The organism is Lachnoclostridium phytofermentans ISDg (assembly GCF_000018685.1).
Taxonomy (GTDB): Bacteria; Bacillota; Clostridia; order Lachnospirales; family Lachnospiraceae; genus Lachnoclostridium; species Lachnoclostridium phytofermentans.
On the sequence record NC_010001.1, the window covers coordinates 3,160,562 to 3,275,904 of the forward strand.

102 protein-coding genes, 2 tRNA genes, 1 pseudogene and 1 other annotated feature (1 of these 106 cut by a window edge) are annotated in these 115,343 nt (G+C 35.6%); of the genes and pseudogenes, 14 read left to right on the plus strand and 91 right to left on the minus strand.

Annotated features, from left to right (window positions below; translation table 11 throughout):
* From CPHY_RS13345 to CPHY_RS13365, 5 genes are all read right to left on the minus strand, one after another.
* A protein-coding gene (locus CPHY_RS13345) for a D-alanyl-D-alanine carboxypeptidase family protein (RefSeq protein WP_012200601.1) crosses the window boundary here: on the minus strand, nucleotides 1-15 show its 5' end (the start). It extends 1,338 nt beyond the left edge of the window; the window shows 15 of its 1,353 coding nt (coding positions 1-15); its start codon is at nucleotides 13-15; the stop codon falls past the left edge of the window.
* A gap of 167 nt (nucleotides 16-182) precedes the next feature.
* Complete coding sequence (locus CPHY_RS13350) at nucleotides 183-770, minus strand: Ig-like domain-containing protein (RefSeq protein ID WP_012200602.1); 588 nt, start codon at nucleotides 768-770, stop codon at nucleotides 183-185.
* A 318-nt stretch (nucleotides 771-1,088) separates the two neighbouring features.
* Nucleotides 1,089-3,932, minus strand: coding sequence for an ABC transporter permease (locus CPHY_RS13355; RefSeq protein ID WP_012200603.1), 2,844 nt, complete (start codon nucleotides 3,930-3,932; stop codon nucleotides 1,089-1,091).
* A 20-nt stretch (nucleotides 3,933-3,952) separates the two neighbouring features.
* The gene (locus tag CPHY_RS13360) at nucleotides 3,953-4,657 is read right to left on the minus strand and encodes an ABC transporter ATP-binding protein (protein WP_012200604.1); all 705 of its coding nucleotides are present in this window, start codon (nucleotides 4,655-4,657) and stop codon (nucleotides 3,953-3,955) included.
* Between the two features lie 265 nt (nucleotides 4,658-4,922).
* The gene (locus tag CPHY_RS13365; protein WP_012200605.1) at nucleotides 4,923-6,248 is read right to left on the minus strand and encodes a pyrimidine-nucleoside phosphorylase; all 1,326 of its coding nucleotides are present in this window, start codon (nucleotides 6,246-6,248) and stop codon (nucleotides 4,923-4,925) included.
* 392 nt (nucleotides 6,249-6,640) lie between these two features.
* On the opposite strand from CPHY_RS13365, the pseudogene CPHY_RS13370 reads away from it, so the two are divergent.
* Nucleotides 6,641-7,681 (plus strand): annotated as a pseudogene (locus tag CPHY_RS13370) (3-deoxy-7-phosphoheptulonate synthase); the annotation flags it as partial.
* Between the two features lie 233 nt (nucleotides 7,682-7,914).
* Here the strand turns inward: CPHY_RS13370 and CPHY_RS13375 are convergent.
* The 4 genes from CPHY_RS13375 to CPHY_RS13390 form a co-directional block, all read right to left on the minus strand.
* Nucleotides 7,915-8,790 (minus strand): tyrosine-type recombinase/integrase, encoded by an 876-nt coding sequence (locus tag CPHY_RS13375; protein ID WP_012200607.1) that lies wholly within the window; start codon nucleotides 8,788-8,790, stop codon nucleotides 7,915-7,917.
* Nucleotides 8,791-8,986: 196 nt separating this feature from the next.
* Complete coding sequence (locus CPHY_RS13380) at nucleotides 8,987-9,592, minus strand: stage II sporulation protein M (RefSeq protein ID WP_041703680.1); 606 nt, start codon at nucleotides 9,590-9,592, stop codon at nucleotides 8,987-8,989.
* 66 nt (nucleotides 9,593-9,658) lie between these two features.
* Entirely contained in the window at nucleotides 9,659-10,189 is a 531-nt protein-coding gene (locus CPHY_RS13385) for an NUDIX hydrolase (protein ID WP_012200609.1), read from the minus strand.
* A gap of 450 nt (nucleotides 10,190-10,639) precedes the next feature.
* The gene (locus CPHY_RS13390; protein ID WP_012200610.1) at nucleotides 10,640-11,812 is read right to left on the minus strand and encodes an Ig-like domain-containing protein; all 1,173 of its coding nucleotides are present in this window, start codon (nucleotides 11,810-11,812) and stop codon (nucleotides 10,640-10,642) included.
* 206 nt (nucleotides 11,813-12,018) lie between these two features.
* Between CPHY_RS13390 and CPHY_RS13395 the strand changes: the two genes are divergently transcribed.
* Nucleotides 12,019-13,323, plus strand: coding sequence for an IS30 family transposase (locus CPHY_RS13395; protein WP_012199826.1), 1,305 nt, complete (start codon nucleotides 12,019-12,021; stop codon nucleotides 13,321-13,323).
* A gap of 367 nt (nucleotides 13,324-13,690) precedes the next feature.
* Here CPHY_RS13395 and CPHY_RS13400 read toward each other — a convergent pair whose 3' ends face one another.
* The 21 genes from CPHY_RS13400 to alaS form a co-directional block, all read right to left on the minus strand.
* The gene (locus CPHY_RS13400) at nucleotides 13,691-14,035 is read right to left on the minus strand and encodes a hypothetical protein (RefSeq protein ID WP_041703682.1); all 345 of its coding nucleotides are present in this window, start codon (nucleotides 14,033-14,035) and stop codon (nucleotides 13,691-13,693) included.
* A gap of 265 nt (nucleotides 14,036-14,300) precedes the next feature.
* Entirely contained in the window at nucleotides 14,301-15,851 is a 1,551-nt protein-coding gene (rny, locus tag CPHY_RS13405; RefSeq protein WP_012200611.1) for a ribonuclease Y, read from the minus strand.
* A gap of 184 nt (nucleotides 15,852-16,035) precedes the next feature.
* Nucleotides 16,036-17,499, minus strand: coding sequence for a tRNA (N6-isopentenyl adenosine(37)-C2)-methylthiotransferase MiaB (gene miaB, locus CPHY_RS13410; RefSeq protein ID WP_012200612.1), 1,464 nt, complete (start codon nucleotides 17,497-17,499; stop codon nucleotides 16,036-16,038).
* 326 nt (nucleotides 17,500-17,825) lie between these two features.
* Nucleotides 17,826-19,073 (minus strand): glutamate-5-semialdehyde dehydrogenase, encoded by a 1,248-nt coding sequence (locus CPHY_RS13415; RefSeq protein WP_012200613.1) that lies wholly within the window; start codon nucleotides 19,071-19,073, stop codon nucleotides 17,826-17,828.
* A 105-nt stretch (nucleotides 19,074-19,178) separates the two neighbouring features.
* Entirely contained in the window at nucleotides 19,179-19,751 is a 573-nt protein-coding gene (locus CPHY_RS13420) for a 5-formyltetrahydrofolate cyclo-ligase (RefSeq protein WP_012200614.1), read from the minus strand.
* Nucleotides 19,752-19,753: 2 nt separating this feature from the next.
* Nucleotides 19,754-19,963, minus strand: a complete 210-nt coding sequence (locus CPHY_RS13425) for a DUF896 domain-containing protein (protein ID WP_012200615.1) — start codon at nucleotides 19,961-19,963, stop codon at nucleotides 19,754-19,756.
* A 324-nt stretch (nucleotides 19,964-20,287) separates the two neighbouring features.
* Nucleotides 20,288-21,136 (minus strand): glutamate 5-kinase, encoded by an 849-nt coding sequence (proB, locus tag CPHY_RS13430; protein ID WP_012200616.1) that lies wholly within the window; start codon nucleotides 21,134-21,136, stop codon nucleotides 20,288-20,290.
* 154 nt (nucleotides 21,137-21,290) lie between these two features.
* Nucleotides 21,291-22,937 carry an NAD(P)/FAD-dependent oxidoreductase gene (locus CPHY_RS13435; protein WP_012200617.1) on the minus strand — a complete coding sequence of 549 codons (1,647 nt, stop codon included), beginning with the start codon at nucleotides 22,935-22,937 and terminating at the stop codon, nucleotides 21,291-21,293.
* A gap of 18 nt (nucleotides 22,938-22,955) precedes the next feature.
* Nucleotides 22,956-24,179: a BaiN/RdsA family NAD(P)/FAD-dependent oxidoreductase gene (locus CPHY_RS13440; protein WP_012200618.1), complete on the minus strand. Its 1,224-nt coding sequence runs from the start codon at nucleotides 24,177-24,179 to the stop codon at nucleotides 22,956-22,958.
* A gap of 56 nt (nucleotides 24,180-24,235) precedes the next feature.
* On the minus strand, nucleotides 24,236-24,916 hold the full coding sequence (locus CPHY_RS20880; protein ID WP_012200619.1) for a BofC C-terminal domain-containing protein: 681 nt from the start codon (nucleotides 24,914-24,916) through the stop codon (nucleotides 24,236-24,238).
* Between the two features lie 61 nt (nucleotides 24,917-24,977).
* Nucleotides 24,978-26,612 (minus strand): putative polysaccharide biosynthesis protein, encoded by a 1,635-nt coding sequence (locus tag CPHY_RS13450; protein ID WP_012200620.1) that lies wholly within the window; start codon nucleotides 26,610-26,612, stop codon nucleotides 24,978-24,980.
* Between the two features lie 173 nt (nucleotides 26,613-26,785).
* Complete coding sequence (locus CPHY_RS13455; protein ID WP_157668723.1) at nucleotides 26,786-28,033, minus strand: DUF3048 domain-containing protein; 1,248 nt, start codon at nucleotides 28,031-28,033, stop codon at nucleotides 26,786-26,788.
* 116 nt (nucleotides 28,034-28,149) lie between these two features.
* Nucleotides 28,150-28,647, minus strand: coding sequence for an rRNA maturation RNase YbeY (gene ybeY, locus CPHY_RS13460; protein WP_012200622.1), 498 nt, complete (start codon nucleotides 28,645-28,647; stop codon nucleotides 28,150-28,152).
* A 38-nt stretch (nucleotides 28,648-28,685) separates the two neighbouring features.
* Nucleotides 28,686-30,053 (minus strand): HD domain-containing protein, encoded by a 1,368-nt coding sequence (locus tag CPHY_RS13465; RefSeq protein ID WP_012200623.1) that lies wholly within the window; start codon nucleotides 30,051-30,053, stop codon nucleotides 28,686-28,688.
* A gap of 31 nt (nucleotides 30,054-30,084) precedes the next feature.
* Complete coding sequence (locus CPHY_RS13470; RefSeq protein ID WP_012200624.1) at nucleotides 30,085-31,140, minus strand: PhoH family protein; 1,056 nt, start codon at nucleotides 31,138-31,140, stop codon at nucleotides 30,085-30,087.
* Complete coding sequence (locus CPHY_RS13475; RefSeq protein WP_157668724.1) at nucleotides 31,115-32,398, minus strand: sporulation protein YqfD; 1,284 nt, start codon at nucleotides 32,396-32,398, stop codon at nucleotides 31,115-31,117. Before CPHY_RS13475 ends, CPHY_RS13470 begins: the two co-directional genes overlap by 26 nt.
* A 37-nt stretch (nucleotides 32,399-32,435) precedes the next feature.
* Complete coding sequence (locus CPHY_RS22175; protein WP_012200626.1) at nucleotides 32,436-32,819, minus strand: YabP/YqfC family sporulation protein; 384 nt, start codon at nucleotides 32,817-32,819, stop codon at nucleotides 32,436-32,438.
* A gap of 359 nt (nucleotides 32,820-33,178) precedes the next feature.
* On the minus strand, nucleotides 33,179-33,844 hold the full coding sequence (locus CPHY_RS13485; RefSeq protein WP_012200627.1) for a P-II family nitrogen regulator: 666 nt from the start codon (nucleotides 33,842-33,844) through the stop codon (nucleotides 33,179-33,181).
* Nucleotides 33,837-35,327: a DUF1538 domain-containing protein gene (locus tag CPHY_RS13490; protein ID WP_041703685.1), complete on the minus strand. Its 1,491-nt coding sequence runs from the start codon at nucleotides 35,325-35,327 to the stop codon at nucleotides 33,837-33,839. The genes CPHY_RS13485 and CPHY_RS13490 overlap by 8 nt, the downstream gene beginning before the upstream one ends.
* Before the next feature lie 529 nt (nucleotides 35,328-35,856).
* Nucleotides 35,857-36,033, minus strand: a complete 177-nt coding sequence (gene rpsU, locus CPHY_RS13495; RefSeq protein ID WP_012200629.1) for a 30S ribosomal protein S21 — start codon at nucleotides 36,031-36,033, stop codon at nucleotides 35,857-35,859.
* Nucleotides 36,034-36,273: 240 nt separating this feature from the next.
* Nucleotides 36,274-38,913, minus strand: coding sequence for an alanine--tRNA ligase (gene alaS / locus CPHY_RS13500; RefSeq protein ID WP_012200630.1), 2,640 nt, complete (start codon nucleotides 38,911-38,913; stop codon nucleotides 36,274-36,276).
* Between the two features lie 1,070 nt (nucleotides 38,914-39,983).
* On the opposite strand from alaS, the gene CPHY_RS13505 reads away from it, so the two are divergent.
* Nucleotides 39,984-41,183: an Ig-like domain-containing protein gene (locus tag CPHY_RS13505; protein ID WP_012200631.1), complete on the plus strand. Its 1,200-nt coding sequence runs from the start codon at nucleotides 39,984-39,986 to the stop codon at nucleotides 41,181-41,183.
* Between the two features lie 384 nt (nucleotides 41,184-41,567).
* On the opposite strand, the gene CPHY_RS13510 is transcribed toward CPHY_RS13505, so the two are convergent.
* The 35 genes from CPHY_RS13510 to gpmA form a co-directional block, all read right to left on the minus strand.
* Nucleotides 41,568-41,639 (minus strand) — tRNA-Glu (locus CPHY_RS13510).
* A gap of 69 nt (nucleotides 41,640-41,708) precedes the next feature.
* Nucleotides 41,709-41,780, minus strand: a tRNA-Glu gene (locus CPHY_RS13515).
* Between the two features lie 452 nt (nucleotides 41,781-42,232).
* Nucleotides 42,233-46,804, minus strand: a complete 4,572-nt coding sequence (locus CPHY_RS13520) for a PolC-type DNA polymerase III (RefSeq protein ID WP_041703687.1) — start codon at nucleotides 46,802-46,804, stop codon at nucleotides 42,233-42,235.
* A 223-nt stretch (nucleotides 46,805-47,027) separates the two neighbouring features.
* Nucleotides 47,028-48,080: a flavodoxin-dependent (E)-4-hydroxy-3-methylbut-2-enyl-diphosphate synthase gene (ispG, locus tag CPHY_RS13525; RefSeq protein ID WP_012200633.1), complete on the minus strand. Its 1,053-nt coding sequence runs from the start codon at nucleotides 48,078-48,080 to the stop codon at nucleotides 47,028-47,030.
* A 71-nt stretch (nucleotides 48,081-48,151) separates the two neighbouring features.
* Nucleotides 48,152-49,444 carry an RIP metalloprotease RseP gene (rseP, locus tag CPHY_RS13530; RefSeq protein ID WP_012200634.1) on the minus strand — a complete coding sequence of 431 codons (1,293 nt, stop codon included), beginning with the start codon at nucleotides 49,442-49,444 and terminating at the stop codon, nucleotides 48,152-48,154.
* A gap of 37 nt (nucleotides 49,445-49,481) precedes the next feature.
* Entirely contained in the window at nucleotides 49,482-50,648 is a 1,167-nt protein-coding gene (locus CPHY_RS13535; protein ID WP_012200635.1) for a 1-deoxy-D-xylulose-5-phosphate reductoisomerase, read from the minus strand.
* Between the two features lie 110 nt (nucleotides 50,649-50,758).
* Nucleotides 50,759-51,568: a phosphatidate cytidylyltransferase gene (locus CPHY_RS13540; protein WP_012200636.1), complete on the minus strand. Its 810-nt coding sequence runs from the start codon at nucleotides 51,566-51,568 to the stop codon at nucleotides 50,759-50,761.
* Between the two features lie 53 nt (nucleotides 51,569-51,621).
* Complete coding sequence (locus CPHY_RS13545) at nucleotides 51,622-52,344, minus strand: isoprenyl transferase (protein ID WP_012200637.1); 723 nt, start codon at nucleotides 52,342-52,344, stop codon at nucleotides 51,622-51,624.
* Nucleotides 52,345-52,688: 344 nt separating this feature from the next.
* Nucleotides 52,689-53,243, minus strand: coding sequence for a ribosome recycling factor (frr, locus tag CPHY_RS13550; RefSeq protein WP_012200638.1), 555 nt, complete (start codon nucleotides 53,241-53,243; stop codon nucleotides 52,689-52,691).
* A gap of 41 nt (nucleotides 53,244-53,284) precedes the next feature.
* The gene (pyrH, locus tag CPHY_RS13555; protein ID WP_012200639.1) at nucleotides 53,285-53,989 is read right to left on the minus strand and encodes a UMP kinase; all 705 of its coding nucleotides are present in this window, start codon (nucleotides 53,987-53,989) and stop codon (nucleotides 53,285-53,287) included.
* 130 nt (nucleotides 53,990-54,119) lie between these two features.
* Nucleotides 54,120-55,139, minus strand: coding sequence for a bactofilin family protein (locus CPHY_RS20885; protein ID WP_049762387.1), 1,020 nt, complete (start codon nucleotides 55,137-55,139; stop codon nucleotides 54,120-54,122).
* 236 nt (nucleotides 55,140-55,375) lie between these two features.
* Nucleotides 55,376-55,933, minus strand: a complete 558-nt coding sequence (locus CPHY_RS13570; RefSeq protein ID WP_041704471.1) for a DUF2087 domain-containing protein — start codon at nucleotides 55,931-55,933, stop codon at nucleotides 55,376-55,378.
* A gap of 35 nt (nucleotides 55,934-55,968) precedes the next feature.
* On the minus strand, nucleotides 55,969-56,346 hold the full coding sequence (locus CPHY_RS13575) for a hypothetical protein (protein ID WP_012200642.1): 378 nt from the start codon (nucleotides 56,344-56,346) through the stop codon (nucleotides 55,969-55,971).
* Between the two features lie 349 nt (nucleotides 56,347-56,695).
* Nucleotides 56,696-57,469 (minus strand): SagB/ThcOx family dehydrogenase, encoded by a 774-nt coding sequence (locus CPHY_RS13580; RefSeq protein ID WP_012200643.1) that lies wholly within the window; start codon nucleotides 57,467-57,469, stop codon nucleotides 56,696-56,698.
* Between the two features lie 112 nt (nucleotides 57,470-57,581).
* Nucleotides 57,582-57,962, minus strand: a complete 381-nt coding sequence (locus CPHY_RS13585) for a VOC family protein (protein WP_012200644.1) — start codon at nucleotides 57,960-57,962, stop codon at nucleotides 57,582-57,584.
* A 418-nt stretch (nucleotides 57,963-58,380) separates the two neighbouring features.
* Nucleotides 58,381-60,012, minus strand: a complete 1,632-nt coding sequence (locus CPHY_RS13590; protein ID WP_012200645.1) for a glycoside hydrolase family 43 protein — start codon at nucleotides 60,010-60,012, stop codon at nucleotides 58,381-58,383.
* 195 nt (nucleotides 60,013-60,207) lie between these two features.
* Nucleotides 60,208-60,633 (minus strand): flavodoxin family protein, encoded by a 426-nt coding sequence (locus CPHY_RS13595; RefSeq protein WP_012200646.1) that lies wholly within the window; start codon nucleotides 60,631-60,633, stop codon nucleotides 60,208-60,210.
* A gap of 820 nt (nucleotides 60,634-61,453) precedes the next feature.
* Nucleotides 61,454-61,912: a cupin domain-containing protein gene (locus CPHY_RS13600; protein ID WP_012200647.1), complete on the minus strand. Its 459-nt coding sequence runs from the start codon at nucleotides 61,910-61,912 to the stop codon at nucleotides 61,454-61,456.
* 108 nt (nucleotides 61,913-62,020) lie between these two features.
* Complete coding sequence (gene eutH, locus CPHY_RS13605; protein ID WP_012200648.1) at nucleotides 62,021-63,109, minus strand: ethanolamine utilization protein EutH; 1,089 nt, start codon at nucleotides 63,107-63,109, stop codon at nucleotides 62,021-62,023.
* Nucleotides 63,110-63,121: 12 nt separating this feature from the next.
* Nucleotides 63,122-63,679, minus strand: a complete 558-nt coding sequence (locus CPHY_RS13610; RefSeq protein ID WP_012200649.1) for a BMC domain-containing protein — start codon at nucleotides 63,677-63,679, stop codon at nucleotides 63,122-63,124.
* Nucleotides 63,669-63,944 (minus strand): EutN/CcmL family microcompartment protein, encoded by a 276-nt coding sequence (locus CPHY_RS13615; RefSeq protein ID WP_012200650.1) that lies wholly within the window; start codon nucleotides 63,942-63,944, stop codon nucleotides 63,669-63,671. Before CPHY_RS13615 ends, CPHY_RS13610 begins: the two co-directional genes overlap by 11 nt.
* 15 nt (nucleotides 63,945-63,959) lie before the next feature.
* Nucleotides 63,960-64,682, minus strand: coding sequence for a hypothetical protein (locus CPHY_RS13620; protein WP_012200651.1), 723 nt, complete (start codon nucleotides 64,680-64,682; stop codon nucleotides 63,960-63,962).
* Nucleotides 64,683-64,833: 151 nt separating this feature from the next.
* Entirely contained in the window at nucleotides 64,834-65,481 is a 648-nt protein-coding gene (gene eutD, locus CPHY_RS13625; RefSeq protein WP_012200652.1) for an ethanolamine utilization phosphate acetyltransferase EutD, read from the minus strand.
* Between the two features lie 193 nt (nucleotides 65,482-65,674).
* Entirely contained in the window at nucleotides 65,675-66,472 is a 798-nt protein-coding gene (locus CPHY_RS13630; RefSeq protein WP_012200653.1) for a cobalamin adenosyltransferase, read from the minus strand.
* Between the two features lie 105 nt (nucleotides 66,473-66,577).
* A complete protein-coding gene (gene eutM, locus CPHY_RS13635; protein ID WP_012200654.1) occupies nucleotides 66,578-66,868 on the minus strand; it encodes an ethanolamine utilization microcompartment protein EutM in 291 nt (96 codons plus the stop codon).
* A 67-nt stretch (nucleotides 66,869-66,935) separates the two neighbouring features.
* Nucleotides 66,936-68,423 carry an acetaldehyde dehydrogenase (acetylating) gene (locus CPHY_RS13640; protein ID WP_012200655.1) on the minus strand — a complete coding sequence of 496 codons (1,488 nt, stop codon included), beginning with the start codon at nucleotides 68,421-68,423 and terminating at the stop codon, nucleotides 66,936-66,938.
* Nucleotides 68,424-68,437: 14 nt separating this feature from the next.
* The gene (locus CPHY_RS22340) at nucleotides 68,438-69,529 is read right to left on the minus strand and encodes a BMC domain-containing protein (RefSeq protein ID WP_012200656.1); all 1,092 of its coding nucleotides are present in this window, start codon (nucleotides 69,527-69,529) and stop codon (nucleotides 68,438-68,440) included.
* 1 nt (nucleotide 69,530) lies between these two features.
* On the minus strand, nucleotides 69,531-70,187 hold the full coding sequence (gene eutL / locus CPHY_RS13650) for an ethanolamine utilization microcompartment protein EutL (RefSeq protein ID WP_012200657.1): 657 nt from the start codon (nucleotides 70,185-70,187) through the stop codon (nucleotides 69,531-69,533).
* Between the two features lie 115 nt (nucleotides 70,188-70,302).
* Nucleotides 70,303-71,193, minus strand: coding sequence for an ethanolamine ammonia-lyase subunit EutC (gene eutC, locus CPHY_RS13655; RefSeq protein ID WP_012200658.1), 891 nt, complete (start codon nucleotides 71,191-71,193; stop codon nucleotides 70,303-70,305).
* A gap of 30 nt (nucleotides 71,194-71,223) precedes the next feature.
* Nucleotides 71,224-72,588, minus strand: a complete 1,365-nt coding sequence (locus tag CPHY_RS13660) for an ethanolamine ammonia-lyase subunit EutB (RefSeq protein ID WP_012200659.1) — start codon at nucleotides 72,586-72,588, stop codon at nucleotides 71,224-71,226.
* Between the two features lie 163 nt (nucleotides 72,589-72,751).
* Nucleotides 72,752-74,221, minus strand: coding sequence for an ethanolamine ammonia-lyase reactivating factor EutA (eutA, locus tag CPHY_RS13665; RefSeq protein ID WP_012200660.1), 1,470 nt, complete (start codon nucleotides 74,219-74,221; stop codon nucleotides 72,752-72,754).
* Between the two features lie 98 nt (nucleotides 74,222-74,319).
* The gene (locus CPHY_RS13670; protein WP_012200661.1) at nucleotides 74,320-74,769 is read right to left on the minus strand and encodes a EutP/PduV family microcompartment system protein; all 450 of its coding nucleotides are present in this window, start codon (nucleotides 74,767-74,769) and stop codon (nucleotides 74,320-74,322) included.
* A gap of 164 nt (nucleotides 74,770-74,933) precedes the next feature.
* Nucleotides 74,934-75,287 (minus strand): BMC domain-containing protein, encoded by a 354-nt coding sequence (locus CPHY_RS13675; RefSeq protein ID WP_012200662.1) that lies wholly within the window; start codon nucleotides 75,285-75,287, stop codon nucleotides 74,934-74,936.
* A 24-nt stretch (nucleotides 75,288-75,311) separates the two neighbouring features.
* Nucleotides 75,312-76,442, minus strand: a complete 1,131-nt coding sequence (locus CPHY_RS13680; RefSeq protein ID WP_012200663.1) for a 1-propanol dehydrogenase PduQ — start codon at nucleotides 76,440-76,442, stop codon at nucleotides 75,312-75,314.
* Nucleotides 76,443-76,853: 411 nt separating this feature from the next.
* On the minus strand, nucleotides 76,854-77,603 hold the full coding sequence (gene gpmA / locus CPHY_RS13685) for a 2,3-diphosphoglycerate-dependent phosphoglycerate mutase (protein ID WP_012200664.1): 750 nt from the start codon (nucleotides 77,601-77,603) through the stop codon (nucleotides 76,854-76,856).
* A 338-nt stretch (nucleotides 77,604-77,941) separates the two neighbouring features.
* On the opposite strand from gpmA, the gene CPHY_RS13690 reads away from it, so the two are divergent.
* A complete protein-coding gene (locus CPHY_RS13690; RefSeq protein WP_012200665.1) occupies nucleotides 77,942-78,652 on the plus strand; it encodes an AraC family ligand binding domain-containing protein in 711 nt (236 codons plus the stop codon).
* Between the two features lie 15 nt (nucleotides 78,653-78,667).
* The gene (locus tag CPHY_RS22680) at nucleotides 78,668-78,904 is read left to right on the plus strand and encodes a helix-turn-helix domain-containing protein (RefSeq protein WP_012200666.1); all 237 of its coding nucleotides are present in this window, start codon (nucleotides 78,668-78,670) and stop codon (nucleotides 78,902-78,904) included.
* Between the two features lie 162 nt (nucleotides 78,905-79,066).
* Here CPHY_RS22680 and CPHY_RS13695 read toward each other — a convergent pair whose 3' ends face one another.
* The 4 genes from CPHY_RS13695 to mgrA form a co-directional block, all read right to left on the minus strand.
* Nucleotides 79,067-80,827, minus strand: coding sequence for a type 2 periplasmic-binding domain-containing protein (locus CPHY_RS13695; protein ID WP_012200667.1), 1,761 nt, complete (start codon nucleotides 80,825-80,827; stop codon nucleotides 79,067-79,069).
* 138 nt (nucleotides 80,828-80,965) lie between these two features.
* Entirely contained in the window at nucleotides 80,966-81,886 is a 921-nt protein-coding gene (locus tag CPHY_RS13700; RefSeq protein ID WP_012200668.1) for a carbohydrate ABC transporter permease, read from the minus strand.
* A 14-nt stretch (nucleotides 81,887-81,900) separates the two neighbouring features.
* The gene (locus tag CPHY_RS13705; protein WP_012200669.1) at nucleotides 81,901-82,848 is read right to left on the minus strand and encodes an ABC transporter permease; all 948 of its coding nucleotides are present in this window, start codon (nucleotides 82,846-82,848) and stop codon (nucleotides 81,901-81,903) included.
* 472 nt (nucleotides 82,849-83,320) lie between these two features.
* Nucleotides 83,321-84,313, minus strand: a complete 993-nt coding sequence (mgrA, locus tag CPHY_RS13710) for an L-glyceraldehyde 3-phosphate reductase (RefSeq protein WP_012200670.1) — start codon at nucleotides 84,311-84,313, stop codon at nucleotides 83,321-83,323.
* Nucleotides 84,314-84,958: 645 nt separating this feature from the next.
* Here mgrA and CPHY_RS13715 point away from each other — a divergent pair.
* Both CPHY_RS13715 and CPHY_RS13720 read left to right on the plus strand, forming a co-directional pair.
* Complete coding sequence (locus tag CPHY_RS13715; protein ID WP_012200671.1) at nucleotides 84,959-86,878, plus strand: sialate O-acetylesterase; 1,920 nt, start codon at nucleotides 84,959-84,961, stop codon at nucleotides 86,876-86,878.
* Between the two features lie 262 nt (nucleotides 86,879-87,140).
* Nucleotides 87,141-87,359, plus strand: a complete 219-nt coding sequence (locus tag CPHY_RS13720; RefSeq protein WP_041703693.1) for a hypothetical protein — start codon at nucleotides 87,141-87,143, stop codon at nucleotides 87,357-87,359.
* 131 nt (nucleotides 87,360-87,490) lie between these two features.
* On the opposite strand, the gene CPHY_RS13725 is transcribed toward CPHY_RS13720, so the two are convergent.
* Complete coding sequence (locus CPHY_RS13725; protein ID WP_012200672.1) at nucleotides 87,491-88,477, minus strand: diaminopimelate dehydrogenase; 987 nt, start codon at nucleotides 88,475-88,477, stop codon at nucleotides 87,491-87,493.
* Nucleotides 88,478-89,133: 656 nt separating this feature from the next.
* Here CPHY_RS13725 and CPHY_RS13730 point away from each other — a divergent pair.
* Nucleotides 89,134-90,054, plus strand: a complete 921-nt coding sequence (locus tag CPHY_RS13730) for an aldose 1-epimerase (RefSeq protein WP_012200673.1) — start codon at nucleotides 89,134-89,136, stop codon at nucleotides 90,052-90,054.
* A gap of 133 nt (nucleotides 90,055-90,187) precedes the next feature.
* Here CPHY_RS13730 and CPHY_RS13735 read toward each other — a convergent pair whose 3' ends face one another.
* The 6 genes from CPHY_RS13735 to CPHY_RS13760 all read right to left on the minus strand — a co-directional run bounded on the left by CPHY_RS13735 (nucleotide 90,188) and on the right by CPHY_RS13760 (nucleotide 95,986).
* Nucleotides 90,188-90,625, minus strand: coding sequence for a MarR family winged helix-turn-helix transcriptional regulator (locus tag CPHY_RS13735; protein ID WP_012200674.1), 438 nt, complete (start codon nucleotides 90,623-90,625; stop codon nucleotides 90,188-90,190).
* A gap of 178 nt (nucleotides 90,626-90,803) precedes the next feature.
* Nucleotides 90,804-91,349: a glutathione peroxidase gene (locus CPHY_RS13740; protein ID WP_012200675.1), complete on the minus strand. Its 546-nt coding sequence runs from the start codon at nucleotides 91,347-91,349 to the stop codon at nucleotides 90,804-90,806.
* A 101-nt stretch (nucleotides 91,350-91,450) separates the two neighbouring features.
* Entirely contained in the window at nucleotides 91,451-91,924 is a 474-nt protein-coding gene (locus CPHY_RS13745; protein WP_012200676.1) for a glutathione peroxidase, read from the minus strand.
* Between the two features lie 268 nt (nucleotides 91,925-92,192).
* Nucleotides 92,193-92,699, minus strand: a complete 507-nt coding sequence (locus CPHY_RS13750) for a CarD family transcriptional regulator (RefSeq protein WP_012200677.1) — start codon at nucleotides 92,697-92,699, stop codon at nucleotides 92,193-92,195.
* 526 nt (nucleotides 92,700-93,225) lie between these two features.
* Complete coding sequence (gene thrS, locus CPHY_RS13755) at nucleotides 93,226-94,980, minus strand: threonine--tRNA ligase (protein WP_012200678.1); 1,755 nt, start codon at nucleotides 94,978-94,980, stop codon at nucleotides 93,226-93,228.
* 75 nt (nucleotides 94,981-95,055) lie between these two features.
* Nucleotides 95,056-95,277, minus strand: a binding site (T-box leader).
* Nucleotides 95,278-95,317: 40 nt separating this feature from the next.
* Nucleotides 95,318-95,986 (minus strand): ABC transporter substrate-binding protein, encoded by a 669-nt coding sequence (locus CPHY_RS13760; protein WP_012200679.1) that lies wholly within the window; start codon nucleotides 95,984-95,986, stop codon nucleotides 95,318-95,320.
* 365 nt (nucleotides 95,987-96,351) lie between these two features.
* On the opposite strand from CPHY_RS13760, the gene CPHY_RS13765 reads away from it, so the two are divergent.
* Together CPHY_RS13765 and CPHY_RS13770 are read left to right on the plus strand one after the other, a co-directional pair.
* The gene (locus CPHY_RS13765) at nucleotides 96,352-96,930 is read left to right on the plus strand and encodes a TetR/AcrR family transcriptional regulator (RefSeq protein WP_012200680.1); all 579 of its coding nucleotides are present in this window, start codon (nucleotides 96,352-96,354) and stop codon (nucleotides 96,928-96,930) included.
* 12 nt (nucleotides 96,931-96,942) lie between these two features.
* Nucleotides 96,943-97,200, plus strand: a complete 258-nt coding sequence (locus CPHY_RS13770; RefSeq protein WP_012200681.1) for a hypothetical protein — start codon at nucleotides 96,943-96,945, stop codon at nucleotides 97,198-97,200.
* A gap of 265 nt (nucleotides 97,201-97,465) precedes the next feature.
* Here the strand turns inward: CPHY_RS13770 and CPHY_RS13775 are convergent, their stop codons facing one another.
* The 4 genes from CPHY_RS13775 to CPHY_RS13790 form a co-directional block, all read right to left on the minus strand.
* A complete protein-coding gene (locus CPHY_RS13775) occupies nucleotides 97,466-98,329 on the minus strand; it encodes a cysteine ABC transporter substrate-binding protein (protein WP_012200682.1) in 864 nt (287 codons plus the stop codon).
* 96 nt (nucleotides 98,330-98,425) lie between these two features.
* On the minus strand, nucleotides 98,426-99,181 hold the full coding sequence (locus CPHY_RS13780; protein WP_012200683.1) for an amino acid ABC transporter ATP-binding protein: 756 nt from the start codon (nucleotides 99,179-99,181) through the stop codon (nucleotides 98,426-98,428).
* 4 nt (nucleotides 99,182-99,185) lie between these two features.
* On the minus strand, nucleotides 99,186-99,863 hold the full coding sequence (locus tag CPHY_RS13785) for an amino acid ABC transporter permease (RefSeq protein WP_012200684.1): 678 nt from the start codon (nucleotides 99,861-99,863) through the stop codon (nucleotides 99,186-99,188).
* On the minus strand, nucleotides 99,823-100,503 hold the full coding sequence (locus CPHY_RS13790) for an amino acid ABC transporter permease (protein ID WP_012200685.1): 681 nt from the start codon (nucleotides 100,501-100,503) through the stop codon (nucleotides 99,823-99,825). The genes CPHY_RS13785 and CPHY_RS13790 overlap by 41 nt, the downstream gene beginning before the upstream one ends.
* 1,191 nt (nucleotides 100,504-101,694) lie before the next feature.
* On the opposite strand from CPHY_RS13790, the gene CPHY_RS13795 reads away from it, so the two are divergent.
* The 3 genes from CPHY_RS13795 to CPHY_RS13805 all read left to right on the plus strand — a co-directional run bounded on the left by CPHY_RS13795 (nucleotide 101,695) and on the right by CPHY_RS13805 (nucleotide 104,354).
* Nucleotides 101,695-102,669: an ABC transporter ATP-binding protein gene (locus CPHY_RS13795; RefSeq protein WP_012200686.1), complete on the plus strand. Its 975-nt coding sequence runs from the start codon at nucleotides 101,695-101,697 to the stop codon at nucleotides 102,667-102,669.
* Entirely contained in the window at nucleotides 102,666-103,469 is an 804-nt protein-coding gene (locus CPHY_RS13800) for an ABC transporter permease (RefSeq protein ID WP_012200687.1), read from the plus strand. Before CPHY_RS13795 ends, CPHY_RS13800 begins: the two co-directional genes overlap by 4 nt.
* A gap of 96 nt (nucleotides 103,470-103,565) precedes the next feature.
* Nucleotides 103,566-104,354 (plus strand): ABC transporter permease, encoded by a 789-nt coding sequence (locus CPHY_RS13805; RefSeq protein WP_242657951.1) that lies wholly within the window; start codon nucleotides 103,566-103,568, stop codon nucleotides 104,352-104,354.
* Nucleotides 104,355-104,445: 91 nt separating this feature from the next.
* Here CPHY_RS13805 and CPHY_RS21305 read toward each other — a convergent pair whose 3' ends face one another.
* From CPHY_RS21305 to ccpM, 4 genes are all read right to left on the minus strand, one after another.
* Complete coding sequence (locus CPHY_RS21305; protein ID WP_081428548.1) at nucleotides 104,446-104,592, minus strand: CLI_3235 family bacteriocin precursor; 147 nt, start codon at nucleotides 104,590-104,592, stop codon at nucleotides 104,446-104,448.
* 117 nt (nucleotides 104,593-104,709) lie between these two features.
* Nucleotides 104,710-104,961 carry a hypothetical protein gene (locus CPHY_RS13810; RefSeq protein WP_041703695.1) on the minus strand — a complete coding sequence of 84 codons (252 nt, stop codon included), beginning with the start codon at nucleotides 104,959-104,961 and terminating at the stop codon, nucleotides 104,710-104,712.
* Nucleotides 104,962-104,973: 12 nt separating this feature from the next.
* Complete coding sequence (locus CPHY_RS20890) at nucleotides 104,974-105,990, minus strand: TIGR04066 family peptide maturation system protein (protein WP_012200689.1); 1,017 nt, start codon at nucleotides 105,988-105,990, stop codon at nucleotides 104,974-104,976.
* A 9-nt stretch (nucleotides 105,991-105,999) separates the two neighbouring features.
* On the minus strand, nucleotides 106,000-107,394 hold the full coding sequence (gene ccpM, locus CPHY_RS13820; RefSeq protein WP_012200690.1) for a Cys-rich peptide radical SAM maturase CcpM: 1,395 nt from the start codon (nucleotides 107,392-107,394) through the stop codon (nucleotides 106,000-106,002).
* 513 nt (nucleotides 107,395-107,907) lie between these two features.
* Between ccpM and CPHY_RS13825 the strand changes: the two genes are divergently transcribed.
* Nucleotides 107,908-108,708, plus strand: a complete 801-nt coding sequence (locus tag CPHY_RS13825) for a YihY/virulence factor BrkB family protein (protein WP_012200691.1) — start codon at nucleotides 107,908-107,910, stop codon at nucleotides 108,706-108,708.
* 69 nt (nucleotides 108,709-108,777) lie between these two features.
* On the opposite strand, the gene tsf is transcribed toward CPHY_RS13825, so the two are convergent.
* From tsf to CPHY_RS13860, 7 genes are all read right to left on the minus strand, one after another.
* A complete protein-coding gene (gene tsf / locus CPHY_RS13830) occupies nucleotides 108,778-109,710 on the minus strand; it encodes a translation elongation factor Ts (RefSeq protein WP_012200692.1) in 933 nt (310 codons plus the stop codon).
* A gap of 213 nt (nucleotides 109,711-109,923) precedes the next feature.
* On the minus strand, nucleotides 109,924-110,664 hold the full coding sequence (gene rpsB, locus CPHY_RS13835; protein WP_012200693.1) for a 30S ribosomal protein S2: 741 nt from the start codon (nucleotides 110,662-110,664) through the stop codon (nucleotides 109,924-109,926).
* Nucleotides 110,665-110,905: 241 nt separating this feature from the next.
* Entirely contained in the window at nucleotides 110,906-111,619 is a 714-nt protein-coding gene (locus tag CPHY_RS13840) for a hypothetical protein (protein WP_157668725.1), read from the minus strand.
* 175 nt (nucleotides 111,620-111,794) lie between these two features.
* Nucleotides 111,795-112,508 (minus strand): DUF6115 domain-containing protein, encoded by a 714-nt coding sequence (locus CPHY_RS13845; RefSeq protein ID WP_012200695.1) that lies wholly within the window; start codon nucleotides 112,506-112,508, stop codon nucleotides 111,795-111,797.
* A gap of 18 nt (nucleotides 112,509-112,526) precedes the next feature.
* Nucleotides 112,527-112,850, minus strand: coding sequence for a hypothetical protein (locus CPHY_RS13850; protein WP_012200696.1), 324 nt, complete (start codon nucleotides 112,848-112,850; stop codon nucleotides 112,527-112,529).
* A gap of 27 nt (nucleotides 112,851-112,877) precedes the next feature.
* Nucleotides 112,878-114,476 carry a DUF342 domain-containing protein gene (locus CPHY_RS13855; protein ID WP_012200697.1) on the minus strand — a complete coding sequence of 533 codons (1,599 nt, stop codon included), beginning with the start codon at nucleotides 114,474-114,476 and terminating at the stop codon, nucleotides 112,878-112,880.
* 81 nt (nucleotides 114,477-114,557) lie between these two features.
* Complete coding sequence (locus CPHY_RS13860) at nucleotides 114,558-115,322, minus strand: FliA/WhiG family RNA polymerase sigma factor (protein ID WP_012200698.1); 765 nt, start codon at nucleotides 115,320-115,322, stop codon at nucleotides 114,558-114,560.
* Nucleotides 115,323-115,343 lie beyond the last annotated feature (21 nt).

Genomic DNA, 115,343 nt, shown 5'->3' on the forward strand with positions numbered 1-115,343 from the left:
CTTAAATCCTCTCATAATAGTTTAATCCAATCCAATTAATTACTACTATTTTAGTCCCATTCTTAGATTTTTATGACAAGTAGAGAGTAAGTTTTCAAATCATAATAAGTCAAACTATTTCCAAAGCCTTTTTAAGCTATTTTTACATGATTTGCACAAGAATCTCCAAAGGATATTTACTTTTACTTTTCAGCCTCTTCCGCTTTACCGGTTACAGTAACTTTACATTCTATACTCCTTCCCCTAGCTTTTGCTGTGATAACCGCAGTACCCGGAGACTTTGCAACAACTTTCCCAAGAAATGATACCTCTGCCACCGAAGGATCGCTACTCTTATAAGATTCCCATAATAAAACACCTTTTATATTTAAACGCTTAGATTCCCCAACAGCTAAGTTTAAAGAAGTATGATTCAAACTAATCACGCGTACACGACACCGTAGTACTTTCCCATCTACTTTCACTTCAATAAAAGCTAATCCGGGCTGGTAGGCAGTTACTTTTCCAAGTTTATTCACAAATGCAACCTTAAAGTCCGTAGAAGAAAAAGTCAAACGTTTATTCACCGTCCTTACTCCAAGCCGAAAGCTCTCTCCGCTTACCATGACGACATCTCTTTCTGTTAAATATACCCCAATCCTTGGTTCATAAAACACATGACTATAAAATATGGAGGTCCGCGGTATAATGAACTTATAAAATATAGCAAATATTATAAATACAACTAACAATTGCATGATAAGTGGCCCAAGATTTCGAGATGACTTCAAATAGATACTCCTTTATAAAAAAGGTAGAACAATAATTGATATCTTATGTTCCACCTTTACTTGTTTATTTTATCATATTCAAAATTCGCTAAGAAATGAACTATATGTGTGAAGTTTTAGAATTTCTTAGGCGGCGTCTTTTGGCGCCTTAGAAATTCTCTTCACACTCAAATCATGTCTGCTTAGTAGGCAGAGCGAAGAACTTCGTTCTTTCAATCTGATATTCTGTGCCGAGGACGACGTAGGCACAAATATCCGTGTGAGATTTAGAATTTCTTCGGTACCGTATTGAGGTGCCTTAGAACTTCTTTCTCACACTTATTCCACGCTTTTTAAGGATTCTATCATATCAATTTTCCTAAGCTTAAAGTACATAAAAAGACTAATTACCAAAGTAAAGATCATCGTGATTCCAGCACTATATATCAAGCTCATCGGTTTTATCAAGCGACCAAACATCACCATATCTACCTCACAAGTAATGATGATATATCGATGAAGGACAATACCTAAAAACACACCGAATACCATTCCTATGAGAGTTAGAAGATTATTTTCTTTCATTACATACGAATTCACTTCACCATCATAGAAACCTAGAACTTTTAAGGAAGCAAGTTCTCGTTTACGTTCATTGATATTTATATTACTTAGATTATATAAAACAATAAACGCTAACATTCCGGCACAGATGATTAGTACATAGACAATGATATCTAAACTTGAAAGCATATCGTGAATATAGTTGTTAAATGTGTTTGTCGATGAAATTGCCATAATATCTTTATACTTTACTAAAAGATCTCGAAATAGCCCTTCTTCAAATTCTTTCGCACTACTTTTATTTATTAATAAGATTTGATTATAGGATGGTTCCTCCCCATATAATGAATGATAGAAGTCTGAGGTCATAAACACATAATGCCCCATATAATTTTCTGAAATTGCAGTAACGGCCACATTGTGTTTATTAAAGTTATCCATCTCAATGGTTATGGTATCACCCACCGATAACGAAAGCAACTTTGCAAGCTTTTCTGTGATAATTACTCCATCCTCGTTAAGATGATATGTTGTTTTTGTATTACGATTACGGAATGTATAAAATTCGTTATAATTGCTACCACTCTCAACAACCACTAGAGAAGCAGAGCGATTTAAACTGCCATTTGAGAACTTCATTGATTTATCAAAAATCAAAGTAGCATCAAGAACTCTATCATCCTCTAATATCTTTGGAATTAACGAATCTCTTTTCTCTTTGGTGATCTTCTCGGTCAACGTAATTGAAGCATCTTGATGGAATAACTCTGTATACTGTAATTCTGACATTACTCCGATGGAATCCTTAATACCAAATCCAACAATTAATAAAGCCATACAGCCTGCTATACCAATGGTTGTCATATAGAAACGTTTTTTATATCGGAATAAATTACGTAGTGTTGACTTCTTAGTAAAGTTCAAACGATTCCATATAAATCCGATTCGTTCTAATAAGATTCTTCTTCCTGCCTTTGGAGTGACTGGACGCATTAACTGTGCTGGCTCCGCTTTTAAGTCCTTCATACATGCCATAAAGGTAGCTAGCATTGTACATAATACAGCGAAGGAACCCGCCAAAATAGCATAATAGGGGCGATAAGGTATTGCTATCACTGGTAAGGATCCATACATGATCCGATATGCATTGATAACGACATAAGGGAAGATTTTCTGCCCTATAAGAACACCAATGATGCTACCACTTACTGTTGCAAAAAGTGCATACTTAATAAATTTACCTGCAATCGACATCTTCCCATAACCAAGTGCCTTTAGAATACCAATTTGGGTACGCTGTTCATCTACCATTCTGGTCATTGTAGTAAGACATACAAGCGCTGCGACAAAGAAAAATATTGCTGGAAATACCTTGGAAATCGCATCCATACGATCAGCATCCATTTCATACGAAACGAAAGATTCGATGGTATCACGGTTCAATACATACCAAGTAGGATGCTCAACCTTTGAAAGTTCGTCTCTTCCTTCTTGGAGTGTTTTTTCGTTTAATGCAATCTCCTCTTTTGCTTTCGCAAACTGTTCCTTTGCTTTAGCCCTTTGTTCCTCTAATACAAACTTCTGATTCTTTAGTTCATCCTCTGACGCCTTTAATTTCACTTCCTCTGGAGCAAACATGTTATCTATTGCTTCTTTCGGATAAGTGCTACTTAATAGAGCTTTCTTATCCTCTAGCTCTTTTCTCATCGCAGTGAGTGTTGTTTGCGCTTCTTCGATAGAGGAATTACCTTTTTCTATCTTGGCATAAGTTTCTTCTTCTTTTAGTTTAAGGTCTTCTTTTGCCTTCGCTAGCTCCTGCTCCCCTTTTTCTAATTCTTCCCTAGGTTCTTTCGTTACTTCTTCATAACGAATATTTCCACGTTCCTCTGTTATCGCTTCAATATTTTCTTGAACAATTTTCACACGGTCTTCATATTCCGTACTATAGGAATTTAACTTCATTACATCCTTTACTGTTACATAAAGTTCGGTATACACCTCTTGTTTATAATTTCCCTTTGGTAAAATGATAAAGCTACTAATCTTCCCATCCCCAATTGATCCATTTCCTCTGCCAAATGCCATATAGCGTGAGTCCGTACAGCTTCCCACAATGGTTAGCACAGTCTCCTTAAGATCATCCTTTAAATCTCCTTCTGGCAAGGATAAAGTTATGGTGTCACCTACTTTATAACCGGTATTATCTAATAATAAGGTGTCTACTAAACATTCGGTATTGTTTTCTGGAAAACGTCCTTCGATTAATTTAGCTTTATTTATTGTATCATTTAAGGAATATGTTTTAACTACAATGTCGGAGTCTTTAAAATGTAGCAATACATCTTTCGAATATGCCCCCTCCACCATAGATACTCCATCTAATTTGCCAATAGCCTCAACATCATCCTCTGTTAATCCAAGGGTAGATATTACACGAAGATCCATTAAATTAGTAGAGTCATAATACTCGTCTGCCGACTGTAACATATCATCTTTACAAGCCCGTAAGCCCGCAAACATAGCTACTCCTAATGCAACGATTAACAGAATGGACAAGAATCTGGTCCATGTTTTCTTTATTTCAATTCTAAAATCTTTATGCAGTGCCTTTTTCTTCATAGTACCCCCGTTCCTTGCACTTACCATTCTATTGTTTCAACATCAACAGGATTTTCTATCTTTTTCATTTCCTTTACCTTACCATTACGAATACTAATAAGCCGGTCTGCCATTGGAGCAATCGCAGTATTATGCGTAATGACAACTACTGTCATGCCATTTTTTCTGCACATATCTTGTAATAACTTTAAGATAGCCTTTCCTGTATTATAATCTAACGCACCTGTTGGTTCATCACATAATAACAATTTAGGATTTTTAGCGAGTGCTCTAGCTATGGAAACTCTCTGCTGCTCTCCTCCAGATAACTGTGCAGGAAAGTTATTTATTCGATCACTAAGTCCCACATCTGCTAGTACATCCTCTGCTTTTAGTGGGTCCTTACATATCTGTAAAGCAAGCTCTACGTTTTCTTTAGCAGTTAAATTTGGTACTAAATTATAGAACTGAAATACGAATCCAATATCATCACGACGATAGGTAGTTAGCTTTTTCTTATTGAATTTACTAATGTTTTGTCCATCCACGATAATATCGCCACTGGTTAAACTATCCATTCCTCCTAAGATATTAAGTACTGTGGTCTTTCCGGCACCACTTGGTCCAACGATAACGACAAACTCACCTTTTTCAATTTCAAAAGAGATACCGTCTGACGCCTTTATCGTGACATCTCCCATCTGATATGTTTTTTTCACATTGATTAATTCTACATAAGCTGACATTTCTATTTCTCCAATCTTTTTCTTATCCGCTACCTACTTAATATATAAAAATGTGTACCTTACTATTTTCGCTCGTTATAAATAAGTTTTTACTATCATAAATCTCTATAATTATTGATAAAGAAAAGTGTTTTTCTTCTTATAGTTAGCTACTGCTTAAGGAATTATTTACATTCTACGAAAATGATTATCTCGTTCATAGTTACTCTTATAACTGTAAAGAAACTGCGGCGTACCTTAAATAAGATAAACGCCGCAGTTCTTTTTAGAACTTAGTTGCTCCGTCCTTTGTTACTATTCCATGAATATGATTTGGTGCCTTTACTTTTTCAGTAGAAATCGTATATGCTTTTATGAAACGTTCCTTTGCTGCGCTTAATTTCTCAGGGTCGTTCGCATATAAGGTAGCAATCGGTGTCTTCGTCGTTACCTCATCACCGATTTTTGCATGAATCTTCATACCTACTGTTAAATCGATTTCACTCTCTTTGGTCTCACGTCCACCGCCAAGAATTAAGGAAGTCATACCTATTTCATCCGTGTGAATATCGGATACATAACCATCTTTTGGTGCATAAACAGGTTCGATAATAGAAGCTTTTGGGAATAAACTCGTATCAAATACTGGGCTAGCATCCCCGCCTTGTGCAGTTACGAATTCCGCAAATTTCTTTAGGGCACTACCATCTTTAATTGTATTTAAAAGCAATTCTCTAGCTTCTTCTATTGTTGCTACTCTTTTAGCACCTAATAACATATAGGAAGCCAGTGTTAAACTAGCATCTAACAAATCTTCTGGCCCATTACCAGACAAGGTATCAATTGCCTCAATTACTTCAAGGTTATTACCAACTGCGATTCCTAACGGTTGATTCATATCAGAAATAACAGCATAAGTTGTACGACCAACATTATCCCCGATATTTACCATGGTTTGTGCTAACTCGAAGGAACCCTCCATTGTCTTCATAAAAGCACCGCTACCAGTTTTTACGTCCAATACTATAACATCTGCACCTGCTGCTATCTTCTTACTCATAATGGAGCTGGAAATCAAGGAGATATTATCTACTGTAGCTGTAACGTCTCGTAATGCATAAATTTTTTTATCTGCTGGAGCTAAGTTCCCAGTCTGACCAATGATTGCTAATTTCATTCGATTAACATTATCAAAAAACTGCTCTTCCGAAAGGGAAGTGGAAAATCCTTCAAAGCTCTCTAACTTATCAATGGTACCTCCCGTATGTCCGAGTCCTCTTCCTGACATCTTTGCTACTGGAACTGATAAAGCAGCAACCATTGGACCAATGACAAGCGACGTCTTATCTCCAACTCCACCTGTACTGTGCTTATCAACTTTAATTCCTTCAATGGCAGATAAATCAAGCATATCACCGCTATGTGCCATAGCCATTGTTAATGCAGATGTTTCTTCAACATTCATTTCTTTCAAACATACTGCCATTAAAAAAGCTGACATTTGGTAGTCCGGAATTGTGCCATTTGTATAACCAGAGACAATAAATTCAATCTCCTGATTTGTTAGGACCTCCCCATTTTTTTTCTTATTGATTAAGTCATACATTCTCATAATTCATCTCTACCTTTCCAAGCAAGCTATCTTTTGTAAGCTTTGCTATTATTGTATTCTATTATTTTTCATAACTTTCTACCCAGTTACTTTAATAATAAGTGATAAAATTATTATTGTCTTAACTAATTTATTAATTACTAGCTTAATTAGAATTTTTTACTATTATCAGTATAACCAAATATATTTACTTACTCAATAGCAATTTTAAGATTTAAGAATAAACTTATAATTCTCATAATCCTTTTCTATTTATTATACATAATTTATAAACATGAGATCCATGAAAGGATATCTTAAATAGAATGTCATTGACGAATAGTGAAAAATACATTAGAATAGGAGCACGTTAACACTTTAAATCGTAATGACAGACTAAAAAGAAAGGCAAGGTACAAAGCATGAGTTTTAATTATGTTAGAAAAGTTATGACTCCAGAAGAGTTAAAAAGTGCACTCCCTATGTCGGAGTACGCTACAAGAATAAAGAAAGAACGTGATTCGCAGATCAAAGACGTCTTTACTGGAGCTTCTGATAAGTTCCTTGTCATTATTGGACCATGTTCCGCTGACAATGAGGATTCGGTACTAGACTATCTTTATCGTCTAACTAAATTAGCAGATAAAGTATCCGATAAACTTATCATCATACCAAGAATTTATACAAATAAACCACGTACCACAGGTGAAGGTTATAAGGGTATCAGCCATCAGCCAAATCCTGAGGAAGAACCAAACCTTCAAGAAGGATTGATTGCAATGCGTAAGATGCATCTTCGTGCTATTAATGAAACAGGATTAACTGCAGCCGATGAGATGTTATATTCTGAAAACTGGCCATATGTGGATGATATGTTATCCTATGTTGCTGTTGGTGCACGTTCTGTTGAGGATCAACAACATCGTTTAGCAATCAGTGGTATGGATGTCCCTGCTGGTATGAAAAACCCAACCTCAGGCGATTTGTCTGTTATGCTAAATTCCTGTATTGCAGCACAGGCATCCCACACTTTCCTCTATCGTACTTGGGAAGTTCAGACAGACGGTAATCCATTAGCACACACAATCCTTCGTGGTGCTGTGAACAAACATGGTCAATGTATTCCGAATTACCATTATGAAGACCTCAATCGTTTGCTCATGATGTATCAGGAATTACCAAATCTCTTAAATCAAGCTACTATCGTTGATGCGAACCATGCAAATTCAAGTAAGCAGTATTACGAACAGCCTAGAATTGTTAAAGAGGTACTTCATTCCCGTAAGGTAAATGATCAAATTGCTAAGTTAGTAAAGGGCGTTATGGTGGAAAGCTACATAGAAGAAGGTAACCAAAAAGTTGGTGAACATGTCTATGGCAAATCCATTACCGATGCTTGCATTGGCTGGGATACTACTGAAAAATTAATCTATACGATAGCAGATAACATATAAGAATAACTATATTATGTTAAATATTAAGAATTATCACTATAAATAATAGCTCTTATTCTGTTTTAATAATGGCACTTATCCTGTTTTAATAATGGCTCTAATACTTTATCTGGAACATTATTAAGTAGGTTATTTCAACAATGTAAAGAATTTATAAGGGAACAACTAAGATTTTCATCCTTAAGTGTAATCACCTCACTATAGGATGTCTTAGTTGTTCCTTTTTAGCTTAATTACGCACGTGGATGAGTTTTATGATATGTTCCAAAGGTTTCACCAATTCGTTGTTTCGTGTAGTGTTGTGTGGCAGTAATATTGGCATGACCCATTAATTCCTTCATACTATTTAAATCCGCGCCATTTTCTATCATATGAATTGCAAAAGAATTTCGTATGGCCTGTGGTGTCAAATCCTCTTCTAACCCTATCTGTTTACCGTAATATTTCATGATTTTCCAGACGCCCTGCCTTGTCATAGGCTCCCCTTGTCTGCCTAGGAACAGATACGGACTTTCTTTTCTTACATCGTCTTCTGAAGCTAAATATGCTTCTAAGGAAGCTCTTGCAGCTTGTCCAAATGGTACAACACGATTCTTCTTTAATTCTCGAACCGTAACGCATCCAAATTTTAAATTGATATCCTCTTTTTTTAACCCACCGATTTCTGATACCTTCATCCCTGTCGCATACATTAATTCAAGCATAGCTTTATCTCGAAGTCCACGTTTGGTATTAGAGTCAGGTGCGGATAACAAGGATAGTACTTGTTCTTTTGTTAAGTATCTTGGTGGTGCAATTTCGACTTTTGGTGGCTTTATCCTCTCGGTAGGATCACCAATTAACTTTCCATGTTTCATTAGATAAAACAAAAAGCTACGTATGGAAACCAGATTTCGGTTTACCGTGGCCTTTGATTTTCCCTCTTTTTCTTGTTGTAACAAAAATGAGTTTATCATGGTTTCTGTTATTTTCTTTGACTCACTCACACTATTTTCTTGCAAGAATAAATACCATCTTTTTAAATCAATGCGATAAGCACTTAAGGTATTGTCTGTGGCATTTTTTATATTCTTTTGATAAATTAAAAAATCTTCAATCTCTTTTTCCACCATTTCCTCCTAAACATGCTTCCACTTGCATTTTTATTATATGTAACATCTTATTCAACTAGTTTCGGACAGACCCAAAGCACGCACTTCGGTATGCATCGCTTAGCAGGTAAGCCGCATATATCCAATCTTTTTTAACTTGTACTAAATCTCTGGACAAGAATAGAATGTAGAATAATACTATCATAATATTCTATTAGAATAATTGTAAGGCCTTTTTTACAAGATAACTTCCCACAAATGCCTCCATACAAGCTCCAATTAAAATACATACAATAAGTATTATAATTAATTTTATGTATTTTTTCAATAATAGTACATTTTGTAACCCTGCTGTCGATTCGTGATTAGCCTCCATGTAAAGAGCGAAACAGTTTTTAATACTGATTAAAACAACCGGTACAAAGATTAGCTCTTGAGGAAATAGGTAAGTGAGGTAAAGTAATCCGCCCTTCATTCCATAGTGCATCCATAAAGTCATCATCAGATAACCCACCTGAAATCCCCTACTTAAGAGATACCATCCCATATATGGTAGTCCTAAAAATGTTAGGCTTAGAGTCCAGAATAGGAAAAAGGGTTTTAGTTTCGAGGTGAAAATATAGCGAAAGAAATCCCCATAATTGATTTCCATGGACTTAATCGTATTAAAATACCTGCTATTTAAGCTGTCTACGCTGTTTTGCAATAGTCCTTGGCTTACTTTAGAGAAAATACACCCAAGGATGACACTTGCAAAAAAGAGAACCATGGCTATTGTCAACGGTTCTCTTTTCCTTAATCTTAAACTCCATCGTTTCATGCTGACCTCCAAGACATTATTTCAAGTTCTCACTATGAACTATATGCTTGGACTATTAGAAACAGACTATAAATTTTTCTTAGCCTTATATGCTAGAATTGCTGAAATTGTTTTAGCGTCTTGAATGGTACCATTTAAAATCATAGCAACCAATTCCTCTAAAGTATATGCTTCTACCTCTACAAATTCATCCTCATCAAGATGCTGTTTGGATGGCTTTAAATCCTCCGTGTAATAGATACTAATTAACTCATTACAAAAAGCAACTGTAGTATATAAATCAAGGAGATGCTCCACCTTCTCGGTACGATATCCGGTCTCTTCCTCGAGTTCTCTCATCGCTGCTAATTCTCGATCTTCCCCACGATTTAAACCACCCGCAGGTATTTCTAAAGTATAGCGCTCCGGAGCATTTCGATATTGACGGACCATAATAATTTTACCTTCTGAATTCACAGGAACGATAGCAGAAGCCCCTTTATGGTCAATATAATCCCACTCTGCTTCTCTACCATCCGGTAATTTCATCGTGTCAGTATAGACATCAACAATTCTTCCTTTATGCTCTAATCTACGATTTATTCTTTGATAGTCCATAGGAACCTCCATTCTTATGCTTATTCTTAATATTTTAATATTGACAGTAAAAATGTACGCTTATATACCAATGTATGAATAAAGGATTCCAATCGGTCTATCCCCTGCAACCATTTTTATAGAAATTGTATGGGAAAACGAATATGATTATCAAATCCAAAATTTGCACAAGGTATCACCGCTACATTATAATCCTCCATTTAGATTGATGCAAGTCTTGTGACAGATTCTATTTTATCACCTTAATATTTTCTTATAACTTTCAAAGAATTATGCGATAATTTAATATCATATGTCCAATCAGAAATGTTAATCCATATCGGAGAATGACGAAAGCAACCAGAGATCATAGGGACTGAAAAAGCTGACTCCTGTGCTATACAGAAATCAGCTTTTAGCTTCTTAACTCTCTTTTTTAAATTGTCCTTGACTTGAGTACCATTTTATGAATTAATTATAAGAATTAGCATTATATATAACTTTATATTCATCATACTCAGGAATAGTTATTTTACTAAAGTCGTTAAATATTATTTTTGGATTCAGTAATATAGAAGAACCAACGTCAACATTTGATTCATCCCAAAAACCATCGATGTAAACAATATTACTATCTTTATAATAAATTATATAAGCTTCTAAGAAAATTCTATCATTTGACTTGTTGTTAACATGTAAGTTTAAAAGTTCAACACTGTCTTTAATATCATTGAAATTACCACCATAATATTCATATGAATAAAGCACTTTTTCTACCGTTATATCAACACTATTTTTCATATTTAGATTTGATTCATTGTAATAAAAAGATGTTCTTTCAAAAACAATTTTATAACTCTTATAATCCTTATTTGATTTTTCAAAAGATAGCACTTTACTATTATTGCTAAGTAAATTTGTAGCTATTTTATTGCTAACTGATACGATTTTATTATTTTCATCGTAAAACACTAATTTATAATCGAAAAGTAAGTCAATTTTACTGTTATTAGTTAGTACACATTTTATTTGATTACCTATTTCACCATATTCATAGCTTAGATTATCTATGGCATCATTTATATTTTTCTTTGTTGGATTTATATAAACGGAACAATTTAATGAATAATTTCCAAAAGAAACTTTAATTTTAGTATTGCCGGCGGTGATACCTGTTACTACGCCATTTTCATCTACTGTAGCTATTTTTGTATTATCTGATTTCCATGTAATTTTAGTATTCTTGTATATGACTGGTAAATAACTAATTTTTAAGTCAAGCTTATCATCTATCCCTAGTGAAATGGAGTTACGCTCTAATCTAGGTTTATAGACTACTACAGAACATTTCAATTTTTTATTATTTACTTCTGCAGTAATTTCAGTGAATCCTGGCTTTATCCCTTTTATTAATCCATCTGAACTGATAGTGACAATTGACTTATTATTTGTAGACCACTTAACCTTTGAATTAGAACCAGTTATTTTTAATTGAAATGTTTCTCCAATTCCAAGATTAACAGATGTTTTGTTTAATTTAACTGATGCAGCTACAGCATACCCTTTTATAGGTGTAATTAAAGATACTAATAATACTAGCACCGATAAAAATAATATACCTTTATTAAACCTTAAAGTTTTCATTCTCCATCTCCCTTTGAATATTTACCATTATTATACACATAACATCATTATTTTACAAGATGTTTATCTGAATACTAATATCACTTGTTGATTGAAAAACTAGATTCCATTTTTAAATATTAAATATGGAATTTACTCTTTCTTAAACTCCAGTACTCCTTTACTATAAGATTGTATTCCCAATCCGCAGTGAAAGGAGTTTATTTATGTGTAAATTAATACCCGGGAATCAAAAACATCTTACATTAGATAACAGAGTTTACATTGAAAAATCCTTGGATAACAACATGCCCTTTAGTGAAATCGCTAAGTATATTTGCAAGGATCCATCTACCATTTCCAAAGAGGTTAGGAAGCACCGCATATTAAATCCCAGAAATGATTTCATTAACTTCAACCACTGTACTGATCGTCGTGATTGCAAGCTCAGAAATGTCTGCAATCGCTCAATCCCATGCAAGAAGCAGTGTAGTTCCTGTATCGAATGTAATGCTCATTGCATTAAATTTGTCGTAGAGGTATGTTCGACGATTTTGAAATACCCCTATGTCTGTAATGGTTGCCCGAAAAAGGTTCAATGTAGGCTTGATAAATACTTCTACAAAGCTGTTACCTCAAATAAGGAATATAAGACTATTTTGGTTGAATCCAGAAACGGAATCAATATATCGGAGGTAGACCTTAAGCTTATGGATAGTATAGTTTCACCTTTAATCCTACAGGGACAGAGCCCTTATCAGATTGTTCAAAGCCATCCTGAAATTAAATGCACTGAAAAAACAATCTATAATTACATAGCCTCTGGTGCTCTTTCCGTAAAAAATCTCGATCTCCCCCGGAAAGTAAAGTACAAACTCCGTAAACTTCATCCATCAGAAATCAATGATAAAGGTATTTTTGAAGGTCGCTCCTACAAAGATTTTCTTAGCTATATACAAGCCTATCCTGATTCAAATGTTGTGGAAATGGATACCGTAGTTGGTTGCGAAGGTAGTCACAAGGTATTTCTTACCCTGTTTTTCCGAAACTGTAAACTGATGTTGATCTACCTTCTTCCGGATAAAACAACTACATCTGTTAAAAAAGTATTTGACCGTCTTGAAGAAAAAATTTCAACACTTGGGTTTTGCAAAACCTTTCCTGTTATCTTAACTGACAGGGGGGGTGAATTTTTAAAGCCTGATGAACTTGAAACTGGAATCGATAATGTCATTCGAACATCTATTTATTATTGTGACCCCATGGCATCATGGCAGAAACCTGGTATCGAAAAGAACCATGAATTTATACGTTATGTCCTTCCGAAAGGTTCTACATTTGACACCCTCACCCAATGGGATGTTACAAAACTTGCAAGTCATATCAATAGTACAGCAAGAGCCAGCTTAAATGGTCTAGCCCCCATTAAACTGGCCCAAATGCTGCTTGATAATAATGCAGTATATGCATTCGGACTAAGGGAGATACCACCCAATGATATCATACTGACCCCCGAACTGCTGAAAAAGTAACCCATAACTTTTAGCCAATCTGCGGATGAAGAATCGTCAATATCCTATCCCTGACGGGTGGAATTTAGTCTTGCACAAAACTCTCCAGTCGTCTGTTTGCCATGCAGTTTTTTTATTCCGATCATTCCTGTTAGCCTATTATACTATATTTTTTTTATTTATAATATAGCTCAAACCTAGATAAAATGGAATTTAGCCTGCATACTGGAATTTAACTTTACACTGGAATTTAACTTTTCATTCAACCTACTAATATCACTTCTGTTTTTCTTGTATGCTACAAATTCAGTTCTTCTTGTCACTACGTCGAACAATCAAGGTTCAGGAATTTATCACTGATAAATTCACTATTTAATTTTATGATTTTTTACATGTGGCTTGAATCTTGCTCAATATTGTATTCGTTTGAATTAACGGTAGATTTATAATCAATATTTTTTGTACCTTCATTGTTGATTATTTTACTATCAATATTCTTCAGAACTTCAATGATCTCTCCGAAACCATACATAATGAAAGATGTGACAATCCCTCCAAAAAATAAGAGTACAGGTGGTATTAGACTCAATTCAACCTTTATCTCATAATAAGATTCATTGAGTTTAGCATTATGGTCAATGCTATATATCAACCATATTATAGCCACCACTATAGATGACCAAAATATAAATTTAGCAATTGCTTTTATTGATTCTTGTACATTATCAAACATATCTTACCTCCCACATTTTTCTTAATTATATACTAACTAGGAAAATATGGCAAATATTATAGTGTTAAAAAAGCTCCTACCACTAAAATCAGCAACTTATAGACCACATGTGTTTTTTTGTTTTGGAGCAAAAGAAATTGATATTCTTTACTGTAAGAGCCCTCGATTGGATATACATAGTACCTATTCAAAAAAATGAGGTTGTAAAAGTATTATAAATGCAACATTTATAACACTTTCCACAACCTCATGTTTATTTCATTTTTTATTTCGCGTAATCTGTAACTCTTGATTCACGAATTACATTTACTTTGATCATGCCCGGATATTCTAATTCGGACTCAATCTTCTTGGATAAGTCACGAGCGAGTAATACCATATCGTCATCGGTAACCTGATCTGGTACCACCATAACGCGTACTTCTCGTCCTGCCTGAATTGCAAATGACTTATCGACCCCTTTAAAGCCGTTGGTAATATCTTCTAACTGTTTCAAACGGTTAGTATATGTCTCCAATGTTTCTCTACGAGCACCAGGTCTAGCAGCTGAAATTGTATCAGCAGCTTGAACGATACAGGCAATTAAGGATTGGAATTCCACATCACCGTGATGTGCTTCCACTGCATTTATTACAATTGGAGATTCTTTATATTTTCTACATAAATCAACACCAATTTGTACATGCGTTCCTTCCATTTCATGATCAACTGATTTACCAATATCGTGCAATAAACCTGCACGCTTAGCTATACGTACGTCAACACCGATTTCTCCGGCCAATAAACCGGATAAAATAGCCACTTCAATGGAATGCTTCAATGCATTCTGACCATAGCTTGTTCTAAATTTCATCTTACCTAATAGTCTAACAAGTTCCGGATGAATGCCATGAACACCAACCTCTAAGGTTGCTGCTTCACCTTCTTCACGAATCATCGTTTCCACTTCTTTTTGAGCTTTTTCTACCATCTCTTCGATTCTTGCAGGATGGATACGTCCATCTACAATTAACTTCTCAAGAGCAATTCTTGCAGTCTCTCTACGAATTGGATCAAAGCCAGAAAGAATGACAGCTTCAGGTGTATCATCAATGATTAAGTCGACACCAGTTAAGGTTTCTAAGGTACGAATATTACGTCCTTCTCTACCAATGATTCTACCCTTCATCTCATCATTTGGAAGCTGTACAACAGATATCGTTGTCTCAGCTACATGGTCTGCAGCGCACTTCTGAATTGCAGTAACAACATAATCCTTTGCCTTTTTCTCAGCCTCTTCTTTTGCCCTGCTTTCTAATTCTTTAATTAGTACAGCAGTTTCATGTTTTACTTCATCTTCGACAGTTTTAATAAGATATTCCTTCGCTTGTTCGGAGGTCAAACCGGAAATTTTCTCTAACTCTGCTACTTGTTTCTGATGGGATTCTTCCACCTCAACACGGAGTCTATCAAGTTCTTGCTCCTTCGCTACGAGTTTAGCTTCCTTCTTTTCCAGTGCTTCCGTTTTTCTGTCAAGTGTTTCTTCCTTTGTTAACACACGTTTTTCATAACGCTGTAACTCGGCTCTACGTTCCTTCGTCTCTCTCTCGAGCTCATTCTTTGTCTTTAATGACTCTTCCTTCGCTTCAAGCAAAGCTTCTCTCTTCTTAGTTTCCGCCGTTTTTAAAGCTTCATCTATGATTTCTCTTGCTTTTTCATCTGCACTACCAATTTTGCCTTCTACGACTTTTTTATAGTAGCTAATGGCAGATTTCCAAGCAATCAGAGCAACTATGATCGCAGTAATCACACAAGCAATTACTATCTTTATAAGCACAGGAGCACCTCCTTTATTTAGTTTTCATTGTACATGTATACAACATATAAATTTTATACTGTTTTTATATTTATGTCAAGTACACATTGGAAAATTTTATGCATTTTGATGAATATTTTCGTAAAATGTTGAAATTGTTAATATATAAAGCACATTATATTAATTTGAATGAATTAAGACATTTTTAGTCTTCCATCATTTCGCCCATATAATAAAAACCTTTACACTCTGATAATTTCACAGATACAATATTTCCAATTAACTCCTTTGTTCCCTTAAAATGCACGAGCACATTGTTACTTAATCTACCAGTCATTAAACTATTGTCTTGCTCATTTACTTCTTCTACAAGAACTTCTGCAATTTTGCCTTCATCGTCTTTTGAAATCTTAGAAGAAGACTCCCGAATTGTTGTCAAAAGTCGCTGGAAACGTTCATTTGCCACTTCTTCTGGAATCTGGTTTTCCATAGTTGCTGCTGGAGTTCCACTTCGTTTACTATAGATAAAGGTATAAGCGCTATCATACCCAACTTTACGAACTACATCTAAGGTATCTAAAAAATCTTCTTCGGTTTCACCAGGGAATCCTACAATAATATCCGTAGTTAAGGAGATGTTTGGCATCGCCATCTTAATACGGTCTACTAAGTTAAGATAATCCTCTTTGGTGTACTTACGATTCATCTTCATTAAAAGTTCTGTACTTCCAGACTGTACTGGTAAATGAATATGATTACAGATTTTCTTGCTGTTTTTCATAACCTCAATTACATCATTTGATAAATCCTTAGGATGTGGTGTCATAAAACGAATACGTTTAAGCCCCTCCACCTGCTCTACCATCTGTAGTAGCTGTGCAAAGGAAACTGGTTCGTCAAGTGTCTTGCCATAGGAATTGACATTCTGACCAAGGAGCATAACTTCAACAACACCCTTTGATACGAGCTGCTTAATCTCTTTAATGATGTCCTCTGGATTTCTGCTACGTTCTCTACCACGCACATACGGAACGATGCAATAGCTACAGAAATTATTGCACCCATACATAATATTGACACCTGCTTTGAACTTATACTTTTGTTCGCTAGGAAGTTCTTCGACAATCTTATCTGTTTCCTTCCATATGTCAATTACCATCTTCTTCGTGGTATGTCTCGCATAAATAAGCTCCGCTAACTTAAAGATATTATGAGTACCAAAAACGATATCAACGAAACGATAGCTTTTCTTTATTTTTTCTACCACATGAGACTCTTGCATCATACAACCACAAAGTGCAATTCTCATGTGAGGATTCTTTTTCTTCAAGTTTCCAAGAAAACCGATACGTCCATATACTCTGGTATTCGCATTCTCACGAACGGTACAAGTATTATAAACTACAAAATCAGCCTCTTCAGAATCTGATTCCACATAGCCGATGGTTTCTAAGATACCGGCAAGCTTCTCTGAGTCTTTGGCATTCATTTGACATCCAAATGTCTGCACATTAAAAGTAAGCGGACGTCCCAATTCGTCTGCTACCTTCTTAACCTCCGCTTTGCATAATGCCATATAGTAATATTGGCGTTCTGGTTCTTTCTCTGGAACTAAACCGGATAAGTCAATCAAATCTATATTATTCTTTAAGTTATCTAATTCGCTCATTGTTATCCTCCATAATTAACAGATCATATATTCATTATAAAAATGTGCCAAGGATTCGATAGCACAAAATCTCTAATTTAAAATGAGAATCAAAAGTTTGCTATTTATTCTCGTTATGCTTTAATCTTATGTCCTATAGTATTTTACGAGAAATACTCCTAGTTTGCAAGTGGAAATACAAAACAACAAAACTGGATACCCCCTCCGGCAGCACTTAAGCTACTAGGAATATCCAGTTTCTATTCACAATAGACATTTCAAGCAAGTCATTCAGCTGAAAGTGAATGAGTCAGCATATAGTCTCTTAATTCACAATATCCATTTTCTTAAGGTCTTATTTGCCCATTACCAAATACAACGTATTTTGTAGAAGTTAATGCTTCTAATCCCATAGGTCCTCTGGCATGAAGTTTTTGTGTACTTATTCCAATTTCAGCACCAAGTCCAAATACTTCTCCATCAGTAAATCTAGTCGAAGCGTTTACATATACTGCAGCTGCATCGATTTCCTCCAGAAATTTCATTGCATTTTGATAGTCAGACGTAATTATACTCTCAGAATGACCAGTATTATAATGATTAATGTGCGCAATTGCTTCCTCTATTCCCTTAACAACCTTGACCGAAATCAAAAGATCTAAATATTCTGTAGCAAAATCTTCTTCTGTTGCTTCCTCCATTTGAGGGCAGATTGCTCTAGCTTTTTCATCCGCACGAAATACAACCTGTTTCTCTGTAAGCCTTTGATATACCTGTGGTAAAAACTCTCCTAACACATTCTCATGAATAACAAGAGACTCGCAAGCGTTACATACTCCCAAACGCTGTGTTTTTGCATTATCGATAATATCTAGTGCCATTTTAAAATCAGCAGATTCATCTACATAGATGTGACAATTTCCAGTTCCAGTCTCAATAACTGGAATCGTGCTATTTGCAACAACAGACTTGATTAGTCCTGCTCCACCTCTAGGAATTAGTACATCTATGTACTCATTCAGTTTCATTAGCTTTGTCGCAGTTTCTCTACTGGTATCCTCTAGTAATTGTACTGCATTTTCATTAATACCAGTTTCTTTTAATGCTTCCCTTAAAACTTTTGCGATGGAAAGGTTAGAATGAATTGCATCACTACCACCTCTTAATACCACCGCATTTCCTGCTTTAAAGCAAAGTCCAAATGCATCTGAGGTTACATTTGGTCTGGATTCATAAATGATACCGATAACACCGATTGGTACACGGCGCTTTAATATCTGAAGACCATTGGGACGGATTTCAGACGAAAGAACTTCACCAATTGGATCTTTTAAGGACACGATTTGACGTAATCCATCTGCCATCTGTTCCAAACGATTGGTAGTTAGACGTAAACGGTCAATTAGAGATTCCTTCATCTGATTCTTTTCCGCATTTTCAATATCAAGCTGGTTCGCAGAAAGAATTTCTTTCTGATGTATAATCAATGCTTTGGCACAAGCCAATAAGCCTTCATTTTTTTTAGTCTGTACAAGGTGACTTAGTTCACTAGCAGCTGCTTTTGCCTTAGAACCAATCACTAATAAATCTTCCATACTGATACCTCCTTTTATTCTATTCGTAATTCGTTACTTGATAATCTCGTTAAAGATAATAATTACTTAATTTTTAATTATCAACAAAGATCTGAATTATACTTCTCAATCAAATACAATTTGACGTTTCTCTGTAACAATTCTATGCATTGGTACATCAAACTGTTCTGTTTGTAACACTTTCTCTATTTGAAAATCATAAGCTATTGCTACTTTTTTCAGATTCGGATTCGGATGTTCTATGAAATATCTATCATAATAACCTCCACCATAGCCAATACGATTACCCATCAAATCAAAAGCTAACCCTGGAACTATCATGATTTGGTTTCGATCTTCTTTCATTTGTCCCATGTTCTTTGGTTCCGGTTCTAGAATTCCTAAAGTTCCTGGTAAGAGTTCCTCTAGGGTCTCTATTTGATAAAATTCCATGAATTTTTTATCTAAAACTTTTGGTACATACACACGCTTACCAGATAGAAGTGCACCTGTAATCAGTCCATGGGTATCTACTTCCTTCCCAAAAGATACAAAAGTAAATAAGTCATCCGCCATCATAAAATCAGGAAGTCTTAATAATTGGTCTAAAATAGTCGATGATTTTACCTTCGACTCTTCCTCTGACATTTGATTCCTTTGGGTTCTATTTTTCTCTCTAAGCGTGTATTTATCCATCATTTTTAATTCTTATCCTTCTTTGCTAAATCGGTTACTGAACCATCTGGATTTAATAATGAGATGTTATTGAGCGTTCCACGCATGTTTTGGCGAATCGCAGCAATATATTCTTGACGAAGTTTTTGTTGTTCCGCTTTTTCTTCTTCTGTCAATCCTTCCGCTTGGGATTTGTGATATAATTCATTAATTCTATCTATTTTTAATTCATCCATATGAAAATTTACTCCTAATTCTATTACTAATATTCTAAGTTCATTACTTACTCCTATTGATTTTAAAGGTTATAATTACTTACATGAAATCTTCTAAGTTTTTTAATTCACTAAAATTAATTTTTCTAAGTTTATTAATTACTAATGAATTCTTCTAAGTTTATTAATCTACTAATACGAATTCTTATAAGTTTCTTAATTCACTAATATGAATTCTTATAAACTTATTAACTTACTACTAATCCTTAATCCTTTAAAACAAGAAAAAGCATACTATGAACTTTCATTGTCGTGTATAAAAACTCCTAACTAATCTATACCCTATTATTCTTTAGGATATTGTTTGGTTGAGAGGTAATCTAACATATTAAAATCTTGATTTTTATGAGCCTTAAACAATGTTCCGACATTCTTTCCTTCTAAAAGATGAGGGATGACACTTAAATCCTCACCATTTGCTATTATCATATCTGCACCAGCATCTGTCGCAATTCGAGCCGCTGATATTTTAGTACCCATACCGCCAGTACCAACATTAGAACCAGCACCCTTGCCCATCTTTAAGATATTATCATCAATCACCTCAACGGTATCAATAAAAGTCGCGTCTGGATTACTTCTAGGATCATCACTATAAAGTCCATCAATATCAGAAAGCAAAATCAATAGATCAGCATCAACTAAAGCAGCAACGATGGCTGATAGCGTATCATTATCACCAAATTCCACTTCGTCTGTTGTAACTGTGTCGTTTTCATTTACAATCGGTACTATTCCAAGCTTAAGTAGCTCATGAAAAGTACGCTGTGCATTTTCTCGACTGATATCATTAATCATAGTGTACTTCGTCATCAATATTTGTGCTGTAATCTGATTATATTCTGCAAATAACTTCTGGTATACCATCATAAGACGTGCCTGACCTACCGCTGCGCATGCTTGCTTCAGTGCTAATTCTTCGGGTTTTTTCATTAGGCCAAGGGATTTTCTACCAACTGCAATTGCTCCGGAGGAAACAAGAACAACTTCTTTCCCTTGGTTTGTAAGATCCGTTAGAATACGTACCAATTTCTCCATCTTTGATAAATTTAGGTTACCAGTCTCCTGATGTGTTAAAGAGGAAGAACCTATTTTAATTACTATTCTCTGCTTGTGCGTTAGTATTTCTCTCATGTTAAACTAATCCCCTTTCTGACAGGGAGCCATACTCGGTCCCAATACAAGCGCGAACCATTAATTCACACTGATTCGTTTCTACATCTGCTAGCAAATGCAGTAAAATATAACTATAAAATAAAAATCGCCTTTTTATTTTAACAAATATCTGCTATGGACGATACTTCACAGCCAAAGCTTCATATACTTTCATTCCATCTACAGCCGCTGAAACAATCCCGCCAGCATATCCAGCACCCTCACCACAAGGATAGATTCCCTTTCGGTTACTTTCCAAAGCCTCATCTCTCAGGATTCGAAGTGGAGAAGAGGTTCTCATCTCCACTCCAGAAAGTATAGCATCCTCATCTGCAAAACCGGTAATATTCTTGTCAAATGCTTGAACTCCTTCAATGATTGATTCTACCATGTAATCTGGTAAACAATCTCTTAAATTAGCTAAACTATAATTTCCACGAATATTCGGTTTAATATGACCTATTTTAACACTCTCCCTGCTTCTTAACAAGTCTCCATATCGTTGAACCGGAACATTCCCCCGTCCAGTTTGATATGCTAACCCTTCATAGTACCTTTGAAATTCCATTCCAGCAAGTGGTGTATCAACAGCTCCCGGTATCTTTTTAAAATCTTCTGGTCCAACTGTTACAATGATAGCAGAGTTTGCATTTTCCCCTGCTCGGTCATGATAGCTCATTCCGTTAACTACCAATCTTCCTTCTTCAGAAGAAGCATTCACTACATAACCACCAGGACACATACAAAAGGAATATACCGCTCTTCCATTGTTACACTGATGTGTTACCTTATAATCAGCTGCAGATAGGTGTACGTACTCAGCACCATATTGGTTTTTACTGATTAACTCCTGTTTATGTTCCATTCTGACACCGACAGCAAATGCTTTCTGCTCCATCGTAAGTCCACGGCGGTATAACATCTCAAATGTATCTCTCGCACTGTGTCCAAGCGCTAGTATTAAAGCAGAACACGGGATTTTTTCTATGGAAGAATCTGAACTTGTCACACCATTATCGAACTTGCTTCGATTTCGTTTTGTTATCTCTATTCCGGTAACAACTCCATCTTCAATCAATACATCCGTAAGTTTCGTATCAAAATAAATTGTACCTCCACAAGCTTTGACATCTTCACGGATATTTTTTACCACCATACTTAACACATCGGTACCAATGTGTGGTTTATTCTTATATAAAATTTCTTCCGGTGCGCCATGCTCCACAAGTACTTTCAGAACCTGTCTAATACGTCCTGTCGTATCCTTTACCATGGTATTTAACTTACCATCTGAAAATGTACCTGCTCCACCCTCTCCAAATTGAACATTAGATTCGGTATCTAAACAATTGTCAAGCCAGAACTGATCCACTGTTTTTATTCTCTCTTCTACCGCCTGACCACGTTCTATTAGAATCGGCCGATATCCATTCTTTGCAAGGAAATAGGTACAAAATAGTCCTGCTGGTCCACTTCCGACAACAATCGGTCGTTCCTTTAAGGAATCGTTTCCCTGAATAGTAAACGAATATTCTGACTCAGTAACCAAAGTTACATTCGCATCTTTTACTCGCTTTACGATTTTATCTTCGTCTTTCACTGAAACGTCAATCGCATATATGTATTTGATTTCCGTTTTCTTTCTAGCATCGATTGATTGCTTTCTAATGGTGATGGAACGAATTATTTCGGGAGTTACTTTAAGTTTTTTATAAACTGCCTCCCGTAGTTCTTGCTCTGTATGCTGTATGGAGAGTTTTAATTGGTTAATTCGTATCATATGCTTCCTCCATGTTTGTTATTTTACTATATGTTGTCCTGCAACCGCTCCTGTAGACCATGCCCACTGTAAGTTATACCCACCGCAGGTACCATCAATATCAAGAATTTCACCTGTTAAATAAAGTCCTTTCACAAGATTTGATTCCATAGTTTCTGGGTTCACTTCCTCAGTACTTACTCCACCTGCACTAATCTGAGCATTTTCAAATCCGTTACTTCCTGTAACCGAAATTGGAAATTTCTTTAATAGACTAATGATATTAAGGTTCTCCTGTTTTGACAGCTTCTTTGCACTAACATCTGGATTGATTTTTGCCACTGCTAATAAAGTATTACTTAACTTATTATTTAAAAGCCCAGTGAATAATTCAACTACAGTCTTATATCCTCCGTACTTGATTCTTTCTTGCCATAAGTTTTGCAATTCATTTTCAGACATATGAGGGAAAAAGTCAAGCAATAATTGTGTGTCTTTCCTTTGCATCACTGAAGCTACTGCATATCTACTCATTTGAAACACTGGGATACCAGAGATTCCATAGTCCGTAAATAAAAATTCGCCAATTTCCTCTGTCACCTTTTTGGATCCTGAAAAAAGCTCTCCTTTTGCATCTATTCTGACACCAGAGATCTGCTTGAAGAACTTACCTTCCGCTTTTAGTTGAACCAAAGCTGGAAACGGCTCAATTATTGTATGTCCAAGTTTTCTTAGTATCTTAAGGCCGCTTCCATCCGAGCCCTGTTTTGGTGCAGCCAAACCGCCGGTCGCAATAATTACTTTATTACAACGATATTCCTTTTTCTCCTCTGTACGAAGTAAAAATCCTTGGTCTTCTCTTTCTATGTTTAAAACATGTTCTTTTAAAAATACATCCACTTTCAAGTTTTTTAGCTCCATGGCTAAAACGTCAGCTACCGCCGCAGCTTGCTCAGAATTTGGATATACATACCCGTTTCTTAACTTGGGATAAATACCCAAAGACTGAAAAAAAGCAATGGTTTGCTCCACGTCAAACTGACGTAGCACTGCCATTGCAAATTCAGGATGAGTTCCACGGTAACAATCTGGTGTTTGTACCTGATTTGTGTAATTACATTTTCCATTTCCAGTAGCAAGAATCTTCTTGCCTAATCGTTCCCTATGTTCTATGATAGCGATTCGTTGGCCTCTTCTCGCTGCAAAAATAGCAGCTACCATTCCAGAGGCCCCTCCACCGATTACAATACAATCGTATCTCATCCTTACCTCCATATCTTGAATGACTTTCCAATAGAGAGTATAATTCATATCTTATACTAACTTGAATAACTTTCTAGTAGAGAGTATAATTCATCTCTTGTCCTAACTTCAATTCCTTTCATTAATTCATTGCGGTCATTTTCTGGTAGGTTTACTGCATCGATTTCTGTCTGTTCATAAACAGTCTTACGATCACTATAATAGACAATAACTTTACCGTCTCTTACTGCAACATAATATTGGAATTTATGCATATCTGCATTATAACTCTTACGAATCACAAATTCTTTTGGTGAGAAAGTAAGGAGTTCATAGCCATATAATCCATCCATTTCTTCGGATATCGGTATCTCCTTCATATAATCACTTAATTTTAAGATAATCTCTCTTCTCGTCAAACCAATTAAATCTGCTGTTGGTGCTAGTTCTTCTCTCACTAGGGAATTGTCTTTTAATTGATAAGTCTCTAGTATATACTTCGTACTTGGTAATATAATATCTTGTTCATTACTTGTTGTAGAAACATCTGGTTCCGGTGTCACCTGTACCTGTTTCTGATTGTATAATAGTAATTCTTGTTTCTTATATTCTTCTAGCGATTGCAGTAATTGATGATCCCTCTCCACTGCTTTTTCGTTAAAATGACTCAATGCCCGCCTAAAACTAATATAATAGCACGTTGTAAAAAACGCACATAATCCCACAAAACATAAGAAATAACCAACCAATCGCTTCATAGACTGTTCACACTCCTTTGTCTATGAAGTATTGACTAATTTTCTCCAAATATACTGGTTTTTACAACAGATGCAGTTTTTTACATAACTTAAGAATACTTCTACCCGCTGGCATCTCTAATAATTCCTCTTCGTCCATAGTTCGAAGTAAAATAATACTAATACCATACACAATTACAGCAACAATTATGGAGAACAATACGCTAATTGTATTGGAATTTATGATGCGATGCATGAATTCGTAGGCAAAGTAAGTGACAATACCCATCGTAACGGAAGCTGCAAACGGTAATCCAAACGTTTTCATAACTTCTTGCTTATAATTTAATGCCTTCGCCACTTTAATCCAATTTAATATACAGACTACTAAAGCAAAGGACATATTACCAATAACTAATCCATAGGCATCTAACTTCCCTACAATTATTAATAAATAAACAATTGGTATATGAATAACTAGAGAAATAGCTGCATGCTTCACTGGTACCATCATACGATCAATTCCTTGAAGTACACCATTGGTAATTGTGGAAAGTGCAAAAAGTACAACTGCCATCGAACCTAAACGAATTAATTGCGCACTAAGCTCCACATCTCCTTTATAACCAAACAATAATAATACAATTGGTTTAGCTAATACCGTTAATCCAATTGCTGATGGAAAAGCTATTAGCATATTCATTTTCACTGACATCGCTATCTTTTTATGCAGCTCCGTTTTATCTTCCTTTTGATGTGCCATCGCAATCGTTGGAACAATTGCTGTACCAAGTGCGGCTGATATCGCTATTGGAACCGTCGTAAGCATTTTGTATTTTGTAGAATAGATACCAAAGATGGCAGCGCTTTGTTCTTTTAAGAAACCACGTTGTTCTGCTAACCAAGACCATAACTTTGCATCAATAATACCACTTAGATTAAATACGGTTTGACTTATGATAACAGGTAGCGCGGTATAAACAATCGCAGTAAGGGCTTCTTTATAACTTTCTTGATGTTCCGCTTGATCTTTTCTGCATTTTTTCTTTAAAACCGGATGGTACGCGTAATAGATAATCGCTAAAAATAGTAAACCAAATATCGCTCCCGCTAATGTTCCTGCTGTACTACCAGCGGCACCATAAGCATCAATCTGAACAGAAGCATTGTGCTCCTTCATTAAATAATAAGCCGCTATAATACTTACTATCGCATTGACAATCTGTTCTAATAATTGAGAAATTGCAGTAGGTACCATGGTACGTTTTCCCTGAAACAATCCACGAAGTACACCCATAATAGAGAATATAAAAATTGTAGGTGCAAGGACACGTAGTGGAATTGCAATATCCGCAGCATTTTCTCCGCCAATTAAACCAGCCCAAAAGGTTGCTCCAAAAAATAAAGTTGCACTCGCAATTAATCCAGCAAAGGCAGATAACGCCATCGCAGATAAGAAAATACGATAAGAATTTTTATATTCTTTTCTCTGATCTCTGATAGACACTAGCTTAGATACTGCTAATGGAATACTGTAAGAGGAAAGCAATAGAGCTAAATTGTATATCTCAAAGGACATCGAATAGTATCCCATTCCGGTGTCTCCAACGATACGGTTTAGAGGTATCCGGTATAACATACCAATCAATCTGGCTAATATGGAGGATACCGCCAGAATGGAACCTTGTACTAAATATTTATTTTGTTTATTACTCATGAAACTATCCTCCCATGATTTTCTCTAAATTTTTTCGTGAATTATATGTTTTGAAACAGTAAATGAAATCTATTCGATTTTATTGTTTCCAAAGAATTTACCTGTGGTGTAAGAATTTATTGTAAGCTGTTATTTCACGATTAACAATATAATCTCCTAAGTACTTACATATCCTATTCTATAATAACGTCCGAGACATGGTTGTCTGGAAATACCGCAATATAGGTCTTTCCAGGATTTATTATAAGTTCTTCTCCACTTTTATTATAATATCTCATAAAACGAGTACTTTCGTTCTTTTTCCATGTAATTGGTATATAACTTCCATTGGTGAAGTAATATCCTTCTCCAGTTGCATCTTCAATATCCATCGTCTGATATCCATTTTTATCGATATTCCATTCTTTCACAAATTGAACAATCAGATTTTTATAGGTTAATTGGTTGCTTGTATTTGCATCAATATGTTTATCATCATATTGGTATCTTAGATATTCTTTCGTATTAGTATCATATATAAAATACGGCTTTGCTATAGAAGAGAATTTCAGAGTGACTTTACTCGCCAAACTACCTCCGAATAAGTCCTTATCGCTATCATTAAATTGATAGTGACCTTCAAAACCTTCCTCATAGGTTGTACGATACTTCCCTTTTTCTAGAGCACGCTCTATACCATCTAATGACAAAAATGCATTATGTGGTGCTTTAATACTCTTGTCTCGATAAAAAGAATTTACTCCGGCACCATCCATACCACTGATGGTATCAATTCCAAGTTTCTTTATCTTTTTAACTGCATAAGAAGTCTGTCCATAGCGCACAAAGATTGCATCATATTCATCTGCAAAACTTACATAATAATGTCTTGCACTTCTTACACTTCCAATACGCTCTGCGGTCTTAGACGACTTATCAATCCCTTCGAAGATTCCCATTAGTCTTGTAATCCCACCTTCCACAAGCGCTTCATACAAAATAGATGCATCCCCGATTCCACTCTGTGGATTTGCAACCTTAATATTATTTAACATAACAGCAAAAGGACGTTGGTTTGCAATTTCTTCCTCAACCCAAAGCCCTGTTAATTTACTGATTGCTTGACCTTCTCTATTCACTTCAGGAGTTATGATAGGTGTAGCTGTTGGCTCTATAACTTCCGTTGGTGCTACGGTTGGTTGGATAATAAACGAATTATCCTTTTGTGAATTCTTCTTACACCCAGTTGCCAAAGCACACAGAAAAAGAAGACCAAGTAGATAGCCTACTTTTCTCTTGTGTTTGAAAGAATGAAGTTCTTTCACTCTTGAAAACGTGCCTCTATGCAGGCTGGATATTTGTGCCGAGGATGACGCAGGCTCAAATATCCGTGTGAAAGAACTTCGTTCTTTCACGCTATTACAGTCAGTTTGTTTCGTCATATTTACATCCATTCTGACGCTAACGCGCCCTTTTTATAACTATGCCAACTTATTTTCTAACTGTCTTCACTAATTGCCAAACTTCTGCATGAGAAGATAGTGTTTTATAAACTTATTTAACGGCTAAGATGAATACGATCAAGTATTGCTCGCTGTCGTTCTTCCATTACTTCGCGCTCTTCCTCTTCCATATGGTCGTAACCACAAAGATGAAGCATACTATGAGCTATTAAAAATCCTAATTCCCTTTTTTCACTGTGCCCGAATTCCTTCGCCTGACTAAAAACTTTATCCACAGATACAATAATATCCCCTAACATTAGCTCTCCAGAATCAGGATGAAAGCAATCCTCTTGTTCTTCTTCCACATGCTCAAAATCAGAAGGTTCGTTAAATTCTACCATAGGAAAGGATAAGACATCCGTAGGAGCGTCAATCTCTCGATATTCCTTATTAATCTCTTTGATTTCCTCATTGTTCGTTAGAACTACATTAATTTCAGTTTCATAGGGACATTCCTCATAATCAAGTGCTGCCTCAATTACTTCCTTTATCAATACTTCTTCATTAAAATCAAAATTCACTTCTGTTTCTTTTTCTATATGAATCGTCATATTAACTCCCATCTGCGTTCTTTAGCATACACCTTTAATCAAGAATTTAAAATATAATCTATATTGCTAATATAGAATTCCTTCAATTTATGAAAATCCTTTATTGAGATACCACTTTCATCTAAAGTACCTTTATTCATTCGAATGGAAAATGTGTTTTCAATTACCTTTTCCGCAGTAATGCTTGTCTCACCCGAATTTTTTAAATATAAAATCGTTGAGAAAATATTATCGGAAAGCATTACAATAGCTGCCTCTTTTGTCTTTGGCAGTTCTACTTTAAAGTTATGTTGGCGTATCAAATCGCTTACTTCTTTTGGTAGTTTATACTGACTTGCAAGCTCTTCTCCATTTTTCACATAATCCGGACCAAGAAGTCGTCCAACTTCATGATACAAACCTCCTGCATAAGCGATATCTTCTTTTGCCCCAATATATCCTGCAGCTCTTTGCGATAGATGCGCAATTGAGTTGGAATGATGATATAATTTAGGTGATTCCTCCTCTAACCGTCTCATTAATGGGAATCGTAGGTTTGTTACTTCTTGTACCGTAAAACATGATTTATTACCATCCTGTAGCAAGAAGTCCCCTTCGAATGCTAATGTGGTTAAGTCATTGTTATCTTCTTTTGAAAGTCCCTCATTTACTAGTTCTAAACTTGTAGCAAACTCTTCTTGATCTTTCGTCTGTGGAAAAGTAGAGCTTTTCTTTTTAGAAGAAAATACTTTTGCTATACTGCCAGATAAAAAGCTTAACAAAAGAATCAGAAAAACACAAGCATAATAAATAATATTTTTTTTCGTTAGTAACTTGTCCAAGGTAAAATCACTCTGAATTACTAACATGGTTATGAATAATGACAACGTTACTAAGAGTGCATATAGAAAGGATATCCATCTTGTTAAGTATCTTGCAAGAAAACATATAATGAAAGAAAGTACCAAAGGTAACAATTGTACCTCATATGTAATATTTCCATAATAAGTAAACATAATCATGCCAAATGATAATAATAACGCAAGATTCGTGTCTACAAACATTGCAAGTAACGCAATTCCTAAAATCCAAACTGGAAATTCTAAGATATCTAGATTTACTAAAAAATTTGGAATCAGCGGTATTAATACACTACCTACCGTAATCAAATAACAAAAACTAATGAGCCACCAAGAATACCTTTTTCTTAGTATATTTTTTTTATTTTGATAGAGATAGAAACCAGCAACAAAATTCATAACGATGGTATAAACAGAATACTTCAAAAGTTCTAAAAAACTGCTTTCATATAATAAACCAAACGAAAGCGTTAAAGCAAGGGAGGTTAAAAGCAAGGTTACAGCGGTTAATACTAATCGAATAGAGGGAATCTCCTCCAATGTTATATCCTGTTCTTTTGTCTCCATGCAATCCTCCCCTTCTGCCTATCGTATCTTATTATTTCTTCTTAATTGTAGCTCTTCTTGTACGTTTTTTCTTATCAATCTCAGTTATCTTCACACCTCGGTTGTCAGTAGTATTCCCACCTCGGTTGTCATTTCTTTTCTCAAATTCATCATATGCTTTTACAATCTTTTGTACCAATGGATGACGAACAACATCCTGACTGGTTAAATAGGAAAATCCAATATCATCAATCTTTCCTAGCACTTTCATAGCTACATCAAGGCCAGATGCCTGCCCTGATGGTAAATCCTTTTGAGTAAGGTCACCAGTTATAATTACTTTAGATCCAAACCCAATTCTTGTTAAGAACATTTTCATCTGAGCTGGAGTCGTATTCTGGGCCTCATCTAAGATGATAAAAGCGTTGTCTAACGTACGCCCTCTCATATAAGCTAATGGCGCTACTTCAATCAAACCTTTTTCGGTATTTCTTAAATAGCTTTCAGGTCCCATAATCTGATACAATGCATCATACAAAGGTCTAAGATAAGGGTCAACTTTACTTTGCAAATCACCTGGTAAGAAGCCCAATTTTTCTCCAGCTTCAATTGCAGGTCTAGTCAAGATAATTTTACTAACTTCATCATTCTTAAATGCATTAATCCCCATTGCCATCGCAAGATAAGTCTTTCCAGTACCCGCTGGGCCGATACCAAACACTATCATCTTCTTTCGAATCTGATCTACATATGCTTTTTGGCCTAGGGTTTTTGGTTTGATTGGTTTACCATTAATAGTATGACAAATCAAATCTTTATCGATTTCAACTAGCATATCCTCTTTATTCTCAAATCCCAAGGAAAGTGCATAGTTTACATTTTGTTCTGTAATTGTATTTCCTCTTTTTGAAAGTTCTAGTAACTTCAAAAATACACTTTTAGCTTTATTCACACTATCATTATCGCCAATGACTTTTAGCTCGTTGTTTCTTGTGATTATGGTCACGTTTAATGTTTTTTCGATAATTTTTGCATAAGCATCGAATTGACCAAAGATATTTTGTGTGTGCTCCATTGGTATATTAATTATTGTCTCCACTATGCTCATCCGATTCTAACACCCTCCACTCGCTGTCATTGATTGGGCTATAATCCCACGCAGGCTCTTCCACAACAATTTTACCTGCACTTTTGCATGTACCGTTTTCCACTTTTACCTCTACTCTCTGTTCTAAAATAATAACACCTTGGTTAGTCAATTTTTCTAAATAACGAAGCAGTCGCTTATTTGCTAATGTGGTCGCTTCTGTTTCCGAAAAGATTGCTTCTTCTATATTGTACTCAGAAATCGTGGTTTTCATAAAACTAATTGGAAGATAAAAATTCCTTACTAATTTTAAGGTACTAGCTTCCGTAATTATATCATAGTTAGTATAGGAATTTCTAGGCATATGGGAAAATATTTTTTTACCGAACAAGGTAATGGAATAACCATTTTTTTTATGATTCGTATACACCGGATAAGTATATTTTAAAGGAAAGGAATCTTCATACTCAAAATATGTACGTAGACTAATATCTCCATCCGCTAACACTGTTTTATTTTCAACCAAGGTTTCCCCATCTCTAATTACTGGAACTACACCAGAAATTAGGATATCGCCTTTTTTTACAACACTGCCAAGTTCCACTTTTGGTGTACCACTACGAACTATGATATAATTCACAATTCCATCTTTCGTAGCGACCAGGTCCGCTGTACTTAACGAAGTTTTTTTTGTTTCAGAATTTAATTTTGGAAGTACTGTCTCAACGATACGAACAATCAATCTTGTTCCTTTAATCTCCGCCGACACCCAGCCGATATCTGAAAAGTCCCTACGGATATTTTCTTCGATCCTCGGACATTCAATTGACTTAATCTTTACACCGCTGTATACTCCAGTTGTTTGTAAATACTCCATCAGTTGTTCTTCTGTATGCTTATATCCTCCTTCAATACTAATGTCCCAAATATAAAGAGACATGCTATATACCAAAGCGCAAAAAAGTAGTATACCTATATAATATATTTTGCGTCGTATAACATGTCTTAAAAAGAAAGGTAAACCATGTCGTTCTTTTATGTAGGGCACTGCTTTCGCCTTTCGTACCAGTGGTCTTAACTTACGATAGTCTTTTAATAGTATATAGCAATAGATGACATCTTCTTCATTTAATTGCTTTTTATTTTTACTTTCTCCGTAACTTAAGCCCCATAAAACAATGCCCTTCCCGCTGCATAAGTTTATCAAATGCTCTGGGGAACCACCTGCCATCATTATATATAAGTATCCTCTTAACCAACGAATCAACCGTTTCAGCAAATATATCACCATACCTTTCATACCGTATTACTTAAGTTTATGCACCTTGTTGGTAATATACGCTATGAATGATACCAGTAACCTTCAATTCTTCCTTCGTATAATATGTAATCTTTAGATTCTTCCCTTCAATACATAGATTGCATATTTTCGTAGATATTTTAATCTTTTCACCTGTGTACTCCATTATCTTTCTATGGTTTTCAATACTAATGGAATTCCTTCCGTTGATTGTTACAATCGGTGCACCAGCTATAATATCCGGTGGTAGCATTAGGTTCTGAGATATGATTTCCAGATAACTAATACGTTCTGCTTTTCGTTCTTTCTCTTTTTGTTTGCATAAATCATAGAGCTCTTTATTTGCTTTGCCTTTATATTTATCATGATTAGATTTCACGGGTTTATCTCTAAAAAACATGCCATACCTCCCTAAAAACACTTACGTTCACTATAAGATATGAATATGCTGCTTGTTAGTATTCGTTACGTTTAGGACGATTTTAAATGGCATAGGCACTTGTCTAGGCAATACGCTTCACCTTACCAAATCAAAAAGGTAAGTACATATGCCTAGGGAGTTCTTATTTTGTAGAGTTGCTTATAACGTAATTTCATATCTAAAAAATAGCTTATGTACTTAATATTTTCCAATCTTAAGTACATAAGCTACTATTATTTTACCTAATATTTTTTACCTAATATTTTTTACCTAATATTATTCCCAAGGTCATCACAAAACTTTTGACTCTAATCCATAACTAAATATAATGAACCTATCTAATATAAACCAAAAGTTTTTGAAACATCTAATACAAATAATACTCCCTTACCTGGATCCTCAATCTGTAGACATTCACTGATTGATTTCACAATTGCATCCGTTATACTTTCCTCTGAAAGAATAAGTACAATTTCTTTTTCCGGTTCAATATCCATATTGAATAATTTTTGTGTTTCATGGATTCCTGAACCTCTGGCATTAATTATGGTTCCACCTTTGGAACCAGCTTTTTGTGCTGCTTCTATAACATCTTCAGCTTTACCTTTTTCAACCACTGTGAAAATCGAATTATACATTGTTTTTTCTACACCCACTCTTTCTCTATCTTTCTTATAGATACAGCCTCTCGAACTTATAAAATTAGCAACATCCATGGTAAAAGCAATACCATGACGTGGCTTATGAAATTCAAATTCTGTGCTGATGGTTTCAGCAGCATTTCGTATCACTGATTTTTCTCCAACTGTAAGAATGATTTCTTTACGAATATCATTTATCTCTAAAAATTCTAATATACGGTTTTTAATTGTACCATACCCAAGAAAAACGGTGCAACCTGTTATCCCCTGTTGCTTTGCAATTTTCATTACCTTCCCTGCTTGACCATGATTCACAATCATACAAAGGAGCTCGTAATGTTTATTTAAACTTGCATCATCCATCTACATTAATTCCTTTCTTTTTTGAGTATATCTTATATAAAATACCAAGGATTTGTAAAGCAATTAAAGGTGTTAATGCCACCAATGCAATAACTCCAAATCCATCAATTAATACATCGGCATGATCAACTGCATCTGCTGCACCTTGAGTGAATGCTAAGATAAAGGTCGCTGTCATCGGACCAGATGCAACACCACCAGAGTCAAATGCAATACCAACAAATAATTTTGGTGTAAAAAATGTCATAATACAAGCTATTATATATCCTGGTAGCAAATAATGCCACAACTTTATTTCTGGTATTAAGATTCGAATTACAGAAAGTGCTACCGCACCACCAACACCAATACATAAGAACATTAGCACAGTTTTTCTCTTAACAAAACCACTTGTGACTGTTTCTATCTGACGATTTAATACATATACCGCAGGTTCCGCTAAAATCGTAACAAGACCAAGTACAAATCCAACTATTACAATAATGCTCTTATTTTCTAAAGATGCAAGCTCATATCCAACTACTTTACCAACTTCCATAAAACCTGCATTCACACCAACTAGGAAAATAACTAATCCTAAAAAGGTATAAAAGATTCCTTTGAAAATCTTATGCAGTGATCTTCTTGGTAATTTAAATGAAATGATCTGAAATAATACAAATATAATTACAATTGGCAGAAGTGCAATTATTACTTCTTTTGCTAGTGTAGGAAAAGCTTCAAAGAACGGACCTAAAAAGCTATGACTAATAACCTCTTCACTTTCAAGATTTGCTGTTATTTTATCTGTTTTTACTAAAATACTCATAATCATTACCGATAGAATTGCTCCTGAAGAAGCAATTGCTACCAATCCGAAACTATCTTTTTCTGATGCTTTACTATCTTTCTTTAAAGAAGAAACACCAAGGGCTAACGCTAATATAAATGGAACTGTTAATGCTCCGGTGGTAGCACCTGACGCATCAAAAGAAATTGCTAAGAACTCAGCAGAAGTAAAGAAAGATAACCCTAAGATTACCATATATATTACAATTAAAAGCTTATACAGTGGAATGTTATAGACAATACGAATCAAACCAAGGGCAAGCATTACAGCGATTCCAATAGACACAACAATGAGAATTACTGACTTCGATATCAATCCCGAAGTTACAAATTCCACCTGACCTGCCATAATATGAAGGTCTGGTTCTGCTACTGATACAAAGAATCCAAGAAGTAATCCAGCAGCTGCAATGATCCAAATTTTTTTACTTTTTACAATTGCTGCTCCCATATGAGAACCTATCGGTGTTATTCCGATATCCACCCCCACAAGTAGTACAGCCAATCCTATTACAATAAGCAATCCTCCTAATAAAAATCTACCAAATACTATTGGTTCGAGAGGCGTTAATGTAAAATTGAGTAAAACAACAATTAGTGTAATAGGTAGAACCGAGAATAAAGCCTCCCTCATTTTTTCAACTAGCGCATTCAATATTCTTTCACTTCCTTTCAAAAATTTAGAGCTCAAATACAAGAAAAAGTACACTTCATGAACTTTTCTATGTCATGAATAATTTGTAAGCCTCCTAACAATCCAAATCAGATTGCAAGGGGGCTTAGTGTCACCACAAGAAAGGCAATTTCTGTCTCCAAGGGGGGCTTAATATCACCACATGAAAGGCAACTTCTGTCTCTATATGCTTATTATACAATTTTTTGAACTCATTTATTAATCTTAACATAAATTAAGATGTAGCAAAAGGAAAAAATAGAAAATTATTATTAAATTTTCATGAAGAAGGAAGATATTCCAAAAATTATGTTGTTTTTTAGACCGAAGTGGCTTCACCACTCTAGACTAAGCAAGTTACAAACTTATAGGCGAAGACACTTTGTCGCGCCGAACCCACAGGGTGAGTCCGCATCCCTCGGAGAGTTTTTTAATTTATAGGTAATTGCTGCGCAATTTCCTATAAATTTAAAAAATACCCCAGTCTAATGACTGGGGATTCTTGCACATATTATTTAAACTTACGCTTACGAGCAGCTTCAGACTTTTTCTTACGCTTTACGCTTGGTTTCTCGTAATGTTCTCTCTTACGAATCTCCTGCTGGATTCCGGCCTTCGCACAGTTTCTTTTGAATCTGCGGAGAGCGCTGTCTAAGGATTCGTTCTCTTTTACGATTACATTTGACATAGACTCACACCTAACCTCCCTCCAGTTGTGAATTGTGCTTTTACAACTGTTTGGGTATTTTTTGAATAGCACTACAAAGATTATAAAGGGAGACAGCTTAAATGTCAATACCTTTTTGCTATTATTCTGCAAGTTCTTCTTTTATTTGTACCTTATAGCACCATCTTCCAGTTGTTAAAATATGCACTTTTTACAGAATTGTTCTATTAAAACGATTAATAATTTCTAAAATACTAACATTTACTTAATCTGATTTTCCACAACAGACACCGCTTTTTCGATTGCTGCATCAATTCCAGATGGATTCTTTCCACCTGCCTGTGCCATATTTGGACGACCACCGCCGCCACCACCAACTAAAACAGCAACTTCCTTAATTAAGTTACCAGCATGAGCACCCTTTGCCATAGCACCATCGGTTGCCATCGCAATAAGATTAACTTTGTCTTCACTCGCAGAAGCTAAAAGAATAACACATTCACCTAATTTTTCTTTTAACTGGTCTCCAAGGTTACGAAGTCCATTCATATCAGCATCTGTTACCTTAGAAGCTAAGAGCTTCACACCCTTTACCTCAACTACCTGATTCATTACATCGCCTAAAGAATTATTTGCAAGCTTAGCCTTTAATTTCTCATTTTCAGATAATGCAGTCTTTAACTCTTCTTGTAAGCTTTCAATTCTCTTTACTAAGGAAGCTGGCTCTGTCTTTGCTACTTTTGCAGCCTCATGAAGCTCTTCTTCCATTGACTTATAGTATTCAAATACTGCGTTAGATGTAATCGCTTCAATACGACGTACTCCTGCCGCAATACCTGCTTCTGATAAGATCTTAAATACAGTGATAGAACCTGTGTTAGCTACGTGGGTACCACCACATAATTCCTTACTGAAGTCACCCATCGTTACTACACGAACACTATCGCCATATTTCTCACCGAATAATGCCATCGCACCACTCTTCTTTGCATCTTCAACGCTCATTACATCTGTAACAACTGGTACATTCTTTGCGATTTCTTCATTTACCATAGCTTCCACTTTTGCAATTTCTTCTTTGGTTAAAGCAGAGAAATGTGTAAAGTCAAAACGAAGTCTTTCACTTGTAACAAAAGAACCAGCCTGCTCTACGTGAGAACCAAGAACATTACGTAATGCCTTCTGAAGAAGATGAGTCGCACTATGGTTCTTACCAATTGCCTGTCTTTTCTGAGTGTCAATGGTAAGTGTTACAGTCTCTCCAACCTTAAAGCTACCCTTGGTTACTGTTCCAAGATGTCCAACTCTACCACCTTTTAACTTGATCGTATCTTCTACTTCAAATTCAGCATCCTTGCCCACGATGAAACCGATATCTGCAGTCTGACCACCCATTGTTGCATAGAATGGTGTTTCATCCACGATAATAGTTGCTGTCTGTCCACCTACCACTTCATCCGTTAAATCGGTTTCTGTTGTAAGAACCGAAATTTTAGAAGTGTGGCTCGTTCTATCATAACCAACAAAGTTAGATGTAATTGCTGGATCTATTTCATCGTAAATACTTGCATCTGCACCCATGTAGTTTGTTACTGCACGAGCACTTCTTGCTGTTTCACGCTGAACTTGCATTGCTTTCTTAAAGCCTTCTTCATCAATACTAAAGCCTTTTTCCTCTAAGATTTCCTTGGTTAAATCTAATGGGAATCCATAGGTATCATATAATTTAAATGCATCTTCTCCATTTAAAGTCTTAGTTCCATTAGAAACTAATGCTTCTTCCATCTCAGATAAGATACTAAGGCCTTGGTCAATTGTCTTATTGAATTTCTCTTCCTCAATGGTTAATACCTTAAGGATGTATTCCTTCTTCTCTTCTAATTCTGGATACCCGTCTTTTGATTCTGCAATTACAGTCTTGCTTAACTCAGCAAGGAATTTGCCTTGGATACCTAATAATCTGCCATGTCTTGCTGCTCTACGAAGTAGACGACGTAAAACGTATCCTCTTCCTTCGTTTGATGGAATAATACCATCTGAGGTCATAAATGTTACAGAACGGATATGATCTGTAATTAAGCGGATAGACATATCCTTCTTTGGATCCACTTTATATTCTGCATTCGCCATCTTACATACATGGTCACGGATTGCTTTCATTGTATCGATATCAAATAAAGTATCAACATCCTGAACTACAACTGCTAAACGCTCAAGACCCATTCCAGTATCGATGTTTTTATTCTCTAATTCTTCGTAGTTACCATTACCATCGCTATTGAACTGAGTAAATACATTGTTCCATACTTCGATGAAACGGTCACATTCACATCCTACGGTACAATTTGGATCACCACAACCGTATTTTTCACCACGATCATAGTAAATCTCAGAACATGGACCACAAGGACCTGCACCATGCTCCCAGAAGTTATCTGCCTTTCCCATACGGAAAATTCTTTCTGGAGCTATTCCAACTTCTTTATTCCAGATATCAAATGCTTCATCATCTTCTAAATAAATAGATGGATATAAACGATCTCCACTAAGGCCAACAACCTCGGTTAGGAATTCCCAAGACCAAGCAATTGCTTCATGCTTAAAGTAATCACCAAAAGAGAAGTTACCAAGCATCTCAAAGAATGTACCATGTCTTGCTGTTTTACCGATATTCTCGATATCACCAGTACGGATACATTTTTGGCAAGTTGTTACACGCTTTTTTGGTGGAATCTCCTGTCCTGTAAAATAAGGCTTTAACGGTGCCATACCGGAGTTAATTAATAATAAGCTCTTATCATTTTGTGGTACCAAAGAAAAACTATTTAACTTTAAATGTCCTTTGCTTTCAAAGAAGTCTAGGTACATCTTTCTTAGCTCATTCACACCATACACTTTCATGGTTTGTCCTCCTACTAGTTTCTATCTTTTTTGTGCCATCATGAAACGACGACTTTTTTATTGTGATTTACTATCACAGTCATGAAATCCTGCAAGAAGCACCTTCTACTCCAGCGAGGATACACATTCTTAATTCTTTCTGTCGAAAGGCCATTATTTCTATGTGATATTACAGTATATTACAATATCATATATAATAATATCGAATCCTCTCGAACATACACCAATGATTAATTATAAAGATTTTACAGTCTTTTGTCAACTTGAAATGCCCAGTAAATCAAGGAACTCATGCATTCTCAAGGCTTTTATAACCTAGCTAAAAAAACGACAATAAAGCAATCTTACTTTAAGATAAGAATAACTTTACTACTATTTAGAAAAATAAAAAAGACACATCCTATTGAAGTGCCTTTTCTATTCATTATTAACTTATAGTATCAATTAGTTTATCACAATATATTTAACTTATTAACCATAATAAAAATCACATCTTCCTTATTTTCCAATATGCTCTATACTGACCTCTTTCCTCATCCGAGAGCTTAGAATACGTTTCATAGGAAATGTTGCATGGCAAAAGGCTATGATTACAATGAAGACAGACCGCCTTGCTCCGTTTTGATACTAGTCTATAATTATAACAGATTGGACAGATGTAAACTTTTAACATGGGTATGACTCCTTTCTAACAATATTAAGTATAATAAAGATGGTATATTTTGTAAATAGTTTTCACTATTATTTCCTTTTTATTTTTTAGTCTTGACATAATTTACCCTAAAAAGTAACTCTCTTTCAAGCAAAAGTAAGAAATGATACGATAAAATAGTACTCGCATTGTTAATATATTAATTCCTTCAAGACTTATAAAATTCGTTGTAAACATCAAGTATAAACATTAGTGTCATACTTCCCGTGGTAAAAAACCATCTCATTAAAATATTTAATGTAGAGGTATCTATGAATCTATGAATCATAGTGTAGAGTATACTTGAACATTTAATATATATTTACATTTCTCTTCCAATAAAGTAAAATATATACAAACAAAAGATGGAGGGTACAAAATGAAATTTTCTAAATATTTTAAGTGGTTATCACTTACTTTGGCTTTAGTACTGTCAATATTTTTACTTGATCCAATAGGTGTACAGGCTGCTACGGTAAAGTTGGATAAGTCTGAGGCTATAATGTTTGTTGGAGATTTATTGACTTTAAAATTATCTGGGACCAAGGATACGGTATCTTGGAAATCGAGCAATACAAAAGTAGCTACAGTTAATAAAACTGGTAAAGTTAAAGCAGTAAAGGCTGGTTCAGTTACAATAACAGCAACCAATAATAAAACTAGCTACAAATGTAAGATTAAGGTAGAATCACCAGAATTAAATTTTTCAGAGATAATTACTCGCATAGGCTGGACTGAACAATTAAAAGTAACTGGAACATCTCAGAAAGTAAAATGGAAAACTTCAGATGAGAAAATAGTAACAGTTTCTGAAGATGGACTAATAACAGTGCATGATATTGGTAATGTTCAAATCACAGCTACAATCGGAAACAAGATTTTAAAATGTAACGTAAATATACCCAAGCCTTTTTTTATCCATACCTCGTTGTCTTTAGCTCCTGGTGAAACTAATTCTAATGTTTTACTTTATTATAGCGATAATACAACATGGAGTAGTTCAGATGAAAATATTATAACTGTTGACAATAAAGGAAATATAACCGCATTAACCGTAGGAAGTGCAATCATAACTGCTTCAAGTGGTGGATATATATATAATTATAGCGTTAATGTTGAATTATCTCCCTCTAAGATAGAAAATCTGTTGAAGGAAAAATTTCCATCCATTACTACTCCTATGGGAACATTAAAGTTAATTCATACGGTTAGAATTAATGATTATGATTCTTATCCATACGACATAGAAATTAAAACTGATTGGAGTGGTGATTTTAGCCCATTTTATGATCCGATTCATTCTATAAAATATTCTGATATTGAAAAGCAAGAAACAATTAATCAGTTAAGACAAGCTCAAATCGATATTTATAATTTCTTTCATCAATACTATCCGGATAAAAAGGTTACTGGGGGATATTATTGGGGTTATTATAAATATCGCTATATACAAGCTGGATATGATTCAGTAAAATTCATGAATTGGACTAATTATAACGCTTCATTATTTTCTAGGTATTATGACTCTTATATTATTGGTTTCAATTGGTATGCATATTTTGATGATTATTATAAATAAAAAAAATAAAAACAAATACTGAAATCTTCCATTACTATCCGTGGCTATGATTTAGCATAAAATAAGCCCTTAGATTGTTTAAGATAAGTTTTTTATCCATAACAACTAAAGGCTTATTTTATTGAGAAAATTATTTTTTACATATTCCTATTTAGCCGGCTGACATCTTATTTTTTTAAATTTTTTGTAATTAATAGTTGACTTAATCTGTCATCGCTGGTTCTTGATCTGTTTTCTTCAATTAAGTATATATAGACCGTGGAAGGCTTTTAAGACCTTCAAAGAGCATGACTTGGTATTTACGTGAAAACTAAAAATGCTCTGAAATACTTATAATCACTAGACTTAAAGTATTTCAGAGCATTTTATAGTTCAATCTTTTAGCAGCTCGTAGGGGAATCGAACCCCTGTTTCCGCCGTGAGAGGGCGGCGTCTTAACCGCTTGACCAACGAGCCATACAACATTATTTATTATACTATAAACTTTTTTAAAAATCAATTAGTTTTTTAACTTTTTGATTTCAGCAGCTCGTAGGGGAATCGAACCCCTGTTTCCGCCGTGAGAGGGCGGCGTCTTAACCGCTTGACCAACGAGCCTTACTACGTTAATTATATTACTACATGTGAATTGAAAATGCAAGTCCTTTTTTTGAATTTTTTGATTTTTTTTAATTTTTCGTACATTATAGTGTCGTAATATACAATTTGTGTAAGTAACTCTTAGAGAAACACGTTTTCTTACTATTCTTAATGAACAGGAAAAGTACCATTCACAAACTATTCAATTGTAATGTTCAGAAAAATGCACTTTAGCATACTATCTCATCACGAACAAGAAAGGTCACCTTTCGTGAACTTTTCTTAACATGAACAGAAAGATCACCTAGGTAAACTATTTCTCATCATAAACAGATGATCCAACATTCTCGAACTTTACCAATCCTAACTAAATAAAATATCAGTAGAGCATTGTATCATATCTTAAGCATACCTTTTATAATACTTGCTCTACTGATAATTCAATTTAGTAGTTCATTATAACATAAGAATTACATAAGAAAATCCATAAGGGAGATCTGATTCGTCATTGGTAAATCACCTAATAACCCTAAATCACCCATCAGATCAACTACTGTTCCACTGATTTTACATCTTGTCTTAAAATCATCTCTTGATAGGAATTTTCCATCCTTGACAGCTTCGACTACCTGATCCGCAGCCTTATCTCCAAGTCCATCGATGGTACTTAATGCTGGCATTAATTTACCATCAATAATCTGAAAATGATGTGCCTTTGCTGTATAGACATCAATTGGTAAGAAATCAAAACCTCTAGCGTACATCTCCTGAACTACTTTCATATCCTTTAGGGTATCTTCTTCTTTCTTCGTTAACTTCTGTGCGGGGTCATTTGATCCCATACGACGTTTATATTCCGCCATATGATAATCAAGACGTTCCCTTCCAAGACACATTAATTCATAGTTAAATGCTGTGGCACGGATACTAAAGTAAGCAGTATAATAAGCAAGCGGATAATACACTTTAAAGTAAGCAATACGAAACGCCATCATGACATACGCGCAGGCATGTGCCTTTGGGAACATGTACTTAATACGCTTACATGACCAGATATACCAATCTGGTACTCCATTTGCAACCATCGCTTCCTCCATCTCCGGAGTAAGCCCTTTTCCTTTACGAACACTCTCCATGATCTTAAAAGCAAGTCCATTCTCAACGCCTTCACTAATCAGATAAGTCATAATATCGTCACGGGTACAAATTGCTGTAGAAAGGGTACACTTTCCTTCTGAAATCAACGTTTGGGTATTATTCAACCATACGTCAGTACCGTGGGAAAGACCAGATATACGAATCATATCCGAAAAACTCTGTGGCTTCGTGTCTCGTAACATCTGCATAACGAAGTCAGTACCAAGCTCCGGAAGGCCTAGGCTACCAAGGTCACAGCCACCGATATCTTCTGGTCTTATTCCTAAGCTTTCTGTTGATTTAAACAAAGAGATGACCTTCTGATCGTCCATTCGGATCGTTTTCGCATCAATTCCTGTCAAATCTTCAAGCATACGAATCATGGTAGGATCGTCGTGCCCAAGAATATCAAGTTTAAGTAAGTTATGGTCAATGGAGTGGTAATCAAAGTGAGTCGTAACGGTCTTCGTTGTCATATCATTAGCAGGACGCTGTACCGGAGTAAATGAGTAAATTTCTTCTCCTAATGGTAAAACGATAATACCACCAGGATGCTGTCCTGTCGTTCTTCGTACCCCAACACAACCTTCAACTATACGGTTAATCTCAGCAACCCTCTTATGCACACTCTTCTCTTCATAATACTTCTTGGCATAACCAAATGCTGTTTTATCTGCAAGGGTACCAATGGTACCGGCACGGAAGGTCTGTCCCTTACCGAAGATAACTTCGGTATAATCATGTGCCTTACTCTGATACTCTCCAGAGAAGTTAAGATCGATATCTGGTTCCTTATCTCCGTTAAACCCAAGGAACGTTTCGAACGGTATGTTATGTCCATCCTTAGCTAATGGCTGACCACAAACAGGACAATCACGATCTGGCATGTCACAACCCGAACTGGAACCAAACGCTTTTACTTCCTCTGATTCAAAATCAGAAAAATGACAATTCGGGCAGTAGTAATGCGCTGGAAGTGGATTTACCTCTGTGATACCCGACATCGTAGCTGCAAAGGAAGAACCGACAGAACCACGGGAACCAACCAGATAACCATCCTCATTCGACTTCCATACCAGCTTTTGAGCAATGATATACATTACGGCGAAACCATTGTTGATAATCGACTTTAACTCATGTTCCAATCGATCTGCTACAATTTTAGGAAGATCTGGGCCATACATGGAATGAGCTTTCTCATAACAAATATCACGAAGTGTCTTATCCGAATCTTCAATGACTGGAGCGCATTTATCCGGGCGGACTGGCGATATCTTTTCAATCATATCACAAACTTTATTTGTATTCGTTATTACAACTTCTTCCGCTTTTTCTTTCCCAAGATAGCTAAATTCCTCTAACATCTCTTCCGTTGTTCTAAAATAAAGCGGTGCCTGGTTATCTGCATCAGAAAACCCTTTCGCAGCCATAATAATTCGTCTATAAACCTCATCCTCAGGGTTTAGGAAATGTACGTCGCAAGTAGCAACTACTGGTTTATTATATTCCTCTCCTAACGCGATGATTTTACGGTTGATCTCTTTTAATTCTTCTTCTGAGCTAATATCTATCTTTTCACTTTCAATCATAAACTGATTGTTGCCGAGCGGTTGTATTTCATAATAATCATAGAAATTCGCGAGTCTTACGATCTCCCCTTCGGAAGAATTTCTAAGAATTGCCTGATAAAGTTCACCTGCCTCACATGCAGAACCAATCAATAAACCTTCTCTATGCTTCATAAGTACTGACTTTGGTATTCTTGGTCGACGCTGAAAATAATTGATGTGAGAATAACTTACCATCCGGTATAGATTTACTCGACCAATATCATTCTGACATAGAATAATTGCATGATAAGTTGGCATTTTCTTAATAACATCTGGGGTGACCTCTTCCGCTCTATTGATCTGAGCTAAAGTTTCTATACCTCGTTCACGAAGCATCTCTAAAAACTTCAAATAGATTTCTGCAGTACATCCTGCATCATCTACCGCACGATGGTGATTTTCCAATGAGATACTTAAAGCTTTCGCTACGGTATCTAACTTAAAATTATTTAAGTGATTCAAAAGAACTCTGGCTAACCCTACCGTGTCGACTGAAGTTACGGTAAGTGGTATATTTAAAAACTCCGCTTTCTTTGTAATAAATCCAATATCAAAGGAAGCATTGTGCGCCACCAGATAACAGCCTTCACAAAAACTTAGGAATTCGGGTAGTATCTCTTCAATTGTTCTAGAACCAATTACCATCTCATCTGTAATACTTGTTAACTTTTGTATATGGTATGGGATCGGCACTTCAGGATTAATAAATGTAGAGAAACGGTCAACAATGGTACCATGTTGTATTTTTACTGCACCAATTTCTATAATTTTATCTTTTACAGAGCTAAATCCAGTTGTCTCGATATCAAAAACTACACAAGTATCTTCAATTCCTTGTCCACACTCTCCCTGTACGATATCCTTCATATCATCAACAACATAAGCTTCCATACCATAGATAATCTTGAAGTCCTTCGCACGCTGCATCTTTTCTTCATCATCCTTATAATCCTTCGGATTAATTGCATGAGATGCTTCTGGAAAGGCCTGAACAACACCATGATCGGTAATCGCAACCGCTTTATGTCCCCATTCGAATGCTGTTTTAACAAGTGCTTGCGGATCTACCACCGCATCCATATCACTCATCATCGTATGAGCATGTAATTCTACACGTTTGTTTTCGTAGCGGTCAACTCGTTTTTCAATAAAGCTTGGAATTTTTTTAATTCCTATAATAGAATTTATTGTAATCTCACGACTATACGTATCATAAAGGGCCATCCCCTTTAAACGGATAAACATACCTTTTTTAATCTGACCACGAATGTCCTCAATCTCTTCTGTTCGAACAAATATTTTTGCTGAAATTGTATCCGTAAAATCAGTTACATTAAAGGAAATTAAAAACTTCTCGTTTCGTAACTCTCTTTCTTCTGTAAATAGAATCTTTCCACGAATTACAACCTCACCAATTTCCTCTTGAATATCCTTAATTGGTATGGAATCTCCTTCAAATGGTCGACCATAAATAATATCCGGATCATCTGGAAGCTTCTTTTTGTATGCTTTCGCCTTATCATACGCACTGTTTTTCTTGTCTGATTGTGAGAATTTATCGTCCTTAATTTGTTTCTTTTCTTCTTTCTTCTTTTCAACGTTAAGTTCTGACTTACTTTCTATGCTATCTTTTCCTGCAAGATTATTACCATCCACATTCGAAGAAGACAGTTCAAATGGAATTTCTGCACGAATCTCATCGCTAACCTCTCCACTTGTTTCCATAGACCCACTGGCATTTTGTTTTGCTTTCTCTCTTCGTGCCTGTGGATACTCTTCTTCCTCTTTCGCTTCCTCTATTAGTTCATAAAATTCAAATCGAATATCGACAGGAATACAAAACCGTTGTTCAAACATTGGTTCTAAAAACACTTTAATCTCCTCAGACTTTTTCTGATTCAAGAAAGTATCTGGAAGCTTAAATATCATTTTATAGCCATCAAAAGAAATCTCTGCCATACGAAGAATATTGTAGTTCATGACACTACTGTCATTCAGCTCTTCTAGAATATTATCGCTGTGCATATTCCATAATGATTCCGGGGTATATTGCGAAGAAAGTTGATAGGTTTCTATCAACTTTACTCGACTTTTGGTTGATGAAAAAAGCTGCTTTTGCAGCTGAAATTCCATCATTTTTATTTGTTTCCTACTAATCAGATGAGTACTCTGTATGTAGATATGAACATTGCCATTATTCTTCGATACCAACGCCTTTAATACGCTGATATCGGAGAATAATTCATAAATTTCTTTTTCTACATTCAGTGTATCAAACACTTCAAAAAATAACATAATAACATCCATTCTAGCGCTTTACGCCTTATTCTTGACAAGAAAAAGTTCGCGAAGCGTACTTTTTCTTGTTTATACTTATCTCGATTAAAAAACCAGTAAGGGTTTGATAAGAGATACGTACTACAATCCATATCCTGAATATTAACTGTTAGTTAACAAGATAAAAACTATATAGGAAATAAGTTGAAAAAAATACTTCTCTCAACTTATTTCCTATTGATTATATAAAGCTATCCAATTCCTTCTTAAGCTCTGCTAATAGAGATTCTTCTGGTACAGTACGGATAATTTCACCTTTTTTAATAATGCATCCGACACCTCTACCACCTGCTACGCCAAGGTCCGCTTCTTTTGCTTCTCCAGGGCCATTAACAGCGCAACCCATTACTGCTACTTTTATATCTAAATCATAGCCAGATACTAAATCTTCCACTTGTTTTGCAAGACCGATTAAATCGATTTGAGTACGACCGCAGGTCGGACATGATACAACTTCTACTCCGCCTTTTCGTAATCCTAAAGTCTTTAATATAATCTTTGCTGAACGAATTTCTTCGAGTGGCTTATCTGTTAAGGAAACTCGAATGGTATCACCGATACCTTGATTTAAAATTAATCCAAGACCTATCGATGATTTGATATTACCTGCTACGATAGAGCCTGATTCTGTAATACCGACATGCAGCGGATAATTTGTCTTCTGAGCGATTAATTCATGTGCTTTCACACACATAAGTACATCTGATGACTTAATACTAATTACCATATTATCATAGCCTAATTTTTCAATCAAATGAACTTTATCTAGCGCGCTCTCTACTAGACCTTCTGCAGTTACATGCCCATATTTATCTACAATATGTTTTTCTAAGGACCCAGAGTTTACTCCAACACGGATTGGAATATTACGTTCCTTTGCCACATCGATAACCGCTTTTACACGTTCTATGTCTCCAATATTCCCTGGATTAATACGAATCTTATCTGCGCCACTTTCCATAGCAGCAATTGCTAAGCGATAATCAAAATGGATATCAGCAACCAAAGGGATATGAATTTTCTTCTTAATTTCCCTCAGTGCTCCTGCAGCTTCCATAGTAGGAACTGCGCATCGAATAATATCACAGCCTGCTTCTTCAAGTTCTAATATCTGATTGACAGTAGCAGTGATATCCTCCGTTTTTGTATTTGTCATGGATTGAATCAAGATTGGATTACCTCCACCAATCTGTCGATTCCCAATGGTAATTACTTTTGTTTTATCGCGATACATAATATCCTCTTTTCTATGCCACTACGTGGCTTTTTAAAACAGGTAAGTTCCTTCCCTGATGAGGTTAACTTCTAGAAGAAAACATTCTTAATATCATTAAAGAATAAGAATACCATTAATATCATCAAAGCAATAAACCCAAGCATGTGAACAAAGCCTTCTTTTTCTCTATTTAATGGCTTTCCACGTACTGCTTCAATGATTAAGAATATCAATCTTCCACCATCTAGTGCTGGGATAGGAAGGAGATTCATTACTCCAAGGTTTGCACTTAATAAAATACCCCAGTTAAAGAGTAAGATAATAACATTTTTAATACCAATGTCTTGTTTTGCATCTACTACACTTCCAAGCTCGCTAACAATTCGTACTGGTCCTCCCAGTTCATCTGCTCCAACCTTGCCAGTAAAGAGCTTACCAAGGCTTTTTACTGTTGTTTCTATCCAGTAACGGACTTCTGAAATACTATAACGAACAACTCCAAAAACACCTGTTTTTTCATATCCTTGGTTATAGTTAAATCCAATGGTATACCACTCCGTCATACGTGGTGTAACATCCACAGTATTTGATTTTTCATTGTGTGTATAGGTAATAGAAAGCGCAGATCCATCGAGTGGATGACTTTCTAAATAAGAACTAAATTCCGCGCTAGTCTTAACCTCAGTCCCATTAATTGCGGTAATGACATCACCATTCTTGATACCAGCGTCTTTAAAAGCAGAGCTCTCTAGTAAAGTAATCTGAGCTTCTCCTTGAGAATCTGGAGCATAAGAAATACCTAGCATATAGCGTTTTTCAGCGCTTGGTATTAATGTTGTTGATAACTTCTCACCATTTCTCTTAAATTTAACTGTAATTGGGTTCTGTGACTTAATTGGCTTGAAATCAAAATGCGTCGATATATCTCTTGCAAATACAACATTTTCACCATCAATTTGGGTGATGATATCCCCTACTTGTAGTCCTGCATCTGCACCGGCACTACCCTCAGGTACATTAACAACACGAGCTGGATCATAACCTACCATTCCAACTACAAATAATGCAAGAAAAAATGCTAAGATAAAGTTAAATAATGGTCCAGCAAATATCGCAGAGATACGCGCCCATACACTTTTATTGTTGAACGCTCCTTCATTATCATTTACTTCATCCTCTCCAAGCATCATACAAGAGCCACCAATTGGTAACAACTTTAACGAATACCTAGTATCATGATAAACCTTGCTAAACAGACGAGGTCCCATTCCAATAGAGAACTCCGTTACTACAATTCCGTTCTTCTTCGCCAACAAAAAATGTCCCAGTTCATGGAAAGTTATGATGACTCCGAATATCAACAATGCTACAATAATTTTCATCCAGTAAATTTCCTTTCTTTAGCATGTGAGTAATCGATTAAATATGATAATTTGACTTCACACACTCTCTTTCTATAAAATCATATGTTTCCTGTTCCACATTCAGAATTTCATCTAAGGTAGGTCTTTTCACTACCGTAACATTCTCCATCGCTTTTTCTATTAGTGCCGTAATCGAAAGGAACGATATTTCACGATTTAAGAATTTTGCTACTGCTAGCTCATTGGCTGCATTAAACACGGTTGGAACACTATGCCCAGTATTCATCGCCTCATATGCCAAACGTAACCCCGGTAGGTTACTGATATCTGGCTTTTCAAAGGTAATCTTAGCAATATCAAAGAAATCTAAGCGTTTCCCTGGAAGATATCTTCTCTTCTCAGGATAATAAAGTGCATACTGAATCGGTAATTTCATATCTGGCGTACCAAGCTGTGCTATAATTCCACCATCTTCAAACTCAACAGCAGAGTGAATAATACTTTGTGGTTGAATTACAACTTCAATTTTATTAAGCGGCTCATGAAACAACCAATGAGCCTCCATTACTTCAAGACCTTTATTTACCATTGTAGCGGAATCTATGGTAATCTTTCGACCCATCGACCAATTTGGATGTTTTAAGGCATCTTCCACCTTCACATTCTTAAGTTCAGCAAGACTTTTCCCACGAAATGGTCCACCAGAAGCAGTTAAGATAATTCGGCTAACTGTAGAGGATTCATTTCCCTGAAGGCACTGAAAAATCGCTGAATGCTCACTATCTACTGGTAATAAATTTACGTTATGTTTCTTTACCAATGGCATAATTAGATGCCCTGCAGTTACTAAAGTTTCTTTATTCGCAAATGCTATGTCTTTTCCCCTTAAGATTGCTTCCATTACTGGTTTGATTCCTATCATACCAACAACGGCACTGACTACAATGTCAGCACTCTCTTCTGTAGCACAAGCAATAAGACCATCCATTCCTGCCTCAACGGTAACCTCTAAGTCAGAAACTCTTTTCTTTAGCTCTAATGCCTTCTCCCTATCATATACGCAAACAAGTTTCGGATGGAACTCTCTGATTTGTTCCTCCAATAATGTAATATTGGAGGACGCAGCAAGTGCAGACACTTTTAAGTCCTTGTTATTTCGTACCACCTCTAAGGTCTGTGTACCAATAGAACCGGTAGATCCCAAAACTGATATTATCTTCATAGTAACTCCAATCTGTGTACTTTAGTGCGCATATAAAACAAAGTTAAAAGTTTATCTCTCAACATAGCTTCTAACATATTATGGATACGTATAAAGCTTGCGCTTATTCATTATAACACTTGAAGTAGGTAATATACAATCGGTGCGGTAAAAATTATACTGTCAAATCGGTCCAGTATTCCACCATGACCAGGTATTAACTTTCCATAATCTTTTACTTCATGATTTCGCTTTATAGCAGAAGCAGCCAAATCACCTATTGTAGATATCATCGCTGAACAACCACCAATAATTTCAAAACTTACTTGAGGATTATTAATTGCTGTTAGTTTTCCTTTAAAAATCGTAGCAAACAAAAAGCCAATCAAAGCTGCTCCAAAAATACCTCCAAATAATCCTTCCACCGATTTCTTTGGGCTTAGAATTGGTGCCATCTTATGTTTTCCAATTTTTCTACCAACAAGATAGGCACAAGTGTCTGAACCCCAAGCACCGATAAAGATCATCCACACAAGTAGAATACCATTCTCTAATATTCTAACCCTGTAAATAAACGATAACATAATTCCTACATATATAAGACCAAAATATACTAAAGTTACCTGATCCGAATGAAACTTAGGAAAAGAAAATACGTATACTCCCATTAATGCCAATAAAAATCCTATTAGTAACGGAAAAATTAATTCTGTCTTACTAAAATATACTAGCATGTAAAAGAGTATACAAAATATATATCCTGTGAAAGCTAAAATGCTCTTATTCATCTTAAGCACTCGATATAATTCCATCATACCAATTAATGAAATCGCAAGAAGTAAGCCAAATAAAACTTCTCCACCTAAAATCATCGCTGTTACAGTAACTATCATTAAAATAATGGAACTGCGAAATCGTACCAAAAAAGTTTGATCCTTCATAATAACCTCTATTCTGGCGCTAATGCACCTTCTCTGATTGAATTATTGTATATTCACCCTACACCGCCGTATCTTCGTTCTCTTCCATTATAAAATTCTATTGCTTTGATAAGTTCTTTTTTATTAAAATCTGGCCATAAAACATCGGTAAAATAAAACTCTGAATAAGCGAGTTGCCATAATAAAAAGTTAGACAAACGCTGCTCACCACTGGTACGTATTAATAGATCTGGTGCCGGAATTCCTTTGGTATCCAAATAATCCTCATAAACTTCTGTATTTAAATCCTCAATGGATAATTTTCCATCTTTCACATCCTGTGCAATTTTTCTTGTTGCACGTAAGATTTCATCTTGACCACCATAGTTTAATGCAACTTGAAAACACAATCCTGTATTACTCGCACTTACTTCCTCAAGTTTTACAATAGTATCTTGTAACGATTGCTCTAATCTAGTGATATCTCCGATCACATGTACTCGCATGTTATTTTTTTTACTTTTACTTAAACACTCTGATAAAAAATCTCTTAATAATTTCATCAATGTATCAATTTCAGATTGTGGTCTTGACCAATTTTCTGTAGAAAAAGCATAAACCGTCACGTACTTAATACCGATGTCATAAGCTTCTCTACAAATATTCTCTACGATTTTACTTCCTTGCTTATGACCGTAATTTCGTGGCATCATTCTTTTTTTCGCCCAGCGTCCATTACCATCCATAATGATGGCAATGTGATTGGGAATCTTTAACCCTTCTAATTCTGTACCCATTAAACTCTATGCCTGCCTTCCTTTTGATACTCTAATGATTTAATTTTTGGCATTTGCTGAAAAAGCTATATATTAGAACAAGAAAAAGTACGCTTCGTAAACTTTTCCCTGTCGTATAAAAATAGGACGTATGGACCTTAAAAAGTCTTATACGTCCTATATAATAGCTTATCGAAATCTATTACAGTATCCGATAAAAGTTGCTGTTTTTGCATCGTAAATTCGATTATCGGAACATGAATTTGCTCCTATAATACTTATCAGAAAAATAGTTATTAAATTCTGATAAAGGTGTGCTTTTAGGCACCATAAATTATTCAAACATAAATATAATTGAATAATAATTATACAGTAAGAATCTCTTTAGACTTATCTTCCATTACTTTATCAACTTCTGTAATGAATTTATCTGTAATCTTTTGAATTTCATCTTCGATTTGCTTTTGCTCATCTTCAGAAATTTCATTCGCTTTTGCAAGCTTCTTGATTGCGTCATTCGCATCACGACGAACGTTACGTACTGCAACCTTAGTATTCTCAGCCTTTTTCTTAACATCCTTAACTAGGTCTTTTCTGCGTTCCTCAGTTAATTCAGGAAATACAAGACGGATTACTTTTCCATCATTGCTTGGTGTTAAGCCAAGATCAGAAGCGATAATTGCTTTCTCAATTTCTTTAATTAACTTAGCTTCCCATGGTTGAATCTGAATGACTCTTGCTTCAGGAACAGAAACATTTGCTACTGCCTGAATAGCTGAAGGTGTTCCATAATAATCTACTCTTAATTTATCAAGTAAATGTGGATTTGCTCTACCAGCTCTAATGCCTACATATTCTTCCTTTAACGAATCTAATGATTTCTGCATTTTACCTTCAAAAGGTTTAATTTTTTCATTCATAAAAAAGACCTCCTACTATTTTCCATCCATTGTACAATATATTATACTGTAACCACAGTTCCTGTACAATTTCCTTTTACATTATTGACAATACTATTCTCCTCATTAAGAGAAAATACAAGTAATGACTTTTTATTTTCCATACACATAACAGTAGCTGTTAAATCCATGATTGCCAGTTTTTTATCAAGTAATACCTGATAAGATACAGTATCGTATTTCTTTGCATTAGGATTTGCTTTTGGATCGCTATCATAAACCCCATCCACTGCTCTAGCCATTAAGATGACATCTGTCTCTAACTCAATTGCACGAAGTGCGGTTGCAGTATCCGTTGAAAAATACGGATGACCGGTTCCCCCAGCAAGGAAGATAACCTGCTTCTTCTTTAAGCTTTCTACTGCGTTATCCTTGCTAAATAGCTCCGTCATACTACCACATTGAAATGGTGTAAAGATTTTTGTTTCCATACCTACATAACGGAAAATGTCCGATACATAAATACAGTTCATCACTGTTGCAAGCATACCAATTTGGTCGGCTTTCGTACGGTCAATGGTCTCACTGCTACGTCCACGCCAGAAGTTTCCTCCTCCGATAACAATAGCTACTTCGATTCCATCGTCAACTAACTTCTTTACCTGCTTTGCTACTTCGATACAAGTTGCTTCATCAAAGCCTGTCTTCTTATCCCCAGCAAGAGCTTCTCCACTGAGTTTTAATAATACTCTATTATAGGATTTCATATAATGCTACCTCTCATGTCTTTGTTGCACACATCGATGATTTCGCATGCGATTTTCTACTGCTCCCAAACAGTCACAGCAATTTTACCATATTCGAAAATAGATTTCTACCCTCTTCTACTGAGAAACCTTATTTTTCTTTAAATACGTCTTCAACATTCACGGAAGCATAGGCTAAGGAAATGAATCCTTCCAAAACAGCACCATTATTCATCTGCATGGATTTTGCTTTCACATTCCCTTTTACTATTGCAGTAGCATCTAATAGAACTGGTCCATTAATATCAACCTCTCCTTTGACAGCACCCGCAATTTGACCACTAGATGCCGTTACATCTCCAATGATAACAGTGCCTGGATCGATTTTAATGTTACCTTCACTATTAAGACTACCTTCTAAACGTTTGGCATTGATTTCAATCTCAGAAGCGATAGAGTTACCAGTGATTCGTCCAGTGATAGATAATTTTCCTTGGCACTCAATATCACCAATTACCGTACCCATTATATTTAAGGAGCAATCTGAGACGATACTACCATTAATCGTTGTACCTTTCGAAATAACCGTTACTGCATCCTTATCATCTGGGGATAAATCTCTCTTAGCCTGCACAGTATTTCCCATTCTCTCTGTTGGTGCTTTTTCTTCTTCATTCAATAACGTGTCCAATAATTCTTCATCAACAACGCTCTCTTCAAAATCTACCATGGTATTCTCTCCATCTCCAGTTTCTTTTCGTTCCTTTATTTCTTCTTCTTTTTCAGTCTCTTTTCGTTCCTTTATTTCTTCCTCTTTTTCAGTCTCTTTGTCCGAGGATTCACGCCGGGCACTCTGTGTCTGCTCTTTTTGGTCTTCCCTATGTACATTTAACGGCTCTTCACCCAATAAAGCAGCTTCCGAATCTAACAACTCTTCTGTCGCATCCATGATTTCCTGATTTATCTCATCTTCAGAAACTTCTATAGCAGATTCCTTTAATATCAAGTCTTCTAACTTCTCCTCTGCAGAATCTTCTTCAATGACGACCTTTGTAACATCAGGTGTTTCGTCCTCGATATTTTGCCTATCGAAGGCTTCTTCATTTCTTTCCTTCTCCGATTTACTACCAGACTTTTTGAAGCCATTAATGAAATCTTTAAAGAAACCCATTCTTACACGACCTCCATTATGTTTCTTTCGTTCTCTGCCATCTTCTTCCGTTTTATTTGTTACAGCACAGAATTCTACCAAATATATCATATTCTATATTAATCAACTTCGAGAAATTTGTAAAGCAGAATCTTTAAAATTGGCATACCTTCTATATAAAAAAGACCATTACACAATTTCGATGAAGTGCAATAGTCTTTTATTCATGGGAAAAATTATTATAGGCAATAATAACTCTAATCTTTTTTAATTAATTGATACCCTTTTTCATCTCTGGTCAAAATTTTTTCCGATATCATGTCCCTTCTTAGTGTGCAAAAATCATCATGATAATCTGCGATTGTTATATTTACTTCTCTCTCCGTGTAAATTCTATCAAGTTCAAATGCTTTCGCTATCTCTTCTAGGATGATGCGTTTCTTCTTTCTCTGAACAGGAATTGATTTTAGCTTCCCATACTCAAAGAAACTTTCAATTACCTTTTCCCGATATTGCTCTTCTCGTTCCTCTTGAACTTCCTTTTCACTAGATTCTTCCTTAATAATATCTAATATCTTTGCATTCAAGATAGATTCTTTTAACGAATATATCGTATAGTATTGTTCTTTCTTAGAATTTACCACACCTGCTTCTTCTAATTTTTTTAGATGAAACGATATCGTTGGTGGTGTCAAATTAAGACGGTTGGCTAAAAGTTCCACATACATTGGCTGCTCTGCCAATGATTTTAGAATCATCAACCTTGATTTATCTGCCAATGATTTAAATAATTTGATTGCATCGCTTTCTGTCATATAATAACCATGCCTTTCCATAACCTGCGAACTTTTTAATATAAAGCAAGAAACTGTTCTTTTAAATCTTTCACTACTTGTAATTTTAACTCTTCTATTACAATATTTGCAACATCATTATGCTTTTGGGCAAGCTCAAGACGTGCTATCCAACTCTTTGGGATAGTTTCAAATCGTTTTGTATATTCTTCTTTTAATCTATGTAGTTTCTCTTCATCCGGAATAGATAGCTTCTCAAGCTGATTCACATGAGTTTTAAATAATACTTCAAATATCTCGTAAATATTTTCTTTAATTTTTACAAGATCTGCTTCATCCTTACGATCATCCTTTTTTAAGTTTTCGTATTCACTTGTACATTGTTTCTTTTTATTTTCGATGATTTCAAAATACTGTGATTTTATTTCCTCCATGTCATATCCGCTCCTTCACTCATATAGTTTTCTTTGATTATATCAATGTAATTATATTTAGTCAATCTATTTTTATATATATCTATTTAGTTTGCATGTAAGTGAGTTTTAGAATTAACCTTTAATCTTAATTATTAATGATTGTACTGAACTAATAAAATACTTGATAGTATCCAACTAATAAAAAGTTAATCATAAACGGGTCGTTTGTTCTACTAGGTAGAAGAGTATACCTGACAAAATAAATATGCCCTTGGCATTGTCGGAGGAAATATGGGAATACCAATAAAAAAAGGACAAACAAAAGAGCCAAAACTCCTTAATTTGTCCTTTTTCGATATATCTATGATTATTCTTTTGGATCATATTTCCCAACAGAACCCATATAAACAACAAATTCATTTTCTTTCTCGTTGGAAGGTTCTGTATCTAGGCCTAACAAAGCATCTGCAAGCGCTTGATCATATGCACCAATACCACAGGTTCCGCAACCAATTGCCTCACATGCCAAGTATAAATTTTGACCCACATGTCCTAGATCAATTAAGCTGTATTTTTGAGCTTTGTTTGTATAACGCCATTCACAACGATATGGAATTACTGTCCAAACAAAAGTTACGGCACAAGTTCCTACAAAAGTTTGTCCACAGCATGCCTCTGATACTCTATCCATTTGATTTTCAAGAGAACCTAAGAATTCTAATCTGTGTTCAGTAGCTACATAATGATATCTACCTGGTTCCAGTCCCTCTACATTATTTATAAAGAGATATGCTTCAAATGGATGTCTTGCTCCAGCGGACGGAACAGTACGAATCGTTGCTTTGTTCTTTTTTCCGACGATGTTTTTAACACCTTGCGTTGTCCAAAGTAAGAAAGATAGCTCTTTTAACGTTAACGGTTTATCATTATAAGATCTTCTACTGGTTCTCTGGTTCATAATATCAAAAAAGCTATTGTTAACTACCACATCTTCAAAATCTTTAGGTAAACTAATTGACTTTGCACTAATATAAGCCTTATCCATGGCTGGTTGTGGTAACCCTTGTTGTTGATCAGATGTTATATCTTCCTCCAGTGCTGTATACCCTTTCATAACTTCTCTTAAATTAATGATATCCATATTCATCACCTAGCAGATTTTAAATACCTGCTTTTCTCCTTCTTTATTCATGAAAACCTATTTTAAGGAATCATTTATTATCTTACATATGTACCTATTACATATGCATAAGCTATTCCGTAATTTCTACCAGATTTCCATCTGGGTCCTTTACAACTGCCTCATAATAATTATCTCCAGTCATTCTTGGATCCGACATAATAGAATAACCATCTTCTCTTAATCTTATGACAAGCTCATCCACTTTCTTACGATTTCCAACAGAAAACGCTAAATGATGTAGACCAACTGCAGGTAAAAGATTCGATTCTGCTAACGTCGTCAAAGTCATTAACTCAAGCTTCGTACCATCTCCAAAGGATAGAAAGTAACTCTCAAATCCTGGATTCCGTTTGCTTTGGTATTTTTCATTACTTGTCATACTAAAATAGTTCTCATAAAATGCTCGTAAGCGTTCCAAGTCTTTTGTATAAATACCAACATGAGCTATCATACAACTTCTCCTCTCGCATTTGTTATATATGTTGCAAAGCTCTGATATCACTTATTCAATATAAGTTGTAATTACCAGTTATAATATGTCTCTATATGAGTAACTATACTCTTTTTTCCTCTTAACATCAATATCTACAATAGCACATACTACTAATAAGGTGCAATAAGGACAAATAGAATAAAGGTTAACACTTTTTATAGAGAGGCAGGATGATCACCAATTAAACTGCGCCCATGCTGGTTGTACCTAAAAAGAGACTTGGTACTACTACCAAAGTCTCTTTCCCTACGAATGTAGAAAGGATGAACATCCATCTTACATTATTCCTACATTCTCTATATTCCTTATTAATATAAGCTCATTCAAAAGAGGATACAATGGTGGTAACAAGGATTTGCCTCTACATCCCTAATATTTACTGATATCTAACGTAGTCTACTTCTACATAACCTCCACCATTCATGGTGTTATCATGGTTACAGAAGACACCATTTTTAACACCTACCCATCTTCCTGCTTTAGCATTAATCGTAAATGCTTCCTTAAACTCTTCACCGTCAAGGCTATAAGACATTGTGATAGTCTCCTGAGGAACATGCTTTACTTGAATGTCCATTTCCATATTATCTACATATCCTACGCACTTTACTTCATATTTAAGGAATACTGTCTTTTCTCTATCTTTAAAATCACTATCTGTTAATGAAATGCTTACTTTATTCTGGTCCGCATAGGAAACATCACAATCAAAGTTTTGAATTCCCGTAATCTTCTCGATCGCGTAAGAACCATTCTTTTTGCTTACTGCCATAGCACTATATTCCATCCCTAAGGACACAATTCCTGCAGTATCTCCATCCTGTAATCCTGCAAAACTCATCTTAGTGATACAAGAAAATTCAGGCGCTGGCCACTTCTGTAAAAGAAGATTACGATAATCGCTAATTGGACGTTGTGGCACAGAAGGTACTGCATTCAATTTGATTTTTGAATTGCCTAATTCATACCAATCAATGTCTGGATTCGCGTTCCACTGCCACTGTAAGCCAAGGCTATCTCCTTCAAATTCATCTGTAGTATCTGGCTCACAAACCGGATATAATGGATTATTTTGAAGTTCTTCCTCTGTCTTACCGACGTTAGGCTTCTTATATTCCATTACTGGTTCGCCGTAATCATTTCCCTCTTTATTCACACCAATAATTGGCCATTCATTTTCCCAATGCATTGGTTGAAGATGAACGATTCTCCCTGCTGCATACACATCTTGAAAATGTAAAAACCAGTCTTCACCTGTAACCGTATCAACCCAAGCACCTTGATGAGGTCCGTTAACAAGAGTATCCCCTTGTTTCATCACAACTTTGTGTTCGTAAGGGCCAAATACATTCTTAGAACGAAGAACTAACTGCCAACCTGTCTTTACGCCACCCGCTGGTGCAAAGACATAATACCAACCATTCTTCTTATGCATCTTAGGACCTTCTGTTGTTACATTTCCGTTGGTATCGCCATCAAAGATTCTAACATCTTCCCCGATAAGTCCCATACCATCTGGTTGCATCTCCACCATGTGAAGGACACTTTTATATCCTATACGACTCTTTGCTACACCTGCAACAAGATACGCTTTTCCATCTTCATCCCAGAATGGACATGGATCAATCCAGCCTGCACCCGGTCTAATATTCACAGGCTCACTCCACTTGCCAAATGGATCTTTGGTTGTAGTCATGTAGATTCCCTCATCTGGCATTGGGAAACACACATAATATGTTCCTTCATGATATCTGATAGAAGGTGCCCATACACCGCATCCATGCATTGGATTTCTATATCGAAACTCTGGAATTTTATCTAAGACATAATTCACTACTTTCCAGTTCACAAGATCCTTAGAATGTAGTAAAGGTAAAGCTGGTGCATTGCAAAAACTTGATGCAACCATAAAATAATCGTCACCAACTCTAATTGCATCTGGATCAGAATAATCTGCATAAAGTAATGGATTCCTATAGTTGCCATTTTCCAAATCTGCTATCCACATAAAAGTCCTCCAAATTCGCTTACGTATAATTAATTTAATCACTATACTATATTACACTATAGATTTAAAATTATCTATAGTTGATGCAAAAATTTGATCGAATCATAAAAAATTAGTAGTTTTCTACTGAAAAAATTTAAGGCCTCTGTTTCTTACTGTATTCAACAGTAAAAACAAAAGCCCTAACATACCTAATTAACCCTTTAAATCCATATATTTAGAAACCTTTAGGTTTCTTCTGGATAATACTTGCTTAATCTTATTCCTAGTTTTTGCAGTATTACCACTGCCAGAAAGGAAAAACAAATCAACTTCTTTCCCTGATGGTATCATCTCAACAATACTATTAAATGCTGGTGCAGGAAGTCCCCACCAGATAGGCGCACCAATGATGATATGGTCATAGTTCGAAAAATTCACATTAACCGCATCAATCTTTGTGCTACTCTGTTTTCTTGCCTGAACGCATCCTGTTAAGTATGCATTCAATTTGGATCTTTTCTTAGACTCTTTTACTTCCACTAAAGTGGCGTTGTATTTTTGGGCTTGTTTTTCTGCCATCTCTTTCGTATGCCCGGTAAATGAATAAAACATTACAAGCGTTTTTGAATTCGTTTTCATCTTAGTGCTACGCTTCCTTTCATACAGATTCTAATTATTACCCCTCTACATGATAGTCGTTTCTCACCGAAAACATTTCAGCCAGCTATGACTTGCCTTGCCACTACTAAAACTACCTATTCCTTATGTAACTCGTCATATTCTGAACTTAAATAGAAATTCGTAATTAGCGTACTACAATAATGTAGATTTTCCCTTTTACGTATATTCCCTTCACAATTGTTTTTCCTTCTAAAGAGCTACTACTGCAGGATTTACATGAACTTTTCCCTTACTGAAGTTTCTTCCTCTGGAGCAATCGCTACGGATGCTTTGACCTTACCGTTAAATTGATCGGCAATTTCAATCGTAGATTCAATAGTCTTTTTCGTATTCGTTACTCCATACTACACTTAATATCATACCATGAGATGTCCTCTTTTGATATGGTTCAGGTGTACTAACTAAACCTTGATTATATAAGGATTTATGCCATATTTAGTGTAATATAATTTTCTGACATATTGATCTCCTTTTCTTTATTATATAACGCGTTTTGTAAAGTAAAGTCAAGTAGTATTTTCCTTGAGTTACCGAAGATCTATCGGCAGAGGCTTACTTATTTCCAACTATGCCTACATCTAAAACCAAATTAGGTTAAAACCCAAACATCTGAGCAGCATAAATTTATTGTAGCTTAACTCAATATGTGTTATTTCACCAAACAGGAATGGGGTGGCATATAGGTATTCCGAAGAAAGCGTGTTAGCTTTCGGAGGATTACCTATATGTCACCCCATTCCGTCTATTGTCCATTGTCTATTGTCTAATTCATGAACCCCTACGCTTGATTCGCCCAATCCGCTGGATACGTCACATAAATAAATCTAGCATAATTCGGAACAGAAAACTTAATGGAAGATCCCTTAGGAATCAAAACCAGTTCACCCGCGTTCGCAGTAGCTGTCTTCCCATTAATCACAATATTTAAAGTACCTTCAATAACATAATCAATTTCATCATAATTAAGTGTCCAATCAAAGGTCGTTTCCTTCATCTCCATAATGCCACAACCTAATCTAGGACTTTCTTCTAATGAAAATAAATCCTTTGTATACACCACATCACCGGGTTTACCAGTATCCATTAAATCATTTTGTGAAACCCGAATGCTTGGAAGTTTTACAGAAATAATTCCTTCTTTTAATTTATTTTTACTGAGATCCGCTGCTCCACCTTTCAGTTTCTCCATTAAAATCTCACGTATCATATCCTCAATTGTTGAACGATTTACTTCCATGTGCCTGTTCCTTTCGTTATTTACAATCTCCTGTATCTTATCTATAAATTAAGAATTACTTTTATCAATAGGCTACCGTAAGTTAATCAAACTAAATAAAACCTATTTCTAACTCTCATGTTTTAGTGTCTTATTCGCAATAAAGATTCCAGCAAACAAAGCAGTAATACCACCAATCAACTTACCAACAATCATTGGTAAAATCATAGTTGAATTAAATCCAGCGGTAAATCCAAGGTGATCACCAAATACGAAGGCTGCTGAAACTGCAAAGGCAACGTTTATAATTTTACCACGGTTATCCATGTCCTTCATCATACCAAACATTGGAATACTATTTGCTAAAGAAGCTACCATACCTGCTGCCGCAACATCATTCATTCCTAATAATTTACCAAGTCCCATTAAAGGTTTCTTAAATACTTTAGTTATCACAAGAACCAGTGGAAATGCACCTGCAAGAACTATACATATATCAGCAACTATTGTAAATCCTTCACTAATAGGAGCCATACCTTTTATAATTGTAAGTCCAGTTAGTTGCTGTACGATACCAACAGCTAAACCGAAAGTGATTATAGCTACAACGATTTTTCCAAATATCGTAAACCCTTTAATCATTCCATCTTGGAATTTCCAAAGTCCAAGTGCAATTAATATAGCAATGATAATGATAGGAATTAAATTTCTAACTACCATCATGATTGGAAATCCCGCAACTAAACCACCAAAAAATGCTCCAATCGGAATTGTAACAACACCTGCTAAAACACCGGTTGCTAAATATCTTCGATCCTCATCACGGATAATACCAAGACCGACAGGAATCGTAAATACGATGGTAGGTCCTAACATTGAACCTACAATCAAACCTCCAAACATAGCAGCTTCAGGTGTTTGGGCAAGTGCATTTGCAAGCGGTGCGCCACCCATATCACATGCTAATAATGTGCCAGCAAACATCGCAGGATCAGCACCTAAAAAGCCAAATACCGGAACAATAACCGGCTTTAAAATATCAGCAAGTACTGGTGCAAGAGCGATAATACCAACCATTGAAATTGCTAAGGATCCAATGGCCATAATACCTTCTTCGAATTTTTCTCCTAGACCGAATTTATTTCCAATAATTCGGTCGATTGCACCAAGTACTGCAAATACAACCATGATATAAACAATAATCTCATTTACACTCATGAATACACCTCCTTATCGTTTTAATAAATTCTCTAGGATATCTCTACTCGGAGAAGGAATAATTGCTATATTTTCCTGTTCCCCTTCACTTAACAACTGTTTACACTCCGATATCCCGTGTTCGATGCTGCTAACCGAACCTGTAATAACAAATACAAATTTTCCTCCAATGAAAAAAGCCAGATAAATTCGAAGTATCTTAACATCTGCCGCTTTTAACGCAATATCTAAAGCTCTTATACCGGTACATACTTTTCTGGTCTCAACGATACCCACAGCATCTAATCTTTCTACAGAATCATACTTAGACCGTATTCCCTCAATAATAGCTGGTGATACTGCATGAACTTTGAAACTGTCAAACAACGTTTTACCAGCGATATTTACTCCATAATCAATTGCAGTATCTACTTCTCCTTCATCTCCAGATACAATAACGAGGAATTTTCCTGGACATATGGTTTTAAAATATATAATTTCAACATCAGCCTTTTTTACAATGGCGTCAGCCACATACATTCCCCTGCTGATACTGATAAACTCTAGTGCACCGATACTTTTATTCATCATCTTCTACCACCACTGAATCAACAATTCCAACGATTGCTGCATCAATTGGGGAGCTAGATGCTGATAAAGCATACCGTGCCGAGCCTCCTCGAACCACAAGGACTTGATCTCCTGCTCCAGCACCGACTATATCCGCAGCAACTATCACCCCTTTGCTTGGCTTCGCGTAAGCATCTGTAATCTGAACTACCAGCAGCTTATTTCCGTTTAATTTTTCATCTTTTTTGGTAGCCCAAACGCTCCCGATCACCTTGCCAAGTTCCAATTGTCTGCGCCTCCATTACATTTTTATAAATCGCATTCGATGTGCTCTTGCATAATCAAATGCACTTGGTGTAACGATACTACCCTTTTCAATGCATATCGCTGTCTGTGATTTCACATTTAAATCCATTAAGTCTTTCTCTAAAATAAGCTTTTTCTTAATCTCTAGTCGCCCTTCCGTTACTCCATTGTCTTCGACCGTATAAGAAGTATTGCTTTTGCCATTCTCTAATTGATTTCGTGGAACTAATTGTTTTCCTTGCTTTTCACAAAATGGAAATACACTTTCTGTTGTAAATAAAATACCATGTTGTTTTAAGCATTCCTCATACTCTAACAACTTGCGATAAAATGCTTTATGTGCAGTTGCTTTATAGGAACGATATTCTAGTCCCTCCTCAAGTACAAAGATTGTTTTTCCAAGCAAATGAGCATAACGTATAGCTTCTTCTAAATACCCATCTCCACATAATAGCGCAAGATTAGCTAATTGTTTTGCAGTAACCGAGGTAATCAAAATCACCTCTGCACAAGAAACCATGGTATTAAGTTCTACCACCTTTTGGTCACGCGAAAAATCCGGTGTTAACAAATTGTATTCTTTTGTGATTGCCTCCGATAATGGATAAGGCTCATCCGATAATACTAGTAACGTTTTCTTGTGTACGCAGGTATTTTCATACTCCGACAAACGATGAAGAACTTCAGTTATAACTTCTTCAATAATATCTTCGTACATATACTCAACTCTTTTCTTATTTTAAGATATATCTTCGTTTTCATGGTTTAGTTTTCTTCATAGGAAGTATTAAAACAACCCTATAACATGTGTTAGATAAATCTTTCATACTTAAAAACACAGGATATATCCAAAAGAACAAAGAAACATTCTACTCGTCCACGATAATCATACCCTTAGTATCTTTCGTATAGCCACAGGCATTCGCTTCGTCATAATCAATGTGCATTGCGGTGCTAAAATTTTTATCAACTCGTACATCAACATCCTCTAGAATCATTGGTCGCTCTCCAAATACTTTCACTTTCACAGAGGAGCCGTTTGATACATGAAAACGTTTCGCATCTTCTGGTGTCATATGAACATGACGTTTCGCAACAATAAGTCCTTCTTTTATTTCTATTGAAACACCATTTTTAGGATTTGTTATTTTTAGACCTGGTGTATCCTTAATATCACCGCTAAGTCTTACAGGAGCCTTAATTCCAAGTACTAGAGCATCCGTTAACGATACTTCAACCTGAGATTTACTCCTCTCCGGTCCCAGCACGACTACATTTTGGATAGAGTTTTTAGGCCCTGTGATGGTTACCCTTTCCTCACACGCAAATTGACCAGGTTGTGATAAATCTTTGACAGGAGTAAGCTGATATCCATGTCCAAATAATGCGTTTAAATCTTCTCTACTTAAGTGAACATGTCTACCAGATGCTTCTACCATAATAAATAACTGATCTTGTAGTTCTTTTATAACTGCATCAACGATTGCTTCTATATTAATGTTTGCTTGTGCTAACATACATAGCCTCCATGCTACGACTGTTTTTTAGGAGTAGCTAATGGCTCAAGTTTGGCGTAGTCAAACTTGCTGAGTGAAAGATTTATCTTTCACTCTTCCTCCTTTCTAACTGCTTTTTGAAATGCATGAAACAGTGTGTAGTTTTAGAATTTCTTAGGCGGTGTCTTTTGGTGCTTTAGAAATTCTATTTTCTTCACACTCCGTCATATTTTCCAGTCAAATATTTAAACATCATTATCCAAAAGAAAGAGGATAAACGATTAAACGCTCTAATAATATCTTCTCTTGTTATCGTTCCATCCTCCGCTTTAAAAGCTTTAAATGCTACAATTTCCGTCTTTCTTGTAAGTGTTCTTAGTTTATTCAGATACGCGGTCATCTCACCATGCTTATAGGTAGGAAGAAAATGTTTCATCCCAAAATATTTACTTGGATGATACGATTGTTCTCGAAGATCTTTTTCATCTAAACCAGCTAACATAAAATCAGGTACCGCTTCACCTGTAATTTCACATTGTAATAGTTTACGGATGAAACGAATCACTTCCTCTAATTCCTTAGTTATCATTGGCTTTTGTAAACGTTCGGACACTGTCTGCGCAATAATAATTTCTGACTCTAAATAATCTATTGCACCACGAAGAACGATTCGTTTATGATCTTTAAATACCAATAGATTTCCCCTAAGATGTGTCATATGCTCAGGTTTTTCTTCCAAGTGAACACCAAATACTGTGTCAAATCCAGCGTTCGTTTCTATGGAATGATTCGTTTTCTTCTCTGTCTTTCCTTCAAATTCGGCCGTTTTGTCTTGATTTGAATTATCCAAATTATGATATTCACGACCTAAAAGAGTAATGTTCTTTTCTAAAAGATAGGCTCTAGCAGAAGGAGTTAGTATGGTATCCTTCCCCAAATGAAATTCTCCCTTTTCCTTTAAAAGACCATCACTAACCATCTTTCGAATATCTTGTTCTGTAATTAGCGCCATTCTAACCTCACCATATCTTAACTACCTAATACTATTGTGCCGGGTATTTCCCGGCACAAGTAAGGCACATCACCAAAGAAGTTACCATCTTTTCTAAGATAATAGTTATGCTTGTATACGCGCATGAGGAAGAATCGCATCTACCTCAGAATGTGGTCTTGGGATTACATGTACGGAAATCAATTCACCGACACGTTCTGCTGCTGCTGCACCTGCATCTGTTGCAGCTTTCACCGCACCAACATCACCACGTACCATAACGGTTACCAAACCTCCACCTACCTGTTCCTTACCGATCAAAGATACATTGGCAGCTTTTACCATAGCGTCTGCCGCTTCTATCGCGCCAACTAAACCTTTCGTTTCAATCATTCCAAGTGCATTTGTATTAGACATATTTATTTCCTCCTATTATTCAGAGAACAGTTACGTGCTCATATACTATTATTCTACATTTTAATGTTTATATTAGTTGTTTCATAATTCTTTTTACAATTTCCTCTACCAATTCTGTATTCACATTACCGTATGCACCACAACAAGAGGATTTGGTTTCACCTAGGCTATTCGTAGCATCCCTTTTAATTTCTTCTAATTCTTTTACTCCAAATGCTACTCGTTTTATATTAATTAAGTCCATAGGACCAATATTATTAGATGAAGAACTTCCTCCTACGGCTCCACAGCCAAGAGTTAATGCAGGGAATAGATTTGTAGAGGCTCCAACGCCACCTAGTGAACCCATTGAATTAACTAAGATTCTGGAAGCTGGTACACGTAAGGCAAATCGTTTGATCAATTCTTCATTGGTAGAGTGCATGGTAAAGGTATGTCCCATTCCTTCAAAACTTAGTATCTCTACCACTTTATTAATGACATCATCAACCGTTTCTTCTACAAAGAATGCTAAGATTGGAGCTAATTTCTCTCTGGAATATGGAGCTTCATCGCCGACTCTTGTTTCCTTTGCAATTAAAACTCTTGCATTTGCTGGTACTGTTGTTAAACCGGCAAGCTTACTAATATGAGCTACCGATCTTCCAACGATTTGTGGATTCATTGTTCCATTGGCACGTAAGATAAAACGTGCTAATTTTTCTGACTCTGCCTCATTTAAGAAAAATCCGCCTTGAGCAGTTAGTTCTTCTTTTACCGCCTGTTCCATACATCGTTCCACAATTACAGATTGCTCCGATGCACAAATGGTTCCATTGTCAAATGTTTTGGAATCCATAATACGCTTTACTGCTAATTTCACATTTGCTGTTTTGTCGATGAATGCTGGTCCATTACCAGCACCAACACCTATTGCAGGTGTACCGGATGAGTATGCAGATTTCACCATTGCATAGCCACCGGTCGCTAAGATAAGATTTGTATTTGGATGTTTCATCAACTCATTCGTTGCCTCAAGGGTTGGAATGGAAATACAGGATATGGCTCCTTTTGGACATCCTGCTGCTTCTGCAGCCTCACAAATAACCTTAACTGTTTCCAAGATACATTTTTTTGCACCAGGATGTGGCGAGAATACGATACAGTTACCTGCTTTAATTGAAATTAAAGTTTTATACATAACAGTAGAAGTTGGATTAGTGGAAGGTATAACACCTGCTACAATACCTACCGGTATACCAATCTCCATCGTTTGATTTTTCTTATCCTCGCGAAGAATACCGATTGTTTTCATATCCTTTATTGCTTCGTAGATTCCCATAGAACCAAACACATTTTTTATTACTTTATCTTGCCAGATACCAAATCCTGTTTCTTCATTTGCCATCTTAGCAAGCCGCTCTGCATTCTTTAAACATGCTTCTGTAATTGCCTTTACAATACGATCGATTTGTTCTTGATTGAAGGTTGATAATATCTTATGGGCTTCCTTTGCTGTTTTTAAAAGCAAACGGACTTCTTGTATTGACATTAAATCTTTCTCTTGTAACTCCATCCGCCGTCTCCTTCTTATCTACGATTTTGCTGCGCTATAATTAGTTGAATTAATTCCTGTTTCTTTGCACTCTTATGAAGCTCTGTTAATTCCACGCCTTTACTTTGTAAGATTGCACGAAGTGAATCATTACTCTTTTTCTTTAAATCATTAACGGTATAGTTCTGTTGGTCATTCTTTTTACTTGTGATTGTACTTTCACCAAAGATATCATCTCTTCCAAAGTTAGTAGTGTTCTGTGAGACAGCATTTATTTCATCGTTTCTATTTTCTACTTTTATAGTGCTATCTTTTTTAGTGCCATCTTCTTTTATAATGCCATCTTCTTTTATAGTGCTACCTTCTTTTATAGTGCTATCCTTTTTAATAATGTTTTTATCTTTTAAAACACTATCTTCTTCTGTAACACTATCTTTTAAAGTACTTTCTTCTTTTAAAGTACTTTCTTCTTTTAACGCACTATCTTCTTTTACATAATTATTTTTGAAAGCATTATTTTTTAAAGCACTATCTTCTTTCAAAACGTTTTCTTTTAACACATTATCTTCTAACAAAACATTATCTAATAAAGCACTTTTTTCCTTTAAAGAATTATCTTGCTTTACAGTACTCTCTTCCTTTGAAGTACTCTCTTTTTTCTGAGTATCTTCTACTCTAGAATTCATTCCATCTGTTTGTACACTACCTTCTTTTTGAATAGAATCTATTGAAAATACACTCGTATCATGAGCCTTAGAGGCATTCGAGGCACCATCTGCTTGAGAGTTAGTAAACCCAGAATCAACGCCTTGACCGCTAGACATTACCTGTTTGTTCTTTGGTTGAAAAAGTTTGGTTCCCTTCATTAATACCTTATCCGTAAGACTTTCATCTACATGCGGTATCACATGTTTTGCACGAAGCGTACCAACACGTTCTGCTGCTGCGGCGCCTGCATCTACAGCAGCTAAAACTGCCCCAACATCTCCGGTGATTTCTACAGTTAGGATTCCCGCATCCGCATTTGCTATTGCAAGTAAAGAAACGTTTGCTGCTTTAAGAGCAGAATCCGCTGCTTCAATTGCAGGTGGCAATCCAATCACCTCGATCATTCCTAATGCTTGCATCTTATTGATATTCTTTTGGTCGATCTGCTACGCTTCTTACTGCCTCTGCAAATGCATTGCAGGCCGCATAGCAAGCAGATTGAGAACCTGTTAATAGTCCACCACCAAAGTTAGTTTCACTTGGTGGTCCGTAAAACTCACATAACCTTACATCTGCTGCCTTCATGGCGGCATCAAGAGCATAAATTGCTTCAAGTGGAGGAGCAATGACATAGGCAAGTGCTTCTCCTTCTGTAATTCCAGCAATCTTTGAAAGATAAGAACCCGTTCTTGATACAGTATGAGCATAGTAAACGATAGAATCGTCCTCATTTGCACTAATAAAATAAGCATCACTTTCCATAAATGTAATACAAGCATTTAGTCCGCTTCGAACCTCCGCTGGACTTGGACCAGCTATAATACCGATTACTTCACCTGCAAGCTTTGTGTTCGCATTTGCAGCACCACCATAGAAAGATCTAGCATAAACAACTTCAACATCTGCTGCTTTTGTTGCCTCATCCAAACCTGTATAAGTTACATCATCACTATCCGCTGTTATAATTCCAAGACTCTTATGACGCTCTCCAAGAGAAAGTTTTTCTGCTAAATCCGGACTCACATTGGAGATAATCCGGACCGCTAAAATATTAGGGTGTAATTTATCATTCTTCATAAAAACCTCCATTCTGTCGCAATTAGTGTGAAAAATCTTTACTTTTCACACTGACCTCGATTCTAGCGCTTTAGCGCCTTATATTAACGATATGCCTGACCTAAACTACAATTCATCAACCCTTTAATTCAATACCAGATGCTTTTTTATCTAACATCTTCTTAATTAGCTCTGCAGCATGGGCACCCGCCTCGACTGGTGTTGTACCACCACGGTGTATATTAGAAATTACGGTTCTTTTTGATTCTGGAACACCATGTTTTGCTTTGTAGCAAATATAAGCAGACATCGATTCTGCTGTTACTAATCCAGGACGTTCTCCAACTAACATACAAATAACATCTGCATCCGTTGCTTGACCAATATCATCCATTGCTCCAACTCTTGCGTATTTGATAAAAAGAATTGGAGGTACATTAATCTGAAACATGCTTAGACCTTGCTTTATTGCTGGAATCATATCTTCAACGTTAGCTTCAATCGCAGAGGAGGATAAACCGTCGCCAACAATAATAAGAACCTTTGGACTTTGTCCACATGTTTTCTTGATTACCTCAAGCTCTTCTTTACCAAATCTACGTCCAAGATCAGGTCTTGTTAAATACTCGTCTTTATCTTTACAAAGCGTTTTTACAAATACGAATTTATTTTTCTTTATAAATTCTTCTGAAACATCAGAGAAAACTGCATCTTGCGCTGCTGCATGGTCTGCTCTCACACGAAGCATTGTCATAGTTTTATATCTTGCTCCAGCTCTGCCAACACCAAGTCTTGCCGGAGTCTTACTCTTCATGTGAAGATATTCTTCTTTATTTTTTGCATGGTCCAATAGAAACCAAGACTTTATATCTATTTTCGTTATATCAGGTAAGCATTCCGATGAAATTGCAGTTGCTGATCCTTGGCCCACCGAACTTGTGGAAGTTGTACTTTTCACATTCGTACCACCACCAACCATCTGCTCCACCATTTGCTCCACCATTTTTCTTAAACTTTGTTCATCCATAAACTCAAGCTCCTTTCACACTTCCCGTTATTAGAATAAGACGGAAGCATCACCGGCTAATTTTGTCAGCTTGCCCTTTTCGTCAATAAAGCCCATATGAATCATCCATTCATGGAATGGTTTGATGGCTGTTAAGCCAAACATTTCACGAAGTGCAGCAGTTTCATGATAACCAGTAGTCTGATAGTTAAGCATGACGTCATCACCATGAGGTATACCCATAAAGTAATTACAACCAGCAGTTGTTAACAATACGGAAAGATCTTCAATTGTGTTCTGATCTGCTTTCATATGGTTTGTATAGCAAGCATCACAGCCCATTGAAATACCGGTTAATTTACCCATGAAGTGATCTTCAAGACCAGCACGGTTTACCTGGCGTCCATCGTAAAGATATTCTGGACCAATAAAACCTACTACAGTGTTTACAACAAATGGATTGAAGCGCTTTGCAAATCCATAGCAACGTGCTTCCATGGTCACCTGATCAACACCATGATGCGCTTCAGAGGATAATTCAGATCCCTGGCCAGTTTCAAAATACATAACGTTTGGACCTTCTGCGGTACCTTCTGTTAAAGCTAACTGTCTTGCTTCTTCTAATATAGCAGCAGTAAAGCCGAATGCTTCATTTCCTTTTTCAGATCCTGCGATAGATTGGAAGATTAAATCTGATGGTGCACCTTTTCTGATAGCATCCATCTGTGTAGTAACATGGGCAAGAACACAAGTCTGGGTTGGAATATTAAATTTGTGTTTAATTTCATCAAATCGTTTTAAAACTCGCATTACACTTTCAGTGGAGTCATCTACTGGATTTAATCCTAGAAGTGCATCTCCTGCACCATAGGTTAAACCTTCTAATAGCGATGCCATAATTCCATCAGGATCGTCGGTTGGATGGTTTGGTTGAAGACGACAGCTTAACGTACCAGGTTCTCCAATCGTAGTATTGCAATGCGCTGTTACACGTATTTTTCTTGCACCATAAACTAAGTCCATATTTGACATTAACTTTGCAACCGCAGCTACCATCTCAGAAGTAATACCTCTACTAACTCTTCGAATGTCTGCACCAGTTGTATTTTCATCTAAGATCCATTCACGGAATTCTGCTACTGTCCAGTGCTTGATTTCATTGTAGATTTTTTCATTCACATCATCCTGAATGATTCTGGTTACCTCATCAATTTCATAAGGAACTGCAGGATTATTGCGAAGCTGCTCTAAAGTTATGTTCGAAAGTACAACCTTCGCTGCCACACGCTGCTCTGCAGACTCTGCAGCAATTCCAGCAAGGGTATCTCCCGATTTTTCCTCATTTGCCTTTGCCATGACATCCATAAGTGATTTAAACTCATAGGTATGTCCAAACAATTGTGCTTTTAAAATCATAGTCCACTCCTATCTGCGTATAAACTTATTTGTAAACACGCGTATCATTTCGTAATTTATAATGATATCAAAGCGCCATCGCGCTAATGAAGTCTATGCCAAGGACAGGGGCATTTAACTTCAGGTTACTTTCCTGCATTTAGGATTACCAAAATGCTTCTTTCTATTTATTAAATACCAAAGTTTTTACAACAACCGGTAGTACGGTACCTTCTGCCACCGGTTTTCCAATATCAACATAGTCTCCATTTTCTACATGAATACTATCTAGGCAAATAATATCTTTTTTATATTCAAGCATTCGATACATTGTCTGCCCCAGAACTTTTGCCATATCACTTTCAACTAATATGATATAGGGAAGCTCTTGTTCCATTAATTCTGCCATTCCTCCAATAAGACCTTTCGCATATTCGGTAACTTGTACAAAGGAAGGTGTTTTACATCCCTCAAAAGCTATCGCAACTTTTTGGAGATTGCCTTCTAACTTAAACCAATTCAATTTCGTTATAACAGCCTGTTCCATGCTCTTCGCAGACTCTTCCTCTTCTTTAGATAATTTTAAAATCGGTAGGTTTTTGATAGGAAACATATCAGTGGTATACGTTATCGTACTTCCGCTGATCTCCATCGTGTGAGTTCCTGCACCAACTACGGTTGCACGAATTGTTTCTACGCTTTTTAGTACCTTAAGCTCTTTACATAGTGGTGATTCTTTAATGGCTTGTCCTAATAAGACTCCGATATCTCCATAAGTAAAATCATCCGCTACCCCTTCTGTTCGGTAAATGTAATCTGCTACTCCACCTGAAAATGTTATGCTTGTAATTGGGCAACCTCTCTTTATTGTTTCGTGACAGGTAAATGTAATTTTCTCTTCTCCCTCTTTGTGTGTAATAAACAATGAAAAATCATCGTTCATTGGCCTTAAACCAACACTCTGCATTAAGGCATAAACCATCGCTTCTAGGATTGGTTGTAGGTTTTCTTTTGTTGCCGTTGTTCCTATAGAAAGAGATAAATTCTTTCTCTTAATTAACTCTTTCATCTTCTCTGATAAATAAGTGATTTCCCTAGAGTTTTTATCAATCTTAATCAGACGTCCACCTACATCAAGGCAACCAGTATCTTTGACTTCCCCATGTTCAAACAAAGCAAGATTGCTTGTTCCTCCACCTATATCAATATTTACGACACCGGTATGAAGTTCTTTGGAATATACATGTGCTCCTGCACCTTTACCAGAAATAATACTCTCCAAATCGGGTCCTGCAGTTGCTACAACAAAGTCCCCTGCAAAACCACTTAAGGTAGTTAATACTTCCTTTGCATTTTCCTTTCTGGCTGTCTCTCCAGTAATAATGACTGCTCCTGTATTGATCTGAACTTTGTCGATTCCAGCTTTTCTATATTCTCCTTCAATAATATCCTTCACTTTAGTTCCGTCGATTTCCGTTGGAGAACGCAGCGGCGTGAAATAAATTTCACTTCGATAAACAATTTCTTTGTCTACAATCACCACTTTGGGAACAGAGAAGTTGGAGGCAATATTTTCAATCATTAATTTCGAAAAAACCAGTTGCGTTGTACTGGTTCCAATATCGATTCCCACACTTAATAATTCTTCTCTCATGTTTACTCCCATCTGCTTACTTAAACTTAATATTCTTTAACCGTGTGTGATACGCACTGATACATTTGATTCCTAGTGATAATCTAGGAATTCACACCTCAATTATCAATACATTCGTGGATATAATGGAACAATTCTTCAATACCGATCTCTTCAACGGTATCAACACGAAAGATTTTTTGTGCACCTGCCTGTCTTAGTTCCAATTCCACTCTCTTAATATCCTCTTCAGAACCTGCTATGCTAACTTTGGTCACGATCCCGATGATTTCTTTCGCAAAGGTTCCCGCAAATGCGGGAGGTATATAGTTATCCCTTACCGTTGGATCTCCTAAGATTGCTATTAATTTTGCGTCCACTGCTGTCATAATTAGAGCTCGATAAAAATTCCGGTTCTCCATATATTCCCCAGGGGTATCAATTGCATTATCATAAAGCTCCACTGATTGTGTTTTTTTATACTTTAATTCCAGTGCATCTAACTTCTGACATAGTGTTGTCTTCCCACTTCCGGTCCTACCCATAAATATAATTTTTCCACTACTCATTTTAACCTCTGATCTTGCTCACGTTAGCGCATATGAAACTTATGCAAGGATTACTCATGCACAAAATTTCAAAATTGAAATATTTTTTCAATCTAACCTCGACTCCGGTACATAATTTCGTGTACAGGAAAAATATATTAAACTTATCGTGATTTGTACGTGTTTTACGTCCTTGTAATTGCAGCAGGAGTAAATAAAAGTTGTCCAGATAGTACAGATACTACATCACGAATCGCTGATTCAACAGAACTAACATCTCCGGTTATTACTAGTGCTCCACTGAAACGGTCTATAAATCCAAGTCTTATATCCGATGCTTTGGTAGCGATATCTGCAGCAACGATAGCTCCCTCACTGGGTGTTATAGTCATGATCCCAATTGCATTGATTTCATCCGATATTAAGCCTAGTTTCTGATAAATATCTACAGTTGGATTCGCAATAATATGGGCAAGTGTAATCTGTTTACCAGGCACGAACTCCTGAACGATTCTTTGCTTCTCATCAATTTGTATCATAAGTCCTCACCACCATTTCTTGCCTTATGAAATTTTATGAATGATTTCAGAAATATCTGAAATGCTAGCCACACGTGGATTGGTTATAATACAAGAATCTTTAAGTGCACCTTCGGCAATCGCTTTCTTTTCTTTTAAAATAACCTCCGTACTTATGTTGCATTCTTGTAGTTTGGTTGGCATTTTCATTCTCTGCATCATTTTTGTAATCTCACTAATTAAATTTTTAACGCTTAACCTTACTGTGCTACCAGATACACCAATAAGTTTTGCTATCTTTGCGTATTTAATTGCTGCTTCCGTATAATCTTTAGGCGTAAAACCAGTAATGTTACTGTTATATTCAATCACATGCGGAAGTAAAATAGCATTCGTTCTTCCATGCGGTACATGAAGTTTTCCGCCAATGTTGTGCGCTATTGCATGATTTAAACCAAGGGAAGCTAGGTTAAATGAAATTCCAGCAATGCACGATGCATTATGCATTCTTTCTTTTGCTTCGATATCTTCCGAATTTTCATAAGATCTTAATAGATATTGAAATACTAAAGAGATTGCCTTTTCTGCAAATGCATCTGAAAAATCAGTTGCTTTGGTCGAAACATAAGCTTCTAATGCATGGGTTAAAACATCCATTCCCGTATCTGCTACAATCGCAGGAGGTACTGATTTTACTAGATTTGGTTCCAATATCGCTATATCCGGAATCAAAGCATCGGATACTAACGGATATTTAACCCCTTTCTCTGTATCTGTAATGACAGCAAAGGAGGTTACTTCCGAACCGGTTCCACTTGTTGTTGGGATTGCTACAAATTGCATTTTATCTAACTTCCCTATTTCTCTAGAAAAATGCATGATTGCTTTCGCTGCATCAATCGCGGAACCACCACCTACCGCAACTACGACATCAGGCTTAAAAGCTGTGACTTCCCCAACTCCTTTTACCACCAATTCCATCGGTGGATCAGGTACAATTTCGCTAAATACTTTAAAAGACCCTTCCGCTAAATATTTGGTGATGGAATCAATCATTCCGGATTTCACCATAAACGGGTCGGTTACGATAAAAATTTTCTTTTGTCCCAGGGTTTGCAAATATTGCAAAGCTTCCTGTCCAAATATGACTTTCGTTTTCAATTCGAATGTGTTCATTTGTCATCACCTTTTTTAAGTTCCACAGTTACCCAAATATAGTATGTATTTTTGACATAACTATACTTCCTGTGAGAAACTCTTTGATAAAAGAAGCACAAAGGCTAAGATAAATATGAAATAAACAAGAAAAAGATCGCTTCACGAACTTTTCCGTGTTATGAATTACAAAAAAAGCAAAAAAGATACAAAAATCTGATTAGAATTTTGTATCTTTTTTGCTCATCATAATTATATTTTTATTTCTATTTTAAATATAGTTCACTTAAACCTTTTATCATAAAGAGGATAGTAATCTGCAACTGTGTTTGCAAGCACTTTCCTTTATAGATTCCTTTATAGATTCTTTTATAGATTCTTTTATAGATTCTTTTATAGATTCTTTTAAAAAGCTCCTTTTAGCATACAATATTATTCAATTGTAACCTTTCCTTGAGCAGATACTTTTTCTATCTTAGCTTTTACATACTCTGCATCTCCAAGATACTCTTTACTAATAAATTTTCCTTCTTCATCAAGTTCATAAACCAAAGGTATCCCAGTAGGAAGATTAACATTTAATATATCTTCTGGAGACATATCTTCCAAATATTTCATCAGTGCACGTAGTGAATTACCATGTGCTGCTATTAACACTCTCTTTCCTGCCATCATATCTTTTAATATGACTTCGTTATAATAAGGAACTACTCTCGCAATAGTATCTTTTAGGCTTTCTCCTAAAGGAAGTATCTCACATTTTTCTTGTCTATATTGCTCTTGAAATCTTGGATTTCGTTCGTCTTCTTCTTTAAGTAGAGGTGGTGCGATATCATAACTACGTCTCCAGATTTTAACCTGTTCCTCTCCATATCTCTCTGCTGTCTCTGATTTATTTAATCCTTGTAACGTACCATAATGTCTCTCATTGAGTTTCCAGCTTTTCACGACAGGTAGCCATACTCTGTCCATCTCATCCAACGCTAAGTTTAAGGTATGAATCGCACGTTTTAAGTAAGAAGTATAACAGACATCAAAATCATATCCCTTTTGTTTCAGCGTGATGCCTGCAGAGGCCGCTTCTGCTTTCCCAGTTTCAGACAAATCGACATCCATCCAACCAGTAAATAAATTTTCCTTATTCCATTCACTTTCGCCATGTCTTAATAATACTAATTTCATATCTGTCATCCTCCTTTATAATTTTCTCTGTCTTAAGTCTTTATTATTTAGAATGCTTTGCTTTATTATACTGCTAATATATTACCTTTGAAATCTGTTTTTAATATTTTTACTTATAAAAAGTTTATTACTTCTCCTAAACCTCTTTGAAAGACCATTTATATCGCAATATTGCTATTTGATATTGTATATGATAGGATATTTATATGATGTCAAACAAATCATCTATCATAATGTGCCTTTCAAATACCCTACTCACTCGTAGCAAGAAAAAAGTATACTTCTCGAACTTTTTCTTATAATGAATAACATTTTGTTTATCAAAGGAATGAAGAATTATGAAGAACGCAATATTACATAATCTTAGTGAAGATAATCGCCGTAAAATTCGCATGCAACAAGATACGGAACGTTTTCATCGTGTAGTTAATGGAAACTATGAATTAGTCAAATATCTTCCCGGGTCTTCGATTCGAATTTGGTATAATGTTGAGACTACTAATTTTTCGACTCATTGGCACCCAGCATTTGAAATAATAATTCCGCTTGAAAATACGTACACGGTTAAGGTATCGAATGAAGAATATCATTTACAACCAGGTGATATTTTAATCATCCCTGCGGGCGAACTACACGATCTGATTGCACCAAACAGCGGCTCAAGACTAATATGCTTATTTGATTCCGCTATTATTTCTAAGTTGAATGGATTTTCCTACCTTATGCCATACATATCCCAACCTATTTTGCTGTCACAGGACACCCACTCACAAATATATACAGAAGAAGCAAACCTGTTAGAAAAGATGTGTGAAGAGTATTTTAGCGATAACAATCTTAGGGAATTGGCCATCTACTCTCACTTATTGAACTTTTTTGTTACGCTTGGAAGATATCGTATGAATGTAGAAAATACGTTTTCCTATGTACATCAAACAAAGCAAAAAGAACTTATTGACAAGTTAAACATCGTATTTGACTATTTGGATCTGCATTACATGGAAGATATCACTCTTGAAAAAGTTGCAAATGTTGCGGGTTTTTCTTAGTTTCATTTCTCTAGATTGTTTAAGCAGTGTTCTGGTCAAAATTTTTACGATTTTCTTAGTTTTAAACGTATCAAATCTGCTGAAATGCTTTTGCTAAACCCTGATTTAACAATTACAGAAATTGCATTACAATCTGGTTTTTCAAGTTTATCTACTTTCAATCGAACGTTTAAACGTACGAAAAACTGTACTCCAACTGAATACCGTGATCTTTGTAGTAAAAGTTCACATCCTATGGGGATGAATCCTTAAAGAAATACAAAATAGACCCTGTAAATCAGTCAGTTTTAGAGGTTACTCTTAACTTTCCTTTTACAGGGTCTATTTTATTGCAAGAAAAAGTACACAAAGTGTACTTTTTCTTGTTTCATATTCATTTTATTATTGATAGCACTTTGACTATCGTAGAACTATTTATTTTGAGCGGTTATACATATCATTGTATAGGTCAACTAATTTTTCACTATTTAAATTCTTACAACTTGCTACATAAGCATCCCAATCATTTGTGATGTTCATTTGGCCAGTCACGAACTTAAGTGTACATGAGTTAACATTATCAATCAATGGAGTCTTCCAAAGATTAATCTGATCATTTTCATCTTCCGTTCTAGCGAAGGAAGGATTTAATGGTTTAATTGCTCTATCTGCAGCAACTCTTGCATAATAATCCTGCATAACAGGTGTAAAGTTATCAGTTAACTGTGCATTGCTACCACCATACCAGAAGTTACCACCTGCATATCCAAGCTCAAGTCTTAAATCCTTCTGCTTTGTATCGTCTGTTGCAGGTATACCAAGTCCTCCACAGAACCAATTCTCAGTCAAAGCTTTTACTTTAAGTCCAGTTGTTGCATCTGTTACATAGTTCCAATGTTCACCCTCAACACCCCATTTTGCAAGTGTTTTACCAGCATCAGAGTACCATAACCAGTCAACAAAACGAAGCATCTTAATAAAATCATCTTCACCAAGTTCTTTCAAAGCCTTGCTTGCGATCATAACACCATTCTCAAGACGAGTGTTTTCAGAAGTATATTTATTGTTTCCTCTAGGATATACAGTTAAATATGTCTCGTAATTTCCTTTGCCAATACCTTCATCCAAACCTTGATGCCATGCTGTGTACTGAGAACGGTTAACACTGATAATAGCGGTCTCACCACGATAGAATTTATTATTTGCAGTAACATCATCCTGTGTAAATGTTTCAGGATCTAATATACCACCAGCAACATATTTATTGGCAACAGTTACAAATTGCTTGTAGTTATCTGATGTTGATGCGAAATACCACTTATCTGTTGCAGCATCATATTGCATACCATCTGCTACTGCCCAGCCAGAAGGAACATCATAGGAAGCACCCATTAATTTAAGAAGGTTACCACCATTTCCTTGACCTGACTCATTTCCACACCAAAGGTCTGACCAGATATAATCACTTTCTTTGCACATACCCTTGCTTACCATATAAGCCTTAACACCAACTAATACATCATATAAATCATCCCATGTCCAATCTTTTTCAAGAGCAGCAACATCATAACCAGCTGCCTTAAAGATATCGTTACGAATTAAGAGAGTATAATCCTGTAAAGAACTTTCTTTCATACCAGGTAAACGATAATACTTATTATCTGCACGAACGATTGTCTTAACGTCTGCTTCCATATTATACTTATCATAGAACTCCGTATAGTTAGGCATATACTGTACCCAATCGGATACTGCAACTACTGCGCCACCGTCAACAAATGCGGATTCATCATAAGTCTTAGGAATGATATATGCAGACTGACCTGCATTAATCAAAAGAGATTTCTTTTGATCATAATCACCGCTATCAATTTTTGTAACGTCTAAAGTAACATTAGTTAATTCTTTAATCTTAGCAAATACTCCCTCTGTTTCCCATCTGTCTACCATTGGATACCAACTGGCATCACTAAATAACATGGAATATGTAACTGGTTCATCTGAATGAAATGTTGTTTCTAAACCAAATTCATACCCTAATTTTACTTCCGGTACTTGTGTTGCAGCTGGTGCTTTTGTTGCAGCCGGTGCAGTTGGATTATTGTTGTTTGAAGCGTCTTTACCCTTGTTACCGCATGCAGCCAAAGATGCTACCATGGCTACACATAAAACTAAACTAAGAACCTTTTTCTTCATAGTTTCCCTCCCATAAAAAGATTTTTTTCTATACTAACTTTCTTTCGAAAGAAAGTATCCAGGTAATACTCACTTTTTCTTACACCTGAAAACATGCCTTCTCAGTAGGATGTGTGAAAGAATTTTGTTCTTTCACATTTATTCCTTAACACCACCAAGCATCATTCCTTGTACAAAGTACTTTTGTATAAAAGGATAAACACAAATGATAGGTACTGCCATTAACACCATACAACAAGATTTGATATTGGCTGCAATTTGCATAGTCTCTGCATTTGCTGCACCAGGATTTGCAGATGTTGATGCTCCGATAATAATCTGTCTCAAATAATAAGCAACTGGCCATTTTTCTCTACTATCCAAATATAAAAATGCTGTGAACCAATTGCTCCAATAGCCAGCCATATAGAACAAAGTCATGGTTGCCATAATTGGCTTTGAAAGTGGTAATACAATTTTAAAGAACACACCAAATTTCGATAAACCGTCTATTTCTCCTGCTTCTTCTAGTTCTTGCGGAACATTTGCAAAGAAAGATCTCATTAAAAGAACATAATAAGTTCCAACTAATCCCGGAAGAATGAAGGCTGCCACTGTATTTCGAAGCCCAAGATTATTAATCAATACGTAGTTCGGAATTAAACCTCCACCAAAATACATAGTAAAGATAATAAATGGACCGAAAAACTTGTTTAATCTAAGATGAGGTTTCGACAACGGGTATGCTAGTATAGAGGAAGTAAAGAGTGATGCTATTGTGCCTAATACTGCGTAGATAACCGTATTCAAGTAGTACCGCTGAAAATCCCCTTTTGCAATTACTGACTTATATGTAACAAGATTAAAATCTACTGGAAATATACTAACTTGCCCTTTTATAATCGCTGCTTCTGAAGAAAATGATTGAGCAACCAGATAAAGAAATGGATACAAGGTTGCTATCGATATAATAATCATAAGAATTGTATTAAAAACTTTGAATACCTTATAACTATTGGATTCTTTTATTTTAGAAGGAACGTATTTCTTATTTTGTTTTGCACTAATTAATACTGACATCTCGCTACCTCCTATTACCAAAGTCCACTTTCAGTGGTTTTCTTTGATATAATATTCGCTGTCATGAGAAGTACCAGGTTAATGATACCCTCAAATAAACCAACTGCAGTAGCATAACTATAGTTACCAGAACCAACACCCATTCGATAAACATAGGTAGAGACGATATCAGCAGTTTCATAAGTCATTGGATTATAGAGCAAAAATACTTTCTCAAAAGCACCACCTGAACCAACTAATCCACCGATGTCTAAAATTAATAGTGTTGTTATTGTTGGAAGGATACAAGGTAATGTTATATGCCATACCCGTTTAAAACGATTCGCTCCATCCACTGTAGCTGCTTCATATAGACTAGGGCTAATTCCTGCAATCGCAGCTAAGTATAATATAGTTCCCCACCCAAGTCCTTGCCATATTCCAGATCCTACAAAGATGGTTGGAAACCATTGTGGTAATGCGATAAATGAAATTGTTTCTTTCCCCATGGACATTAATAGCTTATTAATTGGACCATTGGTGGATAGTAATTCTTTTACCATACCAGCTACAATAACCATGGAAATAAAGTGTGGTAAGTAAGATACAGTTTGAACAAACTTTTTCCATGGAAGACATCGTATCTCATTGAGTAGTAATGCAAAGATTAAGGTCGCAGGAAATCGTATCAATAAATAAGAAAAATTTAAGGTTAAAGTATTTTTAAATGCACGCCAGAAACTTTGATCCCCCATAAACTGCTTAAAATACTTTAATCCACTCCACTCATCACCGAATATATTACTTCCTGCTCGGTACCGACGAAACGCTATGATGTTACCAAACATGGGAATATACCGAAAAATTACGTAATACGCAACCGGTATCACCAGAAATGCATATAGATGCCAGTTTCGCTTTATATGCCTTAAGAGCGGTTCCTGTTTTGCCTTTTTTGTCTTTGCTGCTTGCTCTTTTTTCATAGGACATTTCTCCTCCCAATTGTTATTTCATATCCTTTGTTTATAAATTCATTATATTTATTTTTTATAAAACATGCTAGCCATATTTTGCTGTCAAGCATTCATTTATTGCTAATTTTTAAAAATATCATCATGTTTTTTGGTTGTTTTGTTACATATAAATAGGAAGAATCATTTATTCTATATAATATTTTTAAATTTTGTTATATTAATATCAAACTTTTTGTGCATTTTATATAATACATCTTACTACGTAATGTGCTTGGATTTCAAGGAAATTTCAGAGTTTTTTATATACAAGATAAGTAACTTCGCGTTTCGTATACAAGAAATATCACTTTGCGAAATTTTCATATATGCAAGAAATATCACTATTCGAATCTTTCCTACAATTCTCGAATTTTTTCCTTCCTATAAATTAATAAAGCACCAGATAATCAATTTTGATTACCTGATGCTATATCATGTCAAATTATTTTAAAATATTTTCTATTTGTTTTAATTCATCGTCTGTAAACTTAGTATTCCCAACAATCTTGACATTCTCTTCGATCTGAGATGCTCTTGAAGCTCCAATTAAAACACTGGTTACTTCACCATCACGTAATATCCAGGAAAGTGCCATCTGAGCAAGACTTTGACCACGCTCTTTCGCTATGTTTTGTAATGCTCTTATTTGATTTAGCCTCTCTACTGTAATATCACCTTCTTTTAGGAATCTGCCATCCGTTACTATTCTACTGTCCTTTGGTATTCCATCAAGGTAACGATCTGTTAACAATCCTTGCGCTAATGGGCAAAATGCAATAACCCCAATCCCGTCTTTTGCTGCATGAGACTTAAGTCCATCCTCTTCAATGGTTCGATCAAATAGTGAATATTTTCGCTGATTAATTATAAATGGACACTTAAGATCACGAAGGATTGCAGCTGCTTCTTCTGTTTGTTCTTTATTGTAATTAGAGATACCAACATATAAAGCTTTTCCGCTTTTTACTATAGCATCTAAAGCAAGCATAGTTTCCTCTAGTGGAGTATTAGGATCTGGTCTGTGATGATAAAAGATATCAACGTATTCTAATCCCATGCGTTTTAAACTCTGATCAATACTTGAAATTAAGTATTTTCTTGAACCCCAGTCACCATAAGGACCTGGCCACATATAATAACCTGCTTTCGTGGAAATTACTAACTCATCACGATATGGTTTAAAATCAGTAGCTAAAATACGTCCGAAATTCTCTTCTGCACCTCCTGCTACCGGTCCATAATTATTTGCCAAATCAAAATGTGTAATACCGTAATCAAAGGCTGTTTTACACATATCCTTCATATTATCAAAACTTCCGTTGCTTCCAAAATTGTGCCATAATCCAAGGGAAACAGCTGGTAGTTTTAATCCGCTCTTCCCGCTGCGGTAATACTCCATACGATCATATCGGTTTTCATTTGCTATATAACTCATAATTCTACCTTCCTTTCTAAGATAACCTAAGAAAAGTATGCTTTGCGAACTTTTCCTGGTCATGATTTAAATCAATCTACCATATAAACTTTGGAATTAATAAAACGTTATATCATGATTGATCTCTCTTCAATTTTTATTCTTATCCTTAGTCTAAACCTTAGAGTTTACTCAAAGTCAAGGGTTTTGAGTAAAGTTTTTTGTAAAGTTTTTATAAAGTTTTAATAAAGTTTTAAAAAATTTTTAATACCATTTCAACAAATTGAAATTTCTTGCTAATTCCGATATATATTATGCATTTATAAGTCTTTCTAACTCGTTTACGTAATTTGTTCTTCATTTCAAGCAAATCCTCATTACTAAGCACACATTTATCAGCATACATCTCTTCTTTAGCAAGTTACCAAACTGGTTCTGGAAGAGTAGTATCCCCAGTAGTTTAAAGCATTAAATTTGATGAGTATATGGCATTATTTGATATGCAACAAACTCCTCTCTATGTTATAGTGAATTTAATTCAAAAATCATAATTTTCTTATACAAGTTAAAAGTATGCTTCGAGAACTTTACTTTGTCTTTAATAATGTAGTGATACTAAGAAATTATTTCGTTTCATAATACTAATATTTGAAGGAGGAGCTCTCCATGAAACTTTCACCACTATTTAGTAATGGAATGGTTCTCTTAAGAGAACAGGAACTAAAGCTTTTTGGTCAAACATCTCCCAACAGTAATGTTACCCTAAGCTTTTTATCACAAACTTATCATACCTTCTCAGATGCTTCGGGTAATTTTACGATTATGTTACCAAAGATGCCTGCTGGGGGCCCCTATGAAATGACTATCATCGGTGATGAAACAATTACCATACAAGATATTTATTTTGGAGATGTTTATTTACTTAGCGGTCAATCTAACATGGTACTTCCAATCAGTAGAACAATAAACAAGAACAAGTTAAATTGGCAAGCCGATTCACTCTTCATTAATAATAATGCTGATGAAATCTGTCATGCGAATGAGAAGCATATCAGATTTTTTACAGTTCCGAAACAGTATCAATTTGATGCTCCCGCTGACGATTTAGAAGAGGGTATCTGGTTAAGTGTCACTCCAGAAACAATATTACCAATGAGCGCTGTTGGTTATTACTTTGCAAAAGAAATTCATGATCGGTATGATGTTCCAGTCGGCCTCATCGAAGCTGCAGTTGGAGGTGCACCAATCGAAGCATTTATAAGTGAAGAAACACTCCATCAATTTGGTCGATATGATTCCAATATAAAACAGAATAAACAAAAAGAATACGTCGACAGTGTGATAAATGTAGACAACAATCGTATACAGCACTGGCTTGAGACTCTTGATAACATAGATCTTGGACTAAAACAACCAGAATGGTATCAGCCAGAATATCAAGAAGAAGATTTTACATCTTATATTGTCCCGGAACTTTTTAGAGACAACACTCTTGGAGCCATTCGTGGTAGTTTTTGGTTTCGTAAAACCTTTACAATGGAAGAGGACTACCTTAAGGAGGATGCTATTTTATACCTTGGAAGTATTATTGATTCTGACCTGACATATTTAAATGGCGAACTTGTAGGGCGTACAGAATACCAATATCCACCGCGGTGCTATCCTATTCCAACCGGATTATTAAAAAAAGGGATTAATACACTTGTGATTAGAGTGATTAGTAGTACACATGAAGGTGGATTTGTACCAGATAAACCTTATGGAATTCGATATGGTTCAAAGTTTATTGATTTATCCGGCACTTGGCAGTTTCGAATCGGTGCTACTTGTGAGACCTTATCTCCTCAAACCTTTTTCAATTATATGCCAACTAGTTTATATCAAGGTATGATTTATCCACTTCGAAATTACGCAATTAAGGGAATTTTGTTTTATCAAGGAGAATCCAACGATTCTCATCCGGAGAAGTATGAAGAACTTTTTAGAGCGATGATCAAAGACTGGCGAACCTTATTTAATAATCAGAATCTTCCGTTTCTTTATGTACAATTAGCCAATTTCGGTGATCACAAGAGATTTAACACAGGCACGAATTGGGCTTATTTAAGAGAAGCTCAACGTCATATACTAAATATACCTAATACAGCGATGGCAGTTACTTTAGATATCGGAGAATATAATGACTTACATCCTCAAAATAAACAAGCTGTCGGTAAGCGTTTAGCACTTGCTGCCAGAGCTATTCTCTATGGGGAAGATATTACATATCAAGGACCTATCATTTCTGATTATAGCTATATCCACCTAGAAGGTAAATCCTATATAGACCTAATCTTCTCTTCTGCAGAGAATGGACTTTTCATCATGGGGGATCAGATTCAATCACTTGAACTAAGTATGGATGGTTCCATATGGGAAGAAACGAACGCTTCCATAGTTGATAATAAACTGCGTATACCGATTACTACAAAATGTCCTCAATTTGTTCGATATGCCTTTGAAAATAATCCTGAGGGAGCAAATTTATATAACACGGAAGGCTTACCTGCATCGTCCTTCCTATTATCACTGCAGGTAACATCTTAATTATACTCCGAGTAGGAGGGGCAGCCTCTTTTTCATGAAATAAAACAATTGTTCTTCATCAAGCCATGTATTGCAATAGCTTCCATTCATAGCTAGTTGCTTAAATTGCACTCAAATAATTCAAGACAACCGAGCTACCCGTTTAAGAAAACGATAATTTCTTTCACGCGATTAAATCTTCATAATGTTATATTTTGTAACATTATGTCGAATTATACATATAATATAAGTAACACGAGAAAGAAAGGGGGGATTTATATATATGTATAATCCAGATAACAACTTTGATTGCAAGGAAGAGAGAAAATTTAAACCTAAAGAAGATTTTTGTGTTCAGGTAAATATCTTTTGTGATGAAGATAAAAAGGAACCTAGACGCAGAGAAGATGATTTTAAAAAAGAACGTAAGGAAGAAGAATTTTGTGTTCAAGTAAATATCTTCTGTGATAATTGCAAGAAGGAGTATTTTGCTAATCGTTAGACAAGGATAAATTATCCAAATTCTGAGACCCAAATAAAAAGAACCTTCTAGTCTAAAAACAAATAGCCTGGCACATCATTGTGACAGGCTATTTGCTACTAAAACGGAGAGGGTGAGCTTCGGTTCTCAGTTTATAACAATTCTTTTCTTAGTTCTTCTGGGCTCTTTGCACTAAGGTAAGTTGGTGCAATATCAAACACTGTTTTACATCCCTTATGTCCCTCTTTATTTAAACGATATGCAGCTCTAGCATAAGCAACTAATACACAAGAGGTAAACTCTGGATTGGAATCTAATTTTAGCGAATATTCTATAATGTGAGAATGTTCTTCCTCCCAACCAGTCTTTCCACTACGAATAACAAAACCACCATGAGGAATTCCACTATGATTTTTCTTTAATTCTTCTTCGCTGATAAAATGAACGGTTGTATCATAATCAGCAAAATAGTTTGGCATTGATTTAATATCCTGCTCAATTTTTGCCAAATCAGCTCCTTCTTCAGCAACTACAAAACACTCTCTCGTATGTTTTTCTCTGGCAGTCAACTTAGGATTTTCACCATTTCTAACTGATTCTAATGCAGCTTCTACAGGTATAGTATATTGCTTTCCATCTTTCACACCTGCAACACGACGAATTGCATCAGAGTGTCCTTGGCTAACTCCCTTACCCCAAAATGTATAATCAGAACCTACTGGTAATATTGCATTCGCATACAAACGATTTAAAGAGAACATACCTGGATCCCAGCCAACAGAGATGATTGCTACATTCCCATTTTCTGTTGAAGTCTTATTTACCTCATCAAAATGTGCCGGAATATTTGCATGGTTATCAAAGCTATCTACAACATTAAAATATTTCGCATATTCTGGTGTCTGTTTTGGTAAATCAGTTGCACTACCTCCACATAGGATAACAACATCCAAGCTATCCTTCATCCCTACTACCTCATCTACATGATAAACCTTAGCAGTCTCCGTTAGTATGTTTACTTCTTGTGGAGGACGTCGAGTAAATACTGCAACTAACTCCATATCGTTATTTTGCTTGATTGCACATTCTACACCTCGACCTAAATTTCCATATCCGATAATACCTACTCTAATTGACATATCTTTCTCTCCTTTCGTATCCATCTATTTACAAAAGCATGCAAGTAACCTAATTAGTTTTACATGTCTATGAACATAATTGAAAATTCCACGTAAAATTGTAACAGATTCCTTATTATCCTGCAAATAAAATTTCTTAAACCTTCTTACTTTTACAAATTTTGTTGTTATATTTTTCTATATTACTAATATAGGGAACATAAATTATCCCTTAATATCATACCCAAACAATAGATTAGTTTCTCAATTAAAATACATTTACTATTTGGTTTACCCTTTACTGAATTGTACCATCGATAACCAAGAAGTAAAAATTATGCATAAAACATCTCAAATTAAGAGTTATGTATTTAGATTCACAAATTAAGAATTATGTTTATAGACTCTCAATTAAGAATTATGTTTATAGACTCTCAATTAAGAATTATGTATTTCGACTCTCAATTTAAGAATTAAACCTTAAAAATACTAAGTTTTTAATAAAAGTTGTGAAATTATTAGGTAGGATAACCTCTTTTTTTATGCTATAGTAAAGACCGTACCAAAGATGTTAGTTTCTCTTTGCATTTTTGAGAGATATAAACTCTTATGCAAATAATCCAAATCACACATAACATCTAAAGATAATTGGTAACTATACCACGAAGGAAATTCTTATGATTAAACAGACAATACGGAATAATCAAACAACCTATTATATATCAAATGACGATATCTCAATCTGGATAAATCCATCCGATGGAATGAACCTATATGAAATCCTATATCAAAGGAAACCCCTTATAAAATTTTATGAAGACCGTTTAGTAGAGGATAAAACCTGTAGTGTAATGACTTTATTTCCAACCCCGAATCGTATCCGCGATGGTGTTTTTGACTTTGAAGGTACAAAGTATCATGGGAAAAATCATGGATTCGTTAAACATGCAAACTTTCAAGTTACCAATTTATTAGAATCAGAGCAGGGTGGAACCATTGAAGCTACACTCACAATATTACCGGAAGATAACAATATTTATTATCAAGCCTTTCCTTTTACATGCACGTTAACATTGCGAATTACTTTAGCTGGAACCACAATTACTTACGACTATAGCGTACGTAATCTTGATAGTAAAATACTACCTTATGGTATAGCAATTCATCCATTTTTCGAGAAACAAGGCGAAGATGTTAGCATACAGGTATTTGCTGATTCTTATATGGAGAACGATTCGTACCGTTTACCAACCGGAAGAATTATGAAAGCGATTGGAGAATTTGATTTAAATAAACAGACTCAAGTGAATTCATTGCTTCTGGATCATGTATACACCAATATAAGGAAGCAACCATGCGCATTGATTCACTACTCAGATAAAACTGTTAGCTTACAAACGAGTGAAGAATTTAAAAAACTTGTTGTTTATACACCAGAAAATAGCCCGTTCTTTTGCTTAGAGAATCAAACTTGTTCTACAGATGCTATTAATCTGTATCACAAGGGTTTTGTAGAAGAATCCAGTCTTATTTGTTTAAAGCCACAGGAGCAAAAAGAAGGAAGAATTCAGATAGACATCTTGCCAAAGGATTTCTAGAGTACATACTCCTTACGAATCAAATAATAGGCCTTAATCCCTTTCTAACCTTTAACTAGATGGGGCTGTCACAACAAGCATTGTGGCAGCCCCATGATTATGAAGAAATCTTTACATAAATCTCTATATTTTTTTACTCTGTCATTCCCTTGAGAGCCTTATACAGTAGTTGATACAGCTCTTTCGCTTCTTTCGGTTCTAGTTTTACACACTGTCCAATTTGCTCTGGAATACTAGCTGCTTGCTTCTTCAATTCTTCACCTTGTGAACTTAGCGAAACAAGTAAGGTCCGTTCATCCTCTTTGGACCTTGCCCTAGAAATATATCCTTTTGACTCTAATTTCTTCAAGACTGGAGTCAAGGTACCAGAATCAAGATACAAATATTCACCAAGTTCTTTCACATTCAGCTCTTTTTTCTCCCACATGACCATCATCGTGATATACTGAGTATAGGTAAGATCTATGTTATCTAAAAATGGTTTATACAATCTTATAATCTCTTTTGAACAGGCATAAAGCGGAAAGCACAATTGATTCTCTAATCTTAATGCATCGTATTCCTCTAACATGGTTTAACTCCTTTATAATTTATCATGTACAATCTAATGTACCACTTTTTTTATACTTGTTCAATCTTAAACGCCATGAATACCACGATTGGATGGAAATATAAATGAGCTTAGTTCTAATTATCACACTTGAAAGCATACCCGCTCAGTAGTCTATGCTCTTGGAAATTTTCTACTTTTAGAGTAACTCTCTCATTTTATCCTCTACTACATCCATGTGTTCCATTGGTTCAAAACGTTCTACTACATTTCCGTCTCGATCTACTAAGAATTTAGTAAAGTTCCACTTTATATCAGGTTCATTCGCGTAATTTGGATTTGTTTTTCTAATCACTCCATTTAGAACTGAAGTCATTTCTTCCTCTGGGTCAAATCCTTGGAAACCTTTTTCTTTTACTAAATATTGATACAACGGAATCGCATTTTCTCCATTCACATCTATTTTAGAGAATTGAGGGAAGGTGATGCCAAATCTAGCATCGCAGAAGCTTACAATTTCTTCATCACTACCTGGAGCTTGATTACCAAATTGATTACATGGGAAGTCTAGAATAACGAAGCCTTCCTTCGCATATTTCTCATACATATCTTGTAATTTATCATACTGCGGTGTAAATCCGCATTGTGTAGCACTATTAACAATAAGGAGTACCTTGCCCTTAAATTCTCCTAACGATATTTTATTTCCTTCTACTGTACGAACTTCAAAATCATAAATACTCATAATTTACTCCTATCTATCGATCCTTATCGATTATCACGTGTTGATATCCTTATCGTGCTTTTCTTACATCTGTAAAAAACACACATTACGTTACTTCTATCTTATAATAATGCCTTTATTTTAGCTTCCATTTTCTCTGGTGTAGTTTTGGGTGCAAATCGTTCTACTACATTCCCGTTCCTGTCTACTAAAAATTTAGTAAAGTTCCATTTAATTTTTTCTCCTAATAATCCACTTTGTTGTGATTTTAAATAGGTAAACAAAGGTTCTTCCTTAATCCCATTGACATCAATTTTTGCAAACTGACGAAATGTAGTATTATATTTTAATTCACAGAAGCTTGCTATTTCTTCATTGCTACCCGGAGCTTGATTCCCAAACTGGTTGCACGGAAAGTCTAGTATTTCAAATCCCAATTGTTGATATTTTTCATAAAGTGTTTGAAGGCTTTTATATTGAGGAGTAAATCCGCATTGTGTAGCAGTATTCACTATTAATAACACCTTACCGCGATATTCTTCTAATGAAACTAGATTGCCTTTTCCATCTTTTACATTGTATTGATATATACTCATCAATTCCCTCCAATCACATTGCTTTGATTTATTTTTTAATATAGATTGCCTTATTCTGAAATGAATTAATTTGAAATGAATTAATTTGAACTAATTGGATTTCAATATTATATTTGATTGCTTTAAATTAAATTGTTTGCAACCTATATTTAGATTGTATCCAATTTAATTTAATTTGTCAATACTCTATACAAAAAATTTTTCCACAGTTAAAAAGCCATGGAAATACACCTTCCATGGCTTAATTTCAATTTTAATTCAAATAATTTTATGCTAAGTCTTCTATTTTAGACAGAACCAGTTCTTTTGTTTCTTCTATCTCTAATCCAAGAGAAACAGCTAGTTCACCATACAAACTATCTTCTGCCATATGGTAGTACTTTTCATCTCTTGCAGGCACCTTTTTCCCATCCGCTAATTTAGCTTTCCTGCTGAAATAAAGTGATTTCACAATCTTAAGCAATTGTTTGCAATCACATTGCCTGATTGCTTCCTTGTATTCCATTTCTCTGATCTTTTCATCAATATCCCATGAACAATCAATATTGTGAATGTTATTTAGTATAGATACTGCTTCGTCTTTCGTTAATATTGAACGCATCTTCACCTTCAAATTATCCGTTGGTGTAAATATCGTACTTCTATCAGAATAATAAGGACGAAGAGTATAGTATAATCTATCTTTGGGTACAACTTTTGTTTCTATTTCACCTATATTTTCAACAACACATACACCGTTCATACCATAAATAATGTAATCACCTACTTGAAACATGTATAATTCTCCTTTCATTACTTTACTGATGGTTAAACCTTATAATTGTTATACGACTCTTCCCTTATTACTATCTTATCAGATATTTTCAATTTATGTAAGTTGTTTTTATTATATAATTAATTTTTATTTATCTTATTTCAATATTTAAATCAATATATTGTGCAAAGTGTCTTAAAAATTACGGAGCCCCTTACATTAATTAATAATGCCAGTATATAATTAAACATAGGAGACACCGTCATAAAAAGCATATCTATTAAGACAGAAAACTTAAATGCTAAGAGTATATAATGGCTTCGCAACATAAAAATCCCAGCTCCTCAATCACAAGGGGCTGGGATTTCTAATTTTATTACTATGCTACCTAATAGTCGTATGAATAAAATATAGATGATTTTGAAGATGATTTTAAAAATATTATTAAGAAATATTATATAACTACATCTTGTAAAGCCGTCATAAACAATGATTTAGGCGCACACATGGGGTTATTATACAACTAATGAAAGGTAATTCAATTGAATTATACATTTTCTTTCTTGATTAAACTAATCAAATCTTCTACTACATATCCCCCTAAGTCACCTTCTTCACGGTTCCATACCGATACTTGCTTATTCTCCATTTCCATTTGTCCAATAATTAGTACATACGGTATCTTATCAAGCCTTGCCTCCCTAACTTTATATCCTAGCTTTTCGCTGCGACTGTCAAGACTAACTCGAATTCCTTGTTGCTTTAATTCCATAAGAATATCTTGGGCATAGTCATTAAACTGCTCCGATACTGTTAGTATCTTAACCTGTACTGGTGCTAACCAAGTTGGAAATCTACCCGCGTAATGTTCAATTAAAATTCCAAAAAATCGCTCGATGGAACCAAAAATCACACGATGTATCATAATAGGTCGATGTGCTTCCCCGTCTGCACCAATATATTCTATCCCAAATCGAAGTGGCAACTGGAAATCTAATTGAATACTTCCGCATTGCCATGTTCTTCCGATGGAGTCCTTCAGATGAAAATCAATTTTAGGTCCATAAAATGCTCCATCACCCTCATTAATCAAATAAGGAAGTTCCATCTCTTCCAAAGCCATCTTTAAAGCGTCTGTAGCAATCTCCCAGTCTTCTAAGGAACCAATACTGTTTTCCGGACGTGTTGATAGCTCGACATGATAGGTAAACCCAAATTTTTTGTAGACTTCGTCTATGAGGCGGACAACACCTTTAATCTCATCTTTTATTTGTTCTTCTGTCATAAAGAGATGAGCATCGTCTTGTGTAAAACAACGTACTCTCATGAGCCCATGAAGTTGCCCCGACTTCTCATGGCGATGCACCAATCCTAATTCACCGAAACGTAGTGGAAGCTCCTTGTAGGAACGCGGTTTACTTCCATATACAAGCATTCCTCCAGGACAATTCATTGGCTTGATTGCATAAATTTCATCATCAATTTTAGTTTGATACATGTTTTCTTTATAGTGATCCCAATGTCCCGAAGTTTCCCATAAGTTACGATTGAGCATCATGGGTGTTGATATTTCTACATAGCCTTCTCGTTCATGTAGCTTTCTCCAATAGTCCAGTAAGAGATTCTTTATCACCATACCTTTCGGTAAGAAAAATGGGAAACCAGGCCCTTCCTCCATAAATGTAAATAACTCTAGCTCCTTACCAAGTTTTCGATGGTCCCTAAGTTTTGCTTCTTCCTGCTGCTTGAGATATACTTCAAGATCGTGCTTTTTAGGAAAAGAAATCCCATAAATTCTTGTAAGCATTTTATTATCTTCTTTACCTCTCCAATACGCACCAGCAACCTGAATTAGCTTTAATGCCTTAATATAACTGACATTACTAAGGTGAGGCCCTGAACATAGATCAACAAATTCACCTTGCTCAAAAAAGCTGATTTTTGCATCAATCGGTAACTCATTCAGTATCTCTAATTTATATGGTTCTCCTTTCTTCTTTAGATAATGGATTGCTTCTTCACGATTCAATATAAATTGTTGAAGGACAAGTGATTCTTCGATAATCGCCTTCATCATATCCTCAACTTTTTGAAGGTGTTCTGCTGTGAAATTAAAGTCAAACTCAAAATCATAGTAAAATCCTTGTTCAACCGACGGGCCTATAGCACATTTCGTTGTTGGATATAACCGTTTCACTGCTTGTGCTAATACATGTGCACTCGTATGCCAGAATGCCTCCCTTCCTTCCAATTCCTCAAATTTTCGTTCCACAATGGAACCATCCTTTCGTATTACTTTCATTTTCAATGCTCTCCTTTCAAAATTTGAATAAAAAGCATAAGAAAAGCACCCAAAAGAGCATGGTAATATACCACTCTTAAGGGTGCAAATAATCCTATTGCACGGTTCCACCTTAACTTTTCACTTCAGATTCTATCAAATCCTATCCTTTAACGCAGGCATACGGTAGCGCATACTATGTTTCAGCGCTACAGCTCTGGAATGGTTTTCGTCTATCTTCCTTCATGAAAAACTTCCACCTAATGTTTTTCTCTCTGTATGTTTCCGATAAACTACTCTTTCCGTCATTGCTTTTCTTATGCTATTGAAGATATTATAATGATACTGTTTCGAAATGTCAAGATACCTTATACGTTTGATATCTTTTCTTATATGTTTGATATCTTTTCTTGTATTGTTCCATCCATTGATTGGCTTCCTCAGTTTTATTCATAACCTTAGCTACTGAATATACGTCCTCTTTCCAGTCCGTTTGAGCAAGCTGTAACATAACAGTCGGTGCTACCTCTGACAACTGATCGTACATCTTTTCTTGTACCGCTGAAATAATAATTAAGTCAGGCTCTAACGCAATAATAGACTCAATATCCATCGTATCCTGCATACTATATCCAAGTATTTTTGCTCCCTTTAATACATCTTCTAAATAAGTTGGAAACTTAGTATAGTCATAAGCATCTGAATTGGCTGTACCAATTACAGAATACGAAAGAATGGATAAGATATCACTATTACCGCTTACATCTACTATGCTTTGAGGATTTGCTGGAATCTTTACTTCCCCTTTTGCATCTGTTATTGTAATAGTCTCTTTTGACTGATTATCATCTTGGTTATTATTTGGATTTTCGGTATTATTCTGATTTTGCTCTTGGTTTTGTTCCTGATTCTGATTGTTATTGGAACTATTGTTATCTCCCTCGTTTTTTTTGCCACAGCCAGTGAATACCATTGCTGCTACAAGAGCAAGTACTGCTGTCTTTTTTATCAATCCTAGCTTTTTCATTGTATGTTATCTCCTTCTACTCTTAAGTTCGTTAGTTTTAACTAGCCATTAGCGTAATTGTATATGAGATTCATTCTCATTTCAACACCTGCAACTATAATAACGATTTTTGCACCTATTTTCAGTGCTTTAAAAAAATCTATGGAAAGACACCCTTACAATTTAGACGGCACAGTTAAAAGTCATTAAAAATAATCTAAAGAAGGTATAAAACTGCTTTTTAATTAAGTAGATAGATTGTTTGCTCCCTATAATTGTCTATAATTCTTTGTATAAAAAATCTATTGACTATATCCTTTAAATAAAGTAAAATACATATGACTATTCTAGTATAAATAGTCATATGTGAATATAGGAGGTTTTTCATGCCGAAAGGATTCGCTGAGGAAGAGAAAAAAGTAATTACAGAAAAACTGATGAACGAATGTAAATCGAGTTGGCAGAAATATGGCTACAAGAAAACTAGTATCGATACTCTTTGTAATGATGTTGGTATTTCTAAAGGGTCCTTTTACAATTTTTTTGATACAAAAGAGGCACTCTTTTATCAAGTTATCAAAGACACGCAAAAACAACTTTATGACATTGTGGAAGAACGAATATCACAAAATCAGAGCAAATACGGTATTGCAGAAGCATTAAAAGAAATCTATCTGGAATACAGCAAAAGTAGTTTCATGTATGACACGAAGAATCCCGATTTTTTAAGTTTCTTTCATAAGCTAAGTGAACAACAACGCCAAGAATTAAACGAAAAAAGTTATATTAGCACAAAATATATGCTTCACAAGCCATTCCTCTCCTTAAAAATTGATGAAGATTTAGCTATTTCTCTTTTAATGGCAATGCTATCTAGTATTTCTCAAAAAGATAATATGCTTTGTGACGCAACAAAAGTTTTTGATTTTATGATTGATCGTTTAATTGATGATATATTTGATTAGGAGGTACAAACCATGGAAAGATTAGATGTAAGGAATCACACAAAAAAACATATGGAAATTGCAAAAAAAGCTGCTAGCGGATTATACCCCAACAAAAGGGTTGCAAGGATTGGTTCCATCATTGGTATGGGGTTAGGTGTTATCTTAATCATTGTTGGAATTTTGGGTATAATACAAAGTGCTGTTTTTGGTTTGGGTAGTTTAATCGCTGGGGCAGCTACATGTATATCAAACGGTTTTAATTTAAAGCGAATCAAAGGTAAAAACTAATCTAATTATAGAGGCAGTTGGTAACCTAGGAAATTGATTGTGATATTATCGCAATATTGTAAACGACGGGCATAAAACTATTTTTATATTACAGTTTTATGCCCGTCTACTATCATTTCTATTAGATTAAAATTCTATTATATTAAACTTCTATTAGACTAAATATCTATTAGGTTAAACTTCTAAATATTGTTAGCTATACTCTTTTACCTAATCTTCTTAAATTAGGTTGTTATAGTCCTATATCTAATTCCATCTAGATGAATTACTTCAGCTCTCCGCCTTCCACTACAAGGTTTTCTGGATCTATATTATCACCATACACAGGCTTTAAAGTTACTTCAAAGTCCTTGTGGAAGAATTGTTCCTCAGCTAATGCCTTAATCTCATTGTTAATCCAGTCTAATAATTCCTTATTCCCTTTTTGTACAGCAGGGGCAATGGCGTCAATACTACCAATGGACTCAATACCTACGGAAAAACCTTTATTTTGTAATGCCCATGCAAGCACTTCTGTGTTATCTGTTGAGAACGCATCTCCTCTTCCATCTAATAACGCATCATATGCCTCTTGGTATTCATCAAACTTTAAAAGCTTAATATCGGAATGATTCTCCATGAAATAGGTTTCTGCTGTTGTCCCCTTTACTACAATTAAAGTCTTATCCTTTAACTGATCTACATCCGTAATTAATGCATTATCCGGTGAAACTACACCAAGCGCTACCTTCATATATGGAAGTGCAAAGTCAACCTGCTCACTACGGTCCTTAGTTACAGTAAAATTAGCAAGAGTAACATCTACTTTCGCGGATTTTAAATATTCCACACGGTTTGCTGCTTCCATATAAACAAATTCAATCTTATCTTCACTTCCTAATAAATCCTTAGCAATACGTTTTGCAAAATAAACATCATACCCCTGAATATCACCATTGGAATCCACATAACCAAAAGGGTTTTTGTCACTGAATACACCAATTTTAATCTTTCCGTCTTTTTTAATGTCTTCTAATGTTCTTGCTTTTGCTGTAGCACCAGTATTGGTCTCTTTTGTCTGTCCACATCCTGTTAAGATTCCTGCTACCATCGTCAGTGATAAAATTACTCCTAAAATCTTCTTTTTCATAAACTCCTCTTTTCTGGTGCTTTTTTGCACCTTTTTATATTGATAGCAACTTTGTGTCTTGCACTAATTGCTAGTTGAACAAATTTTTATACTTGTTTAAACCACTTCATAATGAAATGTATTTAAAAACTGTTTCGCACGTTCTGTTTTTGGACAAGTGAAAAACTCCGCCGGTGCGCTTTCTTCTACGATAATACCCTCATCCATAAACAAAACTCTATCTGCCACTGCTTTGGCGAATTCCATCTCATGAGTTACGATCACCATGGTATTTCCCTCTTTGGCAAGTTCCAGTACTACCTGTAATACTTCTCTTACCATCTCTGGGTCCAGTGCAGCTGTGATTTCATCTAATAGTAATATCTCCGGATGCATCATTAAAGCTCGAACAATTGCGACCCTCTGCTTTTGCCCACCGGATAATTGTCTCGGATAGGCTTCTTTTTTCTCCAAAAGACCTACTCGCTCAAGTAATGCTTCCGCTTCAAGCTCCACCTCTTTCTTCGATCGTTTTTGTACCTTTAATGGTGCTAAAAGTATATTCCCTATAATATTCTTATGTGGAAATAGATCGTAGCTTTGAAATACCATTCCGATTTTTTGTCTAATCTCATGAACGTCTTTTTCATCTCTACTAATTACCTGTTCCTTGAAATGAAGAGTTCCAGAATTAATTGGCTCTAACATATTTAAGCATCTTAAAAATGTACTTTTGCCACAGCCAGAAGGGCCAACAATCACAACCACTTCTCCTTTATTCAGAGTAAAGGAGAGATCCTTTAAGACTGGCTCTTTCTTATCATAAGATTTTACTAAATGTTCTACCTTTAAAATCTCTTCTTGTTTTATCATATCCTCAATCCTTTAACCTTTTCTCTAATTTAGCGGAAAACCTGGAAAATGGATAACAGATGGCGAAATACATCAGAAAGATCATGCCATATACCCAAAGGGCTGCTGTAGGTATCGTAAATCTGGATGCATCAATTATCTGTTTTCCAACCTTCACTACTTCAACAACTCCAATAAGAACAACCAGCGATGTTGTTTTAATCATTCTTGTTAACAAGTTCATCAAGGATGGCAAAAGTCTTCTTATTGTCTGCGGTATAATTAAATACCAATATACCTGTATTTTGGTCATTCCAAGTCCGAAACCACTTTCATATTGGTGCACTGGAATAGATATAAGAGCGCTCCTTACCAAATCCCCCATTTCAGCAGTACCCCAAAATGTAAATACAATCACCGCTGCAGCTCCACTAGAAAGATTCATATGAAGGTGCTTCGCTGCTCCAAAGTAAACAAGAAATAGTAACACCAATTGGGGCATAATCCGAACAATTTCCAGATAGATTCTAGAGAAGAACCGAATAACCCTATTTTTACTTGTCATTATCACACCAAATGGAATTCCAAGTGCAACAGATAATCCCATAGAAATAACCGAAATACGAAGCGATACCAAAAGTCCTTCTAGCAATCTTAAAAAGTTAGTTCCCTGAAATAGGACTTGTATTCCCGAATCCTGCATAACGGACCCTCCTTTCTATCCAGGTACAGATTAACGATATTGGCAATAAGATAATCAGATAAGCCGTTACCAATAAAAAGAGTGCTTCGTCCGTTTTATAGTAAATTCCAATCAAATCTTTTGCTACAAACATTAAGTCTGCTAAAGCTACTGCACTGAATACTGATGTTTCCTTTATCATAAATATGATATTGGCACAGAAGACTGGAACAGAAGTTGCGATGGCTTGTGGAAGTACAATATGAAAGTAAACTTGCCTCTTTGTAAAGCCTAGACTTAAACCAGATTCCGTTTGAATCGGTGCAACATTTTCTATACCTGTTCGAAATGCTTCTGCCATATAACTTCCCCCCTGAAATGCAAGACCGATAATTGCACAACTTTCTGAGCTAAGCACAATACCGACTTTAGGAAGTCCGAAATATAAAAAAAATAGTTGAATCAACAATGGTGTATTTCTAGATATCTCAATATAAATGTTCACTAGTGACTTAAGTATTGGTATTCTCAACGTCTTTATGAGACTACAGATTAGACCAATCAAAATCGCTAACACTATTCCAATTAGTGATATTTTCATAGTCATTTTCGCTGCTTCTACATACAACGGTATATGACTCTTCATAAATTCAAAATCCATGGCTCCTATCCCCTTCTAGCTTTTGATACATGACATCCGCTAAAATCGATGTCCTTTCTTCCTTATATGATTTGAGTACCCTATGTGCTTACTCTTGCATCATATCTTCCACGTCTAATTATCATACAAAGCATTTCATAGTTCCATGTATCAGTTCCTATGTATTCGTATCTCCAAAGCATAATTCTTGTTTCATTATATCCTCCAATCTGGCGCTTTAGCACCTTTCTATATGAATTGTATCTCAATATACAACACAATTTAATGTTATTACTACTTAATACTTTCTCTTTTCCTATCGTCTATGAAAACACTGCATTTTGTAGTCCCCTCATATCTTAGTAATAATTTTCCCCTCTCATATCTTGGAAAATATCTTACATGAAAGTGATATTTACTCATAAAAAAAGAAACAGGTACACTCTTTACCTGCTTCTTTCCTCATGATGATATCTTACTTAAGAATTGAAAATCAGATATAGTTGTGTGCACACAAATATGCTGTAGATTTACTCATACAGCAACAGCAACACATCATATTCTGATTTGTATTATTTATGTGGCTCACTTCCATATCTGTTCTCCTTTCTTCTTAATTCATAGTATTCATAGTTATTTAATATGTTTACTATAATATTAAATAATTTATTTGTCAATACCTAATTTATATTAAAATAAACCACTACCTAAATTATATAAAAATAAATCAATAAATGATATAAAATTGAATCAATAAATTTCAAATTAATCTCTAAATTACATCAAATCAAGTCTGTCCTCTTTCATGTGTTTTAGGGGGTGCTTGTAAAAAATAAACATACAGTGTATAATCAAATCAGAATGGTAATCGGATATAAAATCTGATGCCCTCAGTAATTGATTCCTTTATATAGCATCCAAACTTTAGGTAGTCGGGATGCTGTTTCTTATTCTACCGATATTCTATGTTTATCAATGCATCATATAACTAGCTCAACTTTTCCTACCAACAAGTCTGTCTGTACTGTTAAAAAGGCGTACTTTACAACAACAATAAAAGAATTGTGACATGCCACATCACTTTAAGTGGGCTAAGTTACGTACATTCATCTCCTAGCCCACCTAAGAGGTTGGGAATATTTTAAGTAAACAATTTAGATAAAATGAAATCATACAGAGCCATTGAGCAGAAGGAAAGGAATAGATATAAATATGATTGAATTTAAAAACATTAGTAAAACCTACCGCGTTGCAAAACGGCAGGCCGGATTTGGTAATGCCATGAAAGCATTGTTTTCACGTGAACATGAGCTTGTTCATGCTTTAAACGACGTTAGCTTTACTGTAGGGGACGGAGAAATAGTAGGATATATTGGCCCTAATGGTGCAGGAAAAAGCACTACCATCAAAATAATGTGTGGTATTCTTACTCCGGATAGCGGAGAATGTGTGATAAATGGAAGAATCCCCTGGAAAGATCGAATCTCTTATGTCCGTGAAATCGGCGTTGTATTTGGGCAGCGTAGTCAACTCTGGTGGGATGTACCAATTATCGATAGTTTTGAACTTTTAAAAAATATGTATAAAATTGATCAAAAGATTTACATGAGTAATTTAGATGAGCTTACCCAATTGCTTGATTTAGGAGAAATATTAAAAACACCTACACGAAATCTGAGTCTCGGCCAACGTATGCGCTGTGAAATAGCAGCGTCATTATTACATAATCCCAAAACGCTATTCCTAGATGAGCCGACGATTGGTCTTGATGCAGTTTCCAAAATTGCAGTGAGGCAATTTATTAAGAAATTGAATACGGAACGTGGTACGACTATTATACTGACAACCCACGATATGCAGGATATAGAAGCACTGACTGAGCGAATATTGTTGATTGGTAAAGGTAAGATTTTGCTTGATGGTAGTTTAGAAGAGTTGAAGAAGCACACGTCGCAAAAAAAGACATTGGTTGTAAAATATAAACAGAATAAGCCGGAGCTTTACACAGGGATGGAACTTATTGAGTCAAAGCAGGAACATCTTGTTATTGCCCTGGATCCTTCGATTCTGTCAGTTTCAGATGCAATTGCATATCTTGCAAAACAAACAGAGCTACTCGATGTCTCAGTTTCTGGAATCACTGCCGAGGAAATGGTTGCTGAGCTCTATAAGGAGTTTATCATATGAGAATTTACCTATCTATATTTCGTATACGTATTATCAACAGTTTGCAGTACCGGACTGTCGCATTTGGAGAAATCATCACAAGGTTTTTTTGGGGACTCATGGAAATATTGGCTTTTTCGGCTCTCTATCGTTCTGGTCAATCTAACTTTTCGATGGATTTTTCACAGACCGTTTCCTATATATGGATGCAACAGGTACTGTTTGTTCTATTTTTGGTAGTGTTTGGTGATGGTGAAATTTATTCAACAATCAGATCAGGTTCTATTGCCTATGAACTTGTTCGACCAATGAGTCTATACAATCGTTGGTTTTGTCAGTCGGCCTCTAATCGTATAGCTCCTACTATATTAAATTGTATGCCTGTTCTATTATTAGCGTCTATTATGCCAAAACCCTATAAAATATCTCTACCAGTCGGCTTAGGACAGTTTCTTCTGTTTTTACTGTCATCCGTGCTTGCTCTCGGTGTTGTGGTGGCATTTACCATGCTTATGTATATTACATTGTTTTATACATTATCCCATAGAGGAATAAAGATTATTGTTACTGCATTGACAACATTTTTATCCGGTGGTGTAATACCTTTGCCATTTTTCCCAGAACCGACCCTTACTATCGTTAAAATTCTTCCATTCGCAGCAATGCAAAATATGCCACTCCTTATCTTTAGCGGAAGTATTATGGGAATGGATGTTTTAAAAGGGATTGCTCTGCAAATCTTTTGGCTTGTAGCGTTGATATTTATTGGACAACTTGCCATGCGACATGCCCTTAAAAATGTGGTTGTGCAGGGAGGTTAAGTTAAAAGAAATTTACAGGATATGAAAAGGCATGATTATTAGTGTACACGTATATTTGTTCCTGCAGTCCAAAGTATATGCAGGCTTAAGAGAGGCATGGTAGTTAATATGAAACTATACTGGGATTTTATAGCTATGAATTTAAAAAGTCAGATGCAGTATAAACTATCTTTCTTTTTAACAACAGTTGGGCAGTTTATTACGGCATTTACATCCTTTTTTGGTCTTTATTTTATATTCTCGAAAGTTAATGCTATCGATGATTTTACTAACGGCCAGGTATTTATGTGTTTCGCGGTTGTAATGATGGCTTTTTCAATAGGGGAGATGATTGGCGGTGGATTTACTGTTTTCACAATGATGATGGGGAATGGTGAATTTGACCGCATACTAGTCAGACCGAGAAATACTATCTTGCAAATCCTAATGCCTCACATGGATTTCTCAAGGTTGGGACTGTTGGTACAAGCTATCATCGTGTTATGTTATGCCATACCCATCAGCGGAATCACGTGGACATGGCAAAAAGCGTTGACACTATGCCTGATGATCCTTTGTGGAAGTGCTTTGTTCTTTGGCTTATTTTTATTGAAGGCTGCCTGCTCTTTTTTTACTGTAGAGAGCCCGGAGTTTATGAATATTCTTACTTATGGTGCACGTCAGTTTGGGCGATATCCATTTTCAGTTTACGGAGATGGGGTTTTAAAGTTTCTAACTTATGTTATTCCACTTGCCTTGTTTCAGTATTACCCGCTTTTGTATTTACTTGATAGAAAACAAAATCCAATTATAATTATTCTGCCCGTTATATCCCTGCTGTTTTTAATTCCTTGCTACGCAGTTTTTAGATTCGGAATGAGCAGATATAAATCAACAGGTTCATAATTTGTTGTAGAGTTCCACTTATGTATTAATCTGCAAAGGCGCGCTTTAGCCTCCGGTGGGAGGGCGGAATCACCCCCGGAGGTAAGGTTGACTAGTTGGCACTTAAGTTTGCATAATAAACAGCTTGCCAATAAGTTCCTCCGCAATTACAACCACACGCACTTGCACTAGTCAAAGCACACATATACGCTTCAACAGAGTTTTCAAGCATACTATAATTTTTATTGAGTTTTTTCATATCAATACCCCCTCTCGTATGTAATTAATACTTTTCTATGTAAACACACAAAACATAATAAATGCGGAGTCCGCCCGAATTATCACCTCATTTGATGCTTATGTGAAACATAGCACTCTATATTCTATTTTCAGATAAAACACCGATTTTTTTAGCTATTAAACTCGGTGTGAATATTGCAAGATCAGGTACCAATTTATTCAAATCAATGCCAAATTCTTTTTCAATGTCAAGAAACAAAGCCGCCATGTCGTGCGGTGGCAAAGAAATGGGCTTTGCCAAAAGATCAATGTCCGGTTCTATTTTTCTACAATTTGTATATATGCAAATTATTTGTTCCAGCCTTTCCGATATCAGATCTTTTTTCATAACATTCTCCCCTCATATGAGACTGACATTTTGTTGTAGTATTTCAATAATCTTTAGATAAGCAGGTTCGCTTGACTCAGGGGTAAGGGAATTGAATATGTGTGGCAACATATCTGGAACATGTCGAGCCGCCTCATCAAGTACAAACTGACTTTTCAGCGTAAGATAACTCAAAGCATGAATGTCGTTATCGACAATGAGTTTCGTGTTTGACGCGTGGAAGTTAATATTCATTGCACCAAGACGGTAACGTGCATATTGACGAAGCATTTCAAAATACTCTTCCGTTGGTACTACATGATAATAACTCAGAAATGCAATATCTGGCCTTGCAGCGTAAGATAAGGCAAGAGCGGTTTCTCCAAATCTCTCATATGCGTATGAAGTTATTGGCATAATACCACCCGGAACTCCGACAATTAAAATATCGGGCTTTTCCCTTTTATATGCTTCCCAAAACAAATTGTTATACAGGTAAGTTTTCTTCCAAAGCGAGGTTTCTGGCATATCCGGCAATGAATCAAAACCAAACAGCATACTGTAAGATTTCGTCCCAAACTGTGATACTTTATATCCCGATTTTATGAATGTATCTCTTAGACTTAGTTGTATATCGAATTTTTGGCAATTTTCACCGAGCCCCATTACCATAACAACTGGAATTGGTATTTCTTTTAATTTTAAATCCGATTGTGTTATTTCCGGTTCTGGTATAACGTTTGGTATGGCGGTTACAAATTCTTTTACAGACATATGTGCTAGTTTTTCGTATTCGGCATATTCTTTCTCCATATTTTTATCACATGCATTAAAAAGGACTGCATCGCACCGTTTCAGTTCATCAGAAAATATTCCGCCAAGGATAAAACCTGTTGGTGTGCCTCCGTCTATCTCGCAAACATCCTTACCTTCCCAACCGAAGCCGTGGGCTGGAATCGCTGCAATAAGCTCATACTCTTTCAGTTGGTTACGGTATCTGGCTAAAGGACACATTTCTTTTGTAAAAGGATATATAAGTAGCTTTTTCATCTTCACACCTCAATTCTCAAAGTCATATCCGGCTTCTTTCAAGAAACATATAGTTTTCAAAGTTTCTTCATATCTGGAACGGGATTTAGGGCAATTTGACAAACGCACCTTTTGGGATAGTCCCGTTAAATCATCGGAAAACGCCGCGCACAGACTACAATGATTGATTACCCAGCATTTCTTGCACTGCTCATCCGTGACTTGACCAGGATTCATAACTGTTTGCACCTTTTCAATGTCAAACCCGTTGTCAAGATCACCAATTGCCATAAGCTGTGAGTTTTCACTAACGCGCTCGCATGGGAATAATTTTCCGTCTACATTTACAAACAACCGCATTGCTCCCGCTAAGCAAGGTCCTCCAGGATGGCATATCGGACTAATGCGAGGAATTTTTTTCAGACGGCCATACTCTCTTCTTATATCCGCCTCGCGAATTCCAAACAACACGGAAACATGCTCCTTTTCCAGTTTACCAAGCTTAAAAAGAAGAAGCTTGCACAGTTCGCGGTCATAGCATAAGGAGAACGCATCACTATAGCTGGTGTGTTCTTCCGTGTACGCATCACTAACTGAGTTTGCAGTGTGATTGTAGTAGGAAAGCACATCATCAGACTTAAAAAGAGTCGGCAGACAACTGTCGTCAATTTCAGGACTTAAAACTGCGTTAAACCTGAGTTTATCACGCGATTCCGGATACTGTGATTTTATGGCTTTTATATTCTCCATGATAATATCGTAGGATCCTCGTCCGTCCGGATATTTACGGGACATATCGTGAATCTGCTTTGGCCCGTCCAAACTGATAACAATATTAAAGCCGTTGTCACTAAGATATCCGTATACGTCTGGTGTTAACAAAGTCCCATTTGTAGTCATTGAAAAAATAATATCCCTGTTTGGGGCTTGCTGTTTTATGTATTTAACACACCTCTTAATTAGTGGCAACTCCAAAAGTGGCTCTCCTCCATAAAATGAAAAAATTATAAATTGGGTATCTTCAGAATGTGACAGTGCCATATCAATAGCGCGCTTTGCAGTTTCAAAGCTCATTCTTTTTGGTGAATGGGTTCGGTTTTGATACCGACCAGAATATGCACAATAGGCACATCGAAGATTACAGCCCTGAGTAACTTGAATAATTACATTCTGTATCTTTTTTTCAAGGTGCGCGCCTATAAGATCCGTATTAGGGTTATATATGCTTTCAATAATCGCTTCTCTACAAAATCCTTTTTCTTGGAACTCGTGCAATATCGATAGATTTTCCCTCGTTTCTATTCCTTGCTCGATTTCAGATAACGCATTATGCTGATCCTCGTTAACAGAAATTATACTATTCTTATTCGCATCAAAAACATACCAATGCTTTGCTATTGAAAATGCATGGAATAAAAGTGGCATTATCTCACCTCCTAAGTATTTACTAAATTATTCTTGTCCATTTTGATGTCCTCCTCTAATTAGATTAGGTTATGAACACGAAATCAATATGCTCGTAGATCAAATCTTTGTTTTTATGGCAACATTATATTACATTTATTTCCATTATGGTTATTTTATCATCATTGGTAATTATTGTCAATTTATTTTCATATATATGATAGCGTTAATTTTCTTTCTGAAACAATAGATACAATTCACACTATTTTCACATGATATCATTGCTTTATAATAAATTCATCTACCTATTTCATCTATTATGGACATTTTGCTATAACTGGAGATAAAACTTATACAATACTTTACGGTTATTTTTGATGCTTCAGCACGCAAAAAAACTGTCGGAAACACTAAGTTTTCCGCGGTTTAAGCACTCTTTAAAAACATTAATTTACATTCTCAACTGCAATAACTTGAATATTTTACGCATGGAAGAACAAAATATAATTAATCTAGTTTTTAGCGAGGTAGATGATGGCACACAAAATATTAAATCATATATTGGCTTTTATCCAACGCTTTAACGAACATGACATAACCGGATCAGCAGCAAAAGCTACTTATTATCTGCTTTTATCTTTTTTTCCACTATGTCTTTTGCTTCTTCCTCTATTTGATGATACCCGAATACTAACCATATTCCTCCCTTCATCAGTCGCAGTGTTATTAGAAGATATCGTAAAACCGGAGCTGGCGTTTCAAACGACATCTATCGTAATAATCCTCTGGTCTGCCTCTGCTTCTATTTGGGCATTGATGACTGGAATTTACACAGCATATACCGGTGAAAAAAAACTAAAACTGATTCAGGGTAGAATTCGAGCTATATTATTAATTTTTATCCTTGTTGCAGCTCTCTTACTGTGTGTATCCGTAACTATTTTTAGCAAATCGTTAATTTACTGGATTATTGAAGATTTTGTTCACTTAAGCTATGGTCTCATGAACGGATTGCGTTTAGTAATATTAATTCTAATTATTTATTTCATAGTAATTTGTTTGTATCAATTTACCCCAAACCTTAAAGTACGTGTACGATCAATTTCAATTGGTGCAATAATAACAGCAATTGGCTGGGTTATTACTACCTGGGGTTTTGAGGTATATATGAAATTATTTAACAATTACTCTGCTCTTTACGGCAGTATTGGTGCTTTCCTCGGCCTCACTCTATGGCTTTATATTGTTAGTATTGTTTTACTTTGTGGTGCTGAAATAAATGTTATGCTGTCTGAGAGAAGAAACGAAAAAGAGGATTTGAACCAACATTTTTGACGCAAAAAATCCCCGGAATTCCCATAAATAGGGTTTTTCCGGGGATTTAGATTTTATTATAAAATTTAATTACATTCCCATTTGCTTTGCAACTTCAGCAGCAAAGTCTTCGCTCTTCTTCTCGATACCTTCACCAGTCTCAAAACGAACGAATCTCTTAATCTTAAGTGTAGCACCTAATTCTTTTGCTACGCTCTCAACATACTTAGCAACAGTTAAGTCACCGTCTTTTACGTATACCTGATCTACTAAGCAGATTTCTTTTAATTGCTTATTTAAACGACCAACTAACATCTTATCGATGATATTCTCTGGCTTATTTGCATTTGCTGGATCGTTCATAGCCTGAACTTTTAAGATTTCTTTCTCATGCTCAATGTATTCAGCAGGAACTTCAGACTGATCTACATACTTAGGATTCATAGCTGCAACCTGCATAGCTATGTTCTTCGCACATTCTTTTGCAGTAGCATTTACTTCAGAAGCTTCCATCTCTACTAAGATACCGATTCTTCCGCCGCTGTGGATGTAGGACTCTACAAATCCGTTTTCTGTAACGATCTTCTCAAATCTTCTGATATTCATGTTCTCACCGATTACAGCAATCTGAGATGCTAACTCGTCCTTTACAGTCTTAGAAGCATCAAGGCTCCAAGGCTCAGCTAAGAATGCATCAATGTCAGTTACAGTAGTTGCAGCAGCTTGAGCAGCTACATTATCAACGAATGTTCTGAATGTATCGTTCTTTGCAACGAAGTCTGTTTCGGAGTTAACTTCAACAATAGCAGCAACCTTTCCATCAGCGCTTACGTTAGTAGCACAGATACCTTCAGCTGCGATTCTTCCTGCTTTTTTCTCAGCAGCCGCAAGTCCTTTTTCTCTTAAGAACTCTACTGCCTTGTCCATATCGCCATCAGTTTCAGCCAATGCTTTTTTGCAGTCCATCATACCTGCACCGGTCATTTCTCTTAAATCTTTAACCATTCCAGCTGTAATAGCCATTTTGTTGTCCTCCATGTTCATTCTTTATTTTATTAAAACTATGATTTAGTTTACTATATCATATATTGATAACTATTGTGGTCAAATATATCCACAATAATCTATGAATTACTTAAAAATGCCTCAGCCTAACATTTGCGGTCAGACTGAAGCATTTATTCACATCATTGTATTAAATACAAACATAGGTGATTTACTTTGCAACAGCGCTTATTATGCCTCTACAGTCTCAGTTGCTTCTTCAGCTACATCTGTAGAATCTGTTAACTGTACGCCCTGGTTTGCTTCAATAACAGCGTCTGCCATCTTAGCTACGATTAATTTAACGGCTCTGATTGCATCGTCATTACCTGGGATTACATGATCAAGTTCTTCTGGATCACAGTTAGTATCAGCAATACCGATTAGCTTAACACCAAGATTATGTGCTTCTTGAATACAGATTCTTTCTTTCTTAGGGTCAACAACGAAGATTGCTTCTGGAACTTCCTTCATATCCTTGATACCACCAAGGTTCTTCTCAAGTTTCTCCCATTCCTTCTTTAATTCGATAACTTCCTTCTTAGGAAGAACTTCGAATGTACCATCGTTAGCCATTGTCTCGATCTCTTTTAATCTCTTGATTCTGGACTGGATAGTCTTGAAGTTAGTGAGCATACCACCTAACCATCTCTCGTTTACATAGTACATTCCACAACGCTCAGCTTCAGATTTAACGGAATCCTGTGCCTGCTTCTTAGTACCAACGAAAAGTACCTTTCCACCGTTTGCTACTACATCTTTGATTGCATAGTAAGCTTCGTCTACTTTACCTACAGATTTCTGTAAGTCGATGATGTAGATACCATTTCTTTCTGTGTAGATGTACTCTGCCATCTTAGGGTTCCATCTTCTTGTCTGGTGACCAAAGTGAACACCTGCTTCAAGTAATTGTTTCATTGAAATAACGCTCATGTTTTTTCCTCCATTTTGGTTTTTGCTTCCGCACAAGCTATATTCTTAGCAGACCTAATTGAATAATCAGGCACCATGCATCGAACTTGTACGTGATTTTTGCTCTAACATTATATCACGAGAAAATATATAAAGCAAGACTTTTGAAAAAAATCCTTAAAACTTTTGAATTAATATTGAAAAAAATTCCATAAAAAATGATATAAAAAGTTTTATATCTGTCTAAAAAGGAATTTCTTTCTTAATATCGTGGTTTTATTGTAATAAGGCCTGCAATATCTTCATAGCTTGCACCAACTGGTATCTCATAGCGATTGGTACGAATCTTGCCAGCATAACCATTCTTAATTAAATAACTATCAAATTCTTTTGCATCTTCAACTAAGCCTAAGGTTTTACATAAATCAGCAACATGATGAGAGAACATTCCTGATTTTATAACTAAGGTTATTGTCTCCACAGAATCATTATCCGTACTCTCTTCACTCTTTGAGGCATTACTATCAACGGATGAATTTTGATTATCAGCGGAAGAGTTTTTATCCACTGTAGAACCATTATTGTCTAAGGAAGACTCATTATCCTTCTTTGATTCATCTGAATCTAAAGAATTCTCATCGCCCTTCTTCGTATCATTGATAGCATCCAAGCTTTCCACTCCACTCCCATCGATTCCTGGGGTAATGGATGGTATATTATCCTTATCATTTGTACCATCTTGCGTGGCATTTGCCGAATGATTAGCATCTTCGTTTTTTCCATCAGGTACTATGGTTGGCGTAGGGTTTAGTCCAGATAAATCAACTGTTCTCTTCTCTTCCATACCAAGCTCTTTTGCTGCTTTTATTATTTGTTCGTCCGTCATTTGTGGTTTTCCATTACCCACAATAAAAAATACCATTGTTGAGAATAAGATGCCTACTCCTATTCCCCTCATGTAATATTTTAATTTCATCTTATCTCCATTTCTAGGCATGTATTCTATACATAAACAAGAAAAAGTACGCATTGCGAACTTTTCCTTGTCATAAATAATGATAGTAAGTTTTTATCTTATAAAATGTAATCTTTTTAAAATGCAATCTTTCCTTTTCTCTTCATTTTAATTTACATACATTAGTTTGTATACATTAGTTTGCATACAAATCTAGTACAAGTTTCACTTCCCCTTGTCCTAATCCTAACTGTTTCGATATATCACGGATGGAATATTGCTTCTTATAGAGATTAATAATTTCATCCTTGTGCTTTTTAACTAAGAGGTTAGTATCTGTCCTTTCAGACTTCTTTGCGCTCTTTTCCATATGGACAAAATCCATTGATTCTGCTTCCTCAAGAGCTTTCAGTTTCTCTTCTGCGCTCTCAAAGTGTTCCTCACTATTCGTAGTTACTGTGGTTATCTTATCCCTTTCAGCCATGAGTATTGAGAGTTTATCAAGCAATTCCTTAACATCCTTACGTACTGTTTCCATCTTTGAGAATGTTGATTTCAGTTCTTCTTCTTTCTCATTTAGCATCTGAAATAAGAAGACAACTTCACTATTGTTTATTTCTATCTTTTCAAGAACCCCTGTAGAAAACTCATTAACCGCCATAATTTTTTCATTCGATAACTGATTTAACTTATCTTCAGCATCGAAGATGCGATCGCTCATTTCTTGTTCGATTACTGCTTGCACCTGTCTTCTTATTTTATTCTTCTCTTCTTCACTTAGTTCATAATTTAAATTATCACCGAGACTAGAAGACTGTCCTTTTCCTGCTTTTGGTCGTTCGACAAGTAAGAAACTTAGAAAAATAAAAGCCAATCCGACAATCAGTAATATTATTTGTGGTGTACTCATAGTTACTTATGTTCCCCTTTATATTCTGATATCAATTCCTCTATGTGGTTCATTCTCATTCTTTCCTAGACCGTCATCCTTTTTCTTATCTTTTTTCTTTTGTTTATTTTGTTGTCCAAAAAATGAGTTGTTCCCTTTTTCTTTTGCATCATATCGATATTCCGGATTGTCACTTTTCGTTGTTGCTGTTGTTTGTTCACTTTGATGTTTAATTTCATCTTTAAACTTACCTGCAAAAGCTATTTGCTCGTTCAATGGCCTTTGATTCTCAACACTTTTTACGAATGATGCTTCTTGTGACTTTGTTGGTATCGATATCATTTCTATTGGTGTTATTGGCATATAGACACCCCCTTTAAAGAAAATGGCTTAGTATGGACCTACCTTAATATCGGCACGATCTCGTACCAAACTGCAATGAACAGTTTCATTACGAACATAATATACCACATTTGAGATTACTACCTTACATCCAGGATATATCGTATCGCTTATCCTAATACAACCACTCTCATTATCATCCATAAATGACTGAAGCTCTTCCATACGTGCAATCGCTTCCGCTTTATTTTTCTCAAGTGCATCCTTATTTACCGACATTGCTTTAATCATTAATTTCTTATCTGCTGGTAAATTTTCTCCACCTTTAAATTTCTTTAGATATAATAATAGGTTCTGAGTAAGTTGTTCCAATTCCTTATTCATATTCGGCAGCTCTTTTTCAATACGACGATACTCTTCAATTATGGTAGGATCTACTCCAACCTCAAGTAAAGTATTCGTTCCCATCGTGGAACCAGCTGTTTTGGCATGAATCATTGTACCAGAACGGATTTCACCTCCTGTGATTAACCCTTTCTTGCCACCAACAATTACATCACCTCTTGCAGAAACGCGACTGTGTAACAACGTTTCTGAAGTTAAATAGCCACCGGTACGAACCTCTGCATTCTCAATAAATTTACTGACTATATTACCCGATGCGATAAGGGTTCCTTTGTTCATCCCTTGAATGCCGCGTTTTAATATAATTTGGCCGCCTGCCTGTAATAATGCACCTTCTACTACACCATTAACAATGATATCCCCGTTGGCAATTACTTTATAACCTGTACGTACACTGCCTCTGATAGTAACATTACCATCGTATTCAATATCACCAGTAGAAGCATCAACGTCCCCTTTTATTTCATAAGAATCTGATACGTTTACTTTTTCACCAATTAATAATGCATGTCCATCTACCAAAGAGTATAAGGAACATCCATCTTCGGACAATTTTGTCTTTGATCCTGCCCTTAATATTTTATGTTCTACTCTATCCGGTTGGATTGCAGCTCCTACTACACTAATTCCTGGTCTCCCTTGGATCGCTGGCTCTAATTTTGCTAACAATCCTCCTTTGTTTACTCTACTAATGGTATCTAGCTGGTGAAAATCAACCGTACCATCTTCATTCTCTTTCGGTTTTCTTGTTAAATCTGTATTAAAAAAGTAAGTTATGATCGCATTTTTTCCTTGAACTGGTTCAGTACCACGTGCTAATACAATATCCTCTAAATAATTTCTTTCTTTTAAGAATGATTTTACATTCTCTTCAACAACCCCATATTTTACTCCTGCTTTTACGAGGTCATTAATTATTTCCGTGAAATTCATAACATTTCCATTTGGAGATGGCGGATAAAATCTTGCAACAGCCTCCATACGGTCATCTGAAATTGTTACCTTGACTCCTTCACCTTCTGGCATTCGAACAGTATTATTAAGCTTTACGATCTTAGTTTCCGTTAACCTAAGTAAAGCATCATTCACCACTACCTTGTCATAATCTATTCTACGCTTTGTTAAATACTCATCCAATTCGTTGAATAAAAAAGTTTTTCCTAATCCCTTCGCTGGAATTAACTGAAGGTAAGTGCCATCGTTATTCGATATCAGTTGAAATATTGCATTATCATTCGCCATTTAAATACTCTCCCTATACATTCATACTCTACAAGTTTCTTCATTTTCTTGCAGGCAATGCTGTCTCAAGAGTTTCTTCACTTACTGCCCCATAAATATATTTAAGTTATTACCTAACTTTTGTCTCATCTTTTGTAATGCCTTAGTATGCAGCTGTGATATTCTAGATTCAGACACTTCCAGTACTGCACTGATTTCTTTTAATGTTAAGTCCTCATAATAATAAAGGACAATAACTTTCTTTTCTTTTTCTGTCAGATACTCTAATGCCTTCACTAACATTGCTTTTAATTCTTGCTTTTCCATTACCTTCTCTGGTTGAGCATAATCTTCACTGGCAATACTTTCTACCTTAACTTCCCCTTGTTCCATATATTCATCTAAGGATACTAGGTTCGATATCTTCGTTTGATTCTGCCAAGTTTCTAGCTCTTCTGTAGTAATTTCAAGCTCTTTTGCCACTTCTTCATCCGTTGCTTGTCGGCCATACATAGTTTCCAATTTCTGATATGCCGCATCTAACCGTTTTTGTTTCTGTCTTAATGTTCTTGGAATCCAATCCATCTTACGGATTTGATCTAAGATTGCTCCACGGATACGAAGAGATGCATAAGTTTCGAATTTGGCTCCCTTTTCACAGTCAAATTTATCTATAGCATCGATTAAACCGAAGGTTCCATAACCAACCAAATCGTCATATTCCACATTATATCCTAAATAAATGCTGAGTCTTCCTGCTACAATCTTTACTAGATTCGCATACTCAATTATGATTTTTTCTCTGATGTCAGGAGTTCTCTTCTTACCGTATTCACCCCATAATTTTTGCTTTGTTTCAGCACTCATAGGCTATCTCTCCCCTGTATT

What these genes read in the sequence shown, in the direction of transcription:
- gpmA (WP_012200664.1), bottom strand. Translation starts at nt 77,603, where the DNA reads ATGAAATTAGTATTATTAAGACATGGCGAAAGTGAATGGAATAAGGAA.
- rpsB (WP_012200693.1), bottom strand. Translation starts at nt 110,664, where the DNA reads ATGAGCGTTATTTCAATGAAACAATTACTTGAAGCAGGTGTTCACTTT.
- CPHY_RS13420 (WP_012200614.1), bottom strand. Translation starts at nt 19,751, where the DNA reads ATGATGGATAAATACACGCTTAGAGAGAAAAATAGAACCCAAAGGAAT.
- CPHY_RS13385 (WP_012200609.1), bottom strand. Translation starts at nt 10,189, where the DNA reads ATGGACTATCAAAGAATAAATCGTAGATTAGAGCATAAAGGAAGAATT.
- CPHY_RS13400 (WP_041703682.1), bottom strand. Translation starts at nt 14,035, where the DNA reads ATGTTTGATAATGTACAAGAATCAATAAAAGCAATTGCTAAATTTATA.
- CPHY_RS13590 (WP_012200645.1), bottom strand. Translation starts at nt 60,012, where the DNA reads ATGTGGATAGCAGATTTGGAAAATGGCAACTATAGGAATCCATTACTT.
- CPHY_RS13620 (WP_012200651.1), bottom strand. Translation starts at nt 64,682, where the DNA reads ATGTACGAAGATATTATTGAAGAAGTTATAACTGAAGTTCTTCATCGT.
- proB (WP_012200616.1), bottom strand. Translation starts at nt 21,136, where the DNA reads ATGAGAGAAATACTAACGCACAAGCAGAGAATAGTAATTAAAATAGGT.
- CPHY_RS13810 (WP_041703695.1), bottom strand. Translation starts at nt 104,961, where the DNA reads ATGAAAAAAGATCTGATATCGGAAAGGCTGGAACAAATAATTTGCATA.
- CPHY_RS13580 (WP_012200643.1), bottom strand. Translation starts at nt 57,469, where the DNA reads ATGGATATCATTAATTTAAGAGAAGTTATGAAAGGGTATACAGCACTG.
- CPHY_RS13465 (WP_012200623.1), bottom strand. Translation starts at nt 30,053, where the DNA reads ATGGAGACAAAAGAACAGGATATAACATTGGAGGAGATTCCCTCTATT.
- ybeY (WP_012200622.1), bottom strand. Translation starts at nt 28,647, where the DNA reads ATGACGATTCATATAGAAAAAGAAACAGAAGTGAATTTTGATTTTAAT.
- CPHY_RS13600 (WP_012200647.1), bottom strand. Translation starts at nt 61,912, where the DNA reads ATGGAAGTAAATCGTTCAACAATTGAGGATATGATACGTGAGATTTTA.
- CPHY_RS13440 (WP_012200618.1), bottom strand. Translation starts at nt 24,179, where the DNA reads ATGAGATACGATTGTATTGTAATCGGTGGAGGGGCCTCTGGAATGGTA.
- CPHY_RS13770 (WP_012200681.1), top strand. Translation starts at nt 96,943, where the DNA reads ATGGAAAGATTAGATGTAAGGAATCACACAAAAAAACATATGGAAATT.
- CPHY_RS13610 (WP_012200649.1), bottom strand. Translation starts at nt 63,679, where the DNA reads ATGATGAATAAAAGTATCGGTGCACTAGAGTTTATCAGTATCAGCAGG.
- CPHY_RS13720 (WP_041703693.1), top strand. Translation starts at nt 87,141, where the DNA reads ATGTATAATCCAGATAACAACTTTGATTGCAAGGAAGAGAGAAAATTT.
- CPHY_RS13795 (WP_012200686.1), top strand. Translation starts at nt 101,695, where the DNA reads ATGATTGAATTTAAAAACATTAGTAAAACCTACCGCGTTGCAAAACGG.
- CPHY_RS13735 (WP_012200674.1), bottom strand. Translation starts at nt 90,625, where the DNA reads ATGTTAGAGGAATACGATGCATTAAGATTAGAGAATCAATTGTGCTTT.
- eutC (WP_012200658.1), bottom strand. Translation starts at nt 71,193, where the DNA reads ATGGATGAACAAAGTTTAAGAAAAATGGTGGAGCAAATGGTGGAGCAG.
- CPHY_RS20885 (WP_049762387.1), bottom strand. Translation starts at nt 55,139, where the DNA reads ATGGGTTTCTTTAAAGATTTCATTAATGGCTTCAAAAAGTCTGGTAGT.
- CPHY_RS13640 (WP_012200655.1), bottom strand. Translation starts at nt 68,423, where the DNA reads ATGGAGTTACAAGAGAAAGATTTAATGTCAATACAAGAAGTCCGTTTG.
- CPHY_RS22340 (WP_012200656.1), bottom strand. Translation starts at nt 69,529, where the DNA reads ATGCAAGCATTAGGAATGATCGAGGTGATTGGATTGCCACCTGCAATT.
- CPHY_RS13700 (WP_012200668.1), bottom strand. Translation starts at nt 81,886, where the DNA reads ATGTCAGTATTAATTAGTGCAAAACAAAATAAGAAATACGTTCCTTCT.
- CPHY_RS13670 (WP_012200661.1), bottom strand. Translation starts at nt 74,769, where the DNA reads ATGAGTAGTGGAAAAATTATATTTATGGGTAGGACCGGAAGTGGGAAG.
- CPHY_RS13390 (WP_012200610.1), bottom strand. Translation starts at nt 11,812, where the DNA reads ATGAAAACTTTAAGGTTTAATAAAGGTATATTATTTTTATCGGTGCTA.
- CPHY_RS13800 (WP_012200687.1), top strand. Translation starts at nt 102,666, where the DNA reads ATGAGAATTTACCTATCTATATTTCGTATACGTATTATCAACAGTTTG.
- CPHY_RS13485 (WP_012200627.1), bottom strand. Translation starts at nt 33,844, where the DNA reads ATGGATGATGCAAGTTTAAATAAACATTACGAGCTCCTTTGTATGATT.
- CPHY_RS13505 (WP_012200631.1), top strand. Translation starts at nt 39,984, where the DNA reads ATGAAATTTTCTAAATATTTTAAGTGGTTATCACTTACTTTGGCTTTA.
- CPHY_RS13780 (WP_012200683.1), bottom strand. Translation starts at nt 99,181, where the DNA reads ATGATAAAACAAGAAGAGATTTTAAAGGTAGAACATTTAGTAAAATCT.
- CPHY_RS20890 (WP_012200689.1), bottom strand. Translation starts at nt 105,990, where the DNA reads ATGAAAAAGCTACTTATATATCCTTTTACAAAAGAAATGTGTCCTTTA.
- CPHY_RS13540 (WP_012200636.1), bottom strand. Translation starts at nt 51,568, where the DNA reads ATGAAGGATCAAACTTTTTTGGTACGATTTCGCAGTTCCATTATTTTA.
- CPHY_RS13380 (WP_041703680.1), bottom strand. Translation starts at nt 9,592, where the DNA reads ATGAAACGATGGAGTTTAAGATTAAGGAAAAGAGAACCGTTGACAATA.
- CPHY_RS13450 (WP_012200620.1), bottom strand. Translation starts at nt 26,612, where the DNA reads ATGAGTAATAAACAAAATAAATATTTAGTACAAGGTTCCATTCTGGCG.
- CPHY_RS13725 (WP_012200672.1), bottom strand. Translation starts at nt 88,477, where the DNA reads ATGTCAATTAGAGTAGGTATTATCGGATATGGAAATTTAGGTCGAGGT.
- CPHY_RS13575 (WP_012200642.1), bottom strand. Translation starts at nt 56,346, where the DNA reads ATGGAGGAAATAAAATCACAGTATTTTGAAATCATCGAAAATAAAAAG.
- tsf (WP_012200692.1), bottom strand. Translation starts at nt 109,710, where the DNA reads ATGGCTATTACAGCTGGAATGGTTAAAGATTTAAGAGAAATGACCGGT.
- CPHY_RS13740 (WP_012200675.1), bottom strand. Translation starts at nt 91,349, where the DNA reads ATGAGTATTTATGATTTTGAAGTTCGTACAGTAGAAGGAAATAAAATA.
- CPHY_RS13690 (WP_012200665.1), top strand. Translation starts at nt 77,942, where the DNA reads ATGAAGAACGCAATATTACATAATCTTAGTGAAGATAATCGCCGTAAA.
- CPHY_RS13535 (WP_012200635.1), bottom strand. Translation starts at nt 50,648, where the DNA reads ATGAAGATAATATCAGTTTTGGGATCTACCGGTTCTATTGGTACACAG.
- CPHY_RS21305 (WP_081428548.1), bottom strand. Translation starts at nt 104,592, where the DNA reads ATGAAAAAACTCAATAAAAATTATAGTATGCTTGAAAACTCTGTTGAA.
- CPHY_RS13435 (WP_012200617.1), bottom strand. Translation starts at nt 22,937, where the DNA reads ATGATACGAATTAACCAATTAAAACTCTCCATACAGCATACAGAGCAA.
- CPHY_RS13520 (WP_041703687.1), bottom strand. Translation starts at nt 46,804, where the DNA reads ATGTTATTTTTTGAAGTGTTTGATACACTGAATGTAGAAAAAGAAATT.
- eutD (WP_012200652.1), bottom strand. Translation starts at nt 65,481, where the DNA reads ATGTTAGCACAAGCAAACATTAATATAGAAGCAATCGTTGATGCAGTT.
- CPHY_RS13695 (WP_012200667.1), bottom strand. Translation starts at nt 80,827, where the DNA reads ATGAAGAAAAAGGTTCTTAGTTTAGTTTTATGTGTAGCCATGGTAGCA.
- CPHY_RS13845 (WP_012200695.1), bottom strand. Translation starts at nt 112,508, where the DNA reads ATGAGTACACCACAAATAATATTACTGATTGTCGGATTGGCTTTTATT.
- CPHY_RS13765 (WP_012200680.1), top strand. Translation starts at nt 96,352, where the DNA reads ATGCCGAAAGGATTCGCTGAGGAAGAGAAAAAAGTAATTACAGAAAAA.
- CPHY_RS13425 (WP_012200615.1), bottom strand. Translation starts at nt 19,963, where the DNA reads ATGGATGAATTAAAAATAGATAGAATTAATGAATTATATCACAAATCC.
- ccpM (WP_012200690.1), bottom strand. Translation starts at nt 107,394, where the DNA reads ATGCCACTTTTATTCCATGCATTTTCAATAGCAAAGCATTGGTATGTT.
- pyrH (WP_012200639.1), bottom strand. Translation starts at nt 53,989, where the DNA reads ATGAAATCCTATAATAGAGTATTATTAAAACTCAGTGGAGAAGCTCTT.
- CPHY_RS13850 (WP_012200696.1), bottom strand. Translation starts at nt 112,850, where the DNA reads ATGCCAATAACACCAATAGAAATGATATCGATACCAACAAAGTCACAA.
- CPHY_RS13360 (WP_012200604.1), bottom strand. Translation starts at nt 4,657, where the DNA reads ATGTCAGCTTATGTAGAATTAATCAATGTGAAAAAAACATATCAGATG.
- alaS (WP_012200630.1), bottom strand. Translation starts at nt 38,913, where the DNA reads ATGAAAGTGTATGGTGTGAATGAGCTAAGAAAGATGTACCTAGACTTC.
- CPHY_RS13745 (WP_012200676.1), bottom strand. Translation starts at nt 91,924, where the DNA reads ATGAGTATATATCAATACAATGTAAAAGATGGAAAAGGCAATCTAGTT.
- CPHY_RS13585 (WP_012200644.1), bottom strand. Translation starts at nt 57,962, where the DNA reads ATGATAGCTCATGTTGGTATTTATACAAAAGACTTGGAACGCTTACGA.
- miaB (WP_012200612.1), bottom strand. Translation starts at nt 17,499, where the DNA reads ATGAGCGAATTAGATAACTTAAAGAATAATATAGATTTGATTGACTTA.
- CPHY_RS13355 (WP_012200603.1), bottom strand. Translation starts at nt 3,932, where the DNA reads ATGAAGAAAAAGGCACTGCATAAAGATTTTAGAATTGAAATAAAGAAA.
- CPHY_RS22175 (WP_012200626.1), bottom strand. Translation starts at nt 32,819, where the DNA reads ATGTTTTTTAGAGATAAACCCGTGAAATCTAATCATGATAAATATAAA.
- CPHY_RS13805 (WP_242657951.1), top strand. Translation starts at nt 103,566, where the DNA reads ATGGTAGTTAATATGAAACTATACTGGGATTTTATAGCTATGAATTTA.
- CPHY_RS13470 (WP_012200624.1), bottom strand. Translation starts at nt 31,140, where the DNA reads ATGAGCATAGTGGAGACAATAATTAATATACCAATGGAGCACACACAA.
- CPHY_RS13415 (WP_012200613.1), bottom strand. Translation starts at nt 19,073, where the DNA reads ATGGAAGATTTATTAGTGATTGGTTCTAAGGCAAAAGCAGCTGCTAGT.
- frr (WP_012200638.1), bottom strand. Translation starts at nt 53,243, where the DNA reads ATGAATGAAAAAATTAAACCTTTTGAAGGTAAAATGCAGAAATCATTA.
- CPHY_RS13715 (WP_012200671.1), top strand. Translation starts at nt 84,959, where the DNA reads ATGAAACTTTCACCACTATTTAGTAATGGAATGGTTCTCTTAAGAGAA.
- CPHY_RS13680 (WP_012200663.1), bottom strand. Translation starts at nt 76,442, where the DNA reads ATGAACACATTCGAATTGAAAACGAAAGTCATATTTGGACAGGAAGCT.
- eutL (WP_012200657.1), bottom strand. Translation starts at nt 70,187, where the DNA reads ATGAAGAATGATAAATTACACCCTAATATTTTAGCGGTCCGGATTATC.
- CPHY_RS13840 (WP_157668725.1), bottom strand. Translation starts at nt 111,619, where the DNA reads ATGAAATTAAAATATTACATGAGGGGAATAGGAGTAGGCATCTTATTC.
- CPHY_RS13750 (WP_012200677.1), bottom strand. Translation starts at nt 92,699, where the DNA reads ATGTTTCAAGTAGGTGATTACATTATTTATGGTATGAACGGTGTATGT.
- mgrA (WP_012200670.1), bottom strand. Translation starts at nt 84,313, where the DNA reads ATGAGTTATATAGCAAATGAAAACCGATATGATCGTATGGAGTATTAC.
- CPHY_RS13775 (WP_012200682.1), bottom strand. Translation starts at nt 98,329, where the DNA reads ATGAAAAAGAAGATTTTAGGAGTAATTTTATCACTGACGATGGTAGCA.
- CPHY_RS13760 (WP_012200679.1), bottom strand. Translation starts at nt 95,986, where the DNA reads ATGAAAAAGCTAGGATTGATAAAAAAGACAGCAGTACTTGCTCTTGTA.
- CPHY_RS13365 (WP_012200605.1), bottom strand. Translation starts at nt 6,248, where the DNA reads ATGAGAATGTATGACTTAATCAATAAGAAAAAAAATGGGGAGGTCCTA.
- CPHY_RS13660 (WP_012200659.1), bottom strand. Translation starts at nt 72,588, where the DNA reads ATGATTTTAAAAGCACAATTGTTTGGACATACCTATGAGTTTAAATCA.
- CPHY_RS13675 (WP_012200662.1), bottom strand. Translation starts at nt 75,287, where the DNA reads ATGATACAAATTGATGAGAAGCAAAGAATCGTTCAGGAGTTCGTGCCT.
- CPHY_RS13705 (WP_012200669.1), bottom strand. Translation starts at nt 82,848, where the DNA reads ATGAAAAAAGAGCAAGCAGCAAAGACAAAAAAGGCAAAACAGGAACCG.
- ispG (WP_012200633.1), bottom strand. Translation starts at nt 48,080, where the DNA reads ATGTATCGCGATAAAACAAAAGTAATTACCATTGGGAATCGACAGATT.
- CPHY_RS13630 (WP_012200653.1), bottom strand. Translation starts at nt 66,472, where the DNA reads ATGGCGCTAATTACAGAACAAGATATTCGAAAGATGGTTAGTGATGGT.
- CPHY_RS20880 (WP_012200619.1), bottom strand. Translation starts at nt 24,916, where the DNA reads ATGAAGCGATTGGTTGGTTATTTCTTATGTTTTGTGGGATTATGTGCG.
- CPHY_RS13790 (WP_012200685.1), bottom strand. Translation starts at nt 100,503, where the DNA reads ATGGATTTTGAATTTATGAAGAGTCATATACCGTTGTATGTAGAAGCA.
- rpsU (WP_012200629.1), bottom strand. Translation starts at nt 36,033, where the DNA reads ATGTCAAATGTAATCGTAAAAGAGAACGAATCCTTAGACAGCGCTCTC.
- CPHY_RS13825 (WP_012200691.1), top strand. Translation starts at nt 107,908, where the DNA reads ATGGCACACAAAATATTAAATCATATATTGGCTTTTATCCAACGCTTT.
- CPHY_RS13595 (WP_012200646.1), bottom strand. Translation starts at nt 60,633, where the DNA reads ATGAAAACGAATTCAAAAACGCTTGTAATGTTTTATTCATTTACCGGG.
- CPHY_RS13455 (WP_157668723.1), bottom strand. Translation starts at nt 28,033, where the DNA reads ATGACGAAACAAACTGACTGTAATAGCGTGAAAGAACGAAGTTCTTTC.
- eutA (WP_012200660.1), bottom strand. Translation starts at nt 74,221, where the DNA reads ATGAGAGAAGAATTATTAAGTGTGGGAATCGATATTGGAACCAGTACA.
- CPHY_RS13395 (WP_012199826.1), top strand. Translation starts at nt 12,019, where the DNA reads ATGTGTAAATTAATACCCGGGAATCAAAAACATCTTACATTAGATAAC.
- CPHY_RS13730 (WP_012200673.1), top strand. Translation starts at nt 89,134, where the DNA reads ATGATTAAACAGACAATACGGAATAATCAAACAACCTATTATATATCA.
- eutH (WP_012200648.1), bottom strand. Translation starts at nt 63,109, where the DNA reads ATGAGTGTAAATGAGATTATTGTTTATATCATGGTTGTATTTGCAGTA.
- CPHY_RS13570 (WP_041704471.1), bottom strand. Translation starts at nt 55,933, where the DNA reads ATGACAGAAAGCGATGCAATCAAATTATTTAAATCATTGGCAGATAAA.
- CPHY_RS13545 (WP_012200637.1), bottom strand. Translation starts at nt 52,344, where the DNA reads ATGGGTACAGAATTAGAAGGGTTAAAGATTCCCAATCACATTGCCATC.
- CPHY_RS13785 (WP_012200684.1), bottom strand. Translation starts at nt 99,863, where the DNA reads ATGCAGGATTCGGGAATACAAGTCCTATTTCAGGGAACTAACTTTTTA.
- eutM (WP_012200654.1), bottom strand. Translation starts at nt 66,868, where the DNA reads ATGTCTAATACAAATGCACTTGGAATGATTGAAACGAAAGGTTTAGTT.
- CPHY_RS13860 (WP_012200698.1), bottom strand. Translation starts at nt 115,322, where the DNA reads ATGAGTGCTGAAACAAAGCAAAAATTATGGGGTGAATACGGTAAGAAG.
- CPHY_RS13855 (WP_012200697.1), bottom strand. Translation starts at nt 114,476, where the DNA reads ATGGCGAATGATAATGCAATATTTCAACTGATATCGAATAACGATGGC.
- thrS (WP_012200678.1), bottom strand. Translation starts at nt 94,980, where the DNA reads ATGAAAGTAATACGAAAGGATGGTTCCATTGTGGAACGAAAATTTGAG.
- rseP (WP_012200634.1), bottom strand. Translation starts at nt 49,444, where the DNA reads ATGAAAATTATTGTAGCATTGTTGATATTCGGAGTCATCATAACTTTC.